The 115343-nt window shown below is 55.1% G+C and carries 80 protein-coding genes and 1 pseudogene (2 of these 81 only partly in view); 51 read left to right on the plus strand and 30 right to left on the minus strand.

The window, feature by feature from the left end; genetic code table 11:
- The 5 genes in view from BLR09_RS02270 to BLR09_RS02290 are tightly spaced (each overlapping or abutting the next) and all read left to right on the plus strand, a layout consistent with a single transcriptional unit that may run on beyond the window.
- Nucleotides 1–513, plus strand: the final stretch of a protein-coding gene (locus tag BLR09_RS02270; protein ID WP_093197164.1) for an ABC transporter substrate-binding protein. The gene continues 642 nt to the left of window position 1, outside the view; only the last 513 of its 1155 coding nucleotides appear in the window; its start codon lies off the left edge, out of view; it ends in the stop codon at nucleotides 511–513.
- On the plus strand, nucleotides 510–1541 hold the full coding sequence (locus tag BLR09_RS02275) for an iron ABC transporter permease (RefSeq protein ID WP_093197167.1): 1032 nt from the start codon (nucleotides 510–512) through the stop codon (nucleotides 1539–1541). The genes BLR09_RS02270 and BLR09_RS02275 overlap by 4 nt, the downstream gene beginning before the upstream one ends.
- Entirely contained in the window at nucleotides 1538–2512 is a 975-nt protein-coding gene (locus tag BLR09_RS02280; protein ID WP_093197169.1) for an ABC transporter ATP-binding protein, read from the plus strand. Before BLR09_RS02275 ends, BLR09_RS02280 begins: the two co-directional genes overlap by 4 nt.
- Nucleotides 2509–3081: a cob(I)yrinic acid a,c-diamide adenosyltransferase gene (locus BLR09_RS02285; protein WP_093197172.1), complete on the plus strand. Its 573-nt coding sequence runs from the start codon at nucleotides 2509–2511 to the stop codon at nucleotides 3079–3081. Before BLR09_RS02280 ends, BLR09_RS02285 begins: the two co-directional genes overlap by 4 nt.
- Complete coding sequence (locus BLR09_RS02290; RefSeq protein ID WP_093197174.1) at nucleotides 3078–3581, plus strand: bifunctional adenosylcobinamide kinase/adenosylcobinamide-phosphate guanylyltransferase; 504 nt, start codon at nucleotides 3078–3080, stop codon at nucleotides 3579–3581. The genes BLR09_RS02285 and BLR09_RS02290 overlap by 4 nt, the downstream gene beginning before the upstream one ends.
- Here the strand turns inward: BLR09_RS02290 and BLR09_RS02295 are convergent.
- The 3 genes from BLR09_RS02295 to BLR09_RS02305 all read right to left on the minus strand — a co-directional run bounded on the left by BLR09_RS02295 (nucleotide 3574) and on the right by BLR09_RS02305 (nucleotide 6852).
- Nucleotides 3574–4632: an acyltransferase family protein gene (locus tag BLR09_RS02295; RefSeq protein ID WP_176785415.1), complete on the minus strand. Its 1059-nt coding sequence runs from the start codon at nucleotides 4630–4632 to the stop codon at nucleotides 3574–3576. The two genes, BLR09_RS02290 and BLR09_RS02295, sit on opposite strands and share 8 nt — an antisense overlap.
- 642 nt (nucleotides 4633–5274) lie before the next feature.
- Nucleotides 5275–6162 carry an SGNH/GDSL hydrolase family protein gene (locus BLR09_RS02300; protein WP_093197180.1) on the minus strand — a complete coding sequence of 296 codons (888 nt, stop codon included), beginning with the start codon at nucleotides 6160–6162 and terminating at the stop codon, nucleotides 5275–5277.
- Between the two features lie 111 nt (nucleotides 6163–6273).
- Nucleotides 6274–6852 (minus strand): nitroreductase family protein, encoded by a 579-nt coding sequence (locus BLR09_RS02305; RefSeq protein WP_093197182.1) that lies wholly within the window; start codon nucleotides 6850–6852, stop codon nucleotides 6274–6276.
- A 26-nt stretch (nucleotides 6853–6878) separates the two neighbouring features.
- Between BLR09_RS02305 and BLR09_RS02310 the strand changes: the two genes are divergently transcribed.
- The 12 genes from BLR09_RS02310 (at nucleotide 6879) to BLR09_RS02365 (ending at nucleotide 22839) form a co-directional block, all read left to right on the plus strand.
- Nucleotides 6879–7145, plus strand: a complete 267-nt coding sequence (locus BLR09_RS02310; RefSeq protein WP_093197185.1) for a hypothetical protein — start codon at nucleotides 6879–6881, stop codon at nucleotides 7143–7145.
- A gap of 7 nt (nucleotides 7146–7152) precedes the next feature.
- Nucleotides 7153–9501, plus strand: coding sequence for an ATP-binding protein (locus BLR09_RS02315; RefSeq protein ID WP_093197187.1), 2349 nt, complete (start codon nucleotides 7153–7155; stop codon nucleotides 9499–9501).
- A gap of 223 nt (nucleotides 9502–9724) precedes the next feature.
- Nucleotides 9725–11032 carry a cytochrome ubiquinol oxidase subunit I gene (locus tag BLR09_RS02320; protein ID WP_093197823.1) on the plus strand — a complete coding sequence of 436 codons (1308 nt, stop codon included), beginning with the start codon at nucleotides 9725–9727 and terminating at the stop codon, nucleotides 11030–11032.
- Between the two features lie 6 nt (nucleotides 11033–11038).
- Nucleotides 11039–12049 (plus strand): cytochrome d ubiquinol oxidase subunit II, encoded by a 1011-nt coding sequence (locus BLR09_RS02325; RefSeq protein ID WP_093197190.1) that lies wholly within the window; start codon nucleotides 11039–11041, stop codon nucleotides 12047–12049.
- A 222-nt stretch (nucleotides 12050–12271) separates the two neighbouring features.
- Nucleotides 12272–12913, plus strand: coding sequence for an RNA polymerase sigma-70 factor (locus BLR09_RS02330; protein WP_245689856.1), 642 nt, complete (start codon nucleotides 12272–12274; stop codon nucleotides 12911–12913).
- Nucleotides 12914–12942: 29 nt separating this feature from the next.
- The gene (locus tag BLR09_RS02335; protein WP_176785417.1) at nucleotides 12943–13944 is read left to right on the plus strand and encodes a FecR family protein; all 1002 of its coding nucleotides are present in this window, start codon (nucleotides 12943–12945) and stop codon (nucleotides 13942–13944) included.
- Between the two features lie 21 nt (nucleotides 13945–13965).
- Nucleotides 13966–17499, plus strand: a complete 3534-nt coding sequence (locus BLR09_RS02340; protein ID WP_093197195.1) for a SusC/RagA family TonB-linked outer membrane protein — start codon at nucleotides 13966–13968, stop codon at nucleotides 17497–17499.
- 11 nt (nucleotides 17500–17510) lie between these two features.
- Nucleotides 17511–18974, plus strand: a complete 1464-nt coding sequence (locus BLR09_RS02345) for a SusD/RagB family nutrient-binding outer membrane lipoprotein (protein WP_093197198.1) — start codon at nucleotides 17511–17513, stop codon at nucleotides 18972–18974.
- Nucleotides 18975–19207: 233 nt separating this feature from the next.
- A complete protein-coding gene (locus BLR09_RS02350) occupies nucleotides 19208–19744 on the plus strand; it encodes an RNA polymerase sigma factor (RefSeq protein WP_093197202.1) in 537 nt (178 codons plus the stop codon).
- 44 nt (nucleotides 19745–19788) lie between these two features.
- Nucleotides 19789–20502, plus strand: coding sequence for an MBL fold metallo-hydrolase (locus tag BLR09_RS02355; protein WP_093197205.1), 714 nt, complete (start codon nucleotides 19789–19791; stop codon nucleotides 20500–20502).
- Nucleotides 20503–20620: 118 nt separating this feature from the next.
- Nucleotides 20621–21019: a DoxX family protein gene (locus BLR09_RS02360; RefSeq protein ID WP_093197207.1), complete on the plus strand. Its 399-nt coding sequence runs from the start codon at nucleotides 20621–20623 to the stop codon at nucleotides 21017–21019.
- 239 nt (nucleotides 21020–21258) lie between these two features.
- The gene (locus tag BLR09_RS02365; RefSeq protein WP_093197210.1) at nucleotides 21259–22839 is read left to right on the plus strand and encodes a Na+/H+ antiporter; all 1581 of its coding nucleotides are present in this window, start codon (nucleotides 21259–21261) and stop codon (nucleotides 22837–22839) included.
- 61 nt (nucleotides 22840–22900) lie between these two features.
- Here BLR09_RS02365 and BLR09_RS02370 read toward each other — a convergent pair whose 3' ends face one another.
- From BLR09_RS02370 to BLR09_RS02445, 15 genes are all read right to left on the minus strand, one after another.
- On the minus strand, nucleotides 22901–23677 hold the full coding sequence (locus tag BLR09_RS02370; protein ID WP_218126573.1) for a DUF1223 domain-containing protein: 777 nt from the start codon (nucleotides 23675–23677) through the stop codon (nucleotides 22901–22903).
- Nucleotides 23678–23888: 211 nt separating this feature from the next.
- Nucleotides 23889–24554, minus strand: a complete 666-nt coding sequence (locus tag BLR09_RS02375; protein WP_093197213.1) for an ATP-binding cassette domain-containing protein — start codon at nucleotides 24552–24554, stop codon at nucleotides 23889–23891.
- Nucleotides 24555–25235: 681 nt separating this feature from the next.
- Nucleotides 25236–26003: a LytR/AlgR family response regulator transcription factor gene (locus BLR09_RS02385; protein ID WP_093197217.1), complete on the minus strand. Its 768-nt coding sequence runs from the start codon at nucleotides 26001–26003 to the stop codon at nucleotides 25236–25238.
- Nucleotides 25984–26994 carry a sensor histidine kinase gene (locus BLR09_RS02390; protein ID WP_093197220.1) on the minus strand — a complete coding sequence of 337 codons (1011 nt, stop codon included), beginning with the start codon at nucleotides 26992–26994 and terminating at the stop codon, nucleotides 25984–25986. Before BLR09_RS02390 ends, BLR09_RS02385 begins: the two co-directional genes overlap by 20 nt.
- An 8-nt stretch (nucleotides 26995–27002) precedes the next feature.
- Nucleotides 27003–27422: a hypothetical protein gene (locus BLR09_RS02395; protein WP_093197222.1), complete on the minus strand. Its 420-nt coding sequence runs from the start codon at nucleotides 27420–27422 to the stop codon at nucleotides 27003–27005.
- The gene (locus BLR09_RS02400; protein WP_093197225.1) at nucleotides 27419–28369 is read right to left on the minus strand and encodes a heme-binding domain-containing protein; all 951 of its coding nucleotides are present in this window, start codon (nucleotides 28367–28369) and stop codon (nucleotides 27419–27421) included. Before BLR09_RS02400 ends, BLR09_RS02395 begins: the two co-directional genes overlap by 4 nt.
- Nucleotides 28370–28522: 153 nt before the next feature.
- On the minus strand, nucleotides 28523–28972 hold the full coding sequence (locus BLR09_RS02405) for an organic hydroperoxide resistance protein (RefSeq protein ID WP_093197228.1): 450 nt from the start codon (nucleotides 28970–28972) through the stop codon (nucleotides 28523–28525).
- Between the two features lie 25 nt (nucleotides 28973–28997).
- Nucleotides 28998–29975 carry an alpha/beta fold hydrolase gene (locus BLR09_RS02410; RefSeq protein ID WP_093197231.1) on the minus strand — a complete coding sequence of 326 codons (978 nt, stop codon included), beginning with the start codon at nucleotides 29973–29975 and terminating at the stop codon, nucleotides 28998–29000.
- A 260-nt stretch (nucleotides 29976–30235) separates the two neighbouring features.
- Nucleotides 30236–31426: an N-acetylglucosamine-6-phosphate deacetylase gene (nagA, locus tag BLR09_RS02415; protein WP_093197831.1), complete on the minus strand. Its 1191-nt coding sequence runs from the start codon at nucleotides 31424–31426 to the stop codon at nucleotides 30236–30238.
- Entirely contained in the window at nucleotides 31426–32736 is a 1311-nt protein-coding gene (locus BLR09_RS02420; protein ID WP_093197234.1) for a sugar MFS transporter, read from the minus strand. Before BLR09_RS02420 ends, nagA begins: the two co-directional genes overlap by 1 nt.
- Nucleotides 32733–33476, minus strand: coding sequence for a glucosamine-6-phosphate deaminase (locus BLR09_RS02425; RefSeq protein WP_093197236.1), 744 nt, complete (start codon nucleotides 33474–33476; stop codon nucleotides 32733–32735). The genes BLR09_RS02420 and BLR09_RS02425 overlap by 4 nt, the downstream gene beginning before the upstream one ends.
- Nucleotides 33477–33489: 13 nt before the next feature.
- The gene (locus tag BLR09_RS02430; protein ID WP_093197239.1) at nucleotides 33490–34860 is read right to left on the minus strand and encodes a Gfo/Idh/MocA family protein; all 1371 of its coding nucleotides are present in this window, start codon (nucleotides 34858–34860) and stop codon (nucleotides 33490–33492) included.
- A complete protein-coding gene (locus tag BLR09_RS02435) occupies nucleotides 34857–36842 on the minus strand; it encodes a dienelactone hydrolase family protein (RefSeq protein WP_176785418.1) in 1986 nt (661 codons plus the stop codon). The genes BLR09_RS02430 and BLR09_RS02435 overlap by 4 nt, the downstream gene beginning before the upstream one ends.
- 35 nt (nucleotides 36843–36877) lie before the next feature.
- On the minus strand, nucleotides 36878–38416 hold the full coding sequence (locus tag BLR09_RS02440) for a SusD/RagB family nutrient-binding outer membrane lipoprotein (RefSeq protein WP_093197244.1): 1539 nt from the start codon (nucleotides 38414–38416) through the stop codon (nucleotides 36878–36880).
- A gap of 13 nt (nucleotides 38417–38429) precedes the next feature.
- Nucleotides 38430–41528 carry a SusC/RagA family TonB-linked outer membrane protein gene (locus BLR09_RS02445; protein WP_093197247.1) on the minus strand — a complete coding sequence of 1033 codons (3099 nt, stop codon included), beginning with the start codon at nucleotides 41526–41528 and terminating at the stop codon, nucleotides 38430–38432.
- Nucleotides 41529–41712: 184 nt separating this feature from the next.
- Between BLR09_RS02445 and BLR09_RS02450 the strand changes: the two genes are divergently transcribed.
- The 6 genes from BLR09_RS02450 (at nucleotide 41713) to BLR09_RS02475 (ending at nucleotide 51737) form a co-directional block, all read left to right on the plus strand.
- Nucleotides 41713–42726 (plus strand): LacI family DNA-binding transcriptional regulator, encoded by a 1014-nt coding sequence (locus BLR09_RS02450; protein WP_093197249.1) that lies wholly within the window; start codon nucleotides 41713–41715, stop codon nucleotides 42724–42726.
- A 4-nt stretch (nucleotides 42727–42730) separates the two neighbouring features.
- Nucleotides 42731–43252, plus strand: coding sequence for a DinB family protein (locus BLR09_RS02455; protein WP_093197252.1), 522 nt, complete (start codon nucleotides 42731–42733; stop codon nucleotides 43250–43252).
- A 144-nt stretch (nucleotides 43253–43396) separates the two neighbouring features.
- Nucleotides 43397–45271: a helix-turn-helix domain-containing protein gene (locus BLR09_RS02460; protein WP_093197254.1), complete on the plus strand. Its 1875-nt coding sequence runs from the start codon at nucleotides 43397–43399 to the stop codon at nucleotides 45269–45271.
- A gap of 553 nt (nucleotides 45272–45824) precedes the next feature.
- A complete protein-coding gene (locus tag BLR09_RS02465; protein ID WP_093197257.1) occupies nucleotides 45825–48878 on the plus strand; it encodes a SusC/RagA family TonB-linked outer membrane protein in 3054 nt (1017 codons plus the stop codon).
- A 30-nt stretch (nucleotides 48879–48908) separates the two neighbouring features.
- Nucleotides 48909–50381 carry a RagB/SusD family nutrient uptake outer membrane protein gene (locus BLR09_RS02470; RefSeq protein ID WP_093197259.1) on the plus strand — a complete coding sequence of 491 codons (1473 nt, stop codon included), beginning with the start codon at nucleotides 48909–48911 and terminating at the stop codon, nucleotides 50379–50381.
- 162 nt (nucleotides 50382–50543) lie between these two features.
- On the plus strand, nucleotides 50544–51737 hold the full coding sequence (locus BLR09_RS02475; RefSeq protein WP_245689857.1) for a DUF6786 family protein: 1194 nt from the start codon (nucleotides 50544–50546) through the stop codon (nucleotides 51735–51737).
- Nucleotides 51738–51826: 89 nt separating this feature from the next.
- Here the strand turns inward: BLR09_RS02475 and BLR09_RS02480 are convergent, their stop codons facing one another.
- The 3 genes from BLR09_RS02480 to BLR09_RS02490 form a co-directional block, all read right to left on the minus strand.
- Nucleotides 51827–53932, minus strand: a complete 2106-nt coding sequence (locus tag BLR09_RS02480) for an ATP-binding protein (protein WP_093197262.1) — start codon at nucleotides 53930–53932, stop codon at nucleotides 51827–51829.
- 150 nt (nucleotides 53933–54082) lie between these two features.
- On the minus strand, nucleotides 54083–55048 hold the full coding sequence (locus BLR09_RS02485; protein WP_093197836.1) for a Kelch repeat-containing protein: 966 nt from the start codon (nucleotides 55046–55048) through the stop codon (nucleotides 54083–54085).
- A gap of 466 nt (nucleotides 55049–55514) precedes the next feature.
- Nucleotides 55515–61745: a DUF8202 domain-containing protein gene (locus tag BLR09_RS02490; protein WP_093197264.1), complete on the minus strand. Its 6231-nt coding sequence runs from the start codon at nucleotides 61743–61745 to the stop codon at nucleotides 55515–55517.
- Between the two features lie 914 nt (nucleotides 61746–62659).
- Between BLR09_RS02490 and BLR09_RS25930 the strand changes: the two are divergent.
- Nucleotides 62660–62836 (plus strand): annotated as a pseudogene (locus tag BLR09_RS25930) (two-component regulator propeller domain-containing protein); the annotation flags it as partial.
- A 375-nt stretch (nucleotides 62837–63211) separates the two neighbouring features.
- On the plus strand, nucleotides 63212–66571 hold the full coding sequence (locus BLR09_RS02495) for a hybrid sensor histidine kinase/response regulator transcription factor (protein WP_218126575.1): 3360 nt from the start codon (nucleotides 63212–63214) through the stop codon (nucleotides 66569–66571).
- A gap of 69 nt (nucleotides 66572–66640) precedes the next feature.
- Here BLR09_RS02495 and BLR09_RS02500 read toward each other — a convergent pair whose 3' ends face one another.
- Nucleotides 66641–67921, minus strand: coding sequence for a T9SS type A sorting domain-containing protein (locus BLR09_RS02500; RefSeq protein WP_093197269.1), 1281 nt, complete (start codon nucleotides 67919–67921; stop codon nucleotides 66641–66643).
- Nucleotides 67922–68802: 881 nt separating this feature from the next.
- On the opposite strand from BLR09_RS02500, the gene BLR09_RS02505 reads away from it, so the two are divergent.
- From BLR09_RS02505 to trhA, 10 genes are all read left to right on the plus strand, one after another.
- Nucleotides 68803–69408 carry an RNA polymerase sigma factor gene (locus BLR09_RS02505; protein ID WP_143010996.1) on the plus strand — a complete coding sequence of 202 codons (606 nt, stop codon included), beginning with the start codon at nucleotides 68803–68805 and terminating at the stop codon, nucleotides 69406–69408.
- A gap of 69 nt (nucleotides 69409–69477) precedes the next feature.
- Entirely contained in the window at nucleotides 69478–70497 is a 1020-nt protein-coding gene (locus BLR09_RS02510; RefSeq protein WP_093197274.1) for a FecR domain-containing protein, read from the plus strand.
- 201 nt (nucleotides 70498–70698) lie between these two features.
- Nucleotides 70699–74073, plus strand: coding sequence for a SusC/RagA family TonB-linked outer membrane protein (locus BLR09_RS02515; protein WP_176785420.1), 3375 nt, complete (start codon nucleotides 70699–70701; stop codon nucleotides 74071–74073).
- A 12-nt stretch (nucleotides 74074–74085) separates the two neighbouring features.
- A complete protein-coding gene (locus tag BLR09_RS02520; protein WP_093197279.1) occupies nucleotides 74086–75618 on the plus strand; it encodes a SusD/RagB family nutrient-binding outer membrane lipoprotein in 1533 nt (510 codons plus the stop codon).
- Between the two features lie 179 nt (nucleotides 75619–75797).
- On the plus strand, nucleotides 75798–78233 hold the full coding sequence (locus BLR09_RS02525; RefSeq protein WP_093197280.1) for a phosphocholine-specific phospholipase C: 2436 nt from the start codon (nucleotides 75798–75800) through the stop codon (nucleotides 78231–78233).
- Nucleotides 78234–78334: 101 nt separating this feature from the next.
- Complete coding sequence (gene eat / locus BLR09_RS02530) at nucleotides 78335–79648, plus strand: ethanolamine permease (RefSeq protein ID WP_093197282.1); 1314 nt, start codon at nucleotides 78335–78337, stop codon at nucleotides 79646–79648.
- Nucleotides 79645–81024: an ethanolamine ammonia-lyase subunit EutB gene (locus tag BLR09_RS02535; RefSeq protein ID WP_093197283.1), complete on the plus strand. Its 1380-nt coding sequence runs from the start codon at nucleotides 79645–79647 to the stop codon at nucleotides 81022–81024. Before eat ends, BLR09_RS02535 begins: the two co-directional genes overlap by 4 nt.
- Nucleotides 81024–81785 (plus strand): ethanolamine ammonia-lyase subunit EutC, encoded by a 762-nt coding sequence (gene eutC, locus BLR09_RS02540; RefSeq protein WP_093197285.1) that lies wholly within the window; start codon nucleotides 81024–81026, stop codon nucleotides 81783–81785. The genes BLR09_RS02535 and eutC overlap by 1 nt, the downstream gene beginning before the upstream one ends.
- Nucleotides 81786–81921: 136 nt before the next feature.
- On the plus strand, nucleotides 81922–83109 hold the full coding sequence (locus BLR09_RS02545; RefSeq protein WP_093197287.1) for a tail fiber domain-containing protein: 1188 nt from the start codon (nucleotides 81922–81924) through the stop codon (nucleotides 83107–83109).
- Nucleotides 83110–83226: 117 nt separating this feature from the next.
- A complete protein-coding gene (trhA, locus tag BLR09_RS02550; protein ID WP_093197839.1) occupies nucleotides 83227–83853 on the plus strand; it encodes a PAQR family membrane homeostasis protein TrhA in 627 nt (208 codons plus the stop codon).
- Between the two features lie 2 nt (nucleotides 83854–83855).
- On the opposite strand, the gene BLR09_RS02555 is transcribed toward trhA, so the two are convergent.
- Nucleotides 83856–84269, minus strand: a complete 414-nt coding sequence (locus BLR09_RS02555) for a response regulator (RefSeq protein ID WP_093197290.1) — start codon at nucleotides 84267–84269, stop codon at nucleotides 83856–83858.
- A gap of 311 nt (nucleotides 84270–84580) precedes the next feature.
- On the opposite strand from BLR09_RS02555, the gene BLR09_RS02560 reads away from it, so the two are divergent.
- Together BLR09_RS02560 and BLR09_RS02565 are read left to right on the plus strand one after the other, a co-directional pair.
- Nucleotides 84581–84994: an SRPBCC family protein gene (locus BLR09_RS02560; RefSeq protein WP_093197292.1), complete on the plus strand. Its 414-nt coding sequence runs from the start codon at nucleotides 84581–84583 to the stop codon at nucleotides 84992–84994.
- Between the two features lie 88 nt (nucleotides 84995–85082).
- Nucleotides 85083–85520 carry a MarR family winged helix-turn-helix transcriptional regulator gene (locus tag BLR09_RS02565; protein WP_218126576.1) on the plus strand — a complete coding sequence of 146 codons (438 nt, stop codon included), beginning with the start codon at nucleotides 85083–85085 and terminating at the stop codon, nucleotides 85518–85520.
- A 32-nt stretch (nucleotides 85521–85552) separates the two neighbouring features.
- Here BLR09_RS02565 and BLR09_RS02570 read toward each other — a convergent pair whose 3' ends face one another.
- Entirely contained in the window at nucleotides 85553–87313 is a 1761-nt protein-coding gene (locus BLR09_RS02570; RefSeq protein ID WP_093197295.1) for a cytochrome c peroxidase, read from the minus strand.
- A gap of 60 nt (nucleotides 87314–87373) precedes the next feature.
- Complete coding sequence (locus BLR09_RS02575; protein WP_093197297.1) at nucleotides 87374–88852, minus strand: hypothetical protein; 1479 nt, start codon at nucleotides 88850–88852, stop codon at nucleotides 87374–87376.
- A 244-nt stretch (nucleotides 88853–89096) separates the two neighbouring features.
- On the opposite strand from BLR09_RS02575, the gene BLR09_RS02580 reads away from it, so the two are divergent.
- Nucleotides 89097–90266, plus strand: a complete 1170-nt coding sequence (locus tag BLR09_RS02580; protein WP_218126577.1) for a putative sensor domain DACNV-containing protein — start codon at nucleotides 89097–89099, stop codon at nucleotides 90264–90266.
- Here the strand turns inward: BLR09_RS02580 and BLR09_RS02585 are convergent.
- Together BLR09_RS02585 and BLR09_RS02590 are read right to left on the minus strand one after the other, a co-directional pair.
- Nucleotides 90263–90748: a DUF6265 family protein gene (locus tag BLR09_RS02585; RefSeq protein WP_093197300.1), complete on the minus strand. Its 486-nt coding sequence runs from the start codon at nucleotides 90746–90748 to the stop codon at nucleotides 90263–90265. The genes BLR09_RS02580 and BLR09_RS02585 overlap by 4 nt on opposite strands.
- Nucleotides 90749–90791: 43 nt before the next feature.
- The gene (locus BLR09_RS02590) at nucleotides 90792–91580 is read right to left on the minus strand and encodes an NUDIX hydrolase (RefSeq protein WP_093197303.1); all 789 of its coding nucleotides are present in this window, start codon (nucleotides 91578–91580) and stop codon (nucleotides 90792–90794) included.
- A gap of 91 nt (nucleotides 91581–91671) precedes the next feature.
- Here BLR09_RS02590 and BLR09_RS02595 point away from each other — a divergent pair, with 91 nt between their 5' ends.
- The 3 genes from BLR09_RS02595 (at nucleotide 91672) to BLR09_RS02605 (ending at nucleotide 96075) form a co-directional block, all read left to right on the plus strand.
- The gene (locus BLR09_RS02595) at nucleotides 91672–94410 is read left to right on the plus strand and encodes a PQQ-dependent sugar dehydrogenase (protein WP_093197306.1); all 2739 of its coding nucleotides are present in this window, start codon (nucleotides 91672–91674) and stop codon (nucleotides 94408–94410) included.
- 6 nt (nucleotides 94411–94416) lie between these two features.
- The gene (locus BLR09_RS02600) at nucleotides 94417–95268 is read left to right on the plus strand and encodes a ThuA domain-containing protein (RefSeq protein ID WP_093197310.1); all 852 of its coding nucleotides are present in this window, start codon (nucleotides 94417–94419) and stop codon (nucleotides 95266–95268) included.
- A 129-nt stretch (nucleotides 95269–95397) separates the two neighbouring features.
- Complete coding sequence (locus tag BLR09_RS02605; RefSeq protein ID WP_143010997.1) at nucleotides 95398–96075, plus strand: hypothetical protein; 678 nt, start codon at nucleotides 95398–95400, stop codon at nucleotides 96073–96075.
- A gap of 80 nt (nucleotides 96076–96155) precedes the next feature.
- Here the strand turns inward: BLR09_RS02605 and BLR09_RS02610 are convergent, their stop codons facing one another.
- Both BLR09_RS02610 and BLR09_RS02615 read right to left on the minus strand, forming a co-directional pair.
- A complete protein-coding gene (locus tag BLR09_RS02610) occupies nucleotides 96156–97718 on the minus strand; it encodes a RagB/SusD family nutrient uptake outer membrane protein (RefSeq protein ID WP_093197316.1) in 1563 nt (520 codons plus the stop codon).
- A gap of 5 nt (nucleotides 97719–97723) precedes the next feature.
- On the minus strand, nucleotides 97724–101119 hold the full coding sequence (locus tag BLR09_RS02615) for a SusC/RagA family TonB-linked outer membrane protein (protein WP_093197319.1): 3396 nt from the start codon (nucleotides 101117–101119) through the stop codon (nucleotides 97724–97726).
- Between the two features lie 257 nt (nucleotides 101120–101376).
- Between BLR09_RS02615 and BLR09_RS02620 the strand changes: the two genes are divergently transcribed.
- From BLR09_RS02620 to BLR09_RS02650, 7 genes are all read left to right on the plus strand, one after another.
- Nucleotides 101377–102729 carry a NosD domain-containing protein gene (locus tag BLR09_RS02620; RefSeq protein WP_176785422.1) on the plus strand — a complete coding sequence of 451 codons (1353 nt, stop codon included), beginning with the start codon at nucleotides 101377–101379 and terminating at the stop codon, nucleotides 102727–102729.
- 10 nt (nucleotides 102730–102739) lie between these two features.
- Nucleotides 102740–103795, plus strand: coding sequence for a glycosyl hydrolase family 28-related protein (locus tag BLR09_RS02625; RefSeq protein WP_143010998.1), 1056 nt, complete (start codon nucleotides 102740–102742; stop codon nucleotides 103793–103795).
- Nucleotides 103796–103831: 36 nt separating this feature from the next.
- Nucleotides 103832–104944, plus strand: a complete 1113-nt coding sequence (locus BLR09_RS02630) for a T9SS type A sorting domain-containing protein (RefSeq protein ID WP_176785423.1) — start codon at nucleotides 103832–103834, stop codon at nucleotides 104942–104944.
- A gap of 165 nt (nucleotides 104945–105109) precedes the next feature.
- Complete coding sequence (locus BLR09_RS02635; RefSeq protein ID WP_093197329.1) at nucleotides 105110–105949, plus strand: sugar phosphate isomerase/epimerase family protein; 840 nt, start codon at nucleotides 105110–105112, stop codon at nucleotides 105947–105949.
- Between the two features lie 4 nt (nucleotides 105950–105953).
- Nucleotides 105954–108794, plus strand: coding sequence for a PVC-type heme-binding CxxCH protein (locus tag BLR09_RS02640; RefSeq protein WP_093197332.1), 2841 nt, complete (start codon nucleotides 105954–105956; stop codon nucleotides 108792–108794).
- 1 nt (nucleotide 108795) lies between these two features.
- The gene (locus BLR09_RS02645) at nucleotides 108796–109683 is read left to right on the plus strand and encodes a sugar phosphate isomerase/epimerase family protein (RefSeq protein ID WP_093197334.1); all 888 of its coding nucleotides are present in this window, start codon (nucleotides 108796–108798) and stop codon (nucleotides 109681–109683) included.
- A gap of 10 nt (nucleotides 109684–109693) precedes the next feature.
- Entirely contained in the window at nucleotides 109694–110677 is a 984-nt protein-coding gene (locus tag BLR09_RS02650) for a hypothetical protein (protein WP_093197336.1), read from the plus strand.
- 50 nt (nucleotides 110678–110727) lie between these two features.
- Here the strand turns inward: BLR09_RS02650 and BLR09_RS02655 are convergent, their stop codons facing one another.
- Complete coding sequence (locus tag BLR09_RS02655; RefSeq protein ID WP_093197339.1) at nucleotides 110728–111732, minus strand: sterol desaturase family protein; 1005 nt, start codon at nucleotides 111730–111732, stop codon at nucleotides 110728–110730.
- A 249-nt stretch (nucleotides 111733–111981) separates the two neighbouring features.
- Between BLR09_RS02655 and BLR09_RS02660 the strand changes: the two genes are divergently transcribed.
- The 3 genes from BLR09_RS02660 to BLR09_RS02670 form a co-directional block, all read left to right on the plus strand.
- On the plus strand, nucleotides 111982–112581 hold the full coding sequence (locus BLR09_RS02660; protein WP_093197341.1) for an RNA polymerase sigma factor: 600 nt from the start codon (nucleotides 111982–111984) through the stop codon (nucleotides 112579–112581).
- 73 nt (nucleotides 112582–112654) lie between these two features.
- Nucleotides 112655–113722 (plus strand): FecR family protein, encoded by a 1068-nt coding sequence (locus BLR09_RS02665; RefSeq protein WP_093197344.1) that lies wholly within the window; start codon nucleotides 112655–112657, stop codon nucleotides 113720–113722.
- A gap of 160 nt (nucleotides 113723–113882) precedes the next feature.
- Nucleotides 113883–115343, plus strand: partial view of a TonB-dependent receptor gene (locus tag BLR09_RS02670; protein WP_218126578.1) — the 5' portion only. It continues 1878 nt past the right edge of the window; 1461 of the gene's 3339 nt are visible here — the first part of the coding sequence; the start codon lies at nucleotides 113883–113885; its stop codon lies off the right edge, out of view.

The following is a 115343-nucleotide window of genomic DNA, read 5'->3' on the forward strand; positions in this document are numbered from 1 at the left end:
CTCGTCAATCAACAGTTTGCGAAAGTAGAAGCCGAATACAACCGCCTGGCGGCCCTCACCCGGGCGGTGAAGACCCGGCCGGGCGTTATTACCGGTACGGCATACAAAGACTCCTGGTTTGTTCCGAATGGAGACAGCTACATGGCACGGTTTTTCAAAGACGCCGGGGCGAGCTATCCGTGGGCGCATACCCGGTCAACCGGCAGCCTGCCCCTGAATTTCGAAACCGTTTTTCCGGTAGGATTAAAGGCGGATGTCTGGCTGAATGTCGGACTGACCGACGCCGATACGAAGAAGGGCGTCCTCGGAAAAGATCCGCGTTATGCCGAATTCAAGGCTTTTAAGTCGGGTCGGATGTATAATTACAGTAAGCGGACCAACAGCCGCGGTTCCAACGATTACTGGGAATCCGGGGCGGTGAGCCCGCACCGGGTACTCGCCGATCTGATCCGCATCCTGCATCCGGAACTGCTTCCCACACACGAACTATACTATTACCAGCAAGTCAAATGACAGGCAGACTCCTCATCGGCTGCCTCCTGCTGGCTGTTGCCGGATGCCTGATTCTCAACATCGGTATTGGTTCGGTGGCAATTCCTCCAGGGGAAATCGTGCGTATTTTGCTGGATGGAAAATCGGACGACGAGGCCTGGCTGTACATCGTCCGGGAAATCCGTCTGCCCAAAGCACTGACGGCGATACTCGTAGGCAGCGGCCTGTCCGTCAGCGGATTACAGATGCAGACCCTGTTCCGGAATCCCCTGGCCGGTCCTTCCGAACTCGGCATTACAGCCGGCGCCGGTCTGGGCGTCGCGACGGTGATGCTGTCCGGTGGGAGCGCCGCGAGCCTCTACGCAATCCGGCAACTGGGGCTATCCGGTAGCTGGCTGATCGTTGCGATGGCGTCGCTCGGTTCGGCAGCCGTACTGCTCCTGGTACTGATGATAGCCGGTCGCCTGAAAGACAACGTCGTTCTGCTGCTCGTCGGCGTGATGATCGGCACAATGACCTTATCGCTCATTAGTATCTGGCAGTACTTCAGTCAGCCGGAGCAGCTTCAGGAATACCTCATGTGGACCTTCGGCTCGCTCGGCGGCGTGGTAGACGATCACCTGACCGTACTGGCGTCTGTTGTGGCGTTTGGTCTGCTTCTGGCTTATGCGTCGTCCAAAGCGCTGAATGCGTTGCTTCTCGGAGAGCAGTATGCCCGAAGCATGGGGCTGACCGTTGGTCGGGCCCGGACGATTATCCTACTCAGTACCAGCCTGTTGACGGGCAGTATTACGGCGTTTTGTGGTCCGGTGGCGTTTGTCGGCATTGCCGTACCGCACCTGACGAGGGCGTTGCTCGGCACGTCCAATCACCGCCTGCTGATTCCGGCCTCGGCCCTGCTGGGGTCGGTATTGCTGTTGTTGTGCGACAGCATCGCGCAACTTCCGGGAACGCAGGCCGTATTGCCCATTAATATTGTGACATCGTTGTTCGGCGCGCCGGTCGTTATCTGGATGATCGTTCGCCGGCATAATTTCCGTTCCGTATGACCGGCATTTTCCTGCAAACCGATGCCCTGCACATCGGGTATGCGTCGCGGTCGGTTTCGGGACCGCTCAATCTTTCGCTTCGTAAGGGGGAACTGGTCTGCCTGCTCGGGCCGAACGGCGCCGGAAAATCGACACTGATGCGGACATTATCCGGCCTGCAGGCGCCGTTGAAGGGCTCCATCTTATTGGAGGGGATTCCGCTGGAGGCGCTTTCTCCGCTTGAGCTTGCCCGGAAACGCAGCCTTGTCCTCACCGACCGTACCGACCCGGGGAACCTCACCGCCGGGGAAGTAATCGCGCTCGGACGTACGCCGCATACCAATTGGCTGGGGCGTTTGACGCCGGTCGACCAGCAGCAAATCCAAACCGCTATTGACCTGACAGACACCGGCTTTCTGCTGTCCAGGCGAATGCCGGAGCTGAGCGACGGCGAGCGGCAAAAGGTCATGCTGGCGCGGGCCCTGGCACAGGATACCGACCTCATTTTGCTGGATGAACCGACGGCACACCTCGATCTGCCTAACCGGGTGGCGATGATGCAATTGCTCCACCGGCTGGCCCGAACCACGGGTAAGGCGATACTGCTTTCGACCCATGAGCTGGACCTGGCCCTGCAAACGGCCGACCGTCTCTGGCTGATCACGCGCGACGGGACGCTCCATGCCGGTGTTCCGGAGGATCTGGTACTCAATGGAACGTTTGAAACGGCCTTTGCCCGGGACGGACTCCAGTTCGACCGGCAAACCGGTGGTTTCCGCATCCGTCTGACGGAAGAAGGGCCGGTTGTTTCCTTAGCCGGTCCGGATTCTATCTGGCTGCGTCAGGCGCTCGCCCGCGAGGGCTACCGGATCCGGGCCGACGGCGGTTATCTTCTTTCGGTAGAAGAAAGCGGGTGGAAAACTACTGATGGTCAGTTATTTACCACGATTGAAACACTTCTCGCGCACCTGCGCAACCAGTTATTCCAATGAAAATCTATACGAAAAAAGGAGATAAAGGCACCACCGGCCTGTTTGGCGGCAAGCGTGTCGACAAAGACGACGTTCGGGTAGAATGCGTCGGTACGCTCGACGAGGTCAATTCGACGATCGGACTGTTACGGTCCAAACTCGGCAACGAACATCCCTGGCAACCCAATCTTCACCGGATTCAGAAAGACCTGATGGACATGATGTCGCACCTGTCACGGCCTTCTGACGCCAAAAAGGAAAACAAAAACCCGATGCCGGTTGACGGAAGCGACTTCTGCGAAGCCTGGATCGATGCGCTCGAAGCGGCGATGACTTCGCCATCCGATTACTTTCTTTTACCGGGAGGAAACGAAGTATCGGCGCTCTGCCACGTCATCCGGACACAGGTACGCCGGGGGGAAAGAAGGCTGGTTTCCCTCCTCAAAACAGACCTTGTACACCAGGCAATTCCGGCGTATATTAACCGTCTGTCGGACCTCTTCTTCACGCTGGCCCGCGCTGAAATGGACAAAGCCGGCGTCGCGGAGGAGAAATGGCAGTTGTTTCTCTACAAACGCTTCAAAGAATGATCTGGTACGTTTCCGGTGGAGCCCGCAGCGGGAAAAGCCGGTATGCACAGGAATTGGCACTGAAGTTATCACGGGAGCCGGTGTATGTTGCCACCGCCCGTATCTGGGATGAAGATTTTGCCAAACGGGTGGAACGCCACCGCGACGAGCGCGGGCCCGAATGGACGACATTCGAGACGGAAAAGGAAATCCGTTCTCTTCCGCTCGACGGGCGCGTCGTAGTAATCGACTGCGTAACGCTCTGGCTGACCAACCTGTTTTTTGCGTTTGATAGTCAGATAGAGCCGGCTCTCAAGGCCTTCCAGCGTGAGATAGATGCGCTGGCGGCCCGGGAAGGGACGTTTATCGTTGTTTCCAATGAGCTGGGGATGGGCCTGCACGCCGAAACGGAATTGGGCCGTGCCTTCACCGATTTACAGGGCTGGGCGAATCAGTATGTGGCGAAACTGGCCGAACACGCGTGTTTTATGGTTTCCGGTCTGCCGCTGAAAGTCAAGTAAGAGGAGACGCAACAACGGCTGTTGTTCTCCGCCGAATCATGGGTTTCTCGACAAAATTCCAGGAGAACCACGCCAGGGGCATCGTGCAAACAACCGACAGGATGATCAGCAACCCGACGTGGATGCCGGGGAAGTAATACAACAGCGTCTGCTGAACCGGAAAAGAATAGATATAGATACCGTAAGAGAAATCCCCTCTCGCGCCAAAGGTATTCAGTTTACCGGGTTGAAAGGCCAGGTAATAAATTCCGGGGGGAAGTGTCAGAAAAGCCAGGGCGCGGCTCCACGGCGCCGGGAGCATTGCCAGCAATACCAACCCCGCCAGCGAAGCAAGTGCCAGCACTTTTCGCCGGCGGCGTGCTTCTTCGCGGTAGAGATACAGAACAATCCCACCGGTAAAGAAGGTAGTAAATTCGATGGCAGACCCGGCGACCATGTTGACCGAGGGGTAGAAATTATTGGCATATGTCGTACCGGAAATCAGCGCGTCAGCGACAATTCCGAGCAGAAAGAAGGCCAGTACCAGCGACCGCATCCGAAGCACTCCGGCGCGGTGCATGAGAAACAATCCAATGTAGCAGGAAAATTCGTACACCAGCGTCCAAAGCGACCCGTTGACAATGTCCGTATCGTTTGTAGAGAAGACACCCGGCAGGCTGAATTGCGAGCGGTATAGCAGGATATTAATCAGGTAGTTATAGGTTTCGGGGAGAAGGAAGTACTCTCGAGCTGGTAGGATTGTCACCAAAGGACCCAGAACAAACGCACAGAGGACAACCACGACAACAAGACCCGGGAAGATACGCCTCACCCGCCGCTTGAAAAACCTGACCGCATCCGGATTGCTGACCAGGCTGCTGCAAATAAGGTATCCGCTGATGACGAAAAAAGTCCGCACGCCGAAGAAACTGAACGAATAGTTTGCAAGAATACGCAAAGGCTCTTCCAATACCCGGCCCGAAAGATCATAGGAATGAGATACGACTACCGACAAGGCCGCGAGAAAACGAATAAAGTCGAGGTTGTTATGGCGTTCGTCGGATAAATTCATTGACAGTATGGACAATACTTCTGCAATCAACTGATTACGCTTCAGCCAACGACAATGAAAGCAGTAGCAGGAGACGTCAGAATCTCCGGGACTCATACCTATTCATTGGAGAAGGCCCGCAAATTTCGATAGAATTTCCCCGATTTGCAAGGCATCCTTTTACGAGTGATTTTACGGTTATTCCGGTCTGCGATACATTTCCGATAAAACACCGGTTAGGTATTTATTTCGCGGCAATCATACCTTTCCGCGCGGAAAACACGCCGCTTGCGCAGTAGTTATCTGTTAAGCATACAGGATTATAATCTATTCATTTTCAATTACTTGTATAGTAAGTTAATTTCAAAAAAAAGACGACTGTATGGATTTTGAAAAACAAACAATCAGATACAGCGGCTGTCCGTTATTTTATGATCCAGAGTAAGTATCCGCGGCTAAAGATAGCACAATACCCCTGCTTTACAGGGACGCAGAAAAGTGCCGGAACTATCCGCTGAAAAGCAAATAAGGAAGCATTTCTGCTTCCTTATTTGCTTTTTAAATGTGTTTTAAAGCGATGATCTCTTTTCAGCCTACCGATCCAACTTTTTCGGGCTGCGAATTTACGTCGTCAACCAACCATTAAGAGTAGCATAGCCTGTATTATAGAAATTCCAAAATTTTCTTGGAAATAGCCTCCATACCCGCGTCGGAAGGGTGCGACGCTACTCCGGCATCTTTGAACAGACCATAGGCCGTATTTCCCCGGTTATTGATGGAATACAGGTACGTATAACCAAAACCGCGCTTGATGCTGACCCGCTCAATTGCCGCACTGGCCTCGGGGTGGTCAAAAAAAGCACCTGTGCAAACCACCTTTCCTTTGAAATTCTCCGTGAGGTATGTCATCAGGGTATCGAATTCCGGTTCGAAATTCAGTTTTTTGACGAACGTCTCACCCACGTTGTCTCCGATACGCATGATGATCAGGTCCGCTCCGAACGCCTTTTCATCCTTGAAAAACTGCCTGGTATCCATCGTCCAGAACGTCGTCTCGAACGTGGATCCTTTGTTTGTCGCCAAAAATTCGGTTTTGGGATTCCGTTTCAGCAATTCCTTTTTCAGGAGGGATACATAGTCCTTATCGGCTGCCGAGGCGGCCATTCCCCAGTCGCCATACCATTCAAGCTGCGGTGCAGGCGGATGTCGTGTGATGCTGTTTCCGATAATCAGCACCTTGTTGAACGTCAATTGGTACTGCGCATCAACAGACCGCGACACTTTTCCGTTTACCCGCGTGCGGATACGGAGGTTTGCCGACTGTGTAAGCAGCAGACTGTCCCCTGCCATCCAGTCCGTCCCGTTGACCGAATACTCGGTTTTGCCACCGACGACGTCCGAACTGACCCGAACGAGCGTATTGAAAGGTACATATCCGGGTTTCGGAGACAGCTCCGGAACGGCTAGCGAATCATCTACCGGATCATTGTTCTCTTTTTTACAGCCGGTTAGTAACGCGAATACCAAAAAGACAATAAAAAACTGCTTCATATAAACGATGGAACTTCCCGGCAAAAGAACAGGGAATGCCAGTATAAAAACAAATTTACAGCGTCTTCTCACTTTTTTTCCAAAGCCAGCAGCCGGTCGCGGATATACCGGCTATTCGGTCACCCATTTCACCTTCTCTTCGATAGGCTTTCGGACGGGAGTCCGTTCCGGCAGCTGGTGATAGCCCATGTAAAAAAGTCCGACACACTTTTCATTCGGTCCCAGTCCCAGAAATTCACTGAACAAGGCCAAATTCCCCGGCGTACTCCAGTACGCTCCAACGTTCAGCGCCGTGGCGGTCAGCCACATATTCTGCACCGCACAGGCAACTGCCGCCAGCTCTTCCCACTCAGGGACTTTCTCCGGGTGAAGTTCCATGCAGATGGCGATGACGCATGACGACCGCGTCACTTTCTCCCGCGTACCCTTCCACTTGGCTTCAGAAAACAATTCAGGCAGCGTTTGTGCTTGATAGGTATCGCCAAGGAAGTCGGCGAGCCGGGTTTTACCTTCGCCACGGAAAACGGTAAACCGCCAGGGTTCCGTCAGCCGGTGCGTCGGTGCATAGTTGGCGTTGGCGAGAATGGTCTCCACAACGGAAACGGGGATTTCTTCTCCGGTATAATCAGGTGGGAAAATACTTCTGCGGGTCCGGATAATCCGGTTCAGGGCTTCTGCGGCTGGTGTCATCAGGTGTTCATTTTTTCCAAAAGTACATGCTGCCGGGCTACCGGCGCTGCCTGTTTTCCGATATTTCGCCGGATGTCCCGGAAAATACGCTGAACCGTCGGATCGGCCGGATGGAGCCCGGCGGTATGCTTATCCCCTGCCAACAAATTTTCCTGCCGATCTTCAAACCTTCCGAAAAAGTCTATATTTACGCCATTGGGAACCGCCCTCCCGTTCTGCCACCGCGACCTTATCCATTCATCCGCATCTGTCAATCCGACTGGCCTGCTGCCAATCGGACCTTTGCTCTATAGGCGTAGCATGAGAGCCTCTATACGATCGCTTTATCTGGTATTGCTCGTTTTCTACGTGTTTTCCGCGCAGAGTCAAACCCATGAATCCGGGGTTCGGCAAGGTGTACTGGATCTGAAAGGGAAGTCTTTGAAAGAGACGTCTGTCCTCCTCGACGGGGAATGGAAATGGTACTGGAACCGCTTCAAACAGCCCTGGGAAGTGGATACCGATTTCGAATACATCCACTTTCCAACGTTATGGAACAATAGTACCTGGAAAGGGCAACCTATTGAATCTCAAGGATTTGCCACCTACGAAATGGTCATCGTACATCCGGCGGCAGGAGAGCGGCTCGCGCTTAATCTGCCGGATGTGTACTCCGCTTCGCGGTTGTTTGTCAACGGGAGACTCGTCGCCCAGTCCGGCGTTCCGGCGACATCCAAGGATAAATCTGTTCCTTTCTGGTCCTTTCGTGCGGTCCCGCTTCCTGCCGCAGATACCATTCGTTTATTGCTCCACGTCTCTAATTACCGGCATTCAAAAGGCGGGCCGTATCAATCCATCGAAATCGGGGATGCAGCCGCTCTTGCCTCCCGGGATTTCATCGGGCAGGCGTCCGACCTGTTTCTGACCGGCTGCCTGTTTATGGGCGGATTGTTCTTTCTCGGGCTGTTTGTATTCGGACAGCACGACAGGGCCATTTTGTATTTCTCGCTGTTTTGCCTGTTGTATAGTTACCGGATCATCGGAACAGACCGGTATGTACTCCATTCCCTGTTTCCCTTTATCAGCTGGTTTATTACGGTGCGGCTGGAGTACCTGACGCTCTTCCTGGGCGTGGCCATGTTTGTGGAGTATACCCGGGCGCTGTACCCCCTGGATGGCAATCCGCGTATTCTCCGGGCGATGACCTGGCTCTGCTTCGGGTTCGGATTACTGGTGATTGTGCTGCCGCCGATTCTTTTCACCCGACTGATCAACCCGTTTCTGGTGCTGATGTTTCTCTACATCGGCTATGCGTTCTATATTTATTACATCGCGGCGCGGCATCACCGGCCGGGAGCAAATTATGCGCTGCTGAGTACAGGTGTGCTCCTGACGGTTTTTGTTGCGATTAATCTGGACTATTTCGGGGTATCGATCGTCGGAAAAACCCTGGTTTTCCTTGGCTATATTCTGTTCTTTTTCCTGCAATCGCTTATCCTCTCCTTCCGCTTTGCCTACACGCTGAAACAGGCCCGCCAGCAGGCAGAAGAGGGACTCGTGGCCAAGAGCGAATTTCTGAGTACCATGAGTCACGAAATTCGCACGCCGCTTAATTCTGTCATCGGGATGATGAACCTGCTTCAGGCCGAAAATCCCCGGCCCGATCAGGAACATCACCTGGAAGTGATGCAATTCTCCGCCAACCACCTCATGAGCATTATCAATGACATTCTGGACTTCAACAAGATCGAAGCCGGGAAAATCAGGTTTGAATCGATCCCGTTCGATATCCGGACGCTGGTCCGCAATACCCTTGAAAGCTACCGTACCTATGCCGATGAAAAGAAGATCGACGTGCACCTGCGCGTCGATCCGTCGATTCAGACTCTCGTTATCGGTGATCCTACCCGTACATCCCAGGTATTGAATAACCTTGTCCACAATGCCATCAAATTCACCCAGAAGGGCTGGATAAAGCTCAGTGTTGATACTGAAAATCAAACAGATACACAGATCACGCTCAAAATTACTGTAGAAGATACAGGCATAGGCATTGAGCCTGAGAAACAACGGTTGATTTTCGACCGGTTTACGCAGGCGGATTCGTCCATGAACCGGAGTTTCGGCGGAACGGGACTCGGGCTGGCCATCTGCAAAAACCTCCTGGCGCTGCAAGGCATTGAACTGCATCTGGACAGTACGCCGGGCCGTGGTTCGGCCTTCTATTTCCTGCAAACCTTCCAGAAATCTTCCCAGCCGGTCCCCGAAGCGCAAACGCCGGTCAAGGTGCTGAATGAAAAAGCACTGGAGGGGGTTCCTATTTTGCTGGTCGACGACCAACCCATGAACATTCTGGCCGCCCGCGGCATTCTCAAACGCTGGGGAGCGATCGTCGACGTCGCCATTAACGGCCAGGAAGCACTGGAAAAACTGGAATCAACCAAGCCCTTTCTGGTGCTGATGGACCTTCAAATGCCGATTCTCAACGGCTACGAAGCCACCAAACAGCTGCGGGCACGCGGCATCAACGTTCCGATTGTTGCGCTCACGGCCAGTCTTGTTCCCGAAATCGAAGACAAAGTCCGGGAAGCGGGGCTGAATGACATCGTCCTGAAACCCTTCAACCCGCAGGAACTGCTGCGGGTCATATTGAAATACACTGAGCATTAATACTCATCAATCCGTTTTTCAGCAAAAGGACAGTCTGTCACTTTGCAAAAGGCAGTTTTTATGAGTATTTATGGTTATTTTAGGACAATAACTTCCTTGCTTTTACTTCGCCCCAAAGTCATCTTTTTTCGTCTGCCTTTGCCGATCCGACTGTAGCTTTGGCGTGGAGAGGCCCGTGTGCCGGGCAGGTGGAAAGCGCCTCTCTGTAAACCCCGAAAATGCCATGGATGATTTTCTTGCTGCCCGTTCCCAGATGGCCCTTTCCCTGGGCTTTCACATTATCTTCTCGTGTATCGGCATGGTCATGCCTTTTTTCATGGCCGTTTCTCACTTTTACTGGCTGCGTACAGGGCGCCCCGTTTTCCGCAACATCACGAAGGCCTGGAGCAAAGGCGTTGCGATATTTTTCGCGACAGGCGCTGTTTCCGGAACGGTACTCTCTTTTGAACTGGGGCTTCTCTGGCCGACGTTCATGCAGCATGCGGGTCCGATTTTCGGCATGCCCTTTTCGCTGGAAGGCACAGCTTTCTTCATCGAAGCCATCGCGCTGGGCTTTTTTCTGTATGGCTGGGACCGGTTTCACCCGTGGTTTCACTGGGCGACGGGTGTTGTAGTCGGTATCAGCGGACTCGTTTCCGGCATTCTCGTCGTTTCCGCCAATGCCTGGATGAATAGTCCGGCCGGGTTTGACTACGTCGACGGGAAATACCTCAACATCGATCCCATCGCAGCGATGTTCAACGATGCCTGGCCGCTTCAGGCCCTGCATATGTGTCTGGCGGCTTTTGTGGCTACCGGTTTTGCGGTCGCCGGTGTTCATGCCCTCATGATCCGGCGGGGCCAATACGTTGATTTTCACAGCAAAGCGTTCCGGATCGCCGCCGTCTTTGGTACCGTCGCTGCCGTACTGCAACCCCTGAGCGGTGATTTATCGGCGAAAGACATCGCGAAACGGCAACCGGCGAAACTGGCAGCGATGGAAGCACATTTTCACACCGAAAAACGGGCTTCCCTCATCGTTGGAGGCCTTCCGGACGAAGACGCGCAGGAAGTAAAATACGCGATCCGGCTCCCTGGTATGCTGAGTTTTCTGGCGCATGGCGATTTCGATAAGCCCGTCGCCGGTCTCGATACGATACCCAAAGAAAACCAACCGCCCGTCGCCCCTACCCACTTCGCGTTTCAGATTATGGTCGGCGCAGGTATGCTGTTGCTGGGCCTTTCCTTTCTCTATTTTCTTGCGTTATGGAAAGGATGGTTGCAGCGACGTTGGCTGCTGGGGCTGTTTACCCTTGCTACTCCCCTGGGTTTCATTGCGGTAGAGGCAGGATGGACGGTAACTGAAGTGGGCCGCCAACCCTGGATCATCCACAACATCATGCGTACAGCCGACGCCGTTACGCCGATGCCGGGCATTCGGTATTCGTTTTACCTGTTTACCGGGGTATACCTTTCGCTGGCGGTAGTCGTAGTGTTTATGCTGTACCGGCAGATCCGGATGGTTGGAAAACTCTATCACACAAACGCCTGACTTGCCATGCTATACGTCGTCATCGGCTACCTCTGGGCGGCCATTCTTCTGTATCTGTTGCTGGGCGGCGCCGACTTCGGCGCCGGTATCATCGAGCTCTTTACGTCCCGGAAAAACCGGAGCCGAACCCGCAAAACGTTGTATCACGCCATCGGTCCTATCTGGGAAGCGAATCATATGTGGCTGATTATCACGGTTGTAATATTATTTGTCGGCTTTCCGGTGATCTACACGACCATGTCGACGTACCTGCATATTCCCCTGGCGCTTATGCTGCTGGGTATCATCGCGCGGGGAACCGCCTTTACGTTCCGGCATTACGACGCCGTCCGGGACGATATGCAGGTACTCTACAACCGGATTTTCATGTATTCGTCGTTTGTGACGCCGCTGTTTCTGGGTATCATTGCCGGCAGCGCGGTATCGGGATATATTGATACACAAGCGGGCGATTTTCTCCACGCCTATGTTTTCAGCTGGCTGCATGGGTTTTCCATCTCCGTCGGGTTGTTTACCGTCGCGATATGCGGCTATCTGGCAGCTATCTACCTCATTGGCGAAACGCACGATCCGGACGAGAAGCTCCGCTTCATCCGCAAAGCACAGTTGTTTACGGGCGTCGCCATCGGAATGGGTGGCCTGGTTTTTCTTACGGCCTGGGTCGAAGGCATTCCGCTGACAGAATGGGTATTCGGAAATGTACCCGGCATCATCGGTTTCTCGGCTGCGACGCTTTCCCTCATCTTTCTCTGGTACTATCTCCGCGCCGGGAAACCGGTTATTATCCGCTTGCTGGCGGGTTTTCAGGTGACGATGATACTGCTCATCACCACGTACCGCCATTTCCCGGATATTGTTTTGCTGAAAAACGGAGATACCCTGTCCCTTCTCGCACATCAGGGGCAGGCCAAAACCATCGAGTCGCTGGGTATCGCGCTGCTCGCAGGCAGTATTTTCATTCTCCCTGCGCTGTTTTACCTGTTGTATAGTTTTCAGAAAGAAGAGGCACACGGATAGGACGGTTTCTTCCTCTGGTTTGAAAAGAATAATAACTGTCGAAAGCAGACAATCCACTGATTATCAAAGCGGCCGGGATGTGTTCCTCAAGAAGAAACACATCCCGGCCGCTTTTTCATAGCCCTTCATCCGGAAAAAAAGTACTAAAAGTCAGGAGGTGGAGGTAGGGTATGCCCCTTTCCCTGCGTCTACCGGTTGCTTTTCATTTCTAATCGACGCATTGTGAATCTTCCAGACGACTCCAGGCAGGAAAAGCCGGTACTCCAGCTCCATTCCGGGGAAATGCCCCGGGAGGCAGACAAGGAGTATTTCATCCGGCAATCCTTCCGGCAGGATCCGAAAAAAGGATGTGAATTGCTGTTCCGCCGTTACTACGCGCCTCTGTGCAGTCATGCTGCGCGGTATGTGTATACCCGTGAAATCGCGGAAGATCTTGTGAGCGACGTGTTTTATACCTTCTGGAAAAAGGAACTCCACCTCGAAATCACCACGTCTTTCCGGGCATACCTTTTTACGGCTGTGCGGCACCGGTGCTTCTCCTATCTCCGGGCAGAAATGACGACGGGTAAAGCACCTGATTTCCCGGAAGTTACTTCTCCATTTCCCCTGCCCGATTCGCTGGTGGAATACGACGAACTGCACCTGCACATCGAGAAGATTGTCAGCGAACTGCCTCCGCAACGGCGGAAGGCCTTTCTCATGAGCCGGTACGAAGGACGCAGCTACCAGGAAATCGCCGAGCGGATGCTTATCTCAACGAAAGCAGTAGAGGCGCACATTTCCAAAAGCCTCCGGACCCTGCGGGAGGCGCTGAAAGATCACTGGCTGGTGTTGATTACCCTGGCTTTTCACGACGTCCTTTAACCGACTGGCACCACCCATTTATGACCAATATGAATCCTGTATTATCCAAAGATAGCGTCTTCTCTTACTTTGCCGGAATGGCAACGCCGCTTCAGAAGGCCCTTCTGGAGGAATGGCTGCGGCATCCGGCCCATGTCGAACTGTATTTCGAATGGCTCGAGGAATGGGAAGCCGGTCAGCCGCAACTGATACCCGACGTAGACGTAGCGTTTACCCACTTTTCCAACCGCCTGGCGGAACCGGCGGCGGAGCATGAAACGGCGACCCCAGGGCCGGCTCCGCTTCGCCGCGCCCGCCGGCTGGGGTGGATTGCTGCGGCGACGATTACCCTCCTGCTGACCGCCTGGTGGCAGCGCGCACAGATCCTGGAAAAAACCTATGAAACCGGTCCGGGTCAGGTCAGCGCCGTCAAGCTGGCCGACGGCAGCCGCGTGGTACTCAACGCCAATTCCGTCCTGACGGTCCCGAGATGGGGCTTCGGAACGGATACCCGGGATGTCCGCCTCAACGGCGAGGCGACGTTTTCGGTCCGGCATACGGTTGATCACCGTCGTTTTACCGTCACCCTTCCTGATCAGAGCAAAGTGACGGTTCTGGGCACCGAGTTCGTCGTATATGCCCGTCCGAGAGGGACGCACGTGGTGCTCAACCGCGGGAAGGTACAGCTGACTTCCCCGGCAAATCCGCGGCCGCTGGCGATGAAACCGGGCGAGCGCGCGACCATCCTCCCCGCCGGTCATGTCAAAGTCGAAAACCTGACGCCGGCGCAGGCGGAAAGCGAACGCTCCTGGGAAGAACACCGCTTCGTCTTCGACCACACGCCGCTGCAGGAGGTGGCGACGCGGATGAATGAGGTATTTGACGTCCACGTCTACATCGAAGACAAGGCCCTGGCCCGCCGTGAACTGACTGGTACCTATCCGGCAACCACCGCCGAGGAACTGCTCGACATCCTGTCGGAGATGCTGGACATCGAAGTGAAAAAACAGAAAAAGAAATTGCTTCTCCTGCCCCGCAGAAACACCTACTAAAGCTCTAACTGTCTGACTGCTATGATGCGACGATTACCCCCCGTCCGGGCCCTGTCCCTTTGTGTACTGGTCGGAATCACCCCGCTCATGACCCATGCCCAGCTCTATGCCCTTTCGGCGCAGAAAGCCCGGGTCTTCGCCCATGAAGTTCCACTGCGGGATGTCCTGCTTCAACTGAAGGAGCGGTATCAGGTCGATATTCTCTTCGAGGAAAATCAGCAACTGCTTGTTCGCGGCGCGCTGCTCCGTGATGCAACACTTGAGCAAAACCTCGATCACCTGCTGGCATCCACCGGTTTACGTTATAGGAAAGTCAAAAAAGACACGTACATCCTGAAGCAAGCCGCGCCGGAGGTCAGTTTCCTGGCACAGCGGAGCAACGCGCTCCCGCCCGAGGCCACACCGATACGCCTTTCGCCGGCACGGACCGAACTGATCGTCGCCATTCCGCCGGTAAAAGGAAAGGTAACCGACCGGGCGACGGGCCAGCCGCTCGTTGGCGTCAGCGTCCTGCTGAAAGGTACCGGTCAGGGCACCTCTACCAACGCAGCCGGGGAATTTACCCTCAGCCTCGCCGAAAGCCAGGGTATCCTGTTAGTCTCCTCGATCGGGTACCAGACCGAGGAAATACCCCTCGGCGGACGGACGAGCCTGGCTATTTCCCTCGCAGCCGATACCAAGGCGCTGGGCGAGGTAGTCGTCACGGCGCTGGGGATCAAGCGGGAACAGAAAGCCCTCGGGTATTCCGTCGCGCAGATCGACGGCGCCGAGCTTTCCAACGTCAAATCGCCCAATATGCTCAACGCCCTGGCCGGAAAAGTAGCGGGCGTGAACATTGTCAGCACCAGTACGGATGCAGGTTCGACGGCCCTGATTACCATCCGCGGGCAATCTTCCATTTCGAAGGATAATCAGCCACTGTTTGTGGTGGACGGCATACCTGTAGCGCCTTCTCTCCGGACCCCCAACATGGCCATCGGCCGGTCAGTCACCGACTACGGCAGCCCCATCGGCGATATCAACCCCGATGATATTGAGAGCGTTACCATCCTCAAAGGCGCCAGCGCGGCGGCCCTGTACGGCAGCCGGGCCGGCAGCGGGGTAGTCCTCATTACCACCAAAACAGGCTCAAAAGCCCGGAAAGGTCTCGGCGTGACGGTGAATTCCACCACCATGTTCGATAAAATCTGGCAATACCCGGAGTTTCAGAATCAGTTCGGCACCGGGGATTTTCCGGGAACGGCCAACACCGTGCAGGGAAGCGCCTGGGGCCCGCGTCTGGACGTTGGCATGAAGAAAGCCCAGTGGAACAGCCCGCTCGACGCCAGCGGCAACCGAATTCCGACAGACTGGGTCTCGTACCCCAACCGGATCAGCGACTTTTTCAGAGTAGGAACGACCTTTACGAATAACCTGGCGGTGACGTCGAACGGTGAAAAGGGAAGCTTCCGTCTTTCCTATACCAATCTGTCGAACAACGGCGTCGTACCGAATACCGGTTTGAAGCGCAACTCGCTCGACCTGGCAGCCAATTACAAGCTGCACGACCGGGTACGTATTTCCACCAACGTCGGGTATACCAATAACAGCAGCGCCAACCGCGCCGCCGCCTACCGGGAGAGTGTCACGGAAATTCTGTACAAAATGCCAGCGAACGTGGACCTGCGCCCGCTCCGCAACTACTGGAAACCCGGCCGGGAAGGGTTTGAGCAGTTTACGTACGACCCCGGAAACCTCGACAACCCGTACCTCGTCGCCTACGAAGAAACCAACGGCTACCGCCGGAACCGCATCATCGGAAACGTACAGGCGTTCGTGGATATCACGAAAGACCTCAGTCTCATGGTCCGGACCGGGATGGATTTTTATGCCGAAGAACAGGACCTCAAGCGGCCCTTCAGCGGCAAGCGGACGCCGCTCGGCGGGTACTACCTGAACAACCTGTTTTTTACGGAACATAACTCCGACTTCCTGCTTTCGTACAAGAAGACGCTGACACCCGACTGGCAGTTTTCGGCTTCTGTCGGCGCCAACCGCATGGACCAGCAGTCGCGCAGTACCGCGACTACCGCCGGCAGCCTGGTCCTGCCCGGCATCTACAACTTCTCGAACGCCGCTGCCGGAACGGTCACGACGCTTCAGAATAATACCCGGAAGCGCATCAACAGCATCTACGGTACTGCGGAGGTTTCGTACAAAAACATGCTGTTCCTGAATGTGACGGGGCGGAATGACTGGTCGAGTACGCTGCCATCTCAAAACAACTCCTTTTTCTATCCGTCCTTTTCGCTCAGTTCGGTCGTGACGGATATGCTCAAAATGCAGTCGAACGTACTCACGTTTGCGAAAGTACGGGCAAACTGGTCACAGGTAGGCAGCGACACCGATCCCTACCAACTCTACAATACCCTGTTGTTTGATACGGACTGGGGCACGGTGAAGCGTCCGAACCTCGATTTCGCCCTGAAAAACAGCCTGTTGAAGCCGGAAATCGCAACTTCGTATGAACTTGGTACCGACCTGCGGTTCTTCCGCGGCGGCCGGATCGGGCTGGAGTTTACCTGGTACAAGACCAACAACCGGAACCAGATCATCAAGATCCCGACTACCATTGCGGCCGGTTCGAGTACCCGCCTCGTCAACGCCGGAAATATTCAGAACGAAGGAATTGAAATCGGGGTACGGGCTGTACCCATTGATGCGGTGCTGCGCTGGGAAATTTCGGCCAACTATACCCGGAATATCAACAAAGTCATCAAGCTGATCGACGGGCTGACGGAGTATTCGATGGGTAGTGCCGATGGCGACAACATCCGCTACCTGCTCAAGGAAGGTACCAAAATCGGGGATATGTATACGCCCAGCTGGATCAAGGTACCCGACGGACCGTACAAGGGCCAGCCCCTGCTGACGTCGGCCGGCCTGCTTCAGCGCCAGACTACCTATGATTACCTCGGCAACTACAACCCGGATTTCTCAGTCGGTTTCAACAACACGTTCACGTATAAAAACCTGACGCTCAACTTCCTGATCGACTGGCGCCAGGGCGGCAAGTTCTACTCGTACCCGATGAAAACGATGATACTCCAGGGTACCTCGGCACTGACGCTACGCGGTCGCGACGCAGAAACCGGAGGCCTGGCCTGGACCGACGGCGAGCGCCGCCAGCGGAATGACGGGATGATCGTCCAGGGGTACATCGCCAACGGCGACGGTACGTACCGGGAAAATACCAACATCCTGTCGGCGTCAGCTTACTACGACAACCTGTACAACAAGTACTACGAGCGCACCACGTATGACGCCTCATTTGTCAAGCTCCGCGAGGCATCCCTGACCTATCAGTTCGGCAAAAAGGTACTCAGCCGCCTGCCGGTGTATAACCTGTCGGTTTCTCTCATCGGACGGAACCTGTTTAACTGGACGGCGTGTGACAACGGATTCGACCCCGAAACAAGCATGAGCGTCGCCGAAGACGGCTTCCGCCGCGGCGTAGGGCACTGGACGCTCCCGGGCGTGCGCTCCTACGGATTCAAGCTGGGCTTTCAATTTTAAGCATCAAACCAATGCGCAACCGACTTCTGTTTCTCTTTTCCGTCTGGATACTGTCGGCCTGTACCGACGGGTTTGAAGACATCAACAAGAATCCGAACTCTCCGGAGACGATCAATTCCGACTACCTGATGTCGAATGTAGTCCTGTCGTCCGCCTACTATTACCAGACCCAGGCCTTCACCGGCCGGGCCGCGAATGCGGGGCGGTACATTACCCTGGTTCGCAACACGGATTACACCAATTTCAACTGGGGGCCGGTAGGCTGGTGGGATCCCTACGCCTACCTCACTCTCAACTACACCCTCTACCAGCAGGCAAAGGAAAAAGGGGAAGACCAGTACCTGGCGGTGGCGAAGATTATGAAGGCCTTTAATTTCGGGTATCTGTCTGATTTATACGGGGATATCCCCTATAGCCTGGCGCTGCAATCGAAAGAAAGCGGGCTGACCCGGCCGGCCTATGACAAGCAGGAAGCGATTTTTCCGGCCCTGCTGACAGAGCTGAAAGAAGCCAATGAACTGCTTCAGACGACGACGAAAACCATCGTCGCGACCTCCGACGTTCTGTATGCCGGAAATACCCTGAAATGGCGGAAGTTCGCCAATTCCCTGCGCCTGCGGTACCTGCTGCGTATTTCGAAAAACTATCCCCAGGCGTTTACTGAAATGCAGGAAATACTGGGCGATAAAACGAAGTACCCCATCCTCGAAAGCAACGCCGACAACCCCGAAATCAAGTACCTCGGCACCCTCGCCGCCAACAGCTGGCCGGGAGGTACCCTGGCCATGATCGACTTTGATTTCACGAAAACGAAGGCGAGTAAGGAGCTGGTGGATCGCCTCACCGCGCGCAACGACCCCCGCCTGCCGGTATGGGTAGCGCCGGTGACGGCTGCAACGGGGGCGACGGTCGACAAAAACACGTACGTCGGCGTACCCCACGCCATCGCCGATCCGGCGTCGTACAACGGCGGCGAAACGCATATTTCCACCTTCAGTACCCTCATCCGGAAAAATGCCGACGACAAGCTGAAAGCCAGCATGCTTACCTATGCCGAGCAGTGTTTTATCCTGGCGGAAGCGCTCCAGCGGAAGGCCGTGACGTTCTCCGGAGAAACCGCTGAAAGCCTGTATTACAAGGGGATAGACGCATCGATGGACTACTGGGGCGTCAAAGCCCAGGCCACAACACAGGGCTATGCGGCGCAGCCGCTCGTGAAGTACGACGGCACCCTCGAGCAGCTCATCACCCAGAAATGGCTGGCCAATTTCTTCAAAGGCAGCGAAGGGTGGTTTGATAACCGGCGGACAGGTTACCCGGTCTTCCAGCCCGGGCCGCTTTCCCTCCTGTCCAAAATGCCGCAGCGTTTCCGCTACCCGGATACCGAGACGGCCACGAACAACGAGAACTACAAAAAAGCCGTCGCAGCGTTTGGCGCAGATGATGAGTATACCCTGATGTGGTATTTGAAATAGCATGGGGCAAGGGGCAGAGGGCATGGGGTGGCGTACTCCCACCCTCTGCCCCATGCCCCTTGCCCCATGCTATCCCACATCACCTGTAGTGCGTTCTTTTCATCCCTGACATTTTCGCCCCGCTGGTTTCGACGTTGCTCAACCACCGGCCACCGCGCAGCATATGGGCATGGAGCGGGACTACCCCACCCTATGCCCCACGCCCTCTGCCCCATGCCCTCCCGCAACACCCTATGAACCCTCCCAGCCAGCAGCTCCTCAACGACATCACGCAAGGAAATGAATCTGCATTTGCCCTGTTGTACAACCGGTACCGGCCCTCGGCGCTTCGCTATTGCCTCGCCATCGTGAAGGAGCCCGAGGAAGCCGAAAATATCTTTCACGAAGTACTGATCAAGCTTTGGGAACGAAGAACGTTCATCAACCCGGAGCTCAATTTTCACGCTTACCTGTTTACCTGTCTCCGGAATACATGCTTTGATTTTCTGAAGGAAATGGAGCGTGACGCCTTCGTACGCCAGCAATATGCCGAGCGCCAGTATGCCTGTGGGGACGAAGATTATGAGGAGCATGAGCAGCGGCTCGTCCGTCTGCGTCAGGCGATCCATACCCTTCCCCGTCGCCGGAAGCGCATTCTCCTGTTGACCATCGAGCAGGATCATTCGTACCAGGAGATCGCGGAGCTCCTGCATATCTCCCGTAATACGGTCAAAAATCACCTGGTAAAAGCCCGGCATGTCCTGCGCGAACAACTGATTCCGCGGCGATAGCCCCGACGCCACATTCCGGCGTATTACCAGAAATACCGCACCTTATGCAGCTTTTACGCCATATTTACCAGATCGGGGGTGATCTCAACGGAATCACCTTCGACGAGCCCGACGCCCTCTGGAACGACGGCAATTCGTATATAGTTGATACCGGCGAAGGCCTTATCCTCTTCGATTGCGGCTGCGGAGATACCTTCGATCAGCTGCTGGCCAACATGCGTTACTGGGGTCTGAACCCTGACAACATCCGCTACGCCATTCTCACGCACCCCCATTTTGACCATGCCGGCGGCGCCTACCTTTTCCGGCAGCGCGGCGTCCGGTTGCTGGCTATCCGTGAAACGGCAGAGGCCGTCGCCGCAGGAGACGAGCGCTGCTGCGGATACCTCTATCACAAAACCTTTACACCTGTAGAAGTAGATCAGGTACTGGTCGACGGGGAGGAAATCTGCCTTGCAGGGTTGACCATCACCGTTATGCACCTGCCGGGCCACAGCATGGGTTGCACTGCCTTTTTCTTTTTGTGGGACGGGAAACGAGTGGTCATCAGCGGGGACGTCATCGGTACCCTCCTCAGCGGAGACTTCGGCTGGAGCGGCTCCATCGACTTCAACAAAACCCTGTACATCGATTCCCTGCGGCGCTTCGCCCGGATCGATACCGACGTCATGCTTCCCGGGCACGGGATGAGCTATTTTCACCAGCCCCGACGGCGGGTGGAAGACGCCCTCAACGCCGCGCTGATGCAGTGGAGATAACCTTCGCCCCGGTGTCTGTCTGATTCGGGGGGAAGTTTGTCCGCCTCGGCCGGAATCCGGTGTCCGGCGAGAAAAGAGCAGCCTAGTTTTGTGTCATAACTTCTTAACTATCAAGACAATGTCACACAAAACTGCAACCATCATCTACTGGATTGGCGCCCTGCTCACTTCACTCTGGTTTGGCGCCAGCGGCTTCTTCGAACTGACCAAAAACCCGCTGGTATGGGAGATCACACAGCAACTGGGCTACCCGGCCCACTTCATCTATATCCTCGGCGTGGCAAAGGTATCCGGCGTTATCGTGCTGCTGATTCCCGATAAGCTGCTCCGTTTGAAAGAATGGGTATTCGCCGGAGTATTCTTTGATATCCTCTTCGCTTTCGGCTCGAAGCTGGCCGTACTCGGTCTGCCGGCCACAGTCGACGCCGTTGTTGCATTTGTTATGGTTTCCGTCACCTATGCCATGTTCCGGAAACTATACCCCGGCTGGCACGCGTCTGTATCTGTCGCCCGATAGTCCTTTGAATTATCCGGAAAAAGCGTCCTCTGTCGGTTCAGACAGAGGACGCTTTCGTTTGCTCCGGTATTCACTTAATTCTGCTAGGTATTTTCCATCAGGATATTGCATGTTGCCGGTAAATCTGTTAGAATCGTATTGGGAAAACCGCTCAGGGAAAGCCAGCCGGTCTCTGCAGAAGGCGTCCGTTCCTCCGGCCGGCAACTCCCGACAGCTTCTCAGCGAAACCTATCTTGTTCATGCACAGCATTTTACCGTTTTTACTGGCGATGGTAGCCGCCGTTGTCCTGCTGGAAATGTGGGCCACGCGACTGAAAATTGCCTATCCCGTATTGCTCGTTCTGGCGGGGTTGCTCGTCAGTTTCATTCCGGGACTGCCTCCGGTGCGGATCGATCCGGACCTTATTTTCTTCATCTTTTTACCTCCGCTCCTGTTCGAAGCGGCATGGTCCATTTCCTTCAAGGAGATGAAAAAATGGTGGCGGATCATCGGAAGCTTCGCGTTTCTGGTGGTGTTTTTCACGGCGCTTTCGGTCGCGGTGGTGACCAGTTACGTGATTCCCGGCTTCACCCTGGCGCTGGGCTTTTTGCTGGGTGGAATTGTTTCTCCGCCCGATGCCATCAGCGCCGGTGCGATCATGCGGTTTGTGAAAGTTCCGCATTCCACGTCAACGATTCTGGAGGGCGAAAGCCTCCTCAACGACGCCTCCTCCCTGATTATCTTTCGTTTCGCCCTGATCGCGGTTGGTACCGGCCAGTTTATCTGGCAGGAAGCAGCGCTTAGTTTTCTATGGATGATCGTCGGCGGAGCAGGGTTAGGTCTCGGCCTTGCCTGGGTGTTCGTACAGGCGCACAAGCGACTCCCGACAGATGCGCCTTCTGATATCGCGCTTACCCTCATCGAGCCTTACTTCCTGTACTGGCTCGCCGAGCAGGTCCATAGTTCCGGCGTACTCGCGGTGGTTTCGGGCGGGTTGTATATGTCGACGCAGCGCCTGTCTTTCCTCAACAGCGGTAGCCGCATTGGCAGCTATGGTGTCTGGGAGAGCTTCGCGTTTATTCTCAACGGAGTCGTCTTTCTGGTTATCGGGCTGGATCTTCCGGAGATCGTCGACGGCCTCCGTTCCAAAGGTATCCCGCTGACAACGGCTATCGGGTATGGCGTGCTGGTAACCGGCGTGCTCGTCGCCGCACGAATCATCAGTTCCTACGCCGCAATGCTTGCTACGCTGATCTTCCGGCCGAGCGTCGCCCCAATCTTTCAATCGCGGCGGCGGTCGCTGCTCATGCCGCTCGTATTGGGATGGACGGGTATGCGGGGCGTCGTTTCATTGGCGGCAGCGCTGGCGATACCCGTCGCGCTCGACAGCGGCGCGGCGTTTCCCCAGCGTAACCTGATCCTTTTCATCACGTTTGTCGTCATTCTCCTGACGCTGGTCGTACAGGGATTAACCCTTCCCTTCATTATCCGGCGAAGCGGCATTCACACTCCCGCATACGAAGAGAGCGAAGAGCAGGCCCGGCAGCAGCTGAAACAGGGTCTGCGGGAGCATACCTTCCGTTTTCTCCGGCACAAGCACGAAAACGGATTTCACGATCATGCCGGGGTTCAGAAGTTACTGCGGCACTGGGAGGATAAAAACCGGTCGTCGGAAGAAAACTGGATGGACGACCAAACCCGCGTCATCTTCATTGAAATGCTGGAAAGCCAGCGTCGGTACCTGGCCGACGCCAACAACGATCCCATGCTCAGCGAGGAAATTATCCGCCGGCAGCTCTACCAGCTCGATCTGGAGGAGGAGCGGCTGAAGATTATTTAATTGCTTCGACAACAAAAAGGCCTTCGTATCGGATACGAAGGCCTTTTTGTATCACATGACATTACTTCCCTGAAGTTTCCGGCGTCGTTACCACTGCCCGGGAAGCAGCGGAGATAATACCCGTATCGCGGTTCTGAACGAAGCTGATCAACTCCCAATCTCCGGTGTTAAATCCCGCCGGTACAGGGATCTGACGCGTATTTTCACCCGAAACCGGATAGGTCTGAAGATCGCGGACAATCTGCACGTGGGACAGGGTCCGACCTTCGTTTTCTCCCCGTTTGACCTGACTTATCCCTTCTTTCTGTACAACGGCGACGAGCAGTTCATCGCCGGAGCCGGCACCTTTCGTGGTATAGTGAAGTGCCAGTTTCCCGTTCTGCCATTCGGCATGCGTTTCGAGGGACGCAGCCGAAGGCCGGCTCAAAGCCGTTCGTATCCGGGCGCGTACTTTCGCTTCGTCTGAACCGATGCACTCGTCGCTCCCGTTCACAACCAGCTGCGGCGTATACAGCAGACTCGACAGCGAGCGACTGTACCGGTTCTGCCGCCGGGTAAAAGCGATGCTGCTGAAGCGGTCTTTCCAGCCCTGGTGGTCCCAGTAATCGACGTGATAGGCGAGGATATAAACCGGCTTGTCTCCCGTTTCGCTGCGGATGCGGGCCAGGAGGGCGTCGGCAGGCGGGCAACTGGAGCACCCTTCCGACGTAAACAGTTCGAGGACGGCAAACCCGTCGGCAGCCATCGGGCGATCGGGTTCGGATTTGCAACGGGCGGCGGCGGCAAATACCATCAGGACGATGACCGGCGCGGTAACCAGGACGTGTAATGTTCTCATTTTTAGCTGATTTTGTTGATTCAAAAGTACCGGCGACCCGATACGGAACACAGCGAAAACCAGCCGAAACGGACACATCTATGCCCGGATCAGACAAAAGGGGCGCCGGAAATGGAATGCTCCTAAAACGTCAGGTACTTTTCAGGAACATTTTTCTGAATGAAAAGAGAAGGAATCGAAAACTCAGCGCAGTCTTCAAAGTACGGCTAAGTTATTTGCGGCCCGGCAGATAACCGTGTGTTGCTAAATCTTCTTTCGTTTTCACTTCGAATGTCGATCCATCAACAAGTACATAGTTTCTTTCTGTAACCTGCCATACGTCGTCATAATAGTGATCGGTCAGGAGAATACCTTTACTTGTCAACTTAGTCGTAATCACATCCTTAATAACATCATGAAAGAGCGGGTCTATCATTGAAAACGGTTCATCCAGCATGAGGAATGGGTGGTCCATATGAGCCAATATGAGGAACTCAAAGTACTTTAGTATACCCAGAGAGAGCGCTCCAACCCGCTGGTTTTCAAACGATGCGACACCGGGTGAATAAAATATTCTGTTTTGTACTTCCCCATCTGTGAATATCATAGCAATAAGATTTCTGACTTTCATATCACGGGGCAGAAAGCTATGTTGAGGCAGATAGGCGATTAATTTACCGGAAATATTTGCCTTTGGCCAAAATCGGCTATTGTCGACAAATACTGAGTCTCTCCCGGACGTCATCGTGCCAAATAAAATTTTCATGAGAGTAGATTTACCACAGCTATTTCTGCCAAAAATCCCAACTGCTTCGCCAGTTCTCAGGTGAAAATTTACATTCTTCAAGATTACTCTTTTTCCAAACTGTTTCTCGATATGTTTTACCTCTAACTGCATATCAGATTGCGAAGAAGGCTCCGGCCAGAATGGCTATACAACTATTTACCAGGTAGGATGTCAGCACTAACCGTACCCTCGTTAAGCCCAGGTTATAATACAGATAGTATTCGTTTCCATGAAAAAGCGAGTAAGCAATTAAGCTCAGGACCATCCCGGTACTGAGAAATGAAAAAATCCCACTGGTCGGACCTATTACAAATGCCAGTAACAGGGAAATAGCAACATTGAATTTTGTCAAATCAAGGTAATATTTCCAAAAAGCCTGGTTCATGCGCTAATTTTTAAACGCCACAAGCTATCAAGGATTAACTTATTAACACCTTGTCTTTAAAGGCATTAACATATTTTATGATTTCAAGTATGCTTCGGTGAAGAAGGAACCCAACCAACTCTTTGACCGGCATAAAGATCGTTTGGGCGAGCGAAAGCAAAACGTATTCAAACGAAGGACCCTATTGGTCATTCGGAGCAGGAATGACAATACCAGATATGCTGTATCAGCAATTTTAACAGGCCGCAGGCATCACCCAAAGCATGTTTGAAAAGGCGATTGTCCTGGTAATTCCTTCAGCGGTAGCTTCTTTGGCATCATCCACGCAGATTTGTCGTATCTCAGTAAATACCTTTACCTGCCCAGCTTTGGGGGTGAGCCCAAAATCCGTTGCTCCTTCTGTCCTGTTATCTATCCTCCATCCACGACAAAAAAGAATGCGATTTTTCTTTGTTGACGAGCAGTTTATCCGGCGTTTCCAGCGTCAGCCTGACGTGCAGTTTTCGAAGGAAATAGGGTTCCACCTCCATAATCGCATCAAAATTGATGAGATACTGCCGGTTTACCCGGAAAAACTGCCTCGGCGAGACCGAAGCCGTAATCTGATCCAGCGACTGATTCAGGGAATACTGTTGCTTGTCAAAACACATGATCCAGGTAATGTCATGCCGGATGAAAAAGAAGGCGATGCTTTCGACCGGTACGGTCTTGTATTTCTGGTCTTTGAAGATGAGAAAGCTCGATTTTCCGGTCGGCGGAGGAGGCGCCAGCCGGGATAGCAAATCCGTCAGATCCGGCAAGGCTTTCTGCTGGAAGAAGTTTTTCAACTCGTCTACTTTCCGCAGCGCATCCCGGATGTCCTGCTCGGAGAAGGGCTTCAGGACGTAGTCCACGCCGTTGTTTTTGAAAGCTTCGAGCGAGTATTCGTCAAACGCCGTACAAAAAACCACGGGGCAGGTAATTTTAACCGACTTGAAAATGTCGAAACAAAGTGCGTCAGCGAGCTGAATATCCATAAAAATCAGGTCGGGCATCGGCCCGGCCGACAGCGCCGCAACCGACCCCTCTACACTCTGATACTGTCCGACAATACGACTTTCAGGACGCAGCTCCGCCAGTATCCGGATCAGGGATTTGGCGGTACGGATCTCGTCCTCAATGATGATGATGTTCATAAATAAGCGGAAGTTTTACCTGGAAGACGTTCTCTTCCCGGACGACGTCAATATGGCGGCCCAGCAGGTGTTCGTAGCGTAAATCGATGTTTTTCAGGCCCACGCCGGTAGAAGGTTCGCCGGTTTTGGGCCGAAGGTCGTTCTCCAGCACAATACACCCGTTTTCCTCGAAAAGGCGGATCTTGAGCGGTTTGTCCAGCGAAACAACATTATGCTTGATGCAATTTTCGACCAGCAGCTGAAGGGTAAACGGCGGAATGAGCGTTTGCAGCGTTTTCGGTTCGAGCGTACCGGTAAACGTAAAGCCTCCGGCAAATCTCGCCTGCTGCAGGTACAGATAGGCGTTGAGAATTTCCATCTCTTCCTGTACGTGGATTAGGTCGAGCTTGCGGCTTTCGAGCGTGAAGCGGTAGAAATTGGAGAGCTTGAGGATGAAATCCACCGCCTCTTTCTCCCCGTCTTCGACCATAGCCTTCAGTGTATTGAGACTGTTGAAGAGAAAATGAGGATTGACCTGCTGTTTGAGCAACTCGTACTGCGCGCTCAGGTTATCGCTTTTAGTCCGTTCCAGCTCCATGTTAACATGCTGATTCACATAGTTTTGCTGCAACAGACGGAGAAACATGAAAAACACCAGGTTGATCAGAATGCCACGCACTTCCACCATCAGCATCGTCGGCCCGAACGGAATATGCGACAAAATCAGCTGCTGAATCCACGCCAACGCCAGCATGAGGACGAGACCAAACACCAGGCTGCTCATCAGTTCCCGGTAGGAAATACTCTGACGCTTCGGCGAGTTCGCTTTCCGCGCGATCAGGTACAAATTGAAATACCACATCGCGACCGCGAAGGAAGCGGTAAGCGCGGCGTTCGCCGCTGCCTCCGGCGCCCTGAAAACCGGCTCGGCAATCATGGGTACGGACGACAGCAGTCCCAGAATCAGGGAGCTGATCCAGATCGTGGCGGTCGATATCTTGAGGTTTTTCATCGGTTCTGTCAAAGCTGCGGCGGAAATACAGCCGGCCGGTGGGCGAAGATAGCGGCAATACGTGCTGTTGGTTTTCCGGGAGCGCTTCCCTGTTCGAGCCGGTAGACCAGCTGTCCGCCTGCCGCTACCGAAATCGATTCGACGCTTCGGACCGCTCCGTTGATGTGGCTACCGTACCAGTTCTGATTATCAGTCTGTTCGAAAATCACAAGCCGGAATACCGCACCCGGTTCGGGGTGCCGGTAGCCCGCCCGGGCACTCCGACCGGCGGCCGTGTTTCCGAAGAGCAGCGCCATCGTTTTTTGACGGGTGTTCGCAAAAGCGGTGATGACGGTCAGGTTGCCGGCGTCGAAAAAATCGCGGACGGGTTGAGGTTGCTGTGTACAGGAGGTTGCCGCCAGCGCGGCGGCGATCAGAAATTTCTTCATGGTTTTGCAGGAGATATGGCAGGAAGATTAAACACGTAATCGTTCTTCTCCGCAATCTGATGGCAGTTGTAGCAGGTAGTATTGAAAAGGGCCGTCTTGCCATAGGGCTTGAGTGTCAGCCCGTTAAACTTCGCAAAACCCCAACCTGCCGTATCCGGAAAGCGTTCGGGATCTTTCACCATCATCTGAATACTGTTGAGCGAACCGGGCGTAATGTCTCCGTTGGCCTCTTCGATGCTATTCCAGACAGCTTTGACGAGGATACTGCCGGCCGGAAAGGGGCGGTTTTCCTTCGCCGCCTTGACCGCTGCCGGATTTCCATAAAGAATGCGGATACTGTGCAGATCAAAGCGATTGGTGGTGCTGATTACCTGCCAGTTACGGTAGTCCGGCAGGTAGGCAATGCCATTGGCCGCTACCGGGCGCACGTGGATAGTCTTCGTCTCCCGCTGTAGCTGTTCAAATTCTCTTGCTTCCTGATTGACGACGGTACTGTCGTGGTATTTCGACGGGCTGAGGCTGCGTACGTACTTTTTCAACACATCGAGATCGGTACCCGTCAACCGGGCTTCCGGATGCAGGGCGGCGTACGGCTTGAGGGGCATGCGTCCCATGGCGACCATATTCACCATTTCCCAGAGTTTCCCTTGCTGATCGGCCGGAGCGAGGCTATCGAAAGTGGAGAAATTGAACCGGGTCCGGGCCGCCTCCACATCCGCGGCGATGAGCCAGGATACCGGCGCGATTTTATCGTACCAGGTCAGTTTTGTTTCGTTCGAATGGCAGTCGTAACAGGCCTTCCGGAAAATGGCCGTAACCTCTGCCGGCGCCTGGATCGGGCGAGTTACCGGCGGATTTTCGACAGGTTTCCGGACCCACTGGAGCGCTAGTAGGACCGCCAGGAAGGCAGTCGCCGCAAGCAGTACTGGTTTATATGTTGTTTTCATGACGATCGTTTTTTGAATCAAACTAACTGACTGTCAACCACCTAACCTGTTGTTTTCGCGCCGAACCGGACACGATTGCCTGCAAAGCGGACAATACCGGAGGCGAAAAAAAGGGAGACACTTTCCGCGCCTCCCCTAAGTCAGAATCAGCTGCTAAACCCGCACCTGGATCGTCACGTTGATGTTTCCACGGGTCGCTTTCGAGTACGGACAGGTTTCGTGTGCAGCCTGTACCAGGGCGACGGCCTGCTCAGACGTCAGCCCCGGCAGGTTAACGTTCAGGCGGGCCTGGAGGCGGAAACCGTCTTCACCCGTTGCCAGATCCACCTCCGTATCCACCGAGACATCGGCAGGAACGGTCACCTGTAAACGTGAGGCGTTGTGTTTCATCGCGCCGATGAAGCAGGCCGACCAGCCCGCCGCGAGCAATTGCTCGGGGTTGGTGCCGGTTCCTTTGGTTCCGGGCGTGGAAAGGGCTATGTCGAGGCGGCCGTCGCTGCTGCGGGCAGCGCCTTCCCGGCCTCCCGTGATGTGGACCTGACCGGTGTAGAGTACCTGTGACACCGCAAACGGGGTCGATTGAAATGCATTGGATGTTTCCATGGTTTTTTCGGGATTGACTGATTGACTAGGGATTACTGAACTGATTGGCTTCGATAATAGCGGCAGCGAAGGCTTCCGGCGCTTCCTGCGGGAGATTGTGACCGGCGCCTTTGACGATATGGTGTACGTGCCGTCCGGTAAACTTCCGTGCATAGGCGGAGCCGTCTCCCGCCGGAACGACGCCGTCAGAATCGCCGTCAAGCGTAACGGTCGGGACAGTAATGGCCGGAGCTTCCGCCAGCCTCCGCTCGATGGCTTCGTATTGCGGGTCCCCCGGTTCCAGGCTCAGCCGCCAGCGGTAGTTATGGAGCACAATTGCCACATAATCAGGATTTTGAAAAGAAGCGACAGCTTTTTCGTAGGTCGCATCGTCAAAATTCCAGCGGGGTGATACACTTTTCCAGATGAGTTGATTGAAATCGTGCCAGTTGGCGGTGTATCCGGCTTTCCCGCGGTCTGTCGCGAAGTAATACTGATACCACCAGCCATACTCGACTTTCGGCGGAAGGGGCTGTTTGTTTCGTTCGAGGTTGTTGATGAGGTAGCCGTTGACGGATACCAGCGCCTGGCAGCGTTCCGGCCACAGCGCCGCGAGGATGTCGGCAGTGCGGGCGCCCCAGTCGAACCCGCCCAGAATAGCCTTTTGAATGTGAAGCGCATCCATCAGGGCGAGGATGTCGGCGGCGATAGCGGCCTGCTGTCCGTTGCGGAAGGTATCGTCGGACAAAAAGCGGGTAGTGCCGTGGCCGCGAAGGTGCGGAACGACCACGCGGTAGCCCTTTTCGGCAAGGATGCCGGCCGTTTTTTCGTAGCTGTGGATGTCGTACGGCCAGCCGTGGAGAAGGATGACGGGCTGGCCCGTGGCCGGTCCGGCTTCGGCATATCCGACGTTGAGGACGCCGGCGTTGATTTGTTTGAGGGTATCGAAGGAATTCGTCTGAGCGGCGGCTATTCCTTGTAACAAAAAGAGAATCAGGGAGATGGCAATAGGTCTGCGATTCATGACAGGAGTTGTTTGGTGCCTTTCGGTGATCCAAAACTCCTCACAGACGACCGGTTCGGGAACGGGTTTTCAGCCGAACCGGACAAAAGAGGGGCGGAAGCGGACGATTGGGGGGGTTAAAGGGCGGGAGCCAGAGGGTGGCAAGTATGACTCCATACTTTCTGTGAAGTCTGTGTAGTCTGTGAGAGATATTTTTTTCTCACAGACTACACAGACTTCACAGAAAAATAAACAAGCCTTCGTTTTTGCGGCGCATGCCCCTATGCCCCATGCGCCCTGCCCCCAAACACCACCCTCCCCTCCACCATCGTCCATCTAACGTCAATATTTTCATCAAAAAGAACCAGATCAGCGTCTTTTCCGACGGCGATCGATCCTTTGCGGGTATCGATGCCCATGATGCGGGCCGGGGTAAGACTTGCGGCGCGAACGGCCTCGTGGAGCGGTACTGCTGCCAGATCGCGGAAAGTCCGGACGAGGCGGTTTGCCGTCGCCACACTCCCCGCAAACGAAGTACGGTCAGGCAATTTCGCGACGCCGTCTTCCACAATCACGCGCAGACCATTCTTTTCCGAACCCAGGATACTCTCTCCCGGCGGCATACCCGCTGCCCGCATGGCGTCTGTAATCAGGGCTATCCGGTCAATGCCTTTGACTTTGTAAATCAGCTTCAGCAACGGCGCCGGCAGGTGGACGCCGTCCGCAATTACTTCCACGTCGATTTCGTCGAGGAGGTATACGCTTTCGATGACACCGGCATACCGGAAGGCATTCCGCCGCATCACACCCGACATCGCCGAATAGAAATGCGTCGCCAGCGAATAGCCGCTTTCCACGGCTGCGACGACCTCGTCGTACACCGCATCGGTATGCGCCAGTGCAGCCAATACACCCCGTTCTTTCAGGCATCTTCCGAAAGCCAATGCGCCGGGCAATTCCGGCGCGGCGCTCCACCGGACGATATCCGGGCTGTAATCCAGAATACGCTGGTATTCAGCCGGATCGGGATTCCGGATATACCGGGGGTCCTGCGCGCCACGCTGCGACAACGCGAAATACGGCCCCTCGAGGTGCATACCCAGAAAGGCCGCGCCGCGGGTATTGACGCGGCGGGCGGCGGTATAGGCGTCGAGTGTTGCCAGCAGGTCATCCGTTTCAGCGGTGAGCGTGGTCGGTACCAGCGCCGTGGTGCCGTAGCGGGCGTGTGTTTCGGCTATGGTCAGAAACGCTTCCGGCGTTCCATCCATGAAATCGGCTCCGCCGCCGCCGTGCACATGCAGGTCGATGAAGCCGGGCGACAGGTAGCATCCCCCGGCATCGATGACCTGCGCGTCCGCCATGTCGGTTTCTCCGACGTGAACAATTTTTCCGTCTTCCACATACACATTACCCCCGTCCAGTATCCGGAAAGGGGTAATGATGCGGGCATTGGTTAGAATATAACGCGCCATCAGCGGGTCCATTTTCGTATCCGGCAACCCCGGAACGCGTAAAATACCAGGTAAAGATAGCACGGCAGTAATACCCAGTACCCGCTCCGGACGCCGGCCAGGTCCGAAACGTATCCATACACCAGCGGCAGCAGGGCGTTTCCGCACAGCCCCATGATGAGGAGGGATGCGCCGAGTTTGGTAAAGCGCCCGAGGCCGTCCATCGCCAGGGGCCAGATACCGGCCCATACCAGGGAATTGGCTAATCCAAGCAATACCACCATCCACAGAGACAAATCAGCGGAGTGCCCGAGCAACCGGATATTCCCACCGGCAAACAGGATCAGCAGCGTCAGTACGGTCCCGAGCAAGGTACAGAAGCACAACGCCGCGCGTTGATTTACATACCTGGGAATCAATACAATACCGAGCAGGTATCCCACTATCGTCATCGCAAGGGTGTACGACGGAAATACCTTTGCCTCCAGCAGACCTATACCCATAGATCCGGCATATCCGATGACCGTGTCGACCGCGATTACCTGCGTACCTACATGAAGGAAGATAGCAAGGGCGCCCAGTATCAGGTGGGGGAACTGGAAGATGGAAGTCTTGCCGGCATTCGCTTCCGCGACGGCATCCGTTTCATGTTCGGTATCGATTTCGGGAAGCGGCGAGAGGCGTACCGCGATTCCCAGTCCTGCCAGAATAACCCCCATGACGCCGTAGGGGAGAATCACCCGCCGGATGAATCCATCCAGCGCGGCTTCTTTCTCCGCACCAGTCATCTGCGCCAGATCCTGAAGAAACTGCCCGTCCGTCGCCCGCAGAATCACCGCTGCCAGGAGTATCGGTGCGAGAATCCCCGCGCCTTTGTTGCAAATGCCCATGACGCTGATGCGCTGGGCAGCACTTTCCGGCGGCCCCAGCAGGGTGATGTACGGGTTGGCAGCCGTTTGCAGCAAGGCCAGCCCGAGTCCGATGGTAAAAAGTCCGGTCAGGAAAAGCCCGTACGTACGCGTCAGCGCGGCAGGTATGAACAGGAACGCGCCCACGGCCATCACCCAGAAACCCAGCATAATTCCCTTTCGGAAGCCGGTTTTCTTCAAGACAAAAGAAGAAGGTACCGACATCACGAAGTAGGCAATGTAAAACGCAAAGGCCACCAGGTACGACTGAAAGTGGTTGAGTTCGCAGGCTATCTTGAAATAGGGAATCAGGATGGCATTGATCCACGACACAAACCCGAAAATGAAAAACAGCGTACCGATGATCAGGAGGGAAATCCGGGTATCTCTCCGGGTCAGTTCACTGACGGGGACTGCCTTCATGCCAGACGTGTTTCGAGCAGGGAGGCCGACGGTTCATCGAGGTAAAAGCGGCAATCGGCATGCTCCCGGAGAATACTCGCCGGATACCGGTTGCTCACCGGTTGCTCCAGGCTGTCTTTGACGGCCTGCGCCTTCCTGGCGTCCGGAACCGAACAAATGATGTGCCGGGACTTCAGAATCTGACGGACCGACATGGAGATCGCTTGTGTCGGAACTTCTTGCAGCGACCCGAACCAGCCTTCGTTCATCTGCTGACGGCGGCAGGGCTCGTCGAGGTCGACGATGAGGTACGCCTTTTCCGTCTCAAAATCAGCCGGAGGATCGTTGAAAGCCAGGTGCCCGTTTTCGCCTACGCCCACCAGCGCGACGTCGATCGGATACTGCGCGATGTCCCGGCCGAGTTGGGCGGCTACCTCTTCGGGATTTCCTTCTCCGTCGATCAGAAAGACAGCTTTCAGTGGGGAAACCCGCGCCAGGAACCGTTCCTTCAGGTATTTACGGAAGCTCGCCGGATGCGCTTCCGGCAAGCCGATGTACTCGTCGAGGTGAAACATTACTACTTTGCTCCAGTCGATTTCTTCCGAAATCAATTGCCGGAGCGTTTCGAACTGGCTGGTGCCGGTAGCGAGGATGACGTGCGCGGTACCGCGCTCCGCAATGGCGGCGCGGATCAATGCCGCGGTTTCCCGGCCGGCGAGCGTGCCGAGCTCGCGGCTGGAGGGTAAAATGGATACTTGCATGTAAAAACGAGGATTAAGATGCTTTGACTCGGGTGGTTCCTCCCTTGCTGAGGCTGATGTCGACGGGTTGGTTGGTTTTCCAGGAACCGCCGGTAAAATCCGGAACGTCGATGGAATTGGAGCGGTGCGCAACCGACCACTCGCTCAGCGGGCCGATGGCGCTCCACAACGCGGCGTCATAAACGTCCTGGTCGAGCGGGAGGCCGTTCCGCAGGCAGTCGATCAGGCGCCAGTCCATCAGGAAGTCCATACCGCCGTGCCCGCCGACCTGCTTCGCCAGCTCTCCCACCCGCCGGACGATTTCGGGTTGGTATTTTTCTTCCAGCGCTTTCATTTCGGGTTCGGAAAACCACTCGTGCCCTGTCGAAACCCGGCCCGGCAGGGGGTATTTCTGTGCGGTGGCTTTCGTCCCGCTCACGAGGTGTATGCGGGAATACGGGCGCGGAGACGTGACGTCGTGCTGGACCAGGATGGTCCGCCCTTTCTGCGTCCGGATCGTGGTTGTATTCATGTTGCCCCGGAAGGATTTCCCGGCGGCAAAACGGAAGTCGGTATCCTGCCGGGCAAGGGGCTCCGCCCGCTTTCCGAGCATGAAATCCGCGCCAGACATCGAAACGAGGTAGTCCATTTTGTCTCCGCGGTTGATATCCAGTACCTGGCATACCGGGCCGAGACCGTGCGTCGGGTACAGGTTACCGTGGCGGAGGTTTTCTTTCAGCCGCCAGAGGTCGTACCGTTTCGACTTGTCGAACAACGAATCGTAGATGTCGTGGATATAGGCTCCCTCTGCGTGCACGATGTCCCCGAAAAACCCCTGCCGCGCCATGTTCAGCGTCATGAGTTCGAAAAAATCGTAGCAGCAGTTTTCGAGCATCATGCAGTGCCTGCGGGTACGCTCCGAGGTTTCGACGAGCTGCCAGCATTCCTCGATGGTTTTAGCCGCCGGAATTTCAACGGCAACGTGCTTGCCGTGCTCCATTGCATACACGGCCATCGGCGTATGCAGCGCCCAGGGCGTACAGATATAGACAAGGTCGATATCGTCCCGCTCGCACACCCGTTTCCACGCGTCGGCGCTTCCGGAGTATAGCTTCGGGGCATGGCCCGTTCCTTTGAATACCTGCGCGGCTTCTTCGGCTTTTTCGGGACGGATATCGCAAATCGCCTTCACGTCTACGTTTTCGAGACGGACAATGCGTTTGACAGCGCCCGTTCCCCGGTTTCCGACACCAATGTACGCGATCCGTACCGTGTCGATTGCCGGCGCGCCGTACCCGGACATGTTGAATTTCTGCTTGCGGGGTATGTCGAACTGGCTCCAGTCCCCGGCGATACCAAGGCCTGTCAGGCCCGTGAGTTTCAAAAAATCCCTTCGGTTGTTCATTTTGTTGCAGGCTTGAAAATCGTTTTTCCCTGGCCTTTATACGCTACCCGGACAGAATCGTACTCCTTCGCCGGGTCTACAGGCCCTCCGGAGATCGACACGGCTCCGTACCAGACTACCGTCGCCTGGCTCAACGCAGCTGCAAGCGAGACGTCGCCCCAGTTCAGTAATCCTGGCAGGTGTATGGCCATGTTGAAGTGGTCGACCGTTTTCCGGTTGTCAAACAGGTAGCTGGTAGGACTTTCCCGCAGCGTCACCGCTGCGATATTTTCCGAGAGTGCCGCATAAAACAGCCCGGCGAGGCCGGTTTCTTTCGTACCGTCGATTTCGAGGCGCGTAGCCTTCCGCTCCTGGCGGAGGTACTCGCCCACCCGCTGCAGGTCGCCCACCCATTCGCCCATCACCGTCCGCCCCAGCCAGAGCGCCGAGCGCGCCAGGGTATGGAAGGGCGGAAGCTGTCCGTCGACGCTGCGGGCAAGTGCCGACTGGCTTTCGCCGGTTCCCCATAAATCCACCACTACCAACCCTTTTCCGGCATATTCGGCGGAGATATGGAGACTATCCTTTCCACCCGGATGCGTCAGAATGACGTATTCGCCGGCTTTTCCGGGACGCAGCAGCACGGGAATCAGTTTGCCGTCCGTCGTCTCAATCGCAAGGCGCTCCCAGCCGCCTTCCGCCGAAAAAGTATGTACCTTATGAATGGACGCTGTCTCGTCCAGGCGCAAAACCTGTTTCAGTTCCTGCCGTTTGGCGCCGGAGTTTCCGTTTTTTTCCCGAAGAAGTCCCGCGCGGAGTTCCTCACCCTGTTTCCGGCAGAATACCGGCGTCGTAACTACCTCTGCCGGGCGTTTCCCCGCTGGAAACACCAGCAGTTGTTCGGGAGGTACCAGCTCAAAAGGGGTCTCTGCCTTCGGTGCGCCGTGGCCGGCGGATTTCAGGTGTAAGTCGAACCAGCCCAGCATCGCCTCCCGGACTTCCGGCCAGTATCCATGGGGGCGGTTAAAAAGCTGGTAGCTGAGGTTTTCCCGGGCGTTCAGCGATGTATACAGCGGCTGCACCGCCTCGTAGCTGCGCATCATTTCAGACGGAAAAAACGAGCGGTTCGCCTCCTGCATCGCATTGCATATTTTCATTGCTCTCGGGGCGATGAGGCCGAGGACGCCGGCTTCTTCGGTAAACGTCAGCCCGTCGGGCAGCAGCTCGCATACGCAGTTGCTGTTCAGGATATAGGCTTCGAAGGTACCGACACTGACGACGGGCACACATGCCTTAATCCGCTCATCCACAGCCGTCAGCCACATGGTCTGGTTGCCGCCGCCGCTCGCGCCGGTAGCGCCGATGCGGGCAGGATCTACATAAGGCAGCGATGCCAGCAGGTCTACGGCCCGGATATTGTCCGTCAGCTGCATACCCAGCAGCGTTTCGCCCACATCCATGAGCGATGCCCCGAGGCTGGAACCGTGGTACTCGTAGTTTTCGTGATCGGTGGACCGCTCCGCCGCTCCCCACGCATCAGGCGAAAGGCAGACATATCCGTTCAGTGCGAGGGTATGCCCGATGCTCTGGACGATCTCCGCCGTATGCCCGCCATACCAATGCCCATGCAGGCTGACTACTGCCGGGAATGGACCCTTTCCCTCCGGCACATACAGACTGGCCGTCGTCAGCACCCCGGGCCGTGTCCGGAAGGCGACGCGGCGGATGGAATACCCTTTCCGGTCGATACGGCCTGTTTCCTGCAAATCCAACGGCAAAGAAGGGTACTGCCGGAAGCCGGATGCCCGGCGGATACGGCTCAGCAGCTCTTCCCGATGGCCCGCCCAGGTTTTTCCATCGGCTGGGACCGGGTGGGTTTGATACGCGACAGCAGCCTCCCTCCGGAGTGCCTTCTCGATAAGATCAACTGATTGATCTCGAAAGACTTTCGGCAGGTGATCCTGCGGCCTGCTGCCCGTCGAATCGCCGGAAGCGCTGAGCATGAGTACGGAAATTAGCGTGAACAACGTCATATACATCAGTCAACATCCCACCAGAGGCGGGTCGCGGCATTATCGGGGCCGCCCAGTAATTGGATTCCTTTTTTCAGTTCGTCGGCGTTGGTACTGGCTTCGGACGACGGGTACGGCAGTCGCTTGATGAACGTCCCGGCCGGCAGGTCGGCATTATCCGATTGCAGCACGGTGTACATCTTCGGGTAGCCGCTCCGGCGGAATTCGGCCCAGGCTTCGAGCCCGTCCGGGTATATCGCCAGCCATTTCTGCGTGCCCACCTGTTGCCGCTGTACCGGTTCCGAAGCGCCCCATTTGACGGGAATATCGGCCACTGCAGGCGAATTTGCGACGTCTCCCGGAGCTATGGGTACATCGGTCGACTGAATGTACCCCGAAATCACCGAAGCATCACTCACATTCCATTGCCGGAGGCTGGTTTCGATTCCTTTTTCATACAGATCCTTTGCAGTACCGCCCATGTTCCAGCCGTTGAGCGCGCCTTCGGCCCGAAGGAAAAAAGCCTCTGCGGCGAACAAAACCGGTTGAGAGGCTTCCAGTTGCGGTACCCAGGCCGATCCGCTCCAGGTTACCCACCGCGTGCCGATGTTGGAGGTCTGCGCGGGCCGGTTCAGCGGATCGTTGATTGCTACCGCTGTAGAACCGTTGCGCACGCCCCGGTACTGCCCGGAGCCTACCGACGGCTGGAAGTATACCTTCAGCCGGGGGTCGTTATAGCCTTTGAGGTATGAAGCCATCGTCGAACTCATGCTGAATTCGTTGAACGAGCTGATGTTCGACAAACCGTACCCGTCGCTGCCCTTCAGCGAGCGCTTCAACCAGGCAGTATGGCTGGTTTCGGTCATGACACCGGCTGCGACGGCCGCTTCGGCCTCGGCCTTTGCCCGTTCGGGTGCTACCCGCGATATACGCAGGGCGAGGCGCAAACGCAGGGTATTGGCAAACCGTATCCATTGCTGGACGTCCCCGTTGTAAATGAGGTCATACGTTCCGAAAACATTCGCCGAACCCGATTGCTTCAGCGCCGTCACGGAAGCGTCGAGCCGCTTGAACAGATCGTCGTAAATTTTGTCCTGCGCATCATAGGGAATGGCCGATTGCGCCTCCCCTGCCTTGAAATAGGGAACAGGGCCAAAGTAATCCGTCATCCGGTGAAAGGTATAGGCCCAGATGATATTCGCCAGGGCGTATTCTCCGGAAGTATTCTTCGTATTATCCAGGATGAGTTTCAGCTGCGGAACGGTCATGACATAGGTCACAATACCCGGTCGCGGCAGCCAGCCATCGTTCATGACGTAGCGATCGGTGAGAAAGCTCGTCGTCGTCAGCGCAAAATACTGTGCATACAAATCAGCATACAGGTTTTGCGTGGTTTGGTAGTACGACTGGTTGATGGCCGCTGCCGACTGCGCCCGGGAAAACAGAAAGGGAATTTCCCGTGCGCCGGCTTCCGTCAGTTTGCCGTTGTTGGTATTGATCGATTCGAAGTCGCCGGTACAGGCCGTCATGCCGAGAACCAGTGCCAGCCAATGTATCTTTTTCATGTGTGTCAGGAAGTTAGAAGGACAGACTGAGGTTCAGGCCGATGCTTCGGGTGAGGGGCAGCATGCCCGATTCGATGCCCTGGTAGTTGCTTGTTCCGATAGCCGACTCCGGGTCAACGGGAATCGTCCGCTTGCCAATCCCCGGTATATCCAGGATGGACTTGCCCCGATAGAGAAACAGCAGGTTCCGGGCCGTCAGCGAAACGCGGGCGTTGCGGATTGCTTTCGTCTTCAGGCTCAGGTTATAGCCCAGAGACAGCTCACGGAGCCGGAAGTTCGTCGTCGAGAAAGCAAAGAACTGCCCGTAACCCGTCCGTCCTCCCTGCGATACCGACGTCCAGAACTGTTCGGCATTAATCGCCGTGGTATTCGCTGATCCGTCTGCTTTTACGCCGTTCAGAACCAGTCCGCCTTCGCGGTATCGGGTGGTATAGTCGCCCACGCCGAAGTACGCCAGCGTTGCGTCCGTACCGGAAACCAGGATACCTCCTACCCGTCCGTCGATCAGGAAAGAAAGATTGAACCGCTTGTAATTCAGCGTATTATTCCAGCCCAATGTAAAATCCGGGTTGAAATTACCGAGTTTCTGAAGAGCGGTGACGGTCGGGAGACCGGACGCGTTTACCACATAGCGTCCGTTTGCGTCCTTCGTCCAGGCATAGTCATAAATGTCGCCGTAGGATTGGCCGGGCTTCACCAGCAAGCTTCCCAGCGCAGTACTCGACGACAGATTTGCCTGGGCAATTCCCGGACTCAGGGACAGTACCTTGTTGATATTCCGGGCGAAGTTGAGGGCAGACGTCCACCGGAAATCTTTCCGGGAAATCAGGTCGCCGGTGAGGGAGATTTCAAGGCCTTTGTTCTGGATATTTCCGGCGTTGATGTATTGCTGGCTATACCCGGTTGCCTGTGGAAGCCCGATGAAAATCAGCTGGTTAATGGTATTGGATTTGTAGACTGTCGCGTCCAGCCCGAAGCGCCCGTCCAGAAACTTCCATTCCATCCCCAATTCATAGGAGCGGGTTTTCTCCGGCTTCAGATTACTGATATACTTGACATTATCCCGTGATACAAAACCGTTTCCGGCCCCCTGGCTGAAACTGTACGTCTGCATGAGCAGGTATGGATCGGCGTCGTTCCCTACCTGGGTATACGATGCCCGGACTTTGCCGAAACTCACCCAGGAAGGCATATGGAGCCATTCCGATACCACGGTCGACAAACCGACAGACGGGTAAAAGTAGCTGTGCGGTGCCGGCAGCGTGGACGACCAGTCGTTTCGCGCACTGACATCCAGGTACAGCAACTGGCGGAAGTCGAACTGGACATTTCCATATACCGACTGCATCTTTTTCTCAAACGGGAGATTGGAGAAGGCGGGCGTCGTCGCGAAATTCAGGTTAAACTGGTTCGGGATACTCAGGCCATTGGCCAGCGCCTGGGTATTATTGCCTTTGATGTGCAAGGTACTGGCTCCGACGTTGTAGCTGACATTCAGCCCGTTGGTTATTTTGTTATTCCCGGATAGAAGAATATCCATGTTCCGTTCGGACCGGCGGATGAATCCTTCGAGGTAGCGCCCGCCCGGCTGTACCGGAAGTGCCACAGTACCATCATAATACGACGCCGTGATGTTATCATCGTACCGGTCCAGGCTATAGCGTCCCTGCAGGCTGAGCCAGTCGGTGAGCTGGTATTTCGCGGTACCGAGCATCATGATACGGCTGCGGTCTTCGTTCAGACTGGTCCGGTAGACATCCCAGTTCGGATTCCGGTAGATCGACGAATTGGTCCAGTAGACCGGAACCGGCTTGCCTGTTGCGTCAATCGTTTCATATTTCGCGAGTTCCGCCGGGCTGAGGTCGCGGGGCATGATATTCGCTTCATTCGGAATACCTGTATCGCCCAGACGGGGTTTGTTCCGAATACGCTGATCCATATACGTAATCTTGACGTCGGTCGTCAGCCGCTCTACCGGCCGGGCATTGAGGCGCAGGTTCACCGTACTCCGTTCGAGCCCATTCCGCGGCACAATGCCCTCATTCCGGTTATGGGTATACGAGACGTAGCCGCGGATCTTCTCGTTTCCCCCTGACAAGTCCACCGAATTGGTCAGCGAGCTGCCGGTGCGGTAAAAATCCCGGACATTATTCGAATAGGTCTGCGCGGCCGCTCCCCAGCTTCCGGCGGCTTCGGCGCCGGCTTTACCGCCGTTGCCCCGGCCATAGGTGTTCTGAAACTTCTGAAGGAGGAAGGGTTCGTCGATCGCCACGCTTCCGTTGTAATTGACCGACAGCGCGCCGCTTTTCCCGCTTTTGGTGGTGATAATCAGGGCGCCGTTGGCCGCGCGGCTGCCGTAGAGCGCGGCGGCGGCGGGGCCCTTCAGTACGGTAACGGATTCGACGTCCTGCGGGTTGATACTCGCCGCACCGTCGCTGCCGGAGTACCCGCTGCTGATGCCTTTCGGCTGGGTCGCGATGGTATTGGCCGACCCGCCGCCACCCTGCTCGGTAGACATGGTGTTGTCGATCGGAACGCCGTCGACTACAATCAGGGCATTGTTATTGCCGCTGATGGACCGGTTTCCCCGCAGTACTACCCGCACAGCGCCTCCGGGGCCGGTGGCCGTAGGCGTAATCACCGCCCCGGCGACTTTCCCGCTGAGGCTGTTCATGAGGTTGGCGCCCGGATCCTTGACCGCCGTCAGGCTCGCGCCGCTGATCTGCTGGGTAGCATAGCCCAGCGAACGGGTCTGTCGTTCGATACCCAGCGCCGTCACAACTACCTCATTCAGCGAGCGGGCGGCCGGTTGCAGCGCGATGCTCCAGTCGGTCTGATTGCCAACGGTTACTTCCTTCGTTTCATACCCGATGATGGAAAAAACAAGGGTCTCGGAGGAAGCGGCAGACAACTGGAACCGCCCCTCGGCGTCGGTCGACGTCCCGCGGACCGTCCCCTTCACCCGGATGTTCACGCCGGCGAGGGAGGACTGATTCGCGGCGTCGGTTACCCGTCCGCGGATATCCGACTGGGCTGACGCTGGCCAGGCGACAAAAAGGAAGCCTGCTATCAGCCAGACGGCGGATAGTCGCAGCATAAAGTATTTATTCATTCTGAGAAAGGGGTTAAGTGCTTAACAATCGAATTGCCATTGGTCGAAATAGCAGTAATAAAGACCACCGATCAATATATGGGCAGAATAAAGTAGCGAGAACGTTCCCGGAAACAACCGATAACTGGTACCGGGAAGGGCTCGTCCGGCCGAGTTTGCTTAAGTTTACGGAAAGTCAGGATCCATGCGACGCCAATTCATTACCATAAAAGATATTGCCCGGGAGCTGGGTATTTCCGTGTCGACGGTTTCCCGCGCGCTCCGGGACGCGTACGACGTCAACCGGGAAACACGGGAAAAAGTCCTTGCGAAAGCCGCAGAACTGCATTATAAGCCCAATTTCAATGCCATCGGTCTCGTACAAAGCAATACCCATAACATCGGTGTCGTGATGCCGGGTATTACAAACTACTATTTCTCGACGGTTTTTACCGGCATTGAGGAAGTAGCGTATGAAAACGGATATAACCTTATCCTTTTTCTGACGAACGATTCGCCGGAACGGGAACAGCGGCTGATTCAGGATCTCTCGCTCAGCAGCCTGGACGGGCTGCTGGTATCCCTTACCTCGCCCGAAGACCGGCACTACGGTCAGGTACTGGAAAACGGTATTCCGGTCGTGTTTTTCGACCGCGTCGGCGGCGATGTCCGGACGTCGAAAGTCATGCAGGACGACTACAACGGCGCTTTTGAAGCAACCCAGCACCTCATCGACAGCGGCTACCGGCACATTGCACACATCGGCGGGCCGGCCGGATTGGCCTTTTCCCGTCAGCGGAGGCAGGGATATGCCGACGCGCTTGAAAAAAACGGGTTGGCCCTCCGGGAAGAGTGGGTCGTTCACTCCGGCTTCTCCCAGGAATGCGGGCAGCAGGACGTCGAACAACTTTGGAAGCTACCCGTTAAACCGGATGCGATTTTCGCCGTCAATGACCGGAAAGCGATTGGAGCAATGCTCGCCCTGAAGGCGCGAGGCGTACAGATAGGTCCGGAGGTGGGTGTCGTCGGCTTTACGAATGATCCGGTATCGGGCATTATTTCCCCGTCCCTGACAACGATTGCCGAACCCGCCTTCGAAATCGGGAAAATCAGCTGTGAACTGCTCCTGAAACACATCGCCAGGAAGCACTTTGAGCCCAAAGCGGTTACGCTGCCCGGAAAACTCATCATCCGGGAATCGAGTCGCAAACACCCTTAACCACATGGAAATCATCGGAAGGCCAAACCCGGAGGACGCTCCGCCCTGGTGTCCCTATTTCTTCAGTCTGGTACCGGAAAGTGATCTTTTTGACGCACTGCACCGGAACCGTGAAGCCGTACTGGCCCTGATCGCCGCCGTGCCGCCCGGTCGGGAAGATTACCGGTATGCGGCAGATAAGTGGTCGGTTCGGGATGTCTTTCTTCACCTCAACGATACCGAGCGGTTTTATGCATACCGTGCGTTCAGCGCGTCCCGAAAGGTGGATATTTCGCTCGAATTTGCACCCGAACGGGAAACCTACGCCCGGAATGCCCCGCCCCGCCCGCTGGCAGCGATTGCGGAGGAGTTTCAACTGCTCCGGGATGCGACAATTCACCTGTTCCGGCACATGACAGAGGACACGATCGACTTTTGCGACTTTCCGGGAAAGATGCGGTACTCGGCGCGGAGTCTCGGCTGGATGACGGTCGGGCATGCGACCCATCACCTCCGGTTGCTGCTTGACCGGTACGGTCTGGTATGATTGGCCGAGTCTGTCTCGGAAGCATGATTCTGACAAATTTCAACCGGAAATCACCTGGCGAACCGATCACCATATTGAGCAATTATTGCTACCTTGGTTTCCCCAACCCGGAATGTGCGAAGCCGTCCGGTTTTCAACCAGTTTATGCGATATTATTACCTGATCCTGTTTTTTTGGCTGTTTTGTGGGGTACCGGCAGGAGCGCAGGTCCGTATTGAGGTCGTAAAATACCCCCCTCTTCAGGCGCCGGACGCGCCCCTCTACTTCGCGTCCGATATCAACAACTGGAATCCCGGAGACCCGAACTATGTCATGAAAAAGGACAAAAACGGGGTATTTTACATTGATCTTCCCAACGTTCCGCCGACGTTTGAATACAAATTTACCCAGGGTTTCTGGACGCTTGTCGAAGGCGATTCGACGGGCCATAACCGCATCAACCGGGTATATGGCGTATACAGCCGCCCCAAAGTTGTCCGCGATGTGATCGTAAGCTGGGAAAAGAAAATTGCCTACAGCTTTATCGTGCGCAACCTCCCGGAAAATACCCCGGAAGACGCCTCTCTTTATATTACCGGAAATTTCAACAACTGGGAACCGGCGTCGCCTTTCTACAAGCTGCATAAAAGCGTGGATGGAACCTACCGGGTGACGGTCTTCACCGATCGCCCGAAGCTGGAATACAAGTTTACGCGGGGAAGCTGGGAGTCGGTTGAAGGGCGGAGCAGCGGCAAAGGGCGGCCGAACCGGGTACTTTCCCAGCATCCGCGGGTGGTTCCGTGGGCGATTGACGTGGATATTGAGGGCTGGGAAGACCTCATGAGTACCTTCCGCTTCTACTCCATTTATGACCTGCTTCTCTTGTTTTCGGTCTTTCAGGGAATCCTACTCATCATCGCGATCCCGACTATTCAGGACTATAACAAGGCCGCCAACCGCTGGCTGGTCATTTCCATAGCCGTCGCCTCCGCGCTGATTTTCGCGCAGGTACTGAGTGGATACCGGGCTGTCGCACAGTCGTTTACGAAGATCATTTTTCTGCCGGACTATGCGATGTTTCTGTATGCGCCGCTGTTTTATTTTTACCTGCAGAAGTTGCTCTTCGATGTCAAGGAACAATCGTCCCGGATTTTCTACCACTTCATTCCGGCATTCGTCCTGACGTTTGTGTACCTGACGTACTTCCTCATGAGCGATTCTACGCTGAAGTACAAGATCATGAATCAGGACTGGGATTTGCAGGGCGTATTTCTGGCAGTGGGTTTCGTCGGTCTGATCTGGAATATCTACTACTGGCTGCTTTTCCGGAAGGCCCTTCGTTTTTACCGGGAAGAGTTCAAGACGAACCATTCACACGAGCAGAATCTCTTTTACCTGAATACAGTACTGCTGATTCAGGCGGCTTGTCTATGCCTGTGGCTGTTTTTCTATCTGGCGCTTGGCTTCGGCCGGGTGGCGGGTATGGACATCACACCGACGCTCGAACGGACGGTCGATTGCATCTGGCTGGCTTTTTCCTCCATCACCTACTTCGTCGGGTACTTTGCCATTCACCAGCCGGAAACGTTCAAAGTCACTCCGCAGACTTTTTCCATTTTCGACGAAGTACTGGAACAGCCGGTGACGGCCATTCTTCCCGAAACAGAGGAGAAAGCGGCTGTCGACGAAAGCCTTCTTGCCTGGAAACAAAAGGTGGAAGCGTACATGCTGAAAAACAAACCGTTCACGAACCCTCAGCTCAGCCTGAACGAACTGGCGGTGAAGCTGAAGCTGCCGCCGCATACCTTGTCGAAAGTTATCAATGAAGGGTTCGAAAAGAACTTTTTCGACTTTATCAATTCCTATCGGGTGGATGAGTTCAAGCTGCGGGTGGAAGATCCGGCGTACCGGAATTTCACGTTGCTGAGTATTGCCTATGAAGTAGGCTTCAACTCCAAATCGGCCTTTAACCGGTCCTTCAAAAAAATCACCGGGAAGACCCCGCGGGAGTATTTCAACCTGGCTGCGGAAGCCGAATAAGAAGTTCCACAGTGAAGAAACGTGTTTACTCCGGCTAAACTTTGCGCCAGAGTAAACACGTTTCTTTTTTATGCATAGCGGAATGTTCTCCGGTGTGAATCCGGTCTTTCCTTCGGGGGGTGACTCCCCTCACCCTGTTCTTTCGGTTTCTGTATATTCCGTATCAGTTTTGGTTGACACAGTATCAGTTTGTCGGATTGTACCCCTCAAAACCGGTGACGCGACACGAAATAGGTCTCTTTTTTCGGGGATTTGTAAAAGAAAGACGTGCCACTTTCCTAAAACGCTCCTTTCGAAACGCCCTTAACTCCTTCACGATCAGTATAGTACAATTATTTCTCGTAAAATCTCAATAATTCTCAAAGTGGGTCGACTTGCCCTTGAGATGATGGTACTTTTGTCAGATCAAATTGAATTGTACGAACGAACAACACCTAATCCAATGCAGCTTTTTATACTTCTAATCCATGACCGATCCATGCGTATCTGACCCTTAAACCCTCTTTCCTTTTTTCTCCTAGTCACAAGCGTATTCAACTTAATCCTTAATCACATGAATCAGGCATACCTGTTCAGGCTGTCAAGTCTGCGTAAACACGCATTACTTGTCGCCTTCTTCTTTGCTGCCTTTTCGGCCCTGGCACAGGACATCACGGTTACGGGAACCGTTACTTCGGCCGATGACAAGGTCGGACTGCCCGGCGTCAGCGTCCAGGTCGTCGGTACGACCCGCGGTACCCAGACGCAGGCGGATGGTACGTATAAAATCACCGTTCCCACAGGCGGAAAGCTCCGGTTTACGTCCGTCGGTATGGTTGCTCAGGAAATCGAAGTCGGCAATCAGACGACCATCAACGTCGTCATGCAGGGAAACGCCCAGTCGCTCTCCGAAGTCGTGGTAGTCGGCTACGGTACCGCCAAGCGGAAAGACCTTACCGGTTCGGTAACCTCCATCGCGGCGAAGGACATGAACGCCGGGGTCAACCAGAACCCGCTGCAATCCATTCAGGGCAAGGTAGCCGGTCTGGTTATTACGCAGCCTTCCGGCGACCCGACGCAAAACCCGACCGTTCGTCTCCGCGGTTATACCTCCCTTGCAGGCGGCAGCGATCCGCTGTATGTAGTAGATGGTATGATCGGCGTACCCATCAACACGGTTTCTCCGAGCGATATTGAATCGATGGACGTATTGAAAGATGCGTCAGCAGCGGCTATTTACGGTTCAAGGGCTGCCAACGGTGTCATCATGATCACGACCAAGCGTGGTAAATCAGGCAAGACGACGCTGTCGTTCAACAACTACGTCGGTGTATCGACGATTTCGAAGCGTTTTGATTTGCTGGATGGTCAGGGATACTCGGATGCAGTCCGCAGGATCAAAGGTGATGCCGCTCTTAATGACGGGCTGAAGTTCCCCAAGGACGCTCAGGGAAACCCCTATAACACGGACTGGATAAAGGAAATTACCCGAGCCGCCTATACGAATAATCACGAACTGGCTCTTTCCGGAGGCGCAAATCAATTCAGCTACCGGGGGTCACTGAACTACATCAATCAGGAAGGTTTGGTTAAAAATACCGGATTGAATCGTTTGACAGCCCGTTTTAACCTGGACCAGAAGGCGTTTGACGACAAGCTCAGCGTTCAATACAACCTGGCGTACACCGAAACACATTCCAAGTATGCAGATGGCAACATCATTGCCAATGCGACGACGTTCCTGCCTACTCTTCCGGTCCGGAATGCGGATGGGTCTTTCTACGAAGTACCTGGTAACTTCAGCCTCTTCAACCCAGTAGCAATGCTTGAAAATGCGATCAACAAGGGCGAGTACCGGTATACACAAGGCGGGGTCAATCTTCGCTATGAAATCATCGACGGGCTGACTCTTGGTGTAAACGGCCAGCTTCAGCGCAGCACTGACGTGAAAGATTATTGGAGCAATCCGAACGTTAAAGCATATGCGTCGGCAAATGGCCGGGCAAGCCGCTCTCTCGACAATGTTACGAGCAAGCTCATGGATCTGACAGCTACCTATGCGAAATCATTTGGCGATAGGAGTAACTTTTCTGTCCTAGCGGGTTACTCATATCAGCAATCGGATAAAGACGGCTTCCGTGCGGCCAACAACGGTTTCGTGACAGATTTTGCCAACCTGGATAACCTGGGCCTCGGTTCAGGGACGATCATCAGCCCGGGCAACACCTACGCCACTTCCTACCGAAATCAAACGAAACTCATCTCCTTCTTCGGACGGGGCGTAGTGAATCTGAAAGACAAGTACAACCTGACGGCAACCGTGCGCCGGGATGGCAGTTCCAAATTCGGCGCCAATAACAAGTGGGGCGTATTCCCCTCTGTAGGTCTGGGCTGGACGTTGAGCAACGAGCCTTTCCTGGCTGACCTTGGTTTCCTCAACTATTTGAAATTACGTGCAGGCTGGGGACAGACCGGCAACTCTGAAGGGATTAACCCCTATAACTCGATAAGGTTGTATGGGCAGAGCGGAACATATTACGATGGCCTTAAGGGCGATTTCATGCCTGGCTATGATTTTTCCCAAAACGCGAACCCGAATCTGAAATGGGAAGTACTTGAAACTACCAACGTTGGTTTTGATTTCCAGATCCTGAAGGGACGTTTCTCCGGAACTATCGAATACTACAACAAACTCACACGGGATATGCTGTATACCGTCAACGTGCCGGCAGGTGGTCCTTATGTTACTAACACCATCCTTGCCAACGTAGGCAGCATGCGGAATTCCGGGATTGAGCTGAGCTTCGGCGGCGCTATTATCGACAAGCAGGATTTTGGCTGGAACGGAAACATCGTCTTCGCATACAACAAGAACAAAGTCGTCGCTCTTTCAAACAATGACTTCAACATCGGCCAGATTCGTTTCAATGCCTTCGGCGGTCGCGGGCTTTCCGATGTTTACGCTTCTTACCTGATTCCGGGCCGTCCGCTGGGTGAGTTCAACAACGTTCCGACTTTTGCAGGATTCAATTCCAGCGGCAGTGTTCTGATGAAACCGGGTGCAGGCCAGGAACCGACGACCGATGTGTCAAAATCAGATGCAGCCGTTGCCGTAACGAACGGGAACCTCCTTGCACAGGGAAATCCCCAGCCGTTCCTGACAGCGTCGTTCTCCAACAATTTCCGGTATAAAGCCTTTGACCTGAGCTTCCAGCTGCGGGGAACGTTTGGTAACAAAATTCTCAACAACATCCGTAACAACCTGATGTTGCCGGGTTCCATTCAGGAAACCAACATGTTGAAGGATGTCAATACCCTTCCTGTCGGCTACAGCACCAACATTCTGACAACGATGTGGATGGAAAGCGGCACGTTTGTCCGGTTCGATAACTGGCAGCTTGGTTACAACATTCCAGTCAAGAACAAGTCGATCAGCAATGCCCGCATTTATCTTGGAGGTAACAACCTCTTTGTTCTGACAAAATACAAGGGTATCGACCCGGAACTTCAGACCAAAGGCGATTTGTCGTCGAATACGGCTCAAACTCCGAATTCGCTCGGTCTGGACAACAGTTCGATCTATCCTAAAACCCGCACGTTCCAACTGGGTCTGAACCTGACATTCTAGAAATTTGATTCTGAAAATCTGAACGTACTTATGAAACGTAATAAACTCATTCTCGCGCTTTCTGCTTTGATGCTGGGAACGCAGGCCTGTACGGATCTGACGGAAAAAACCTATGACGTCATCCCGACCAATCAGTTCGGTGGCACAGCAGATCAGCAGGCGGCCCTTATCGGCCCTCTTTATAACGCACTTGGTGGATACTGGGAAAATCACTTCTGGTTAAATACTTCAACCGACGAGCAAATGATTCCTACTCGTGGCGGTGACTGGGGAGATGGCAACCAGTGGGTGCGGCTCTATACCCACACCTGGGATCCTGCGCTTGACAACGGTCGCTTCAACGGTCCCTGGACCTGGTGCTATAACCCGATCTCGAAAATCAACATTCACCTGGCTACAGTAACTGACGCCAAGACGAAGGCAGAACTCCGCGCCCTGCGGGCAATGTTCCACTATCAGATGCTTGATTATTTCGGCAACGTCATCATTTCTGACAACAAAGATGATCTCGCTCCGAAACAAAGTACCCGCAAGGAGGTTTTCAATTGGATTGAGAAAGAATTGCTGGAGGCTTATCCCGACCTTGTTGAAACCGTTGGCGGAGCTTACTATACGCGTTTTAACAAGTATGTAGTGGACATGATTCTGGCCAAACTGTACCTCAATGCGGAAGTGTACACTGGTACGCCGCGGTGGCAGGATGCGATTACCCGGTGCGACAACATTATCAAATCGAACAAGTTTTCATTGGCGCCGGATTTCTTCAGCACATTCAGTGTCAACAACCAGAACGCTCCTGAATCGATCCTTTCAACTGCCTTTGATAAAACCAAGCGCACCGGTTTTTTCATTCAGATGGCCACACTGCACTACAAGCAGCAATTGGAATTCAATATCGGGAACAGCCCCTGGAACGGCCCTTGCGCAGTAACCGAATTTTTTAACTCCTTCACCAAGGACGATCTCCGTTACAAAATGTGGATGGTTGGCCAACGATTTGCAGCGGATGGCACGAAGCTCATGGATGACAATATTCCATTGGTACTCAACCCCGAGGTTCCCGCGCTGGTTTTGCCAGCGGGAGCCGATTCCCGGGTGCGTGGTGCGCGCTGTGCCAAATACGAAATCCAGAAAAACAATCCCTACGGCGATCAGGACAACGATTTCGTGATCTTCCGGCTTGGAGACGTTTACCTTATGCGGGGAGAAGCCTATCTCCGCCTGGGTAAAACCGCTGAAGCCCTGGCTGACGTGAACGTTATACGCGCTCGCGCCGGCGTTCCCACCTATACCGCAGCCACACTCACTCTTGACGAGCTTCTGGCCGAACGCGGACGTGAACTGGCATGGGAAGGACACCGCCGTCAGGATTTGATCCGCTTTGGACAGTATAACAAAGCATGGCGTTTCAAACCTGCCTCGCAGGCCTTCCGAAATCTCTTTCCGATTCCGAATGACCAATTGGCTCTGAACAAAAATCTCAAGCAAAACCCAGGATACTGATTCCTTAACCAATTCCCTCTATCAACCGGTGCGGCGCAGGCTGCACCGGTTTTTTTGTGCGAAAGCAGGTAGTCCCCGGATATTCCCTGCTTTTGTCGGTTAAGAATGATATTTTTCCGGTCGGGTAACCTCTCCCGCCATTAGCCTTTTTTGTCTGAACCTATGTATTTCCTGAAAAAACATGCCTGGCTGCTGCTCCTGTCCGGACTCGGCGCCGGCTGCCAAACTGCTATGCCCGATTCATCTTTCGGAAAAGACCTCGAATTTCTGCGCAAACATCAGTCGGTTCTGCTCTTACAGGCGGAAGATAACCCGGATGCCCAGGTAGCCGTTGTAGGCGCCTGGCAGGGCCGCGTCATGACGAGTACCGCGACCGGCGCCGCCGGTTCGGGATATGGCTGGATCAACCAGTCGCTCATCAGCAAGGGTACCTATCAGCCGCATATCAACGCTTACGGCGGCGAAGACCGCTTCTGGCTGTCGCCCGAAGGCGGGCAGTACTCCGTCTTTTTTGAAAAAGGAAAGGACTTTACGTTTGACAACTGGCAGACGCCGCCCCTGATCGATACCGTTGCGTTCGAAACCGTCGCCCAAAACGCGCAATCCGCCTCTTTCCGGAAGCGGGCTATGCTCGAAAACCATTCCGGTACGTCCTTTGATATCGAAATCCTCCGGAAAATCCGCGTATTCTCCCGGAAAGAAAACGAAAAATGGCTGGGAACCACCCTGCCGGAAGGTATCCGCTGGGTGGGGTACGAATCCGAGAATACACTGGTGAATCACGGGGCCGACTGGCAGAAAGATACCGGATTACTCGGCGTCTGGATACTCGGGATGTTTACGCCTGCGCCGGCTACGACCATCGTTGCACCCTATCACAACGAACTGCAATTGACGGATAACTATTTTGGAAAAGTACCGGACGAACGGCTCCGGAAGGGTTCCGGAGCTGTTTTCCTCCGGGCCGATGGCAAGTACCGCAGCAAAATCGGCCTTACGCCCGGCTCAACAACCGGCGCGGCCGGCAGCTATGACGCTGCCCGCCAGGTACTGACGCTGGTTCAGTTTGACGTTGACGCCGCAGGCGACTACCTCAAATCGACCTGGGAACACCATGCCGAGCCCTATCGCGGAGACGCGTTCAATGCCTACAACGACGGCCCCCTCGCCGACGGATCGCAAATGGGGCCGTTTTATGAACTGGAATCTTCTTCTTCGGTAAAACCGCTGAAAAAAGGCGGAAGCCTCACGCACCACCACCGTACCTTCCACCTCGAAGGATCAAAGGAAGAGTTGGATGCCATCAGCCGCAAAGTACTGGGCGTGTCACTGGCGGAAATTGAGAAGGCGTTTTAAGCTATTTTCCGGCGGGAAATACCGGGACACGTTTCCCGCCGGGATATTCCTATTTGGCAATAAACTATTAAAGGTCAGTATCTTACGCTTTACACCGGCAACAACACGGTAAATACCGCTCCCGCTCCCGGCACGCTGTCGGCCGTGATGGCCCCGTTCATGTTCTGGGCGATCTTTGCGCAGATGGCCAGGCCGATTCCGGTGCCGGGATAGGATGGATTGAGCCGCTGGAAAACTTCAAAAATGCGGTTTCGGTATGCTTCTTCAAAGCCGATACCATTGTCGCGCACACTGATGCGGTAATACATTCCCGGACGCATGCCTGTTTCTTCTCCCGAAACCGTATCGCAGGTAACGGAAACAACAGGCGCACGTCCCGGCTGTCTGAATTTCAAGGCATTGGAAAGCAGGTTCTGAAAAAGCTGGACCATTTGAAAAGGGTCTGCTTCCAGCTCCGGCAGCGTGTCGATGTGTATTTCGGCATCGGTACGGCCGTCAAGATCATCGAGCACCCCGCCGACCACATCGTTCAGGTTTACCCGGGTGAAATGGTCCCGGGCTTTGCTGATGCGGGAGTAAGCCAGGATTTCCCGGATGAGAGTACGCATCCTTCCGGCGGCGTTCTGCATTTTTCCAAGCAGCTCCCGCCCTTCTTCGCCGAGACGGTCCCGGAAGCGGTCTTCCAGCATACTGCCGAACGACTGGATTTTCCGGAGCGGCTCCTGCAGGTCGTGGCTGGCAATGTAGGCAAACTGCTCCAGGTCGCGGTTGGTGCGGATGAGTTCGTTATTCTTTTCGTCGAGGTCCTGCGTACGCTGCAACACGTGTTGTTCCAGTCGTTCCGACAGCTCCCGGTAGCTTTTTTCGCTTTGGCGCAGCGCTTCCTGGGCTGCCAGCTCCGCCCGGAGATCCCGCAGCGTCACGCCGATGCCGATGAGGTTTCCGGTGGTAGGTCCGTAAATGGTAGTAAGATCCGCGTGACAGGGAATATCCCCATTTTTCAAATGAACGGGCCCTGCCCAGCGACCCGACGCGAAGAGTTCAGGCAGTATATCGGTGACAAACGGCTCCGCGAAGAGTTCATCGAGCGATAGCGGCCCGCCCTCCCATCCGGTGAGCTTCCGGCCTGACTGGTTGAGGTAAGTCAGCTGACGGGTATCCGAAAACATCGCTTTCAGGTCGGCGCTGTCTTCGATCAGCGTCATCAGTTTATGCTGTTCCTTGCGACCCAGCATCTCGGTCGTGATGTCAAGCACAATTCCGCGCAGATGAACGGGCGCGCCGGATGTATCATAGGCATAGCCACCGATGACCTTGATCCAGTGAATGGACCCGTTGTGCCAGACGAAGCGCGCCTCGTACCGCAGTTCACCCGTTTTCCGGCATTCTTCATAAGCCTGATCTCGGATTTTTCCGTCTTCGGGGTGCAACGCACCTACGAACAGCGAGCGGTCACGGGTTTCTGCCTCGCGCCCGGTCAGGATGCGTGACAGGCCGTGGGAGTAAATCACGTCGTTTGTCGCCAGGTCAATTACAAAGGAGCCCATCCCTGCGCCGCTTGCCGCGAGTTCGGCCATGTTTTCGGCGACGCGGATGCGTTCGCGGGCAATTTTTTCTTTCCGGAGAAAGCGTTGTCTCTGTTCGAGGTCGCGGGTCCGCTCAATGGCGGTGACCGCCGTCCGGCTCACGAGGCGTATGATGAGGAGGTCGTCTGCCTGCGGCATGGTCGCCGTCGGGTGGTAGAAAACCAGCACGCCGAGCGTCGACCCGCTTTTGGCCCGGAGCGGTATTGCCCACCTGGATGATACGCCGAGGTAGCGGACGAGCAACGCTTCCTCCGGCCGGGAGGCTTCGGATTCGCTCAGTTCGGAAACGATCATTTCTCCCGTCTGCAATGCCTGACGGATACCGTCTTCCGGGTTTTCGTCTTCCACAACGCCGAAATCGGCAGGTATGGCAGGCAGGCCTGCCGAGGCCGTCAGCCGCAGCATACCGTGATCCGGCAGGTAGACCGACGTCCGGACTCCCTCGCCGCTCTGCTCCTGTACCCACCGCAGCACGTGCGTGAGCACTTCCGGCAGCGGAACCTCTTCGGAGATCATTTCCAGTACTTCTGCCTGATTGATCAAGAGAGACTCCAGCCGGTCGTGGTCGGCCCATTTATGCGGTATTTCAGCAGGTTGATTCGACGACATATGCGGTGACAGCCGGGGATTCTGGTGTAATAACTGGATTGGGGGGGAAGATGTTTTGGGTTTTCAGTTTTCGGTTTACTGTCTTCAGTTTGTTGGAAAAGGCTCCCTCCGCGCGAAACTGAAAACCCCAAACTGCAAACAGAAAACCCGTCACGGGTACACCTCCACCTCCCCCAACTCCGGGCCGCCGCCACGGTTGGCGGAGCCGGCGGCGATGTAGAGTTTTCGTTTGTGAGTGACGGCGCCGGTTCCGTGACGCCCCTGAAGCAGGGCCGGTAGTGTGATCCACTGGCGGCGGCGCGGGTCATAGGCTTCCACTTCACTATGGGCGGGTACCTGGCGGTCGCTCTCGCCGCCCAGCAAAACCAGCTTGCCGTCCCACGCGACGGCCGCGGCACCTGCCCGTTTGGTGGGGATATTCAGGGTGCTGTCGAGCGTGGTCCAGGTATTGGAACGGAAGTCGTACACGTCGACCGCGCCGACCGTCCTATTCAGTACTTTACCCGTTTTGGCCGAGGATAGCCGGCCTCCGGCCACGTACAGCTTTCCGTCTACCACCGCGGCATGGAGGTGATCTCGGGCATGGGGTGCGTCGGCCAGGGTTTTCCATGCCCCGGTTTCGGGATTGAACTCGTCGAGCCAGGCTACGTGCCCGTCCCAATGCCCGTCCTGAATTCCGCAGACGAGGTAGATGCGGTTGTTGTGAACCGTCACCCCGGCTGCTCCGCGGAGGCGGTCGGCCGGCAGCGCCGGTCCTTTCCGCCATTCCTTTTTCACGGGATTATAAATATGAATATCGGGGATGGGGGTTTCGTGCGGGTATGGCCCGGTAAACGCACCCAGTACATAGATTTCGTCTTTAAAGGTAACAGCCTGGAAATGATGCATTTCCATCGGAGCTTTCGCGCCAGGCCGCCAGGTATTGGCGGCGATATCGTATTCGTCGACCGGGCGTTCGCCGCGCCCGCCGAGGAGGTAAAGCCGGTCGCTCACAACGGCGAGTGCGTTTTCATGACGTTTTTCAACCGTCCCGGACGGCGCCAGGGTATGCCACTGCTGAGCGGTGGCGGCCGCGCCCGTCAGCAGGGCGGCCATTAGCAGGAAATGTCTGTTCATGTTTCGGAGGTTAAGAGAGGTATTAGTGGGAACGCCTTTCCCACTGATAAAAATACCGTGCGAGGCTCTCCGCTCACCGGTTCCGCGGAAGTTTTTCCTGTTTTTTTCCGTCCGGAGGCCGGGAGGCTTATGCCACCGAACCGGCATGTCTTCCCTCAAAAAAATAAACCGGGAAGAGGCTTCCCGGCTTATCAAATCCTTTCAACTGTACTCTTGGTACTGCCAACTTATCGATCTGCGGTTCCGGCATCGTTTTGCCGGGGGCAGAATCGAAACACCTGAAAGATCGTTGTCTATCGCCTTATGTGCCCTTCGGCCGTTGTATAGCTACAGAACAGTACATAGATTCTAAAGCATAATCCGGGGTTTGGTTGGGATACCTACCGTCGGTTTCATTCGGAAAAGTGGAAATAAAATCGTTGTTGTACAGGCAGGTGAACGGCGCGTCCACCTGCCTGTCTGTTATTTACTGCACGGCGAAGCGGGTCGTCAGGACGTCTCCGCTCTCGAGCGTTACTTTCAGCAGGTACATGCCGGAAGCCAGGTTCTTCACATTCAGGACGTTATTCTGAAGTTGAAGGCCGCTGATTTCCGCGCCTGAGACCGCATACACGCGAACCGATGCGACCGGCGTTGAAACGTGCTTCAGCAGGAAGCTCAGCTCACCCTTGCCAGCCGGGTTCGGGTAAGCAACGAGGCCCATTTTTTCGGCTGCGACGCTCACTGAAATGGTTCTGCTGTACTCCGAATCACCGTTGAAATCGATCTGCTTCAGGCGGTAGTAGTTCGTACCGTTCGACGGGTTCAGGTCCGTGAAACCGTAGTTCCGGATGCCGTTGCCGTTTTCGCCTTTGCTGGATACGAAGCCGATGTTCGCCCAATCGCGGGTATTGATGCTGCGTTCGATTTCGAAGCCCTTGCTGCCTTCTTCGTTGGAGGTCGTCCAGCTCAGGGCTACTTGATCGCCGACAGCCTCTCCCTTGAACTGCACCAGTTTTACCGGAAGAACCGTTTCAACCAGTTCAGTCGAAGACACATACACGAAGGACGAGAACTTGGTGATGTTATGGAACTCGACATAATTCACACCGTCTTCCACACCCGAAGCCGCCGGAGTAAGGGGTACTGCCTTGCCGTAGGTAAAGACACCGTCGGCCTGGAGGTCGCTGATTACCGCGCCGGCCGTTCCTTCATACTTGAACCAACCGTTTGTCACGGCGCCGGGCAACTGGGTAGCCGCCAGTTCAGAGGGGCTGTAGTACACCCGAACCTTCACGCCGCTGTAGGTAGCGCTGTCAGCATCGGCAACAGACGCCTGACGGGGCATCAGGTTGGTCTTCCGGGTACCGCTGACGTAGTTCACACCCTGCGGCGTGATCGTCACGGTCAGTTTCGAGAGCTGCGTATTCGTCAGACCGTTGAGGGCGAGTACCTTGTTGGCCGTATTCGACGTCTGGAGGAAGTAGTTCCATCCGCCGGAGGTACAGTTACTGTAGATAACCGTCGACTCGGTCGTAGACGGCAGGTATGCCTGGCCATCCACCGTGCTGCTCACTTTCGCATAGGTAAAGTAGCTCGCTCCTGCCGGGAAGGTGTGCGCAGCGTCGTAGTTGGTGCCGTTTACGGTCAGGTTGGCGATGGATACGTTCGAAGTGAACGCGGCGTCACTTGCAAACACCAGCACATACTTGGCGCAGCTGCCTTCGCCTGCGATCGTAGTCGTACCCACCGATGCCACCGGGAAACGGAGCGTGAGGCTCTGGCCTACGCCGGTATTCTGCACTTTCCAGACCCGGTTCATCCGCCGGTTGTCGGTATTGCCGCTGTAGGTAAAGGTGGTGTAGGTTGAAGCGCTATTGGTCATGGCCTGCGTGTTGCCGTTGTCACCCCAGAGGAGGAACTGGCCGTCGGCGAGGTTACTTGCATTGGCCGCGTTCGTAGCCGCTACCGTTCCCAGGGCCATGATGACCTGGTTGTTGGTATTGGACGCCTGGCTGCGGCTTTGTTTCTGGTGGAGGGCTGAAATTTCATCCCGGCCCACGCCGGCCACGTTGTTGTAGTAGGCACTGTTCTGGGTCTTGTCCCACACGGTGGTACCGGCCGAGGTGACGTAGTTCACGCTGTTGTCCAGCGTTACACCGTACTTGATGGCGAGGTAGCTGTCGACGCGGTTACGTTCTGCCGTTGTGATGGTATCGGCACCGTAGACGATGACTTCACCGATGTTTCCGATAATCCCGCCGTCGTCTCCACCCGGAGGTGTGGTAATCCCGTTGGAGCCGAAGATGTGACCGCCGGTTACGGATCCAATGGCAGCGTGTGTGTAAGCAGCTCCGCGCGGTGCACCGTTCATCCCTTTGCTCATACCGAGATCCCAGAAGGTGAAGTAGGCGATGTTCGGCTGCGTGCCGGAGAAGGCCACTGAACCGGGATTGGTAAGTGCATTAATAGCACCCGTATTGGTCCGGCGGGCAATACCTCCGTCGGCATACAAACCAGGCTGATCCCAGTTGGTCCCGTTGAAGGTGGTATTGTCCATCCCGATGTTGAAGTAGCGCGCACCCGCCATGCCTTCTTTCGTAGCCGTGAAGATGTTGAAATTCAGGCTGGTCAACGTTTGCTCGGTGATGTTTCCGAATACCTGGTTGGTTGCCGTGAAGTTGACGCCCGGGTTGAAGTTCAGGTAATCGAACGCGCCCTGCTTGTACTTCGGAATCGGCGCCGTGCTGATCTGGGCCGAAACCACACCGCTGGTGTAGTCTTTCCAGGCCGTCAGGTCGGTGCCGTCGCCGGTGTTGGTAGCGTCGATGTCGGCGCGGTACCAGTGCGACAGGCCGGCGAATACCCCGCCCGGCGCGTGTTCCCGCAGCGACGCGAAGGTAAAGTACTGTCCGTTGGCAAGCGTGACGTCTGCATAGTTATACGTTACGCCATTGATTGTCTGCGTATTACCGCTCATCGGGGTGAGCTGATCGGATCCGTCGAACGTCTGATCGGCACTTTGAATAAGCGACAGGTTCTTCAATCCGGCGGGCCAGGCGACGCGTACTGTTCCGACAGAACCGGTGTTCTGTACTTTCCAGATGGCCTTGAAGAGTACGTTGACGCTTCCGTTGATGGTCGGGTTGTAGACGGCCGGCGCTTTGGCAAGACCGTTATCGCCCCAGACGAGGAACTGTTGGTTGTTCAGCGTCGTCGCGTTGGCGGCATTGTCGTCAGCCAGTCCGGTGGTACTGATCAGTACTTCTTTGGTCGTATTGATACTCCAGGACTGTTTCTGATTGAGCGAACCTTCGTCATCCCGGACGATACCGGCAATGTTGTTACCGAAGCCGGTGTTGGTCGCCTGATCCCAGAAGACCGTCGTACCGTTGGCAGCGGTATAGTTATGCGGCAGGGTGAGGCCGTACTTGATGGCTACGTAGCTGCGCACCCGTTGCTTCTCTGCTTCGCTCAGATCCCGCTGATAGGCAATGAATTCACCGATCAGACCGTTTCTTTCTTCCGGCTGTGAGCCCAGGATACTTCCGTTGGCAAACAGGGCGTTTCCGGCGGCAACGTTACTCGCCACCGTAGAAGCAACACCGTTTTGCCCGTATTTAACCCCTCCCGAACCGATCGTGAAAGAGGCGTCGTTGAGGTACAGCTTGTTGATTGCCAGGGTTGATCCGGCACTCGCTTGCGGGTACAGAACCGGGTTGTCGCCAATCGTCGTAAATACCGGCAAGTTGGCGTTTATCAGGCCTGTTCCCGTTGTTGTTGCTCCGAAGCCGACAATATCCGCATACCCACTCACAGAGCGGTTCAGAAACGCCGTAAACAACGTGCTTGCTGTCCCGTTGGCTGTATAGGGCTTACCACTCGGAACGGCCATGAAACGGGCATCAGCACCGTTTGTACCGAAATCCACGATCGGATTGAAGTTGTATTTCGCAGTAGCCAAAAACGGCTGACGCGTGGCATTGGTCTGCGTGTAGTCGTTGGCATTACCGGACATATCCGTCCATTCCTGCGGAGCAAATCCGGCATCGGAGCGAAGCCATACCCGCAGATCGAGGGAAATGCCACCGGGGCCGTTCAATTGGGTCACAAAGGTGAAGAACTGCCCGTTTGCCAGGGTCACATCCGCATAGTTGTAATCGACGCCGTTGAGGGCAACAACATTCGCTGTCATGTCCGTTACGACATCCGAGCCGTCAAACGTTTCATCCGCACTCTGAATAAGCGCGAGCTTGTTCACCCCCTTTGGCCAGGCAACGCGGACCGTACCAACCGAACCGGTATTCTGTACTTTCCAGATGGCTGCAAAGCGGTAGTTAAAGCCGGCAACGCCGCTCACCGCTGCTGAGGGTACTTTGGCGAGACCGTTGTCGCCCCAAAGAAGGAACTGCCCGTTGTTGAGCGCCTGTGCATTCAGCGCGTTGGTATTGGCCAGACCCGGCGTGGAAATAACGACCTGCTTGCCGTCGTTTTCACTGATCGACTGGCGTTGATCCAGCGCTGAATTGTAATCTACCCCGATACCGGCAATGTTGTTTCCATAAGCCGCGTTTCCGGCGCCATTCCAGATCACGGCAGACGTACTGCTGAGGTAATCCGGTACGCCTGTGCCGCCGTCGTTGCTCAATGTAATCCCGTACTTCAGCGCGAGGTAGCTGTTGATCCGCTGCTTCTCGTTTCCGGCTGAATTCTGGTGATCAGCGCTGTAGGCAAATACTTCCGAGATACCTCCCTGGAACACCTCGTTGCCGTTACCGGTCAGGCCTACACCTTCACTGCCAATAGCAAAATTCGAGGCGTCATTCAGGTTACCGATATTATAGGTAGTCGTCCCGTAAATCCGGCCGTTCATGTTCAGGTAGATCCCGTTGTTGGCGGCGCCACCACCTTTCCAGGCCATACCACCGATATGTGCAGGACGTGTCGTTAACCCGAGGTTCTGGTCGATCACCTGGCCATTTTCACGCCAGACAGAATAGTTATCGCCCGCCCGGTTCAGGTTCGGATCATCGTCGCCCCATCCGTAAGGCGTGCGCCATCCACCGGAAGCGGAATTAAACATTACGCCATAAGAGGAACCGGCGCTCGTTACCGTCGGGAAATAATCGTCGTTCTGACGGTTGAAAAAGTCGTTGCTTCCGTCGAAATAATAGAACGGGTTAAAGTTAAAGAAGTAGTTCTTGCTGTCAGCGGCATAGGCTGCATCCGTTACCAGTTTCGGCCGGTAAGTCGTGTTGTTTGTCTGGATGACATCACGTCCGTTCGGAGAAAGATCCTTCCAGATATCCTTTTCGCCGGCAGTTGCTTCTCCGTCATTCGCCTTATGCCACATGAGCAGGTTGGCAACAACGCCGCCCGGCGCCTGTACGAAGGCCGCAAACGTAAAGAACTGACCATTGGAAAGCGTCACATCCGCATAGTTATATACGACGCCGTTTACCGTAATGGTATTACCGGTCATGTCCGTTACAGCGTCCGATCCGTCAAAGGTTTCATCCGAGCTTTGCATGAGCGAAAGCTTGGTCAACCCCTTCGGCCAGGTCACGCGTACCGTTCCTACCGAGCCGGTATTCTGGGCTTTCCAGATCGCGCCGAAACGGTAGTTCAGTCCCGCAACGCCCGTGAGTTGAACCGTCGGGACTTTCGCCAGTCCGTTGTCACCCCACAGCAGATACTGACCGTCCGTCAAAGCCGTCGCATTGGCCTGGTTATCATCAGCCAAACCCGTCGTACCGATCAGCAGTTGCTTACCGGCATTTACGCTTTTCGACTGTTTCTGGCTGAGCGCCGAACCGGCGTCGAACCCGATACCGGCGATGCTATTATTATAGCTTGCATTGGCCGCCGCGTTCCAGATAACAGTAGAATTACTGCTGAGGTAATCCGGCAGCGCCGTTCCGGCAGCGGTCAGCAATGAAATCCCGTATTTGACAGCGAGGTAGGAATTGACCCGCTGTTTTTCGTTATCCGTGAGTACCTTGTCAAACGTGATAATCTCCGAAATACTCCCGCTGGAAGCGACGTTATTGCCGCCGTCGTTGCTGATGTAAAGCGATTGCCCGACGCCTGTACCGGCACTTGAATTACCGGAGGCAGTCGCCTGCGCGCCGTTCATGCTCAGGGTTGTGGTGTGCGGGTTGGTCGTCCACTGCGGGAGATAATAGCCGTTAATGGACGGCGTATTATTCACACGCTTTAACGAATTCGGAAGCGTCACGTATGCTTGATAGCTTCCGTCCCAATAAAACCAAAACCGGGATGCGTCCAGGTTTCCCAGATAAGGTACATCCCACGAACTCGGATTAACGAATGACACAAACGACCGGGTTTGCGTTACGTCGGGCTGACTTTGCAGGACAAACGTTGAAAGCGAACGTTGTGCAAACGAAGGGAAAACGTTCGTTAACACCAGTGCGCCGTTGGCATTGGCAACACCGTCGACAATAGCCGGGTTGAAGTTGTGAGCGCCCCGCTGAAAGGTGGGCAAAGTAAGGGTTGAAAGTTGTCCGGCGCTTCCTCCGGAGCTGCCGTAATTGGTCCAGGCCGAAACGCTGGCGGCAGAGGTGGTCGTGTTGGTGCCTGCATCCGCCTTAAGCCAGACAACCGGGTTGGATACACCTCCGGGCGATTGCCCAAAGCCGCCAGCGCTGCCCAGAATGCCTGCAGCGAGCAAGATCTTGGATAGAATTTTTCGCATAACGAAGTGATTAACAGTTGAAACAAGGGTTACTAGTGGGAACTTAAAAAAAGCTTCAAGCTCTTGTAACTACTCCATCATGCTACTCATTCTATGGCGGAATAGATTCAAAGGATTGGTCGGTGACTTACTATTGAAAGGCCATTTTTTTACTCATACATTCCGCTTCACTTTCGGCCATTACTTCATCTTAATTTCAAGTTGTCAAAGTTGCTTAATAAGCAGAATATGGCGACTTGTTAATCTTGAATGATACCTGATGACCCGGATTACCGTAAACGGCTGTCATTTCTTTCCGGCGAATTTGCAGCGGGTATCTGCTCTATCTGAAATTTCCTCATCCGGCGGCTGCAAATGCTGCATAAGCCAGATTAACTTTCTGACTTCTCCTTTTTACTCAGAAAGAAAAAGGCAACAGAATTACTTGGCAGCAAAGATGTATGGTGTATTGAAACTACAGGGGAGAAAATTTTGTCAATTGAGGTAGACAATCTTGCTATGTTCAAATTTTTACTACACAACGGCTAACAATTCTTGCTTAAGTTGAAATATTCAATTAACTATGCAGCGTCTCCGTTCCAATCCTGCATTTTATCTGAAATAGTAAATTAATTATCTGATAATCAGCGTATTAATTTATTGATGGTTTGATTTTTGAATCAATTAATGTTCAGTGATTGCAAGAATTTCTACCTGGTTGATCAGCACTTCGGTTCTTTCTCTCTATCAGGTAATGTCTCTATATTCCCACTAACCCTCTTTTGTTTCGCAACTCCTTTCATCAAGTGTTTTCCGTGAGACCGTTATCCTTTCAACTTGTAATTATCCTTTTATTTTCCGTTTTATTTGTTTCAGAGTCTGTATGCCAAACTTTTCGAAAGCTTTCGGAACAGGACGGCGTACCTGTTACTGCTGTGCTGGATATAGAACAGGACAAAAACGGATTTATATGGTTCGCTACTTCATCAGGACTGCTTCGATACGATTCACATCGATGTAAAACTTATAAAGCTGTTCCTAAAGATTCCCTCTCACTTCCGAGCAATTTTACACGGGATATTGCTATTGATCGCAAGGGGAATATATGGGTAGTTACTGTTCACGGGATTAGCTATTTCGACGCAGAAAAAGAACATTTCCGCAATTTTTTCGCCAAGAATTACCCGAAGAACAGCCCACTGAATTCGGGAATTAATTCCGTGACAAAGGATTCCGAAAATCGCATTTTCATTACAAACACTTCAGGTGTATATGAAGTTGAAATAAAAGGTAACAAGCTCTCCTTCTCTACTAATCTTGTTCAGGCCATCCGAAAGGATGGCTTCCGGTGCAAAATGCTGAAGGAAGACCACCGCGGTTGGTTTTGGATACCTACCGACGAAGGTTTGATCCGGGTCCGTAAAGACGGAACAAATGGTAAGCTGTTTCGAGTATCTGAGCGCGTGAACGAGCGGTATAAGAACGAAATGACGTCTATTCATGTCGACACTCAGGATAACATCTGGATCGGTAGCTCCAAAAACGGCGTTTATCTTTTTGACCAGGTAACCAGTAGTTTCCGCGAAATAACTGCCGTCAGTGAAGCGCTTCATAATAAGGATCTGGAAGTAAATTCCCTCACTCAGGATAAACGTGGAAAGCTCTGGATCGCAACTCTGAACGGGCTCGCTGAACTTGATCCGGCAACAGGGAGGGTGAACGCATATCAGAACAACAAAAACCTGCCTGGTTCGCTCCCTGACGACGGTCTCATGTCAATCTATTGTGACAATGATAACGGTGTCTGGATAGGCAGCTACTACCTCGGTATCGCCTATTTCAATCCCACCTTTCTGACATTCTCTTCCTGGCCGGTACCCCAGTCGGACTCCCGTCGCACCGACTTTGGTGAAGGCTGGATCGGGACTACCCTACGGGACAAACAGTTGTGGTTGATACCGGATTCAAAGAAGGATATCCTCTTTTACAACGAAGTCTCAGGTCAAACAACTACCCGGAAACTTCCTCTCCCCACTTCCATTGGGTACGATACGTTCCAGCCGGAAGATGAAAATATAATCTGGTGTTCCGTCAGCTCCCTGCTCAGCAAACTTGACCTTTCAACCGGGAAAAGGAAAGATTTTCCGTTCCCTATCGAAAATGGCAGACCCGTGACCGGACGGACCCGATTCATCGTCAGGGACAAGCAGCAAGCTCTTTGGCTTGGAGGGGACTATGGTCTATTTCGTTTCGATGAAAATACCGGACTATTTTATCGCATATCTTCCGTTGCCAGCATCTTTTGCTATGCCCTTGACTCTGAGAATACGCTGTGGGCCGCCGGATCAAAAGATGTCCTTTATGGTCTGAATCTTCTCTCCGGAAAGCTCGAAATATTCCCTCTCAGAAGTGATAATGCGGATTTAACAATGGGCGGCCAGGTCTGGCAAATCCTGTGGGATCCCAAAGGGCGTCTCTGGATAGCTAGCGGCGAAAATCAATCCCTTTTTTGTTTTAACACACAGAGCCATAAACTGACGTCTCACCCTGTTAATGGCCTCAGACCAGACGGCATGCTGGTTGATATTCAGCGCGACAAACAGGGATATCTTTGGCTCGGTGACCCTTCAAATATCATCCGATTTCACCCTGACAAAAATACTACGCAGCTGTACACTACCCGCGACGGTCTGCCTGCTAATGGAACCCTCCGGCTGAAAGGGACAGCATTGACACCCGGAGGCACTCTCTTCATTGCTACTACCGAAGGAATTGTTCATTTCAACACCGGTTCCGTCCGGACCGACAGCCGCCCCTCCCGCCTTTTCGCGACATCTCTGCGCCTTGGGAATTTTGAGGTCAGGCCGGGCGATAGCACTGGCATTCTTACGCGTCCGACGTATCAGACCGAAGAGCTTGTTTTTCAGCATTATCAAAACACATTTACCCTCGATTTTTCTTTGCTTAGCTTCAGGCGATCATTCGAAAACCGCTACGCCTACAAGCTGGAAGGATTCGAAAAAGAATGGAACCATACCTCGAACCCGTCCGTCACTTACTCTAACATGCCCGCCGGGGACTATACCCTGCTGATCCGGGCTTCAAACGGCGACGGATACTGGAATCCGGAACCCGCCAAAATTTCCATTACCGTACTTCCGCCCTGGTGGAAATCCAACCTGGCCTATTTTGTTTATTTCCTGCTCTTCTCGCTGTCGCTGTACTTCATCGTCCGTTATTTCTGGCGGAAAAGTGCGCTGCAAAAAGAAGCCAGTCTTTACCAGGCAAAGCTGGATTTCTTTACCAATGTTTCCCACGAAATACGGACGCACCTTTCGCTGATTGTCGGCCCGATTGAGAAGGCTTCTCAGCTTCAGGAGGCAGGTCAGGGAGCATCGGTGTACCTGACTTTTGCCCGGAACAATTCGGAGCGGCTGATGAACCTGGTCAATGAATTGCTCGACTTCCGCAAAATGGAAAGCGGCAAGATTATCCTCCACGTTTCGCCGCACAACCTCGTCCATTCGCTGACCAATACACTCGGCGCGTTTCAGCACGTCGCAGAAGAAAAAGACGTGAATCTCCACTTCACATCCGGACAGGAAACAATCACCTGCTGGTATGACCTGATTCAGATGCAGAAGGTCTTTTTCAATCTCATCGGAAACGCGATCAAATTCACACCCGAAGGCGGCCACGTTTCGGTTTCCGTATCGGAGACAGACGCCTTTGTTTTCGTCGATTTTCAGGATACCGGACGGGGAATTGCGCCCGAACACCTGCAGCACCTCTTCCGGAATTTCTACCAGGTATATGACGCCGAGCAGAACAATACCGGTTATGGAATAGGCCTTGCCCTCGCCAGACAGATCATCCTTCAGCACGGCGGAGAACTGTCCGTTAAAAGCAACGCAGACCCGCTTAGTCCGGACCACGGGAGCTGTTTTACGCTCCGTCTTCCCAAAGGAAAAATGCACTTTGATCCCACTTTTACGGTCGAGAACCCCGCTCCGGTTGTCGACAATGAACCTCCGATCCTGCCGGAAAACTTAACCGATGAGCCGGCTTCTCCCGACGGGCGCCACAAGCATACCGTTCTCCTCATCGAAGACAACGAAGAACTGCGTGCGTTTTGCCGCGAAGCGCTTCGCGAGAAATACAATATCCTCGAAGCGGGGACCGGAAAGGCAGGACTTGAAATTGCGCAGGAGCGCGTTCCGGACCTCGTTGTCTGTGATATCATGATGCCGGGAATCGGCGGCCTGGAAGTATGCCGGCGGCTGAAGTCAGAGCTGGCTACTTCGCACATCCCTGTTCTCCTGCTGACGGCCAAAACGTCCGTACCGAATATCATCAAAGGGCTCTCGGTTGGCGCAGACGATTACATCACCAAACCGTTTCACATAGAAGTACTGAGTCTGAAAATCAGCAACCATATTCAGACCCGGGAGAATCTCCGGAGCAGGTATCTGCAAACCGCTTCCGGAAGTATGGAACCGGCCGTTGAAACCGGTTATACGCTCGAAGACCGGTTTCTTCAGGACTTGAGAAAAATCGTCGAAGACAACATCGGGGACCAGGACTTTGGCGTAGACCAGTTGGCGTTCCGGGCCGGGCTAAGCGTCTCGGCGCTTTACCGGAAATTACGGGCGCTTACGGGTATTACCGTCAACGACTACATCAAAAATGTACGCATGAAAAAAGCGCTGGAATACCTGGAATCAGGCCGCTACCAGGTCAATGAAGTTGCTACGCTTGTCGGCTTTGACGACCCGAAGTATTTCAGTCGTGAATTCCGGAGAATCAACGGAAAATTACCCAGTGATGTATTGAAAAAGAGCGAGTAATATTATCCTGATTTCTGCTTTTTACGACAAAAAAGAAGCCCGCAAACCAGCGGGCTTTCTTTTTCGTGGCTACCTGATTTTTACAATTCGTTTGGTCAGGGTACTTCCGTCCGTACGCGTAAGAGTAAGTATATAGACACCCGGTTTCAGGGCTTGTGTGGGTATGATTTTCTGCTTGTCTGATTCGTTTCGAATCACCGACACTTCCCTTCCTGATTCGCTGGAAAGGCGTATGATTTCTTTTCCGGAAAGACCCTCTATCGTCAGTTTATCAGTCGTCGGGTTCGGGTAAATCAGAACGGTTTCACGACTTCCGTCCGCCGCTACTGAGCGCACCGGACCAAGCTGATAGCGACCGTCATAGTCAATCTGCTTCAGCCTGTAATAGCCGGCACTTTCCAGGGGACGGGTATCCTGAAACGAGTAATTCAGGAGTGTATTCACATAGCTTTTGTCGGCCTGACTTTTCACAAATCCGATTCGTTCCCATACCGCAGCATCTGCACTGCGGAGCAATTCGAAACCGGTATTGTTCTTCTCCTCGGAAGTTCTCCAGGTCAGCAGTACACTGCTACCGGTTTTCTCCGCATAAAAGGATACCAGCGTCACCGGAAGCGGCTGCGACCAATTGACGGTAACCGGCGCAATATTTCCCTGCAAGCCGTCGCTGTCCCGGAAGCTGTACTGGAAGGTAACCGACTGGTACCCGGTTCCCGTCAGTTGAATGGTCAGCTTCGTCGCATCGAACGCGGGAATAATCGCTCCCACGGAAAGGGGCTGTCCGTCGTATGAGAGAATACCATTCGCAGGTAATGCTTTTATAATCAATGTACTGGTGGTTGTACTCCCGCCGAGCGACCCGTCCTCAGCATCTGAGCCACGAGGTGCAGGCGGGTTACCCGGTGATCCGTCATACGTCAGTATCTGATCCTGCACTGGCTGGGATGGCAGCGTATAGGTAACGAGCTGCGCCAGCGGCGGTTTGCAATCTTTCACCGTGATGGTGACGACCGACGTAGCGGGAACTCCCTGCCCGCAGGGCTGCGAAAGGCGAAACCGGTAGTCGCCGGTTTCCGTCATACCAGTTACGTTCGTTGTTAGCTGATTCGGTGTGGCAATAACCGGCGTGACCGGGCCGGAAACAAACGTCCAGGTTGGGTTTGCGGCGCTAGGTGTTCCGCCTACGGATCCCGTTAACGTAACCGAGGAAGAGCAGACCGAACGGGCGCTTCCGGCATTAGCGGTACAGTTTCCTATTACCTGAGCAAAAGAACCCGTATAAAGGGTACTGCTCAGCAGAAAAAAAGCGATAAAAAATCTGGCAACCAGTGATTTTGTAAAATTGGACATGCGCAGGGGACATTACAGTGGTAGAAGTATTTTCAAATACGGCGGCATGTTTAGGGTTATATCATCGGGCGGTACTATTCTTCGTTTCACTATTCTTTTACCGAATACTGAAAATGATCAGGTATACATACCGGCTATTCCGGATACATGTTTTTAGATGATAAAAGGGATTGCAATCAGCAGAATTGAACGGATTGCCTCTTCTGAATAGTACCCTCCAACTGGCTTTTACGGGATCTGTTGACTGTTGTTTATTTTGAACAATTGTTCAGAATAAATATCTCATTCTACTGCATTTAAAACATACTTATTTCGTAACTGATATCCACAAATGTATAGGTCCCTTCAGGACCGCTGGATAGACGATTCTCCCAATAATGGTAGACAATCTTGTCAGGCGACAGAAAACCTGCCATTATGCGGCATGTTTTTTGTCTTTTATGCCCAAAAACTAACAACTGAAAAATGTCGGGTGGGATCAGGCCCCGGACAAACCTGCCGGAAAGCCGCATCCCATTCGTTTCCGGGACAGAAGTACTGTCCGTCGAAAGCGCAGCGTCTGCCGGAGGCGGGGTTGGCCCGGGGTATCCGGATGGCCGGTTTATTCCGTTTCGGGCTGGTGGTATTTTCCTAACCCGGTATCCGCCCGAGAGGTCACAAAAAGTTAGTACCTTTGTCGTTCCCCATTCTCCGGAATGGCTTTGGTTCAGCGGATTCCCGTGTTTTCGGGACGGAGGCCAAAGCCGGGACGGGGGTCAGGTGTATGCGCGAAGGTGCGGGTTCCTGTTAAACCGCTGATCATCAATAAACAACGCCTTCGCGCTTTCGCTCCTGCCTGCGGGTCGCCACCTCCTGTACACTGCTTTTGAAATCGATTGTCCGTGACTGACCCTGCAAAGACCGAGGATTTCCTGCTCTGGAACGGAGTGGGCGACAGCGACGAGGCCGCTTTCAATACCTTGATGCGCAGGCATTACAAGTCGCTTTTCCGGTATGGCATCCGGATTCACGCGGATGAAGACCTCGTCCGGGACGCCATTCAGGAGGTTTTTATCTCTGTCTGGGAGCGGCGGCACAAGCTTCCGGAAATCGACTCACCGCGTTCGTACCTGCTCGGATCGCTCCGCAAGCGTATTTTGTATGAGCTGCGTCAGTCGCGCTGGGAGCGGCTGGACGAAATGGCGGATCAGTTTCATGTCGATTTTTCCTTCGATCACGTGTTGATTTCCCGGGAGGAAGACCTGCTGACGCGACAGAAAATCGAGACCTTTCTCAACTCGCTCCCGCCCCGCCAGAAGGAAATCATCCACCTTCGTTTTTATCAGAATCTCTCCTGCGAAGAGATTGCCGACGTCATGAAAATGAACCGGCAGTCGGTCTATAATCTCCTGCACGAGACCCTGCGGCGCCTTCGCCGGCAGTGGGGGCCGGTGGGTGTGTACCTCCTGCTTTCACAGCTTCACGAAAGTCCTTTTCACGTTTTTTAAAAAAAATTTCCGTCGGCATCAGTAGAATTCCCTGCCCGCTGCAACCTGTAGTAGATTATTCAAGCGAGCATGGAACGTTACGAAGACTGGAGTGCCGAAGAACTGGCGATGGAGAGTTCTTTCATCGGCTGGGTGCTGGGCCTGTCAGACGAAGATGCCCTTTTCTGGGAAAACTGGCTGGCCAGTCATCCGCAGGCACACGGACGGGTGGAAGAGGCCCGTCGGCTGTTGCTTTCGTTCCGGGAAACAGCCGGTACCGAGCCGTCGGACGAAGCCGAAGAGGCCGACGTCCGGGCTGTGATGCGCCATATCCGCCGCCCGGCGGCCTTCCGCCGCTGGTTTATCCGCTCGGCTGCTGCGCTGGCGATTTTTGCCGGAGCCGGAACGGGCGTCTGGTATTACCTCACCCGGCAAACGAGTACTGTTACCGAATGGCATACGACTACGCAGGTACAGCAGGTCACCCTGCCTGACCAGAGCGTGGTAACCCTTTCCCCCAACAGCCACGCCCGCTACCGGGATGCGCCGAACGGCGAGCGTGTGGTGGAATTTTCGGGAGAAGCATTCTTCAAGGTTACCCGCAACGAACACCGGCCGTTCGTTATCTATGCCGGTAATATGGTCACCCGGGTATTGGGAACCAGCTTCTGGCTTCGGACCAAGCCGCAGGCGCGTACCATCGAGCTGGATGTAGTGACGGGGAAAGTAGCTGTTTATGACCGCCGTAACCGCCGGGTTGCCTACCAGTCGATGAATGAGGTTACCTTGTTGCCGAATCAGCGGGCGACCTATTCGACCACGACCGGCGACCTGAAAAAAGGACTTGTCGACAACCCTGTCGGCGAGGCCGCTCCTTCCGGACAATTCCGCTTCACCAATACGCCGATACAACTCATCACCGCCAAGCTCAGTAAAAAATACGGGATCGTCATTGACTTACCCGATCCGCTGGTGGGGTCCTGTACGTTTACCGGGGACCTCAACGACCTTTCTCTTTATGAACAGTTAGACCTGATTTGCCAATCCATTCACGCGAATTATCAAATCAAACAAGCCCAGATCGTCATCCGGGGTCAGGGCTGCCGCTAAGCCCCGACGTCCCACTCTGCCTCCTCATCCAAACCTCAAGTACCAAAAAAGCCGGCTGTGCGTCACCACAACCGGCCTGACCGTCCGAAATCCGTCACGATACGGACGGTACCCTTTGTCCATGTTTACCAAACAGAACATCACAAAAGTATGAAACATTCTATACGGTGCTCTACTGGCCGTAGCGTCCTGTACACACTTATGAGGATTTCGCTTGCGCAACTGTTCCTGCTGATCCTGACGGTGAGCCTTTCTCATGCACATGACGGGAAAGCTCAGGAAATTCTGAGCCGGCGCATTACGCTCCGGGCCGAGAAAAGCGACCTTCGCACCGTCCTCGGACAGATTGAACAACAGGCACTTGTCCGTTTTGCCTACAGCCCCCGGGCCATTCAGGCAGACCGCCGGGTGTCTCTTCAGGTCTCTTCCACTCCGCTGGCGGAGGTATTGAACAACCTGCTCCGTCCGATGTCCATTTCGTATGAAGTGGTTTCCGGACGTATTCTGCTGAAAACAGAAGAAACAACCGCACCTGCCAAAAAGGAAAGCCTCTTCCAGGCCGTCTCCTGGCAGGAATTTCCGGAATCCGTGCTGGATATTCCGGTAAGCGGTACTGTCCGCGATACCAAAACCGGCCAGCCGCTGCCAGGCGTGAGCGTCCTCGTCAAAGGAACCACGCGCGGTACGACGACGGACGCCGCCGGTCACTACCGCGTCACGGTCAGCACCTCATCTGACGCCCTTATTTTTTCGTTCGTGGGCTTTTCCCCGAAGGAAGAAATCGTCGGAACGCGGACAGAGATCAACGTTTCCCTTGATGACGATCAGAAACTGCTGAACGAAGTAGTCGTCACCGCTCTCGGTGTGAAGCGCGAAGAGCGCTCCCTCGGCTACGCCGTGCAGAAAGTCAACGGAGACATGCTGAAAACGGTCAAGGGTACGAGCGTCGCCACCTCCCTTACGGGTCGTGTTTCCGGTCTCTGGGTGAAAAACAGTACGGAATTCAACGAAGATCCGACGCTGTCTCTCCGGGGTGAAACGCCGCTGCTCGTGATCGATGGCGTACCGTACGGAAACATGAAGATCAACAACGTTCCGCAGGACGATATCGAAAGCATCGACGTGCTGAAAGGCCCTACCGCAGCAGCCCTTTACGGCTCGCGCGGGGGCAGCGGGGCGATTATCGTGACGACCAAGCGCGGCGCGTCTTCCAAAGGCCTGAGCATTTCGGTCAACTCCAACAACATGTTCAACGCCGGCTTCCTGATGCTGCCCGAAGTACAGCACAGCTACTCTGCCGGTCTGGGCGGCACCTACGATCCGACGGACTACGTCTGGGGCGCCAAGCTCGACATCGGTACCAAAGTACCGCAATGGAACCCCGAAACAAAGCAGATGGAGACGATGGAACTGACTTCCCGCGGGAAGAACAACTTCCAGAACTTCCTCGTACCGGGCCTGATTTCCAACAACAACATCAACATCACGCAGACGGGTGAAAACGGCAGCCTTCGCGCGTCACTGAACCATATTTACAACAAGGGTCAGTATCCGAACCTGCAATCCAACGCTATTAACTTCTCGCTCGGCGGGGAAATGAAGGTCAGCGAGCGCTTCTCCCTCAACAGCCAGATCGGCTATAACCGCAAGACGGCTCCCCAGGTAACCGGCTCCGGCTATACCAATCAGGGATACATGTACCAGATCCTGCTCTGGACGGGTCCGGAATACGACCTTTCAAAGTACCGCGACTACTGGATCGTTCCGAATCAGACGCAGAACTGGCACTACAAGGCCTGGTACGACAACCCGTACCTGATTGCCTATGAAAAGCTCAACGGCATCGAGCAGAACAAGATGAACGCCAGCCTGTCGGCCACGTATCAGCTGTTCCCCGGCGCCAAGATCGTGGTCCGCCCCGGTTTTGACTGGTACCAGAACGACGAGACCCGCCGTAACCCGCCCAATATCCTCTCGACCCGCGGCTGGAACGCGGCCGGTATGTACTCGATCGACAAACTGACGGGCTACAGCTTCAACGGCGACGCACTTTTCATGTACAACAAATCCATCGGCAAGCTGGGTATTGACGCACTCGCCGGGGGTACCATTTACAAGTACCAGGACCGGGATCTTTATGCAGCAACCCGCAGCGGGATCGTTATTCCGGGCTTTTACTCCCTGGCCAACTCGGTGGAGCGCCCGGACGTAAGCGCCTGGACCCGCCGCAAGCAGGTAAACAGCTTGTACGGAAAAGTGACCCTGTCGTATGACAACGCCCTCTTCCTCGATGTAACGGGCCGGAACGACTGGAGCTCGACGATGCCGAAGATTTCCCGTTCGTACTTCTACCCGTCTGTCGGCGGTAGCGTCGTGATGAGCGAATTCCTGAAAAACGCCATGCCGGCCTGGCTCGATTTCTGGAAACTCCGCGGTTCGTGGACGCTGTCGAAGAAAGACCTTGACGTGTATGCAACCAACCAGGCGTATACAACGACTACCGCCGATTGGGACAACTATAACTCAGCGCTTTACCCGACCACCATCCGCGGCGGCAACGTGAAGCCGGAAACTTTCCGTACCTGGGAAGTCGGTACATCTGCCTACTTCCTTGGCAAGCGCCTCCGGTTTGATGCCGCGTACTTCAACAAGTACAACTACAACATCCAGGCGAGCGCCAATATCTCGTCTATGTCCGGTTTCGGAACAACCCTCATCAACCTCGGGCAAACGCTCGTGCGCCGCGGGGTGGAACTGACGCTCGACGCGACCGTCATCAAGCGGGCCAACCTGCAATGGGACGCTACTGCCAACTGGTCGTTTAACCACCAGTACTTCAAGGCGTTGGATCCGGTCTACTCGGCAGATAACCTCTGGACGAAAGAGGGCAAACGGTACGATACCTACACCGGCAAAATCTGGGTAACCGATCCCTCCGGCAAGGTTGTGCACCGCTCAAACGGTATGCCGCTCGCCAGCGACTACAACTACCTCCTCGGCCTGACAGACCCGAACTTTGTCTGGGGTTTGTCGAACAACATCCGGTGGAACAACTTCCGTTTCGGTATTGCGTTTGACGGCCGCGTCGGAGGTATTCTGTACAACAACACCGCCTACAAGATGTGGGATACCGGTTCACACCCGGATTCTGACAACCAGTGGCGGTATGACGAAGTCGTCAACAAACAGACGTCTTACGTAGGTCAGGGTGTAAAAGTGGTTTCGGGGGAAGTCAAATACGACGCGTACGGCCAGATCACCAGCGATACCCGCGTATTTGCAGCCAACGACACCAAGGTTTCCTACCAGAGCTATGCCCGCAGCTATGGCGACGGCAAGCGCGGCGTCACGAACGCGACCTTCCTGAAACTCCGGGAAATCTCGATCGGCTATACCCTGCCGGGTTCGGTGGCGAAGCACGTAGGCGCGCGGTCGGCGATGGTCTCCTTCACCGGACAGAACGTCTGGATGTGGACGAAGGCCTTCCGGTATGCCGATCCGGACAAAGCTTCTGATACCGAATTGACTTCTCCGTCTGTTCGTTACCTCGGGATGAACATTCAACTCACCTTCTAGGCACCTGCACCGATGAGAACATACGCTTCCAAATACCTGCTTGCCGGTCTGCTCGTGTCGAGCCTGGCCGGATGTAACAAGTTCGACGAACTGAACTCGAACCCGGATACCGCCGTCAACGCCACGGCGCCCATGCTGGCTACCCGGATGATCCTCGATATCACCGAAAAGTCCATCAGTACGCAAAAGTCTTTCATTCAGCCGTTTCTGCTGAGCAAGTCGATGATCTGGACGGAGTTTGCCGAAGATTTTCAGTACAACTACCTCGGCCGCGCCAGCTTCGACGCCATGACGATTCTCACGAACGTCGAGAAGATGAAGAGCTATACCGTTGAAGGCCCGACCCGGAATTCCTTCACGGCTCTCGGCAACTTCGTCCGGGCATGGAAGTTCTACGAACAAACCATGCGCGTCGGTGATATTCCGTACAGCGATGCCGTGAAAGGCGAGCAAAACGTCATTTCCCCGAAGTACGATACGCAAAAGGAGGTCTTCGCGGGGATTCTCAACGAACTCGATCAGGCCGATAAGCTGTTTGCGGCGGGTGTCAAGTTCGACGGCGACCCGATCTACGGCGGCGACGTTACCAAATGGCGGAAGGCTGTCAATACCTTTGAACTTCAGGTATTGCTGAGTTTGTACAAGAAGACGGGCGAGACCGATCTGAAGATTGTGGAGCGGGCGAAAGACATCGTGGCCAACCGCCCGGTGTTTACCGGCAATGCCGACAACTTCCAGCTGGTTTATTCTGATAAAAACGAGCAACGCTATCCGTTCTACAAGCTCGGGAACCCATTCACGATCTACCCGATGGTGTCGGACGTACTGATCAGCAAGCTGAAGACCTTGCAGGACCGCCGGTTGTTTTACTATGCCAACCCGTCGCCTGTACAGGTAGCCGCCGGCAAAGCCGTCAGCGACTACGCCGCCTACAAGGGCACGGATCCGGCGATGGTCTACTCCGATATCAGCAAAATCTATACGTCGAAGGACTATTCCGGACTCAACAGCCGGTATACCGAAATGGCCAATGCCGAGCCGGTATTCCAGCTCAGCTATCCCATGCTGAAATTCATGCTGGCAGAAATGACGCTGCGCGGCTGGATTACGGGTACTGCTGCCGATCACTACAACGAAGGCGTGAAAGCGGCCCTGCAATTCGTAGCCGGCAATACGCCCGACAATGCAGACTACCACCACAACATGAAGATCACCGACGCATATATTACCACGTACCTGGCGTCTGACGGTGTGAAGCTGGCCGGTACCACCGAGCAGCAGATCGAGCAGATTCTGACGCAGAAATACCTGCATACGTTCCTTCATGCCCCGTATAATGCTTTCTTTGAGAACCGGCGGACCGGCTACCCGGCCTTCCCGATCAACACGGCCTCAAACGAAAACACACCTGCTGACAAAATGCCCGTCCGCTGGCTGTATCCCCAGAAAGAACTGGACTACAACAACGCCAACGTCACCAAGGCTATCACCAGCCAGTACGGGGGGAGTGATAATTTTAACCAGCAGATGTGGTTGTTGAAGTAGGTTGATTTTCAGTTTTCTGTTTGCAGTTTTCTGTTTTCAGTTGGGTTGGACATACGGACCGGCTCCTTCCGGATACAGAAAACTGCAAACCTGCTTTCTCACACGCCGACGCCTGCTGCCGGCGGCCCAACTGAAAACTGAAAACCACAAACTGAAAACTGAAAACCGCTTTCCTACCCATGCACCATCCCAGAAGAGACTTTCTCAAACAAGCAGCCATCCTCTCCGGTACGGCCGGGCTGTCCGGGTTGTTACCTGAGTCGGTTCAGAAAGCCTTCGCGATTAATCCGGAGGCCGGTACTACCTACCTTGACGCCGAGCATGTTGTGATCCTGATGCAGGAAAACCGGTCGTTCGACCATGCCTACGGCACCCTCCAGGGTGTCCGCGGCTACAGCGACCCGAGGGCGATCCTCCTGCCGAACGGCCGGAAAGTCTGGTTCCAGGCCAACGCCGAAGGCCGGACCTATGCCCCCTACCGGCTCAATATCCGCGATACAAAGGCTACCTGGATGAGCGCACTGCCTCACTCCTGGGAAAACCAGGTCGACGCCCGGAACAACGGCCGGTACGACGGCTGGCTCGACGCCAAGAAATCCGGTAACCCCGAATACGCTCAACTCCCGCTTACCCTCGGCCATTACAACCGGGAAGACCTCCCGTTTTACTACGCCCTGGCGGATGCCTTTACCGTGTGCGACCAGAATTTCTGCTCCTCGCTGACCGGTACCACGCCCAACCGCCTGTATCTCTGGACGGGCACTATCCGCGATCCCCGGAAACCGGAGGCAATTGCCAATGTCCGCAACGAAAACGTCGATTATACGGCGGAGGTGGACTGGACGACCTTCCCCGAACGGGTCGAAGACCTCGGCGTTTCCTGGAAAATCTACCAGAACGAAATCAGCCTGCCGTGCGGTTTCGAAGGCGAAGAATACGGCTGGCTGAGCAACTTCACCGACAACCCGATCGAGTGGTTTTCACAATACAAGGTGAAGTTTCATGCCCCGTACTACCGGTTTATCGAGAAGTACAGCAAGGTCGTTCCGGAGAATATCCAGCGTCTGGAGAAGAAACTCGCCGGACTGACCGAAAGCGACAGGGAATACAAGGAAACCCAGCGGGCCCTGCTCCAGCAGAAAAAATGGCAGGAGACCATCACAGCCGACCTCGTTACCTATGCGCCGGCCAACTACGAGCGCCTCAGCCAGCGGGAAAAAAACATTCACGAAAAGGCGTTTACGACCAATACCGGCGATGCGGACTACCACCAGCTGGCGTCAATCACCTATGACGACAACGGTACCCGCCGCGAAATGAAAGTACCCAAAGGCGATGTCCTCCATCAGTTCCGGGAAGACGTGAAGACCGGGAAGCTGCCGACGGTATCCTGGGTAGTCGCCCCGGAAAAGTTCTCCGACCACCCGAGCGTGCCCTGGTATGGCGCCTGGTACATTTCCGAGATGCTGGATATCCTGACCAGCAAGCCGGATGTCTGGAAAAAAACCATTTTCATTTTGGCGTATGACGAAAACGACGGCTACTTCGACCACGTGCCGCCCTTTGTCCCGCCGCATCCCGACAAGCCCGAAACCGGAAAAATCAGCGCCGGCATTGATACCCGGACGGAGTTCGTCACCGCCGAACAGGAAGCCGGTCGCCCCAACGGCCGGACCGGCCCGATCGGTCTGGGCTTCCGCGTGCCGCTGGTGATCGCATCGCCGTGGAGCCGGGGCGGATTCGTCAATTCCGAGGTATTTGACCATACGTCGGTCCTCCGGCTGCTCGAAAATTTCCTCAGCCACAAAACCGGCAAAACCGTTCGCGAAACCAATATCTCAGACTGGAGACGGGAGATTTGTGGAGACCTGTCGTCCGTTTTCCGTCCTTACAACGGAGAGAAGATCGGTCTTCCGGCGTCGGTCGACCGCGACCCCTTCCTCGCCGGTATTCACCAGGCGCAGTTCCGTCGTCTTCCGACTGATTTCCATTCTTTTTCGGAAGAAGATTTCAAGACCGGCAAGGCGGCGTCCTATCTCCCGAAACAGGAAAAAGGTATCCGGGCGTCGTGTGCACTGCCGTATGAACTCTCGGCACACGGCGAGCGGAAAGACGGTGGTGTTTTTGTACATTTCGAATCAGCAGGCGCGAGCGCTCCCTTCGCCGTTTACGACATAAAAGCAAACGCCAACCGCCATTATACCGTCCGGAAGGGTGACCGACTGTCGGACGGCTGGAATACGGACGCCGAACTTCACGTGTACGGGCCTAACGGATTTTTCCGTTCGTTCGCCGGCCTTCTGCCCGTGCTCGATGTACGTTGTTATTACCAGAAAGACGGGAAGGGCCGGCCTACCGGCGCGCTCGTTCTCAAACTGAAAAACACGGGAGATCCGATCGCCCTCGAGCTGGTTCACCTGGCCTATGGCTACAAAAACCAGTCTTTCACGCTCAAAAAAGGAGAAGAAAAAACGCTGGTACTGAAGTTGTCGGATAGTCATCATTGGTATGATTTCCGTATTCAGTCGAAGCAGATACCCGCTTACAGCCAGCAGTTTGCCGGTCGGGTTGAAACCGGTTCGCACGGTTTCACCGATCCGCAGCTGGGAAGCTGAATCCTTCAGGCGGGCGGAAATCCGGAACCTTTCCGCCCGCTTTTTCCGATTACCCAGGCCGCAGCCAGAGTCCCTTTTCAAGTATAAACCTGTCAAGTTTCATGGCTGAAGCGCAAAAAGAGCTGAAAAAAGCATTAACACCCGTCCACCTCTGGGCGATTGGTGTCGGATTGGTTATTTCCGGAGAATACTTCGGCTGGAATTACGGCTGGGGTGTCGCCGGCACCGTCGGACTACTCATCGCGACGCTGGTCATCACGGCCCTTTACTTCACGTTTATTTTCAGTTTTACGGAACTGACGACGGCCATACCGCACGCCGGCGGTCCGTTTGCTTATTCCCTTAAAGCCTTTGGCCCACTCGGCGCGCTCATAGCCGGGTATGCCACGCTGATTGAGTTTTTGTTTGCTACTCCCGCCATTGCCCTCGCCCTGGGCAGCTACCTGCATTTTTTGTACCCTGCGATATCGATTCAGCTGGCGTCGGTGGCGTCGTTTGTTGTCTTTACCATTGTCAACATGCTGGGTATCAAGGAAGCCGCGTGGTTTTCACTCATCATGACAATTCTGGCGATTGTTGAGCTGCTGGTATTCATCGCCGTCGTTGCGCCGCATTTTCAGTTGCAGACGTTTCTGCACAATCCGATGCCCTTCGGCTGGAGCGGCGTTTTCGCTGCCCTGCCGTTTGCCATCTGGCTGTTTGTATGCCTGGAAGGCGTGGCAATGGTGGCTGAAGAAGTAAAAGACGGTCACCGCGCCATCGCCCGTGGCTATATTTCTGCGCTGCTCACGCTGGCGGTACTGGCGCTGGCAGTAATGATTTGCGTGGGCGGGATTGCTGATTGGGAAAAACTCGACCACCTCGATTATCCGCTTCCTGAATCCATCGCATTGGTACTGGGTCGTGAGAATCCGGTTACGAAGCTATTTGCCAGCGTCGGTCTGTTCGGTCTCGTCGCATCTTTCCACGGCATCATCATCAGCTACTCCCGGCAGCTATTTGCCCTGGCGCGGGCGGGGTACCTTCCGGCCGGTCTGGCGAAGGTATCGCCCAAACGGCAGGTACCGTATGTCGCATTGGTGATTGGAGCGGGGCTGGGTATCCTGGCTCTTTTTTTGCTGGATACGAGCAAGCTGGTGATTCTGTCAACAGTTGGCGCGGTCGTCGTATACATCGTCAGCATGCTGGCGCTGTTCCGTCTCCGCAAGACCCAGCCGGATCTGGAGCGGCCGTTTAAAGCGCCGCTATATCCCTATTTCCCGGCTATTGCCCTTGGCCTCGCAACGATTGCGCTCGCGGCGATGGCCTGGAGCTATCCGTGGCTATGCCTTCTTTTCTTCGGGGGACTGGCCGCGATCACCCTCTTTTTCTACCTTTCCGGACGATACAAGCAGGCCCTGCCTACCAACGCATGAGCTATTCCTGTACCATACGCGGCTTTACGTACCGGTTCGAAGACCTGCGCGACCTGCTGGCCAAAGCCAGCCCGCTGCGCTCGGGAGACGTACTCGCCGGCCTCGCCGCTGCCAGCTACGAGGAGCGGGTGGCTGCGCAGATAGCCCTCGCCGATGTTCCGCTGACGCGTTTTCTGGAGGAATTATTGATTCCGTATGAAGAGGACGAAGTAACCCGGCTGATTGTCGACGAACACGACGCCGAAGCCTTCCATGCGATCCGGTCGTTTACCGTCGGGCAGTTTCGCGACTGGCTGCTGAGCGATCAGGCCGACCGGTATACCCTCGAACGCCTTCGTCCCGGCCTGACGCCGGAGATGGTCGCCGCGGTTTCGAAACTGATGCGCAATCAGGATCTTATCCTCGTCGCGCGAAAATGTGAGGTCGTTACCCGGTTCCGCAATACCGTCGGCCTGCACGGGCACCTCTCGGTCCGGTTGCAGCCCAACCATCCGGTAGACGATACCAAAGGCATCGCCGCCAGCATCATAGACGGCCTGATGTACGGCAGCGGAGATGCCGTGATCGGTATCAACCCGGCAACGGACAACACCGCGGCCGTCGCCCGTCTGCTCTACATGATCGACGGCCTGCGGGAGCGCTTTTCCATGCCTACGCAGAGCTGCGTGTTAAGCCATGTTACCACTACCCTGGAACTCATCCGGCAGAACGTGCCGGTTGATCTGGTATTCCAGTCTATCGCGGGAACGGAAAAGGCCAACGCCAGTTTCGGTGTCAGCCTTTCTCTTTTGCAGGAAGCCTACGAAGCGGGTCTTTCCCTGCGCCGGGGTACGGTCGGGCAAAACCTGATGTACTTTGAGACGGGCCAGGGCAGCGCGCTGTCGTCCGGTACGCATGCCGGCGTTGATCAGCAGACCTGTGAAGTCCGGGCTTATGCTGTCGCGCGGAAGTTTCAACCGTTTCTGGTCAATTCGGTCGTCGGGTTTATCGGCCCTGAATACCTCTTTGACGGCAAGCAGATTACACGTGCCGGCCTGGAAGATCATTTCTGCGGAAAGCTCCTCGGCCTGCCGATGGGGATGGACATCTGCTATACCAATCACGCCCAGGCCGATCAGGACGACATGGATAACCTGCTCACCCTGCTCGGCGTGGCGGGTATCAATTTCATCATGGGCGTACCCGGCGCGGATGACATCATGCTCAACTACCAATCGACATCCTTTCACGACGCTCTGTATCTGCGGCGGGTACTTGGTCTCCGCCCGGCGCCGGAGTTTGAGGCCTGGCTGTTGCAGCAGGGAATCATGGATGAAACCGGTCACCGTCTTCCGGGAGCGGGCAGCCGCCAACTGGTAGCTCAATTCTTTTCGTGATGATACAGCCTTTTGAAGAAGACGAGTGGAACGTCCTGAAAACGTATACCGACGCCCGGATTGCGCTTGGCCGTACGGGTGTTTCGGTACCTATGCGGGAATCGCTGGCCTTCCGCCTCGCTCACGCCCACGCGAAAGATGCAGTATATTCCGAGCTGGCCGACCTTTCGGGTGAACTGAAAGACGCCGGTTTTGACTTCATCCGCGTACGCAGCCGCGCCGGTACCCGCGACGAGTACCTGCGCCGGCCTGACCTGGGCCGTATCCTTGATCCTGATTCAACAGAGACTTTACAGCCATCCGGATCACCGGATATCCTTGTCATTATAGCCGACGGACTATCGGCCTCCGCCGTGAATGAAAATGCGCTGCCGGTACTTCTCCGTCTCCGGGAAAAAGCGTCGGAAAGAGGCCTCACGCTCGGGCCTGTCGTGCTGGCGGAGCAGGCGCGTGTTGCGCTCGCGGATGAAATCGGCTCGCGCCTGAACGCCCGACTGACGGTCATCCTGATCGGCGAGCGGCCGGGGCTCAGCTCCGCCGACAGCATGGGAGCCTACCTGACCTTCGCGCCGCAACCCGGGCTGACCGACGAGCGCCGGAACTGCATCTCCAACATCCGGAGGCAGGGCCTGATTCCGGACCTGGCCGCAGACAAAATCATGTACCTCATTGAAGGCGCTTTCCGGCTCGGGATTTCGGGAGTAGGGTTGAAAGACGATTCGGGCGGACCGCCGGACGGGGCACTGATTTCAGGAGTTTGACAAATAACGGGCGGTTTTTCAAGAAAAACCGCCCGTTATTTTTTTTCAACGCAGACAGGGGATATCCTGTATTCAGCAACGACAATATTGGATTATTCCGATCCGCGTTGTTCATTCGTGTTTTAATCCGTCCTCTATGAAATACTTTTCTACTTCTCTCGCCGTGCTGCTCAGCACGGGTCTCTACGCACAAGTTGGTATCGGCACTACCACGCCGCAAGCCGGTCTTCATGTCGCTGACAGCGCGGTCGTTTTCTCTGCCGACGGCGATATCTCCGGCTCAAAAGGAGTGCCGGTTACCGGCGGAGGCCGCCGCCTGATGTGGTATCCAGAAAAAGCTGCCTTTCGGGTGGGATACGTCGGGTCGTACGGCACTGCGTACTGGAACACCTCCAACGTTGGAAATTACTCCTTTGCGACCGGAAACAATACCCGGGCGTCGGGAACAAACTCCTTTGCCGCCAACCTGGCAACGACCGCCAGCGGCTCGGAAAGCGTTGCATTCGGCAACAATGGAACAGCTTCCGCTGATCGCTCCTTTGCCTTCAACGGGACCGCGAGCGGCATCGGGGCAGTAGCGATCGGCAGCGGCGCCCAGGCATTAAATGACGACGCCCTGGCGATGGGCCCGTCGTCCTTCGCCAGCGGACTGGCCTCTATCGTTCTCGGTCCATCCATCGCCAGAGGAAGCTTCGGCGTCGCAATCGGATTGCAAAACAGTGCGCGGGGCAATTTCTCGATGGCCCTGGGAAAAAATGCCCGCGCCGGGCACCAGGGGTCTATCGTCATCAGCGACGCCAGCGCGGGCTTCAGTTCCGACAGCGCCTACAGCACCCTCAATAACCAGCTGACTATGCGGTTTGTCGGCGGGATGCGCCTCTTTACTACCCAATCCATGACAACCGGCGTAACGATTTCGCCCGGCGGAGGATCGTGGGATAGCGTCAGCGACCGGCGCAAAAAACAGAACTTCCGGCCTGTCAATGCAGAAGAGATTCTCCGTCGTGTATCCGGCATGCCGCTGACTTCCTGGAATTACAAGACGCAGCCTACCGGCGAGCGTCACATCGGGCCGATGGCGCAGGACTTCTTCGCCGCCTTCGGGCACGAGGGCATCGGCAGTGATACAACGATCAATACGGTCGACATCGACGGTGTCAACATGGCCGCCATCCAGGCGCTGCATAAACGGACGGAAACCCTCAAAAGCGAAAACAACGTACTCCGCGCGAAGCTGCAAAAGTTGGAAGAACGCCTGCTGTTACTCGAGCGGATGTCGGCCAGCCGGATTACACGATCCGGCAAGCGGTACGCCAGCCAATAATGTTACCTGAATTTCAGGTCATTACTTCTCTTTCTGATTTTTATTCCTGCGAAGACAGTCGTACGCAGAATGTTTCTCCCTGAAACGTCGTTAGTTCAGCAAGACGATTTTCTGCGTATGACTGTTTCTTCCCCCAAAGACGAACTCGCCAATGCCCTGACCCACGGTCTGGGGGCCATGCTGGCTGTGGCAGCCCTGGTGCTGCTGGTTGTTTTTTCTGCGATTTATGGCTCAGCCCTGCATGTGGTGAGCTTCACCGTTTTCGGCAGTACGCTGGTCATCCTGTACCTGGCGTCTACGCTATACCATAGTTTCTCGGGCGAACGGGTCAAGGCTCTTTTTCAGAAACTGGACCATATGTCTATTTTCCTGCTGATCGCCGGGACCTATACGCCGTTCTGTCTGGTAGCGCTGCCCAACTGGATCGGCTGGACGCTGTTCGGTATTATTTGGGGCAGCGCCGCGATCGGCATCGTCCTGAAAGCCTGGTTCACCGGTAAAAAAGAAGCCCTCTCCACTGCCATGTACATCGTCATGGGATGGGTAGCCCTGATTGCCATCAAACCGCTGTATGATGCCCTGCCGGGCGTGAGTTTTGCGTTGCTCCTCGCCGGCGGCGTCAGCTACACCGCCGGGACCTATTTCTTTGCCCGGGACCGCAAACCGTACTTCCACAGTATCTGGCACCTGTTTGTGCTGGGCGGAAGCGTGCTGCATTTCTTCGCAGTCCTTTTTCTTCTTTAACCTTACCGGCTATACGGCAACTGCACCGTTTCCGTCCAGAAGCGGCAAAAAGTACTCCACACCCGCGTCAGCGCCTGAAAACTATCGGGCTTGACGATGTACGAATTCGCGCCGAGTGAATAAGCCTTCCGGATACTGTCCGGACTCCCGCATGTCGAAAAAACGACGACGGGAATGTTCCGCCACTCCATCGACGTTTTCACTTTCGAAAGCAGTTCCATGCCGTTCATTCGCGGCAGGTTCAGGTCGATCATCAGCAATGACGGTTTTTCCGGCATTGTCGACAGCCACTCGAGCGCCTGCGCGCCGTTTTCCGCAAACCGGAGTTCGCAGAGTGATTCGTCTTCCGAGCTGACCTGGGAAAGCAATTCACGATCGTCCCGGTCGTCTTCGACGATTAAAAAAAGAGGTTTCATTACCCGTTCTGTTTAGGCAACCTGAGATAGTTCGTATCGGGGCAGCCTTGCTGCGGGTATGGGGAGTAAGCTGTTTTTACGAATAGGCAAGAAGCGCGGAACGAGGGGTAAAACTATACGTTTAGAACCGACTCCCCTAAGATTCAGGCAGTTATTTTCCCGGTTCTTCGAATTGTCCTTAAGAAGCGGTGCTCCCGGCACCTGATGCTTCCTCTCTCCCATGATCATCCTATTTCGTTTCTTATTTCATTAAAATATCAATGTGTTATTATTATATAAATACTTATTATATTTGCACAAACAATAAAACAATGATACAGCAAACGATTTCCGTCACGACAAAAGAGGCAAGCGCCGCGCAGCTCTGGAGACTCATGGCAGCGGTAGATCAATGGGCCGACTGGGATCCGACGATCGAATCGGCCCGGCTTTCCGGTCCTTTTGCCACCGGTTCACGTTTCAAACTGCGGCCGAAGGGAGGACCTGCTGTGACAATACGGCTCGAAGAAGTCCGCGAGGGCGCCTATTTCCGGGATTGTACCCGGTTTCCCGGCGCCCGGATGTATGGCGAGCACTGGTATGAACCCGTCGCAGACGGCCTCAAAATCACCGTAACGATGACCATGCGCGGTCCGCTCGGCTTTTTGTGGAACCGGCTGGTGATGAAAGATATTGTCGCAAACCTGCCGGAAGACCTGAAACGCCAGATCAGCAACGCGCGGTAATTTTGGGCAGGCCGGGCACACGCTTCCTTATTCTGCGAAATCGCGGAAAATGGCGTTACTTTGGTCTGCCGAACCACGCAGACGGATCATGAACGACACGGTATTTAGCTTCGGAAAAGCAGAAGACAGCCCGGGATACCTCCTCTGGCAGGTCACCACGCTCTGGCAGCGGGAAATCAAGAAACGCCTGGACGAACTCAACGTCACCCACTCCCAGTATGTCCTACTGGCGAGTCTGCTATGGCTGACCGGGCAGGAACGCCCGGTTACGCAGATAGACCTTTCATTACATAGCAAAATCGATCCGATGACGACGTCGACGGTACTCCGGACCCTTGAAAAGAAAGGCTGGGTACAGCGTGCCGAACATCCAACGGACACGCGGGCGAAGACTGTCGTCCTCACGCCGGCAGGTATCGATCTGGTACGCCGGGCGATTCCGGTAGTGGAGCAGACAGACCTTTCGTTTTTTTCTGCTACTGACGTCGGAGAATTGAACCGTCACCTGCGGAAACTGATCGGCTGAAAAAGACCGGTCCCGGTACTCCCCGTATTTAACTACAGGACCGGGCTCGCAGCCTCCGCGGACAACGATTGTAGAAACGCAACCAAATCCGCTTTTTCTGTATGGGTCAGCCGGAGCGGATCGGGAGACAGGGTTTGGTGAGGGATATCGAGTCCGAGGCCCTGCCCGCCTCCCCGATCGTAAAATTCAACTACTTCTTCGAGCGTACGGTATACCCCGTTGTGCATGTACGGGGACGTCAGGGCGCTGTTCCGCACGGTCGGCGTTTTGAACGCACCGCGGTGGAAGTCGGCGCCGGTCAGCGCGAACTTACCCGGATCACGGTTGGGTTTCGGATTTTTCCAGCCCGTTATAGCTGGCACCCCGATTACTTCACTCTCCGTTTTCTCGAAAAAAGGTGGTACAGTACCGTTGGTCAGTGGCAGAAAATGGCACGTGGCACATTTTGCTTTTCCCGCGAAGAGGTTGAATCCGCGCTTTTCCTCCGGCGAAAGCAGCGTCGTTTCTCCGTTCATATACCGGTCGAAACGGCTGTCGAGCGCCGTAAGGCTCCGCTCGTAGGTTGCCAGCGCGTGCCGGATGGTTTCGGCAGAAGCGCCACCCGCATAGGCTGCCCGAAAAGCCTGGTCATAGGTCGGCTGGCGACGGATTTTCGCCGCCGCTACTTCCAGCGAACCGTGCATTTCCTCCTGATTACCAATCACATCCGTCGCCTGATCTTCCAGGTATACTACCCGGGAGTCATAAAAGAGCCGCGCCTGTAGTGCTACGTTCAGGAGGGAAGGCGCATTGCGGAGCAGGGGTTTGCCGGACAGAGAGATGCTCGTCGCCCGGTCTTCGCTAAACGCCCGGTCCGGGCGATGGCAGCCTGCGCAGGATCGCGTCCCGTCTCCCGAAAGGACGGGATCGGAAAACAGGCGCTTTCCCAGTATTATCCGGGCGATGGTCGTTGTATCAGCAGCGCCGGCCCGAAAATGGTCGGGATCTACAGCCGCGTTTCCGAAAAAGCTCTCGCTGTCATTGCGGAGGAGCGACGACGTCCGGATGCGTTCGATGCCACGCTCTTTCCGGAAGCGGTTCAGCTCCCGCACAAGCGGATTCAGGCAGGTGGAGATAAAGGAAAGGCGGTTGAATTCATTGAATTGGCCGCCCAGCGAGGCCTCGGCTTTCCGGAAAAGGCGATCAAGTTCCGGATCTTCATACACCGCGAGTATTTCCCGTAGCGACGCGAGCGATGCGCGGGCTTCGGGCAGCGAATGAAGGGCTACCGACGAATCGAATCCGGTGATTCCCAGCGACATAATCCGCAACAGCTCCTGCCGGACGGCGTCGAGTATGTGTGCGTCGGTAAGCTGGTTGGAGGCCGTTACCCACCGGAGCCGGTTCATGTTGGCGCGGAGGATATCCGTATGCCCGGCTAGCTCGCCCGCCCGGGCAGTGTCCCACTCCGGAAAGAGCAGGGCTTCTACTACCTGAAAACCTTCGGGTGGAATTACTTTGTTGTCGTCTTCCTCGAACTCATCCAATGGCGGCCCGTTCAGGTTCCGGGCAGTTTCCGGGAAATAGTACTCCGTCAGCCATTCCACGCGCTTGTATGCCAGGCGGGCAGCGCGGAAACGCCGGTGCAGTTCCGGACCGGTAACATGCCCGTCCACCCCTGCTTCCAGCTGCTCAACGGCCGTGACCAGCTGCGCGACGCGCTCCCGGAAGAGCGCTTCCACACGTTCCGACGATGCAGGCTCCTTCCGGCAGCCCGTCCATAAAACGAGAAAAAACAAGCAGTACCAACGCATACGAAAAACAAGTAACCTTCCTGCCACGACAGGAAGGTTATCCAATTACATGGGAAATAACTAACGGGGAAGTCCTTTGATAATCACGACCTGACTGGCCTGATTCTCAGCTTTGCGAACGCTGCCGCCGTCGACGCCGGCATACGACGCCGAACGCCAGGTATGCGGCTGTACCATCAGCATGAAAGTACCTTCGATACCGGTTTGCTCGGAGATATCGACCAGCGAGCCATACTCCCAGTCGCCGAATTTGGACAGGGCGAATTGAGTATCCGGGCCGGAACCTACGTTCGTCTGGTTGTATTTTTCCTTGTCGGCAGCCGTGCGGCGGTGGTCGAGTTCAAATACGACCTTGAGCTCGCCGGTGGCGATATTGTATTGATAGAGATAGCTGTCGTGCGTTTCGTCGCCGTAGCCGTTCGGATCTTCCTGGATGTAGACGTAGTTTTTCGTCACACAGATATTATCCGGATCCTGGAATTTGCCGGCTTTGCCGCTGCGGTCGTCGCCGTCGAGGACTACTTCCAGCTTTCCCTTGAGCGGATCGGCAGCGTCGAGCGTCAGGCGGTACGTACGGCCGTACTTGGTACGGGACTTATCGGCGTTGGCGCCGGTGGTATTCTGGCCCGTGACGTTGAAGTATACTTCACGACCTACGCCATCCTTGCGGTAGTCGATGTCTTCAACCCGGCCAAACTTGATGGATTTCAGGTCTTTGTCGACTTTCTCGTTGAGCTGACGGCCCGTCAGGGTTTGGGGAGCATCAATTTTTGCAAACTCTACATCGTATGACTGACTGACGACCATATCCGTCTCCTTCTGGTTCTGGTCTTTCCGGCGGAGGGTATAGTAGGAGCCGTTGTCGAGGTCGCCGGTTTTGTCAGCCAGGTAGAGGAATACCTGCCCGCCGTTGGTACCGCTGTCATCGTCGCCGACGAGAATCGCCGTTTTGCCGGGATAGGCCGTCTTCGGCAGGGGAAGTGCCTGCTCGGCGTTCTGGCGGCCGAGGGAAGCCTTCGTCCGGGACATACCCGCACTGGAAGCCGGGGCCGTCGGGTCGAGGACATGAATCTGCGATTCTTCGCTCGATTCGCCACAGGTCAGGTACAGCGGTCCGAAACCATGCTCAGCCGGCGTAGCCAGCGTTGCGGAGCAAAGGCGGTACTGACCGCCGTCGGAGTTGAGGATGTACTCTCCCTTGACCGGCTTAAAGGTTTTGTCGAGCGTAATCCGCGAGACCGAAAAGTTGTCTTCGTGGTTGACGAGCAGGGAGAACGTTCCGTCGGCGTTTTTCAGGAGACCGGAGCCATCGGCCGAACCGCCGAATACGAAGGAAGGCGATTCCGCCAGCTTGTCGTCCGTTCCGACGAGCGCGAACAGCTCAAGCGCGTCGAAACCCGTTTGTTTTTTCAGGAGTACAGGCGTGGTGGAGTGGCTTTTCAGCACGACTTGCGACTGGGGAGTATTGTTGTCGTCGTCGTTGTTGCAGGCCAGCAGGGCCATCGTCAGGAATGCCGTTGTCGTAAGCGTACGTTTCATACAGATTGGGTAAAAGTTGAATGCACAAAAATCACCGGCCTGTATTACTCCCGTGTTACCTCCGTTTTATCAAATTGTCATCAGCGGTTTTTGATGTTTCCGGAAGGGATTTATCGCTATACTTTTTTGCAACAGGATCATTCTCAGTATTTTCAACCGTAGCGGAGGAGGTAGTGTGAAATTTGAAAAGGACTTCCCAAACCAATAGCGGGCTTCCGGTGTTCCGCTACCAGATATCCCTCCTATGATCCGCATACCGACAAACGACAGAATGCTTCTGGAACCGACATATCAGGCCGCCCGGTCGGTGGCCAGGCTGCTCGAAGCCCACTTCGCTCTGCGCCTGACAACTGCCTGCAAAATGAAACACGAGTGCCTCGCGCCGACGCCCACTGCGCCGGTCATCGAGGCGCTGGTTGATACCGCCTTCTGGGCCAGTCTCCGCAGAGAAGAGGGCGCCTCTCCCAAAATTTCCATTGCCTTCCTGCCGCCGGAAATGGCTCAGCAACCGCTGCTGTTTGAGCAGCCGCTGGCCTTCACCCCGGCTATCCTGAACAAACTGGCGCCGGCGGTAGAACGTCCGGGTATTCACCTGGGTGTGAGTTTCAACGGCGAGGACCTTCAGATTTGGGGAATGACGCGGGAAGTACCCGGCAACTGTTTCGTGCTGGAGGTAGTCGAACCGGGGTTGCTCGTCGTCAAGCACCGGCGCATCCGCGGGTTCGGAAAGTTCGTCAACGTTGCGGTACTCAAGGGAGACCAGGTCCGGCTGATCGACGACAAAATCACGGACTTACCTGAGTACCTGACTTCCCTGACGGCAATGGCCGGCTTCCGTGTCGCCTATTCCGGCGTCAACGCGATGAATGTGCTGGTCGATCTCTCGGTTTCCATGCGGGCTCACGGCAAAGGAGGGCTACTCCTGCTGGTTCCGTCGCTGAACGATGCCTGGCGGGATTCCATCATCCACCCGATGACCTACCCGATTACGCCGGTTTTCTCCCGCCTGTCTGAACTGATGGATGAAAACCGCGAGGAGCGCAGCCTTCACCTCTGGCAGGGAGACATGAGCCAGGCGATTGAAGCGGTTGGGGGACTGACCGCGGTAGACGGCGCGACGATCCTGAACGACAAATACGAACTGATGGGCTTTGGCGCGAAAATCGGGCGGTCCGATCATAGCATCCGTGTCGAAGAGGTACTCCTGACCGAGCCGGTGGTGGATGGAGAGCCGCGCGTGGTGCATCCGACCCAAACGGGCGGAACACGCCATCTCTCGGCGGCGCAATTTGCGTTTGATCAGCGCGGTTCGGTAGCGCTGGTGGCATCGCAGGACGGCCGCTTTACCGTTTTCGCCTGGTCGGACGAAACGCGGATGGTTCACGCGCACCGGATCGATTCGCTGCTGATCTAAGGTTTCCGGGACATCTCAAACCGCGTGGTGTCCCATTTCTTTTCCTTGTTTTCTTCTTCGAGAAGGATGGTAAGCTTTCCGGGATCGGAACGCTCGTAAGTAAGCTTGAGGCCGGCACGGGAGAAGACAACCCTGTTTTTGCCAAGCTCCGTCACCGGTAATACTTCCGGATGCTCTTTATCTTCCCATCCAATACTTCCGGGATTGAAATGACGGAGTTTCAGCTCGGGCACCTGTTGCCCCTGTTCCACCACCATGAATTCGTAAAAAACGACTTTTCCCTGGTTTACACACCGAAAGGTTGAGACGATGCAATTGCCCATCGGCGGTTGCCATACCTCTTCCATATCGCCCCAGGCGTGTTGCTGGGTCCAGGTTCCGGCGAGAAACGCCAGGTCGGAAACCGACGCGCGAAGCTGCTGGGCCTGCGCTGTCAGAACTGTCAGAAAGGCTGCCGGAAGCGAAAGAAGGATCTTTTTCATACAGAACGGGGGTTTGGCAGCAAGATACATAACCGTCGCCGGATCAGCCCACTGACAGGTCCTCGTCGTTCAGTAGTTGTTCATACCGCTCTTTCCGGAACCGGTAGAGGTACGGCGCTTTGCTGGCCGGTATAGTCGGGCGCTTGCCGAGGCGTTCCAGTACGTCGTAATGAAGAATCTGCTTGTAAAAGTTGCGCCGGTCGAGGCTCCGGCCGAGGATGGTCTCATACAGGCTTTGCAGTTCGGTCATGGTAAACGTCTCGGGCAGGAGGTTGTACCCCACCGGCTGGTAGCTCAACTGGCGGCGGAGCGTGCGCAGCGCCAGCCGGATCATTTCATTGTGATCAAAAAGCAGGTGCGGTACTTCGGCGATATCCCACCAGCGGCATTCGTCGGCCATGAAATCGGGCGTCGGTACTGTTCCCGTGAAATCCACCAGGGCATAATAGCCAACAGAAATATCCCGGTTGGCCCAATACGTGGAGTCCCATAACCCGGCGGCTGCCTCGGCCAGTCCCATGCGCTCCAGCGTCTCTTCCCTGGAAAAATAAGTCATCCGGTTTACGTTTCCGAATGTATGAAACTGCTGCAGAAACAGCCTGTCCAGGCCGGTACGCTCCCGGAGCGAGCGGTATGCAGCTTCGTCGAGGTTTTCATCCTTCCGTACCCGGCCACCCGGCAGAATCCAGTCGTTCGAGTCCTTGAAACGCAGCAGCAATACCTTCAGCTGGCTTTCGTGAAACCCGAAAACAACCAGGTCGAGCGAAACCGACGGCAGGTAGTTCTCTTCGATATCCCGGAGAATCTCTTGTAGTTTTCCTCGTAATTCCATGAAAAAATAAAGAGAGCGCGTATTATTTACACACACGAAAAAGTTGTACTATTGCGTCAAATATACGCACAAAACCTAGCTTCCAATCGGGATGAAATCTACCTCCGTTTTACCGCCGGCATTGCTGCTGACGGGGCTCGCCTTCGGGCTGTGGTCGTACACGCCTTTCGGGCCGTCGGACGACAAGCCGGAAGAGAACCGTTTCACCAAAGTTGTCCTCGCCGAAAAACTCAACGAGCCGCTGGAAATGGCGATTCTTCCCGATGAGCGGGTATTGCTGATCGAACGGCACGGAGCGGTACGCATCTATTCTCCGGCAACGAAGCAGCTCAAAACCATCGCGACCATTCCGGTAAGTACCAAATACAAAGACAGGGAAGGAGTAGAAACGGAGGCGGAAGACGGGCTTCTCGGCGTCAATATTGACCCGGATTTTGCTCAGAACCACTGGATTTACCTGTATTACTCTCCTGCCGGACCGGACGCCAAAAATATCCTCACCCGGTATGAACTGCGCGGGGACGAGCTCGTCCTCTCCTCCCGGAAGGTACTGCTCGAAGTACCTGTTCAACGCGAACAATGCTGCCATACCGGCGGCTCGATCGACTGGGACAAAGCCGGCAACCTGTATTTGTCGACCGGAGATAATACCAGTCCCCGCGCCACGCTCTACGCGCCTATCGACGAACGCGAAGGCCGTGCGCCGTGGGACGCCCAGAAATCGTCGGGCAATACCAACGACCTCCGCGGCAAAATCCTCCGGATACACCCGGAAGCAAACGGCACCTATACCATTCCGGAAGGCAACCTCTTCCCGAAAGGTACGCCCAAAACCCGCCCGGAAATCTACACCATGGGGCACCGCAACCCATACCGCATTTCAGTAGACAAACATACCGGCTATGTGTATTGGGGTGACGTAGGGCCGGATGCGGGAACGGATTCGGTGGGCGTCGGCCCGACGGCCGAAGACGAGTTCAACCAGGCGCGGCAGCCGGGTAACTTCGGCTGGCCGTATTTCGTGGGCGATAACAAAGCCTATAACGACGTCAATTTTGCCACCGGGCAAAAAGGCGCGCTCTTCGATCCGGCCCATCCCTTCAACGACTCGCCCAATAACACCGGCCTGCGCGAGCTTCCTCCCGCCCGGCCGGCGATGATTTCCTATCCGGCAGCAGAAACCAAGAAATTTCCGCTGCTCGGCTCAGGCGGCAGAAGCGCCATGGCAGGGCCTGCTTACTACAAACAGGATTTTGCCAAAGCCAAACGTCCGTTTCCCGATTACTACAACGGTCAGGTTTTTCTTTATGAATGGATGCGGGACATGATTCTGAATGTCCGGTTCAACGAGAAAGGCGATATGGTAAAGATGGAGCGCTTCCTGCCCAATATGCCGTTCAGTCACCCGATTGACATGGCTTTCGGGCCGAACGGAGACCTCTATGTGCTGGAATACGGCACCGGCTGGTTTGTACAAAACGACGACTCCCGCCTTGTCCGGATCGAATACAACGGTGGCAACCGCAAACCTGCTTTACAGGCCGCTGCCGACCGCACCGCCGGAGCGATACCGCTGACGGTTGCGTTTTCGTCGGAAGGTACCAAAGATTTTGACGGAGACGCGCTGACCTATCAATGGAAAGTAACCCCGAAATCCGGCGGAGCAGCTACCCTGCTCGACGGGCCGAATCCCTCCTTTACGTTCCGGAAACCCGGGCAGTACAAGGCAACGCTGATGGTCCGCGACGACAAAGGCCTGTCTGATTCCCGTGAACTAACCATCATCGCCGGCAATCAACCGCCTGTAGTACAGGTAGATATACAGGGCGCCAATACGAGCTTCTACTTTCCGGAACAGCCTATCCGCTACCGGGTGAGCGTCTCCGACAAGGAAGACGGCAGCCTGGCTTCCGGCAAAATCCAGGCGAAACAGGTAGTAGTCCGCAGTACCTATCAGGACGCGACGGCCGACCCCGCCGGACACCAGTTTACCGAGTCGGCCTACCTCGGCGCCGGGAAAACGCTGCTGGAGAAAAGCGACTGCAAGTCCTGCCATTTCACCGACAAAAAATCAGTCGGCCCGGCGTTTGCCGAAGTCGCCAAACGGTACAAAGGCGACGCGGGCGCGGTGGCGTCTCTGTCCACCAAAATCATCAAAGGCGGAGGCGGCGTCTGGGGCGATGCCGTGATGACGGCGCACCCGCAGCTTACCGCTTCCGACGCGGAAGAAATGGTGAAGTACATCCTGACCCTGTCGGCGAAAGCCGGCCCGCCGCCATCCCTGCCGGTAAGCGGAACGGTTATCCCCGCCAAAGACCAGCAGGGCATGCTAGTACTCCGTGCTTCATACAAAGACAAGGGCGCAAACGGCCTTCCGCCCCAAACCACCGAGCAGGTACTATTGCTCCGGAATCCGTTGCTGGTGCTTGGTCAGAGCGATGTACAGTCGAAAGGAACGATGCTGTATAAGGTAGGGCAAATGCCGGTAGTTATTGTCATGGCGTCAGGTACCTATGTGCAGTTCAACAAGCTGGATCTCACCGGTATCAAGGCAATGGAGTTTTCGGTTTCGGTGCCCAAAGCCCAGCTGAATGCCGCCGGCGGCCGGATTGAAGTACGGGCCGACTCCCCGACCGGCCCGCTTCTGGGTCAGACGGAGGAACTGACGCCCGTCGAAGCCAAAAACCCGGCCGACCTGTTCAAACCCGTTACCGCCCGTGCGACGCTCACGCCGACTGCCGGCGTACACGACCTGTACTTCGTTTTCCGGAATGAAAAAGCCGGTAAGTCCCCTCTGTTTGTTCCGGTCACCGCTCAGCTTCTCAACTAGTTTTCCATGAAAAAAGCAATCAAAATCATTCTCTGGAGCCTCCTCGCGCTGATCCTGGTACTCGGAGGGGCGATGGGGTTCTTTATTTACAAAATCAGCTATGGTTTTCCGGTGAGCTATGAAACGGACGCTCCGAAGATCGATTTTCCGGAAGGAAGACCTGCTATCCTGCTGTTTTCGAAAACGACGGGCTTTCGCCATAGTGAGTCGATCGACGCTTCCAAACCCGTTTTTCAGGAATTGGCGAAACGGAATAACTGGTTCGTCTATGAAACGGAAGACGGCGGCGTATTCAATCCCGATCAGCTCCGCCGGTTCCATGCGGTTGTGTTCAATAATTCGACGGGCCGGGTATTGAACGATGAGCAGGAAAACGCCCTCGCCGCCTATGTCGAAGAAGGCGGTTCCCTCATCGGTATTCACGGTGCGGGTGACAACTCCCACCACTGGGCCTGGTACGAAGAAAACCTGCTCGGAACCCGGTTTTCCCACCACTCGCTGGATCCGCATCTACAAAAAACCCAGGTATTCATCGAACCGGGGAGGGATTCTGTCCTCACGCGCGGCCTGCCGGCGTCGTGGGTCCATGAAGACGAATGGTATGTTTTTCTGACGCAGCCGAAAGGGGTACATATCCTTTCTTACATCGACGGCACACGTATTATTCCCAATGGTAATATGCTGTGGATCAAGAACAAAAACTTCGGAATGGGCAAATACCACCCTATCGCCTGGTACCGAACTGCCGGAAAAGGGAAAACCTTTTATACCTCCATGGGGCATACCGCAGAAGCGTGGGCGGAACCGGAGTTTACAGGTATGGTAGAAAACGCGGTGAACTGGACGCTGAAACGATAGCCGCCGGAAGGCGTGGCATACTCCTCTCTGAAGGCCCGGCATGCCGGGCCTTTTTTTCGTCACGCATGTGGATGCATTGCTTGCAACTTCAGCGCCGCTATCTGTGTCTACAGGAAAACCAAATTAAACATGAAGCGTTACTTTTTTCCCACCCTGATACTATTGTTCGGATTGTCCGGTTGCCTAAAAAAGGACGATAGTCCGCTGCGGGATCTCGTCACCGACCCTGTTTCTACCTACCTCGGCACGGATACGTTGTCGCGTACCGGTGACCTGTATATGGGCCTGCAACTGGGCGAAACACCGGAATCTCTCTACCCCGTCCTGCAGTCGCTGCAAAAAACCGCCAGTGTGGGCTATGTCAACGTAGTAGGGAATAGTTTTACCAGACTCACTGATCTCGAGAAACGCATTCCGCTCTACCAAAGCCTTGATATCGAGCAAAGCAACGGCATCTCGGTACAGCTTTATTTTTCGGAAAGAAGCATATCAACGATGTATCTGTCGACCGGTAAAGCCCTGATCCAATGGCCCGAGTCTGCCGCGAAATCCCAGGCAATAGCTATCGGAGACGCGGTGGACGGTCTCTACGCGAAAGTTCTCACGTTGTCCTCCGGAAATTCCTTCCGCCGGTTCAACCTGTTTACAAAAGACCTCACAACCGGCTACGATCCGTCCATGAGCGACTCTCCGCAGTGGTACTTTGCGTTTAGTCCTTCATTCGGGAAAACGACGCTGGTCCACCTTAATTTTTCGGGCCGGAAGCTGAGTTCGATTACGGTCAGCAAATACGAGAGAGGAGGATAATTTCCTGCTATTCAAATAAGTCAAAGAGGCTGTCCCATACCAATAGGACAGCCTCTTTTGCTTGCCGGAAAGACCACCTCCTACCAGCCGTCGTTCTGCTTCAGGTTCGGATTGGCATCCAGCTGAGACTGAGGAATCGGATAGAGCTCGAAGCGGGGATTGTAAGGCGTAAGTTCAGCGCCGATGATCATTTCGGGCGTCATCGCAGCTACTTCGTCCTTCAGCGTTCCCCAGCGGCGGATATCGTATACGGTATTGAATTCGCCCGTCAGTTCCAGCCGCCGCTCCAGCCGGAGGGCAGTCCGCAGATTGGCCGAAGCGGTCAGTTTCGTGGCATGGGCCCGCTCCCGGACCCGGTTGATCAGCGGCAGCGCCTGCGCCGGTTTTCCGGTTTCGATGAGCGCTTCCGCCAGCAAAAGGAGTATGTCGGAATACCGCAATTCGATCAGATCGTTTCCATACCCGTGCGGCGGCGCGCCGGCGGGTCGCTCGGCCCTGTCCATCTTCGCATAGGCGAGGCCGCAGGCGAAATTCGGCTGGAAAAAGATGTCACCGGTGCGCTTCACCCGGTAATGCCACGTTTCAGGGTCGTAGATGATGCTGTCTCCGGGCGTTGCGCCGCCGTTTTCAACGCCTTTGAAGACATATTTCGCCACAACGGTCATGTCCCGCCGGGTATCCGTCTTCCCAAATAATTGGTAGAATGCCCAGGTCAATCCGTAGCCGGTCTGTTCATCTCCGTTCGTCAATCCCCTCGGAAACAGGAAGAAGGGGAAGATGGTCCCGTTGGGATTGGCCGAGTCCGTGAAGTAGGAAAACGACAGCAGCAGCTCTTTGTTCCGCTCATTTTTAAGGGAAAAGACATCGGCAAATTCCGGAACGAGGCCGATGTTATAGCGCGCTTCCGCTTCGGTGAGTTCGGTCAGTTTGTCAATCGCCTTTTGGTAGTATTCGGCTTTGGAAAGTGGTTTCCCGGCCATGTAGACGTATACTTTGCCGAGTAATCCTTTGGCGGTCGCGGCAGTAACGCGACCGGCATTGGCGACATCCCACTGATCCGGCAGTTGTTTTTCGGCAAAAGTCAGGTCTTCGATGATCAGGGCGTAAACCTCTTCGAGCGTCGCTCTCGGCGCATAAATAAGATCTTGGTCCTCAAGGGATTTGATTTCGCGGTCGATCAGCGGCACTCCTCCGAAATCCCGCGCCAGGTTGAAATAGGCATACGCGCGCAGCAGGCGGGCTTCGGCGATGTACTTGTTGGCGGTGGTGTCGGCGGAGACGGCCTTTCTGGCATTGTCGATAACCGTATTCGCCCGAAAAACAACCTTGTACATCCGCGACCAGACGAGGTCAAAGGCGCCGGCAGTAGGCAGGTGCCCGAAGCGGTAATAGGGATTGGCGCTCGCGCCGAGTATTCCGCCGGTGGCGTACCGATGCCCCGACTCGCTGAGTATGAAGCGGTTCCAGACGTCGTTGTAGTCGAGCGATGTCCAGATATGGTACACTCCGAGGGTCGCTTTTTTGAGGCCGTCTTCGTCCTGAAAAACCTGTTCGCCCGAACGGGACGAAAACGGCTTTTCTTCGAGGTTATCCCGGCAGGCCGTGAGCGCGACGGCCAGGAGCAGCAAATAGGCAAGTTTCATGACGGTCAGAAGTTACAGGAGAACCCGATGGTGAAGGATTTTTGAGCCGGATAGGCGCCGTAGTCGATTCCCTGTTGCAGGAGGGATTGGTTGTAGGAGCTGACTTCCGGGTCAAATCCGGTGTAGTTTGTCAGCGTAAACAGGTTGGTACCGGTCAGGAAGAGGCGCGGGTTTTTGACCGGCCCCAGCTTCGGCAGCTGATAGGCCAGCGTCAGCATTTTCAGGCGGACAAACGTGCCGTCTTCCAGAATAACGGAATTGATATCTCCCGTCGGAATACCGATCTGGGTTCCCGGAAAACGGGGATCGTTGTGCGGCCGGGAGGCCGTCCACCGCTTGCGGTACCACTCTTCCGTTTGGTTGAACGACACGCCGGCATAGTCCACGAGCCCGTCCGTCAGGTAAAACCGCGTCAGGTTCAGGACGTCGTTCCCGACCGATCCGGTAATGAAAGCGCTGACGGTGAAGCGTTTCCACGTAAAATCATTGGTCCACCCGAACACAAAATCAGGTGTAGATTTTCCGAGTACCTGGCGGTCGTCGGCATTGATCTGGCCGTCCCCGTTTTTATCCTCATACTTCCAGGCGCCGGGAATCTGCTCAGCTACACCAGGTGACGGGTACAGCGGCTTTCCTTCGGCATCGAAGTCCTTCGTCTGCGCCAGCCCGATGATTTTATAGCCGAAAAACTGACCTACTTCCTCACCCGGTACCAGGATACCGGAGGTACCGCCGAGGAGATTACCGGAAATGTTGATATAGTCGGGAGTCTTGCGGTCTCCCAGATCGCGGAGAATATTGACGTTCCGGGAAACCGACAGCCGGGAAGAAAAAGTGAGGTCTTTTTTCCGGAGAACGTTGAATTGAACGCTCAGCTCCAGGCCCCGGTTCTCCATCGTCCCGTAGTTATCCAGAATACTGCTTACCCCTGATTGTGAGGGCAATATTCGTTGCTGCAGTAGGCCGGACGTCAGTTTGCGGTAATAATCAAAGCTCACGACAAGCTTGTCGTTGGCAAGGTTGAAATCGACCCCGGCATTGAACTGACTCGTCCGTTCCCAGGAGAGATTCGGATTACCTAAAGTGGTCGGGTACAGGCTTGTAACCGGCTTACCGTCCGTTCCCAACTGGTAAAACCCGTTCCAGAATTGCGACAGCGACGCATACGGATTGATGGCCTGACTACCCGTTTCCCCGTACGAAGCCCGGAGCTTGAGATTGGACAGGAATTTCACCTTTTTCATGAACTCCTCCGCATCCACGTTCCAGGCAACCCCTACTGCCGGAAACAGGGCATACTTTTTGTTGGCGGCGAAGGGAGACGCGCCATCCAGCCGCAGCGACGTATTCAGGACATAGCGGCCTTTAAAGGTGTAGTTGAGGCGGGCAAAGGCCGACTGGATCGTCCGGCTTTCCTTGTAAGAGCCAATACTCTGAATATGAGCGCTTCCGATGTTATCGACGCCAAACGCCGGCACGTCGTATCCGGATGAGATCGTGGTCAGCTGCTCCAGCGTCTGGCTGTTGTACTCCCCGCCAAGCGTCGCATTCAGGTAGTGATTTTTCTGAAAGGTATGCTCGTAGAGAAAATAGGCATTGGCGTTGTAGCTGTAGGTATTGGCGACGGCGCTGCTTCCGCTGCCATTTGGCCCGAGGCCTTCAGCAGTAACAGGCGGCATGAATACCTGGCGGCGCGTGAGGTTCTGGTTGGTTCCGCCGGAAACCACCAGCTGCAGGCCTTTGACCAGCCGGAACCAGTTTTCGATGTTCAGAATGGAGTAGTCATTTTTGGACAAGTCTGTCTTCGACGTCAACTCCAGGTACGGATTGGAAAAGTAGTAGCCTGAATAGCCGGGAATGCCGAGGCTGTTGTATCCGGCGTAGTCCTTCGCGACGGTCGGCACAGCCCGCAGGCCATCCATAAGCCCACCCGACGACGGCCAGGCTTTCGACGTGGTAATCGCCCGGTTGGATTGCTGCCGGGTGAAGGAAAGCTGCGCCTTAACGGTATACCAGTCGTTGACATCGCTGTTGAAATTAGCCCGCAGGCTTCCGCGGTTATTGTCTGACCGGATGATGGTCCCCCGCTCATGGAGGTAGTTTCCAGAGAGGTAGTACGACGACTTCGGACTTCCGCCCGACACCCCGAACGTCAGGTCCTGCCGGAAACTCGGCTGGGTAATCGCCTTAACCCAGTCGGTACTGGTCGTCGGCGGGGTCTCAAAAGGCGGTTTCCGGTTGGTAAGGCGGTAGTTTTCGTTGATGATTTCGGCATACTGAGGGCCGTTCATCATTTTGATTGGATTGGAAATCTGCCCGAAAGACGTCCGGTTGACAAGCTCCACGCGCCCCTCCCCGCGCTTGCCCGATTTGGTAGTAATCAGCACGACGCCGTTGGCTCCGCGGGAGCCGTAGATAGCCGTAGCCGAGGCATCCTTCAGGACTTCCATGCTTTCAATATCGTTCGGATTAATGCCGTAAAGGCCGTTCTGGGAATAGGCGCCGGTGAAGTTGGCGGCGGCCTCCCGGTACGGCGGCATGGGAAATCCGTCGATGACATACAGCGGTTCATTATTGCCGCTCAGGGAGTTATTCCCACGGATCCGGACCACGGCTGCCGCTCCCGGCTCGCCGGAAGTCTCGACCACCTGTACGCCGGTAGTCCGGCCCTGCAGGGCCTGGTCGACGGTATTGATCACCGCCGTTTTGATCTCGCTCGCCGCCACGCGGGAGGTGGCGCTTGCCAGGTCTTTCCGGCTTTGGGTACCATATCCGACCACTACGACCTCGTTAAGCACCTTCACATCGGGCTCAAGCGTAACGGTCAGATTGCGCATATTCCCGACCAGCTGTTCTTTGGGCTTGTATCCAGTAAAACTGAACGTAAGGAGAGAGCGGTTGTCGGGTACCCGGACACGGAAGGCGCCGTCGGGCGTCGTCACGGTCACTGTTTGCGTATTCTTAACGGTAACGGCGACGCCGGGAAGACCGGAGCCCTTTTCATCGAGTACCCTGCCCTGAACAAGCTGACCGGTGCCCGGAACAGAGTCGTGGCGGGCGGGCGGTTGCTGCGCCGGCAGGCGGATGGAGTCCTCTTTCGGAAGCCAGTTGCCGGTCTGGGATTTCCGGGCAGAGTCGGGTCGGGCCGGTTGCGGGAGGGAGTCTTTCCTGACTACCCGGGCGGAATCGCGTTTCGGAAGCGAGTCGGGCCGGATTGGTTTGCGAAGTGAATCAGGCATGGTATCCCGCCGTATCACGCGGACGGAGTCCGGACGGGGTAACGTGTCGGGTTGGGTTTGCTGGGCGCTTCCCTCTTCTCCAAAGGGCAGAAGAAGGACAAGCAGGAGCAGTTTCCGGAAGAAAGGCGGCTCGTCAGCCCCTTCAAGTAAGGTTCTCATCATGGTCGAAACACTGGGTTGAACAATTCGGCGGGTCCTGTGAAAGGACAAAATCGGGTGGGCAGGCCGCAAGGACCGGGGAAGGACAACCACCTTCCGGCGGGTTGCTGCCGGAGGGGACTGGCGGGTTGGCCTACTAATGGCGGGCCAGGGGTCGAAACAGGGCGTCTTTTAGAGAAAACTGGGGACAAATCGGAAATCGGTTACTCAGACGTGCAGGATTTTCACCGGAATGCAATGTTGGGGCAAGGCGGTTCCGTTTGCGAACTATTTGTCAACATGTACCGAAAAATACTTACCTGGAAAGTGTATTTGGAAAGACGGCGGTACCAATACCTTCCGGAAAAACCACGATCGTTGACAACTATGGGGATGGGATTTCGCTGGAAGACCGCATTTCAAATGTCACCGTTTCCAACAATGTACTGATTCTCAGTGGAAATGAACTCGGTCGGTGTGGCATTGCGGTAGACTACTCCAGCCGGAATATTTCTGTCGATAATAACACCATTTACGGTTATGACCGATCGATCCATATTGAAACCAGCACTTCCGTAACTGTTCGGGGCAATAAAACATATAAATCAGCCTGCGGACTTTACATTGCCCTGAGCAAGAACATCATCGCTTCCGACAATTTTATCGACGGAAAATCACCCCTTAATTCTCCTAAAATCTCAGAGCCGGGCTTATTGTACGTTTATAAGAGTGACAGCGTCCGGATTGCGGGAAATTTCATACAGAACTGGACCAACCTGGCGACCAGGACATTTGCCGCAAAAGTCTGGGGAAGTAATGTGACATTTGAGAGTAATGTCATCGAACATGGTCCGGTTTTCGGATATGGAGGTACTAACAATCGAAATCGTTTTGTCGGAAACCTGTTCAACGACGCTGATCTGGACATTTCCTATACGAAGGACGCAAGCGTCGAACGGAACCGGTTCTATACGGCAAAGCTCATCACCAGCTACACGGAGAATACGACGGTTACCGGAAACGACTTCGTCCCGCATCCCGATTCAACCTATGCAGATAAAGTAATTGTGTACGGGTCAAAGGGACTTATTTTCTCAGGTAACCGGATTGCGTCCGTGCAGGATTACCTGGTAGATGATTATCAGAATACCTCCTATACCTTTGGGCATAATATGCTTTTCCGGAAAAAGAGTACAGATGGTTCCCGGATTTTCCGCTATGGTAACTCGTCACGTAATCCGCTGATGTTCACCGCCTACCCTGATTTGCTCAAAGATGAAGTAACCGGATCGACCCGTCCGCTTGGAACCTTTGTCGATTCGGATACCACTGTTTCACGGCAGTTTGCGACGAAATCGATTACAAAACGTGCCGTTGTTTCAGCTACTACTGCTGCTACGGTTGACGTCGTCATTTCCCTCGGCACGACATTCCCCGTCGTACATTCCATACTTCCAACGTGGACGCCGGCTTCACAGAGCCTGAACACGACAGAAGTAGTACCTCAGGTAGTCGGAACCCATGTAGACGCCTCCGGAAGGGTATACGAGGTGAAAGTACGTCTTACCCGCAGCACCGGTACCGGCACCACCACAAACGGAACGGTTTCCATTACCGTGACAGGAACCGAATAGACCTCCAGACGTGAACCAGCTACCTCTGATCAGTCTTTTATTGTCGCTCTCGGCGGCGCCGGTGGAAAAAACAGCCACCGGCGCTGCCGCGTGCACATATGAAATGGGAGCTGGCGGGGAAACGACAGATAATCAACGCATTGTCACCGAGTTCGGTGCTATACCCAACGATCTCCTCGACGATACCGACGCTATCAACCGGGCCATTGCGGCGATGCCGCACGGCGGGGTACTGCTGTTTCCGGCGGGGGAATACCGCATTTCGTCGCTGACGCTGCCGGGCGGATTGATTTTCCGGGGAGAAGGGCCGAATCAGATCAGTCGACAGACGGCGGGTATCCGTAAGGGAACCGTACTCATTGCCGCTCCGGGTACGGCGGGCACTGCGATCCATATTCCTTCTTCGGAAAAATCGGGCGGCCTGGAGGAGCTTTCGCTCTATCTCGATGCGGCGGCTGAAACCGGAACGCTGTTGTCGGTGTCGGGCTCCGTGAAGTTGAAAAATGTGGAAGTAGCAGGTATGCTCCGCTCGCAGGCCACGGGTATCCATTTCCGGAATGCCGGAAGCTGCGAACTGGAGAATGTATCTGCCGGATTTCGTCTCCGGTTCGGGATGGTGCTGGATAATGGCAGGAGCCTGCGCGTCACCGGCGGAAAACTCAGCGGGTGGGACATCCCCTTGCTTATCAATAGCCAGAGAAATGCGAAAGAATACTTATCTTTCGTACAAACCGGTTTCCACCGGCCGTTCGACGCGGACGCGGAAGTAGTTGCCGCTCCGGCGGAACAGGCCCTGACAGGAATGGGAAATCAACCGGCCCATTTTCTGAAACTGATTGACATCCGGCAGGGGCAGCATATCCTCTTTCAGCAATGTCATTTCAGCGGCGAAGAACCCGATGAAGAACAGCGCCCGGAACTTCCGCCTGGCATTATTACGAATGCTATTGTCGTAAAAGAGCCTGTTCAAGACGTCGCATTCCGGCAATGTTCCTGGGAAAATGTCTATCTGAGTGATTTGTCGAAACGGGTAGAGGCGGCTCCGGGGCCGGCGGGTTCTCATTAAATGTCAAATTTTCATTTCTTCGATTCACAACCCCTGATGAAAAAACACTACTCCACCCTTCTCCTCGCCTTCTCCATAGCCACGGCTCAGGCTCAGATTGTTTACCAAAGCAGCTTTGTGAATACGAAACCCCTGAGCGATAAGGGCCAGGGAGTCGTCAACAAGGCCAACTACAAGGCCGACGGCGGAAGCTTTCAGCACATCGGCCAGTTTACCAACCTGCAAAGCTGGGACGCCCGCTCCGGGACGGATTATTTCGGCAGCACACAAACCGGAATATCCGGCTACCAGGGCAAAGGTATTCAGGGTGCCGGTATCCCTTATTTTGGTCGTCTCCATGTGCTGAATACGGGCGCATTTCCGCTTTCCAACCGCCCGGGTGGCATCCGGATTGCAAAAGAGCTTGTCTTCGCGGAATCAGGCAACGGGGCAATCATTACCCCGGCCGGTGATACATTTCGCGGTGCAAATGCCGTTTTTCTCGATCCGGATGTAACGATTCAACACGCCGGAGACCGCAACCACATCAAGGGATTTGTCCACGCCCGGACAGAAAACCAGCCGGTTGTTCTCCCGTTGGGCGACGGGCAGCGCTACTTCCCCATTACCCTGCACTCGCCAAAAGCCGTGCTCCTGGCCCGCTACCAAAACACGGCGCCAGCGAAACTCCCGGCCGTTCCGGAAGCGGGAATCGCCGGTTTTGTTTCAGAAGGACACTGGCTTGTCACCCCCGGACAGGCACAGACAGAAATCAGCCTCCCGGTTCCGGAAGAAACTCCGGGAACGGTGTTTGTTGTCGGATTCCATCCCGAAAAACAACAATGGATGCGCCTCCAGGGATCGGACGGGCACGGCATTCTCCACGATACCGGCATCACGGCAGTAGCCCTCGCCTATTCCGGCGACGCGGTCGGAGCGACGACCAGCTTTACCATCTGGCCGAATCCTGCCACCAACGAGATTTTTCTGAAACTGCCTTCCGGAAAAAGCCTGACAAATGTGACCGTCCTCGATCAGCAGGCGCGTGCCGTCAAAACCTCCGGAAACAGCCTGCACATTCCGGTTGCGGAGTTGCCGGCCGGCAGCTACGTTCTAGAAGTCTCCCTGACTGACGGCAGCCGGCAAACCGGACGTTTCATTAAGAAATAGCATTCTCTTTCTTTTCTGATTGCCCCGCCGGTGCACCGGTGGGGCTTTGTTTTTCCAAACCATCCCGCCCTGTCATGAAACCCCTTGCCGGGAAGCATGGGTTTTTCCGGTATTTGTCTAATTTTCAGGACCGAAGCGTCTTTTTCGGCTCTTGACCTCTGAATCATGAAAGAATACTCCCGCCGGGAATGGTTGCAGACAACAGCCGCCGGCGTTTTGCTCGCAATACCCCGCCGGAGCTACCGGATCGGAGCCTGCGACTGGTCCATCGGCCAGATGGCACGACCGGCTGCTTTCGAGGTCGCCCGGGAAATCGGCCTCGACGGCCTTCAGATCAGCTACAACACCGGCGCCGACCCGACCTATCTGTCCCGGAAAGAGATTCAGGAACAATACCGGGAAGCGTCAGCCCGTACCGGAATCCGCATGGCCAGCATCGGAATTGCCCAGCTGAATCAGGTTCCGTATAAAAGCGACCCCCGTACCGAAGAATGGGTCAGCGGCGCGATTGACGCGGCGCAGGCCCTTGGTATCAACTGTATTCTTCTGGCGTTTTTCGACAAAGGAGAGCTGCGGAACGACCGGCCCGGACAGGACGAAGTCATCCGGCGGCTGAAACAGATCGCCCACAAAGCGGAAAAAGCCCGGGTGACGCTGGCTATTGAGTCATACCTTTCGGCGGAAGACCATCTTCGCATCATTGAAGCGGTCGGCTCGCCCGCCGTAAAAGTCTACTATGATTTCCGGAATGCAACGGACGCCGGGCAGGACATCTACCGGGAAATTCCGTTGCTCGGCAAGCGCCTCATCGCCGAAATCCACATGAAGGAAAACGGTTTTTTGCTGGAAAACGGCCCGCTGGACTGGAAGCGGATCCGGCAATCCCTCGCCGACATCGGCTACGAGGGCTGGATGCAGATCGAAGGCGCTATTCCCAAAGGCGATGCTGTCGTCCCGGCCTATCAGAAAAATCTCCGCTACCTCCGAACCCTCTTTCCGGCCTGATTGTATGCGTTTTGTTCTTCCTCTCGCGGGACTCACTTCTGTACTCGCAGCCGCTTTTCAGCCCGCTGCGCTCAATCCGGTACCTGTTGCCGAAGATTCCGTGCGCCTGTTTCTGCCGGAAGACCTGCAGGCAACAGTATGGGCCGAATCACCACAATTATTCAACCCTACGAATATCGATGTAGACTATCGTGGTCGTATCTGGGTTACGGAAGCCGTTGATTACCGGGACTTTAACAACAAAGACCACCTCAGCCACCCCGCCGGAGAGCGGGTCGTCATCCTGGAAGATACCGACCAGGATGGCAAGGCGGATAAATCCAGCGTTTTCGTGGAAGATAAGGAGCTGGTCTCTCCTCTCGGTATTGCGGTCATCGGCAAACAGGTACTGGTTTCTGCCGCGCCGAATCTCTTCGTTTACACCGATACCGACGGCGACGACAAAGCCGATAAAAAGGAAACATTGCTGACCGGATTCGGCGGCCTTGATCACGACCACAGCCTGCACAGCGTAGTAGCCGGACCGGACGGGTACTGGTACTTCAATGTCGGTAACGCCGGACCGCATAACGTCACCGACCGAAGCGGCTGGACCCTCCATTCCGGTAGCCTCTACACCGGCGGCACACCCTACAATAAAACCAACAACGGCGGGCAGAAGAGTGACGACGGGCGGGTGTGGACCGGAGGACTGATGTTCCGCATCCGGCCCGACGGTACCGGCCTTCGCGTCCTCGGACACAACTTCCGCAATAGTTTCGAAACCTGCCTGGACAGCTATGGCAACATGTGGCAGAATGATAACGATGATCAGGTGATCGCCTGCCGGACGAGCTACCTCATCGAAAACGGCAACGCCGGGTACTTTTCGGCAGATGGAAGCCGGTACTGGCAGGCCGACCGCCGGCCCGGGCAGGACGTATTCACGGCACACTGGCATCAGGACGACCCGGGCGTCATGCCCGTCCCGGAAAATACCGGAGCAGGGTCGCCCACGGGTATTGCCTTCTACGAAAGCGACTTACTGGGTCCGAAGTACCGGGGGATGCTCCTGAGTGCAGAAGCCGGTCGAAACGTAATCTATGCCTACTGGCCGCAAAAAAACGGCGCCGGTTTCGATCTGAAGCGGCATAATCTCGTCTCCTCACTGCCGGAAGACAACGTCAACTACAAGTGGAATGACAATGTCGCGGAAGACCGGCGAAAGTGGTTCCGTCCGAGCGACGTACTCGCCGGAACCGATGGCGCCCTGTATATCGCCGATTGGTATGACCCGATTGTCGGCGGCCATGCGATGCACGACAAGAAAGGCTTTGGCCGAATCTACCGGATTACGCCGAAAAACCGGAAGCTGACAGCACCCAAACTCGATTTTTCTACCCTTGACGGGCTCGAAGAAGGGCTTCGCAACCCGGCTGTGAATGTCCGGAATGCTGCTTTTACGGGTCTGGTGAAGCAGGGGAAGGCTGCGCTGCCAGTTGTTCAGCACCTGCTGAAAGATCCCAATCCGTACATACAGGCCCGGGCCATTTACCTGCTTCCGCATATCGGTGGAGATATGTCGGTCTTGCTCGGCAGTCCGGATCCTGGTATCCGTCTTGTCGCGTTTCGGGCAGTTCGCGCCACGGGCGATTTTCTTCCGGCTGCGCGCATCCTTGCGACCGATGCTGACCCTGCCGTTCGCCGGGAGGTGGCGATTTCGCTCCGCGATGTACCGCTCGATCAGTGCCAGGATATCCTGCGTGAGCTTTCCCGCCGGTTTGACGGAAAAGATGACTGGATGCGGGTCGCGATGGGTACGGCACTCGACGGCAGCAAAGCCGGGGCGTTTTATCCGGAACTGCTGAAACTCTTTCCGCAACCGCCGGAAAAATGGCCCTTGCCGCTTGCCAGACTGGTTTTTGAAACCCACCCGGTAGCTGCGATTCCGGCGTTGAAGGCCCGCGCGGGGTCTTCAGCCGTACCGGCCGGCCAGCGAAAGCAGGCACTGACCGCCCTCGCATTTATCCGGACGCGCCCGGCTGCCGAAGCCATGGTGGCGTTAAGCAAAAGCCCTCTCCCCGATGTAGCCGAACAGGCGCTTTGGTGGCTGAATTTCCGGAAGACGAACGACTGGGCTGATCTCGTCGACTGGAAAGAAACCACCGCGCAGCTTTCCCCCGCTCACCAGAAGATGCTGAAGCTTCAGGTGGAAGTCACGGGCGAACATACGATGGATGAACGCAGCGCAGCAGCGCTGGAAATGGCCAAAGACCCGATCGGCGGGAAGATGCTGGTTGGCCTGGCAGCCGAAAACCGCTTACCCGGTCCGCTCAGGAAAGCGATCGGAAAGAAGATTTTTGAAAACCCTGACGCAAGTGTCCGTACACTGGCAAGCGATTATTTTCCACGGGAAGGCAGAAACTATTCAGTCGATATCATTGCCAGACGGGCTCCCGACCCCTCCCGCGGTAAAATGCTGTTCGAAAAAAATTGCACGACCTGTCATAAGCACGGTACAACAGGCGCTGAAATCGGGCCGGATCTGAGCACAATCCACCAAAAAATGGATCGACTGGCCCTGATTGATGCCGTAGTCAATCCGTCCGCAGCGCTTGTATTCGGATATGAACCCTGGCTGATTACTACCCGCAAGGGCGATACGATTTATGGTTTTCTGGTGAGCGACGGGGCGACGGTCGTTCTCCGCGACGCCGCCGGCAAACAGATCGCCATCCGGAAAGACCAGATCAAAGACCGTAAAGCTCTCAAAACCAGCCTGATGCCTGACCCGGCCGCACTTGGTTTATCGGAAGACGATATTTCCGATATTACCGGCTACCTGCTCAGCTTTCAAAAGCATTGATATGAACAGACGACATTTTCTTGCAACCGTCCCGGCGATGGCGGCGCTTTCTGCCTGGTCGGCCGAATGGCCCATAGGCTGCAACCAATATGCCTGGGGAACATTTTACCGGCGGGAGAAAAAAGACTGGGACGCCGACCTGGATGCCTCCCTTGCCGCTTTTGCTTCCAGCGGGCTGACGGCCTACGAGCCGAGTATCACCCGACCGGAACAGATCAGCCGTCTCATTCCCCTTCTCCAAAAGCACCGGCTGACGATGCCCTCGCTGTATGTCAATACGCTGTTGCACAAGGAGCAGGAGGCGAAGCAGTCCGTCGACGACGTACTCGCGATTGCCCGCGAAGCCCGGAAGGCCGACGCACGGATCGTGGTCACCAACCCGAGCCCGATCAAATGGGGTGGTCCGGAAAACAAAAGCGATTCAGAACTGATGACGCAGGCCCGCTACCTGGACGACCTCGGCGCCCGGTTGCGGTCTGAAGGTATGACGCTCGCCTACCACACCCATGACGTGGAATTACGGGCTGCCGGCCGGGAATTTCACCACATGATGCTGGCGACAGATCCCGCGCACGTACATCTGTGCCTGGATGCCCACTGGGTGTACCGCGGTTCGGGAAATTCGCAGGTTGCGTTGTTTGACATCGTCGAACTTTATGGCAAGCGGATCGCCGCCGTACACCTCCGGCAGTCGGTGGGCGGTACCTGGTTGGAAGCCTTTCAGGCGGAGGGAGATATTGATTACAAACGACTGAGCGATCGGTTCCGGGATTTAAAAATCCACCCCTATCTTGTTCTGGAACAGTGCCTGGAGGCGGCGTCTCCCAATACCCTGAATGCCGTCGCCGCGCACCGGGAAGACCTTCGGAACGTCAGGAACCTATTCTGATCGTAAGCACATGGAAATCTCCAGTCTGCTGGATGTCGCGCTCAGCCTCGTCTTTATCTTCTTTGTCTTCAGCCTGTTCGTGTCAGGGACGGTTGAGTTCCTCAATTCGCTGGTTGAAAAGCGTGCGGAACTGCTCAAAGAATCGCTGGGTAAACTAGTGTCGGCCAGTCAGCTGGCTGCGTTCTACGACCATCCGCTGGTTCACGTAAAAAGCGGGAAAAAGCCTATTTCTTACTTGTCGGGGCGTTCTTTTTCGACCGTCGTACTGGATCTTCTTGCCAAAGAAACCGGCGCGTCTGCGCTGGGGTCCTACGCGTTTTTCCAGGAGCTGAGAAAAGCTGCGCAGACCGCAGTACCGGCGGCAGGTTCGTTGCTGGCGTTTGTACAGCCTTTTCTCCGGGAGGCGTCGGGTTTTGAGGATTTTGAACGGCGGCTCGAAACCTGGTACGACGGCTACATGGAGCAGGTGTCGGGCTGGTTCAAACAGTACGCGCAACGGATAGTCCGGATCGTGGCAGTGGTGATAACGCTTTTCTTCAACCTGGATACGATCCACCTGACGCAGCGGTTGCTGAACGATGACACGCTGCGCGCCCGGCTCGTCTCCGAGGCGGAGCGAGTTGCAGCCCGTTCCGACGCTGCCCTCGGCCAGGACGCGTCTTTCCGCTCCTATTTGGCAGGCCGGCTGCCCGACGTCGTAACGGCCGATGGCGCCATACGCACGGATCTCACTGCCATGCAACAGGTACAGGTCCGGGCCACCTACCTTCAGTATCTCAAGGACAACGTGGAAGGATTCAGCCTTCCGGTAGGCTGGAAGTTCCGGCCGGGTTCGTCTTTCGGAGACGGCTGCAGCCAGGTATTGCATGCCTTCGCGAGCTGGAGCCTGCTCGGCTGGGTACTTACCGCTACGGCGCTCAGCTTCGGGGCCCCGTTCTGGTTTGATCTGCTGGTGCGGCTGGTCAATATCCGGAACGTTGGTAACAAGCCATAGAACTCCGGTATCCGGAGCAAAACAAAAGGCCGGCAAGAAGCCGGCCCTGACTATCCCTCTACTGCGGCGGACTGATCATGCTGCAGGTATTCCCGCTTGACGACATTCGCCGTTTTGTGGTCGCCGGTATGGCTCCAGCCCGGAGGCATTACGATGTAGAGCAGTTTATTTTTCAGCCCCGGTGCACGGTATACGTCTTTCCCTAGGGCAATGAATTCCCCGAAATAGGCATCCATGAAATCGCCGGATTTCATAGGCCGGGTAATGCCATATTCGATTTTCACCTCCTTCAATTCCGGTTGCAGCGTTCCGAACGCTCTGTCCCAGATATTGAGCAGGTTACAGAAGTTGGTATCCATGTACACCGGGTTGCGGGCGTGGTGCACGCGGTGGTGGGACGGCGTCAGGATAATCCGGTTGAAGAAGCCCATACGGCCGTCTTTCATCAGGTTTTCGCCAACGTGGATAATCGTTCCCCAGGTACCGTCAATTGCCATGATCAGGAAAAGCATCGGCGGTGTGACGCCGAGAAAAATACAGATCGAGGTACGAATGACGTCCGCGTAAGGTCCTTCCAGGAAAAAGTGCGCGTGTGCCACCGACAGGTTCATTCCTTCCGGCGCGTGGTGCGTGGAATGCAGGCACCAGAACAGCCTCACTTTATGGCCGTAATAGTGGTAGACGAAGTGCGCCAGTTCCCAGACGATGTATCCGTAGATAAACCAGTACCAGGTCATGCTGGTCTTCAGGAGCGAAATCGGTTCAAAAACGCCGATGCAAAATGTCACCGCGGCGATGGAGATAAACCGGGAGACGACGCGGTTGAAGATGTACGTCAGCAGGGATATCCGGTAGTGCCTGAAATCGAAGTTCTTCTCGATCAGCCCCCGGATGATCTCAATCACCAGTAAGACAGGGATTACCGGGCGGATGGCGGTAAAAAATCCGTCTTTCGTCAGCAGAACGGAGTAATCGCCCGACTGAATGATCTTGATCAGGCCTTCGAAACCGAAAAATCCCGTAAACTCCCGGTACAGGGTTTCCAGAAATTCCATAGTTGGTATAGTATCAGAGATGTTGAAATGTTATTCGAAATGCATTTAAAGTTACACATCTTCACCTGCTTCTTTGCAACCAAATTGGACCGATTGGGAAAAATATATCAATATTCAACTATCTTTGGACACAATGGTACAACTCCTCCGGGCGGTAGTCGCAGGTAGTATCATTAGGGGTACTCTGGTCAACGGCCGTCTTTTCTGCCCGATGCTTTTTCTCCCTACCTACTACGTTCCCGTCCCCTGATGAAAACCGATTGGCATACCAGCGATGACATTCAACTCTGGAATCAGTTCCGGAAAGGAGACGCCGATGCCTTTGCCGGGCTGTATCAGCGGTATGTCGGGGTACTGTACAATTACGGGTATCACTTTCTGGCCGATGCGGCGGAAGTGGAGGATGCGATTCAGGAGCTCTTTATCGACCTCTGGAGGCTGCGGGAAAATCTCTCGGAAACGACTTCCGTCAAATTTTACCTCTTCCGGTCGCTTCGCCGGCGGATTCGCCAGGTATCCGAGGGTCGCAGTCTGACCGTGCAGATTCCGGACTCGCCGTCTTCCGATCACGCAATTCCTTCCTATGAAGCGGATTATATCTTTCAGGAACAGCATACGCTCGATCTCCACCGTCTCCGGGAAGTACTCCTGCAACTGCCGGCGCGGCAGCATGAAGCCATCCGCCTCCGCTTCTTTGATGATTTTTCCTGGGAGCAGGTCGCTCTGATTATGCAGATGAACGAGCAGTCGGTCCGCAACCTCATTCAGCGCGCCCTGCGCAAACTAAAAGAGCTTTTCGGTCTGCTGGCGGCTTTTCTGCCTCTCCTCATGTATCCGGGACTTTCGTGAGATTTTTTTTTCAGAATAAGTGAGTTAAAAAAAAGTTTTCCTGCTTTGGTACCCTCGTAAGGCTTTCAAAACGATGTCGTATCAAGACGCAGAAGACTTCTGGGAGGATGATTCCTTTGTTGCCTGGGTTCGTCAGGGGCATGATTCTTCTTTCTGGGAAGACTATTTCCGGCAGCATCCGGAGAAGAAAATAGTAGCTGAACAGGCAAAAGCGCTGATTCTCGCTGCCTCGACCCTGCCGGAAGTACGCCCGGCCGAACCACAGGTAGACCGCATGTGGCAACACATCGAGCGCGGTATGCATCCGGCACCACCGAGACGTCTGTTTGGCGCGACCGGCTGGGCTGCCGCTGCCTGCCTCCTCGTCCTGTTTTTCACCTCATTCTATTTTTACTTCCGCCCCCGTGCTTCCGTGTACCGGGAACTGGTCAGCCAGGCCGGGACTTCGCTCCTGGAAACGGTCAATGAAACCGACCGTACCCAACAGGTACGGCTGGCAGATGGCAGTACGGTTGACCTGGCGCCGGGCAGCCGTATCAGCTATGCCGCTGATTTTAAGGAACTTCCGAGACGGGAGGTCTACCTGACCGGAAATGCCTTTTTTACGGTGACAAAAAATCCCCGGCAGCCTTTTCTGGTGTATTCCGGGACTGTCGTAACGAAGGTCCTCGGGACCAGTTTCTCCGTCGAAACGTCGGAAAACGACCGGCAGGTGACGGTGAAAGTACGAACGGGTCGGGTATCTGTTTTCTCGCGTACCGATCCGGAGGCAGAACAGAAGACAACGGACCGCCAGCTTACCGGTATTGTCCTCACACCCAATCAGCAACTCACCTTTGACGGAAGCGACAAACCGGCAGGGCGCACGCTGGTCGAACGACCGCAACTGCTCCCCACGGCGGCAACCTCCGATTTTGAATTCGATAATGTTCCGGCGCCGGAGATTTTCCGGAAACTGGAACAGGCGTATGGCGTCACGATCGTCTTCGACGAAACGCTGTTGCAGCATTGCCGGCTGACAGCGTCGCTGAAAGACGAATCCCTGCAGGACAAGATCCAATTGCTTTGCCAGGGACTTGACGCCCGGTACGAGCTTGTCGACGGGCAGATTGTGATTACCGCGAAAGGTTGTTCACCCTGAAAATCCTCTTCTATGACTTCCTGATTCCCTTTTTCAAAAAAGAAGGCCGGTCATTTGCCTCATGACCGACCCTGTTCCCCAAACGATTGCCGTCGTCGTCCCTTGCCGGGGACCATGGGGAGTTTTTGCCTTTTCCTCAAAAACAAAAACAAGTAAATGTATGAAAAAATCGCTACGCGGTTCTGCGTTTGTCGTACAAGCTATGCGGATATCGGTCTGTCATCTCCTCCTTGTTTTATTCTGCAGCAGCTTCGCCCTCGCCCATGACAGCGAGGCGCAGGAGTTGCTGCGCCAGCGCGTTTCCCTTCAGGTTCATGACCAGAGTCTGAAGAAAGTACTGACGGCCATCGAAAAGCAGACGGCGGTCAAGTTTCTTTACCGCGCGGACCTCGTCGAAAACCTTCCGGCCGTAACCCTGCAGGTAACCGACAAGCCCCTTGATCAGGTGCTGGAGCAGCTGCTGGCTCCCGGCGCGCTGACGTATACCGTTTCCGGACGGCAGATTGTCCTGGGCGCCCGTCCGCGGGTTGAAACGCCGCAGGACCGCCCCCAGGCCCGGCCCATCCGCGGACGCGTCACCGCCGCGGAAAACGGTGAGGGCATTCCGGGGGTGAACGTACTGATCAAAGGCACCAGCCGGGGAATTACCACCGGCGCAAACGGTTCCTTCCAGCTGGATATTCCGGAAGAGGAAGGTACGACGCTCGTTTTCAGTTATGTAGGATATGAATCGCAGGAAGTGGCAGTCGGTAAGCAAACCGAACTGACTGTCGCCCTGAAACAAAATACGCAAAGCCTCAGGGAACTGGTGGTGGTCGGATATGGTACCCAAACCCGCCAGAACCTGACGAGTGCTATCTCGACGGTGAAACCCGGCGAAATGAACGTCGGCGCCATCGCCGATGTCGGGCAGTTGCTGCAGGGCAAAGTTCCGGGACTTAATATTTCGGCCAGCGGCGACCCGAACTCCAATGCGGCGGTTATTCTCCGCGGGGCGTCGACGCTCAATAGTTCACAGGGACCTTTTTACGTGATCGACGGCATTCCGGGCGCAGATATTTCAACCATTGCGCCGGATGATATCGCGTCGATCGACGTCCTGAAAGATGCGGCGGCAACCGCTATCTATGGAAACCGGGCCGCCAACGGCGTTATTCTCGTTACGACCAAACGCGGAAAGAAAGGCCAGATGCAGATTTCCTACCACGGGTATGTCGGTATTGAAAAAGTATCGAACCAGCTCGACGTCATGAATGCCGATCAGCTGCGGGGTTTTCTGACGAAAAACAACCTGTCTTTCTCGCCTGCCGACGACAAAGGCGCGAATACCAACTGGCAGGATGCCGTTCAGCGGAGTACAGCTATCTCCCACAACCACAACCTTTCGCTGGGAGGCGGTACCGAGCACAGTACCTACTCGATGAGCCTCAACTACCTCGACAAGCAGGGTATTTTGCAGGGAAGTTCGCTGAACCGCGTCATTGCGCGGTTGTCAATGGAGCAATCGGCGTTTAACGACAAGCTCAAACTCGGCCTGACCGTCACGAACTCCAGCAGCAATGCCAACAATACGCCGATGCGGAATAACGTCCTCCTGCAGATGATCAACCACCTGCCGGTA

It is taken from the genome of Siphonobacter aquaeclarae (assembly GCF_900103285.1).
Taxonomy (GTDB): Bacteria; Bacteroidota; Bacteroidia; order Cytophagales; family Spirosomataceae; genus Siphonobacter; species Siphonobacter aquaeclarae.

What these genes read in the sequence shown, in the direction of transcription:
- BLR09_RS02320 (WP_093197823.1), top strand. Translation starts at nt 9,725, where the DNA reads ATGGATGATTTTCTTGCTGCCCGTTCCCAGATGGCCCTTTCCCTGGGC.
- BLR09_RS02570 (WP_093197295.1), bottom strand. Translation starts at nt 87,313, where the DNA reads ATGCGTTGGTACTGCTTGTTTTTTCTCGTTTTATGGACGGGCTGCCGG.
- BLR09_RS02535 (WP_093197283.1), top strand. Translation starts at nt 79,645, where the DNA reads ATGAGCTATTCCTGTACCATACGCGGCTTTACGTACCGGTTCGAAGAC.
- BLR09_RS02325 (WP_093197190.1), top strand. Translation starts at nt 11,039, where the DNA reads ATGCTATACGTCGTCATCGGCTACCTCTGGGCGGCCATTCTTCTGTAT.
- BLR09_RS02560 (WP_093197292.1), top strand. Translation starts at nt 84,581, where the DNA reads ATGATACAGCAAACGATTTCCGTCACGACAAAAGAGGCAAGCGCCGCG.
- BLR09_RS02365 (WP_093197210.1), top strand. Translation starts at nt 21,259, where the DNA reads ATGCACAGCATTTTACCGTTTTTACTGGCGATGGTAGCCGCCGTTGTC.
- BLR09_RS02645 (WP_093197334.1), top strand. Translation starts at nt 108,796, where the DNA reads ATGAACAGACGACATTTTCTTGCAACCGTCCCGGCGATGGCGGCGCTT.
- BLR09_RS02580 (WP_218126577.1), top strand. Translation starts at nt 89,097, where the DNA reads ATGATCCGCATACCGACAAACGACAGAATGCTTCTGGAACCGACATAT.
- trhA (WP_093197839.1), top strand. Translation starts at nt 83,227, where the DNA reads ATGACTGTTTCTTCCCCCAAAGACGAACTCGCCAATGCCCTGACCCAC.
- BLR09_RS02275 (WP_093197167.1), top strand. Translation starts at nt 510, where the DNA reads ATGACAGGCAGACTCCTCATCGGCTGCCTCCTGCTGGCTGTTGCCGGA.
- BLR09_RS02400 (WP_093197225.1), bottom strand. Translation starts at nt 28,369, where the DNA reads ATGAAAACAACATATAAACCAGTACTGCTTGCGGCGACTGCCTTCCTG.
- BLR09_RS02495 (WP_218126575.1), top strand. Translation starts at nt 63,212, where the DNA reads ATGACGTCTATTCATGTCGACACTCAGGATAACATCTGGATCGGTAGC.
- BLR09_RS02375 (WP_093197213.1), bottom strand. Translation starts at nt 24,554, where the DNA reads ATGCAGTTAGAGGTAAAACATATCGAGAAACAGTTTGGAAAAAGAGTA.
- BLR09_RS02490 (WP_093197264.1), bottom strand. Translation starts at nt 61,745, where the DNA reads ATGCGAAAAATTCTATCCAAGATCTTGCTCGCTGCAGGCATTCTGGGC.
- BLR09_RS02445 (WP_093197247.1), bottom strand. Translation starts at nt 41,528, where the DNA reads ATGAATAAATACTTTATGCTGCGACTATCCGCCGTCTGGCTGATAGCA.
- nagA (WP_093197831.1), bottom strand. Translation starts at nt 31,426, where the DNA reads ATGGCGCGTTATATTCTAACCAATGCCCGCATCATTACCCCTTTCCGG.
- BLR09_RS02465 (WP_093197257.1), top strand. Translation starts at nt 45,825, where the DNA reads ATGAATCAGGCATACCTGTTCAGGCTGTCAAGTCTGCGTAAACACGCA.
- BLR09_RS02515 (WP_176785420.1), top strand. Translation starts at nt 70,699, where the DNA reads ATGAGGATTTCGCTTGCGCAACTGTTCCTGCTGATCCTGACGGTGAGC.
- BLR09_RS02660 (WP_093197341.1), top strand. Translation starts at nt 111,982, where the DNA reads ATGAAAACCGATTGGCATACCAGCGATGACATTCAACTCTGGAATCAG.
- eat (WP_093197282.1), top strand. Translation starts at nt 78,335, where the DNA reads ATGGCTGAAGCGCAAAAAGAGCTGAAAAAAGCATTAACACCCGTCCAC.
- BLR09_RS02315 (WP_093197187.1), top strand. Translation starts at nt 7,153, where the DNA reads ATGAGAGCCTCTATACGATCGCTTTATCTGGTATTGCTCGTTTTCTAC.
- BLR09_RS02460 (WP_093197254.1), top strand. Translation starts at nt 43,397, where the DNA reads ATGCGATATTATTACCTGATCCTGTTTTTTTGGCTGTTTTGTGGGGTA.
- BLR09_RS02335 (WP_176785417.1), top strand. Translation starts at nt 12,943, where the DNA reads ATGAATCCTGTATTATCCAAAGATAGCGTCTTCTCTTACTTTGCCGGA.
- BLR09_RS02480 (WP_093197262.1), bottom strand. Translation starts at nt 53,932, where the DNA reads ATGTCGTCGAATCAACCTGCTGAAATACCGCATAAATGGGCCGACCAC.
- BLR09_RS02545 (WP_093197287.1), top strand. Translation starts at nt 81,922, where the DNA reads ATGAAATACTTTTCTACTTCTCTCGCCGTGCTGCTCAGCACGGGTCTC.
- BLR09_RS02425 (WP_093197236.1), bottom strand. Translation starts at nt 33,476, where the DNA reads ATGCAAGTATCCATTTTACCCTCCAGCCGCGAGCTCGGCACGCTCGCC.
- BLR09_RS02295 (WP_176785415.1), bottom strand. Translation starts at nt 4,632, where the DNA reads ATGAATTTATCCGACGAACGCCATAACAACCTCGACTTTATTCGTTTT.
- BLR09_RS02565 (WP_218126576.1), top strand. Translation starts at nt 85,083, where the DNA reads ATGAACGACACGGTATTTAGCTTCGGAAAAGCAGAAGACAGCCCGGGA.
- BLR09_RS02450 (WP_093197249.1), top strand. Translation starts at nt 41,713, where the DNA reads ATGCGACGCCAATTCATTACCATAAAAGATATTGCCCGGGAGCTGGGT.
- BLR09_RS02510 (WP_093197274.1), top strand. Translation starts at nt 69,478, where the DNA reads ATGGAACGTTACGAAGACTGGAGTGCCGAAGAACTGGCGATGGAGAGT.
- BLR09_RS02355 (WP_093197205.1), top strand. Translation starts at nt 19,789, where the DNA reads ATGCAGCTTTTACGCCATATTTACCAGATCGGGGGTGATCTCAACGGA.
- BLR09_RS02475 (WP_245689857.1), top strand. Translation starts at nt 50,544, where the DNA reads ATGTATTTCCTGAAAAAACATGCCTGGCTGCTGCTCCTGTCCGGACTC.
- eutC (WP_093197285.1), top strand. Translation starts at nt 81,024, where the DNA reads ATGATACAGCCTTTTGAAGAAGACGAGTGGAACGTCCTGAAAACGTAT.
- BLR09_RS02595 (WP_093197306.1), top strand. Translation starts at nt 91,672, where the DNA reads ATGAAATCTACCTCCGTTTTACCGCCGGCATTGCTGCTGACGGGGCTC.
- BLR09_RS02640 (WP_093197332.1), top strand. Translation starts at nt 105,954, where the DNA reads ATGCGTTTTGTTCTTCCTCTCGCGGGACTCACTTCTGTACTCGCAGCC.
- BLR09_RS02340 (WP_093197195.1), top strand. Translation starts at nt 13,966, where the DNA reads ATGATGCGACGATTACCCCCCGTCCGGGCCCTGTCCCTTTGTGTACTG.
- BLR09_RS02520 (WP_093197279.1), top strand. Translation starts at nt 74,086, where the DNA reads ATGAGAACATACGCTTCCAAATACCTGCTTGCCGGTCTGCTCGTGTCG.
- BLR09_RS02385 (WP_093197217.1), bottom strand. Translation starts at nt 26,003, where the DNA reads ATGAACATCATCATCATTGAGGACGAGATCCGTACCGCCAAATCCCTG.
- BLR09_RS02470 (WP_093197259.1), top strand. Translation starts at nt 48,909, where the DNA reads ATGAAACGTAATAAACTCATTCTCGCGCTTTCTGCTTTGATGCTGGGA.
- BLR09_RS02370 (WP_218126573.1), bottom strand. Translation starts at nt 23,677, where the DNA reads ATGAGAACATTACACGTCCTGGTTACCGCGCCGGTCATCGTCCTGATG.
- BLR09_RS02390 (WP_093197220.1), bottom strand. Translation starts at nt 26,994, where the DNA reads ATGAAAAACCTCAAGATATCGACCGCCACGATCTGGATCAGCTCCCTG.
- BLR09_RS02290 (WP_093197174.1), top strand. Translation starts at nt 3,078, where the DNA reads ATGATCTGGTACGTTTCCGGTGGAGCCCGCAGCGGGAAAAGCCGGTAT.
- BLR09_RS02440 (WP_093197244.1), bottom strand. Translation starts at nt 38,416, where the DNA reads ATGAAAAAGATACATTGGCTGGCACTGGTTCTCGGCATGACGGCCTGT.
- BLR09_RS02420 (WP_093197234.1), bottom strand. Translation starts at nt 32,736, where the DNA reads ATGAAGGCAGTCCCCGTCAGTGAACTGACCCGGAGAGATACCCGGATT.
- BLR09_RS02585 (WP_093197300.1), bottom strand. Translation starts at nt 90,748, where the DNA reads ATGAAAAAGATCCTTCTTTCGCTTCCGGCAGCCTTTCTGACAGTTCTG.
- BLR09_RS02635 (WP_093197329.1), top strand. Translation starts at nt 105,110, where the DNA reads ATGAAAGAATACTCCCGCCGGGAATGGTTGCAGACAACAGCCGCCGGC.
- BLR09_RS02600 (WP_093197310.1), top strand. Translation starts at nt 94,417, where the DNA reads ATGAAAAAAGCAATCAAAATCATTCTCTGGAGCCTCCTCGCGCTGATC.
- BLR09_RS02655 (WP_093197339.1), bottom strand. Translation starts at nt 111,732, where the DNA reads ATGGAATTTCTGGAAACCCTGTACCGGGAGTTTACGGGATTTTTCGGT.
- BLR09_RS02305 (WP_093197182.1), bottom strand. Translation starts at nt 6,852, where the DNA reads ATGACACCAGCCGCAGAAGCCCTGAACCGGATTATCCGGACCCGCAGA.
- BLR09_RS02435 (WP_176785418.1), bottom strand. Translation starts at nt 36,842, where the DNA reads ATGCTCAGCGCTTCCGGCGATTCGACGGGCAGCAGGCCGCAGGATCAC.
- BLR09_RS02360 (WP_093197207.1), top strand. Translation starts at nt 20,621, where the DNA reads ATGTCACACAAAACTGCAACCATCATCTACTGGATTGGCGCCCTGCTC.
- BLR09_RS02285 (WP_093197172.1), top strand. Translation starts at nt 2,509, where the DNA reads ATGAAAATCTATACGAAAAAAGGAGATAAAGGCACCACCGGCCTGTTT.
- BLR09_RS02395 (WP_093197222.1), bottom strand. Translation starts at nt 27,422, where the DNA reads ATGAAGAAATTTCTGATCGCCGCCGCGCTGGCGGCAACCTCCTGTACA.
- BLR09_RS02630 (WP_176785423.1), top strand. Translation starts at nt 103,832, where the DNA reads ATGAAAAAACACTACTCCACCCTTCTCCTCGCCTTCTCCATAGCCACG.
- BLR09_RS02500 (WP_093197269.1), bottom strand. Translation starts at nt 67,921, where the DNA reads ATGTCCAATTTTACAAAATCACTGGTTGCCAGATTTTTTATCGCTTTT.
- BLR09_RS02555 (WP_093197290.1), bottom strand. Translation starts at nt 84,269, where the DNA reads ATGAAACCTCTTTTTTTAATCGTCGAAGACGACCGGGACGATCGTGAA.
- BLR09_RS02525 (WP_093197280.1), top strand. Translation starts at nt 75,798, where the DNA reads ATGCACCATCCCAGAAGAGACTTTCTCAAACAAGCAGCCATCCTCTCC.
- BLR09_RS02650 (WP_093197336.1), top strand. Translation starts at nt 109,694, where the DNA reads ATGGAAATCTCCAGTCTGCTGGATGTCGCGCTCAGCCTCGTCTTTATC.
- BLR09_RS02455 (WP_093197252.1), top strand. Translation starts at nt 42,731, where the DNA reads ATGGAAATCATCGGAAGGCCAAACCCGGAGGACGCTCCGCCCTGGTGT.
- BLR09_RS02610 (WP_093197316.1), bottom strand. Translation starts at nt 97,718, where the DNA reads ATGAAACTTGCCTATTTGCTGCTCCTGGCCGTCGCGCTCACGGCCTGC.
- BLR09_RS02615 (WP_093197319.1), bottom strand. Translation starts at nt 101,119, where the DNA reads ATGATGAGAACCTTACTTGAAGGGGCTGACGAGCCGCCTTTCTTCCGG.
- BLR09_RS02300 (WP_093197180.1), bottom strand. Translation starts at nt 6,162, where the DNA reads ATGAAGCAGTTTTTTATTGTCTTTTTGGTATTCGCGTTACTAACCGGC.
- BLR09_RS02345 (WP_093197198.1), top strand. Translation starts at nt 17,511, where the DNA reads ATGCGCAACCGACTTCTGTTTCTCTTTTCCGTCTGGATACTGTCGGCC.
- BLR09_RS02280 (WP_093197169.1), top strand. Translation starts at nt 1,538, where the DNA reads ATGACCGGCATTTTCCTGCAAACCGATGCCCTGCACATCGGGTATGCG.
- BLR09_RS02575 (WP_093197297.1), bottom strand. Translation starts at nt 88,852, where the DNA reads ATGAAACGTACGCTTACGACAACGGCATTCCTGACGATGGCCCTGCTG.
- BLR09_RS02410 (WP_093197231.1), bottom strand. Translation starts at nt 29,975, where the DNA reads ATGAATCGCAGACCTATTGCCATCTCCCTGATTCTCTTTTTGTTACAA.
- BLR09_RS02485 (WP_093197836.1), bottom strand. Translation starts at nt 55,048, where the DNA reads ATGAACAGACATTTCCTGCTAATGGCCGCCCTGCTGACGGGCGCGGCC.
- BLR09_RS02590 (WP_093197303.1), bottom strand. Translation starts at nt 91,580, where the DNA reads ATGGAATTACGAGGAAAACTACAAGAGATTCTCCGGGATATCGAAGAG.
- BLR09_RS02665 (WP_093197344.1), top strand. Translation starts at nt 112,655, where the DNA reads ATGTCGTATCAAGACGCAGAAGACTTCTGGGAGGATGATTCCTTTGTT.
- BLR09_RS02605 (WP_143010997.1), top strand. Translation starts at nt 95,398, where the DNA reads ATGAAGCGTTACTTTTTTCCCACCCTGATACTATTGTTCGGATTGTCC.
- BLR09_RS02350 (WP_093197202.1), top strand. Translation starts at nt 19,208, where the DNA reads ATGAACCCTCCCAGCCAGCAGCTCCTCAACGACATCACGCAAGGAAAT.
- BLR09_RS02405 (WP_093197228.1), bottom strand. Translation starts at nt 28,972, where the DNA reads ATGGAAACATCCAATGCATTTCAATCGACCCCGTTTGCGGTGTCACAG.
- BLR09_RS02310 (WP_093197185.1), top strand. Translation starts at nt 6,879, where the DNA reads ATGCTGCCGGGCTACCGGCGCTGCCTGTTTTCCGATATTTCGCCGGAT.
- BLR09_RS02430 (WP_093197239.1), bottom strand. Translation starts at nt 34,860, where the DNA reads ATGAACAACCGAAGGGATTTTTTGAAACTCACGGGCCTGACAGGCCTT.